This is a genomic window from Wolbachia endosymbiont (group B) of Chorthippus parallelus (assembly GCF_947251815.1).
In the GTDB taxonomy this organism is placed as follows: domain Bacteria; phylum Pseudomonadota; class Alphaproteobacteria; order Rickettsiales; family Anaplasmataceae; genus Wolbachia.
The window spans coordinates 807,402-922,744 of record NZ_OX366390.1 but is presented as its reverse complement, the minus strand read 5'-3'; the positions used below and the strand labels follow the sequence as shown (position 1 = coordinate 922,744).

The following is a 115,343-nucleotide window of genomic DNA, read 5'->3' as shown; positions in this document are numbered from 1 at the left end:
ATGATGATGATGAAACTGTACATGATCAAATTTCAGCAGATGGCGATGAGAGAACTGTGCATAATTCAATTTTAGCAAATTTAGACATGTTGTTAATTGAAAGTAATGATGATAGAAAGCTGATGGATGAGTTTTATGAGAAAGTAAAAAACGTTAAAGAGAAATATAGTCAAACAGAGAGTGCTTTAAACCGTATTCAATGTATAACAGATAAATACTTAGAAAAAGGGATAAGGCTAAACTTATGTTATAGTAACTGTGGCGAGACTGTGACAAATCTTATATTTGAAGAAATAACAGATATTCTTGATAATATTGTGCGTGTAAGATCCAGTACCACAACATCTAAGGGTGGGTATAGCTATAGCGATGCAGATGGATTATCAATTGGCAGTTTAGATACAATACAAAAAATTGCTGAGAGTTTATTATTAAAAGGTGGAAAGGTAAGACGAGATCTCTTTTATCATGATGAAATGCAGTATGCAACTGAAGCATTTATGAATAATGAAGGTTTCCAATTTGATGATCATATTTATATACAATGCCAAAAAGTTAAAGATGAGCTAAAAATTTTAGCATATGGAAGTGTTGTAAACAAAAGCAATCAGATCAAATCTGTATTAAGAATATGCAGAGATAATAAATATTTTTTTATAGAGTATTCACACGATAGTGTTGTTAACTCTGCAAAAATTACAAGTAATCCAGAATTAAAATTTTATGTGTTACAGATTGGAAAAAGTATAGTAACAGTCAAGAGTGTAGAGGGAAAAAGGAACTATACAGACATCTTAGAAAGCAGTATCAAGATGACTTTTACCACTGAAGTAGGAGAAGTCAATATTCAATTAAGTCCTAGTGAGAAAAATAGCAACAATATAAGAGTGGAGATAAGTGACAAGGACAGAAAGAACTTTGATCAATTAAAGAATAAGAAAGAAATAGGAGAAGATTGTTTACTTGGTGGATACTCAGTTTATGACGCTATTAAGCAGGGGTATTTTGAAAAGCATAAGAAGCTATGTCAATTTTCTGAAAATGCTGAAAAAATTGTGAAGGAAGATTCTCAAAATAGCGGTAATTATTGGGTGAATAAAATACAGCTCTCAAGAGAAAATAGCATGAAGAAACAAATATTTGAGAAAAGTATATAATACTTAAAACACCTATATAATACAACTTTAGACTGCGTTGTTATTTTTAGTTTAGAAAGCTAGGAGAAAATACAGTTCTGTTGCATCTATAAACCATAGAAAAGAAGATCATTAAAGCTGGGATTATTGTGTGTGATTCATAGAGGTTATTGCAACTAATTTGTCAGATCAAGTCTGAACTTGAAATACCTGTTAAGAGGTTTTATATTTTTGAAGTGACTTTAACTCTTGGTTATGTTTGTAATTTTGCATGACAAATGTTTCTTTTGATGAGATATAATTTTTTTGTATTTCACTTAGACAAGGAATTGTTTTTTCCAGTTCTTTATATTTTTCCCAAGGAGTCTTTCCCTGAAGAGAGCTATGAGGACGTTGTTTATTATAATATTCTTCCCAATCCCTAAGCTTGACTTGCAATTCATAATCCTTAATGTTAACGCTACTATAAAATTCATCTAAATCTGTACGCTGCGCTCTTTCTACTTTACCATTTAAATGTGGGGAAAACGGCTTAATTGGACGGAATTTTATTTTCCATTCTTTTAGACACTCTTGCACTTCGTAAGCAAAAAATTCTTGTCCTCTATCGGTCTGAATCCTTTGACAATGAAATGGAGCCCTTTCCCTTAATTGTTTTAGGAAATCCAGAGTATTTTTTGAAGTACGCCTTGAGTATAATGCGATAACTTTATAACGCGTACAATCATCTATAGCAGTATATTGATAAAGCCCCGAAGATATTTTGCAAACATCCATTTTGTACACGCTCTCCTGGCACTTTGCAGTTATAACGCTTAATCTGCTTGCGATAGTGGCGCTTAATACGTAAAAGACTTACATCGTGTTTCTTCAAAACTTTGTGTATAGTAGCCAATGCAAAAGAGATATCATGTAAACGCTTTAATTCAGCTTGAATACGTCTTGCTCCTAGTTTTCTAGCTTTTCTCAGATGAAGAATGAGCTGTTCATTTGACTTGTTGATTTTTTGTAAGGGTAAAGTTTTAGGCCTGCTACTAAGGTTTGACAATCCCTGTTCACCTAGCTTTTCATAGCGTTTGTACCATTTTCGTAAGGTAAAGCGTGAAATGTTATAGTGTTGACATACTTTGCCTGCATGACCTAATTTTTTGTATAATTCTATCCAATTCAGACGCAACTTAACTTTGGTATCCATTTACTGATTGCCTCTTGTTGATGAATTTATTCATATTATTGTAATAAGGTATTTAAACTATCACAAGTCAAAGTTTTTATTTTATCTTACATTTTTGCTGTAATAACCTCTATGAATCACACAACTAAATTATAAGACTGAAAATAATCCAGAGTCAAAATTATTGCTAGGAGTACAAGGATTAATCTCAGAATACGAATGTGCAAAGATAATGGAAAGAAGTCGAAGGGGAAAACTCCATGCAGCAAGGAAAGGGTGTATAAGTGTAATGGGCTTATGGATACCGCTATATAAAGCATGTAGTCAGAGAAGAAGCAAAGTTTGAAGTTGAAGAAGAGGAAGCAAAAGTAGTGCGTAAACTGTTTGAGTGGATAGGTCAGAGCTTAAAAGAAACTACAAGAAGGCATATTACTGCTCCAAAGGGCAGAAGAAATTGGCATTCAGGTACAGTGTGTAGAATGTTGAGGAATCCAGCATACAAAGGACAAGCAGCATTTGGTAAAACGAATCAATAAAAAAAGAAGTGAGAGCAATATGGAAAGTGAGGAAAAAAAGTTATTCCATTTATCAAACTGAGAAAAAGAATTGGATTCATATAGAAATACCAAATATAGTTGAAATTTGATATAGTACAAGAGCAACTATCTGAAAATAGAAAAAGAGCAAGAATGCAACGAAGTGGGAGAAGGTACCTATTACAAGGGCTAATGGTGTGTCAGTGTTGTAAATACATTTATTATGGAATGAGTAATGTTAAAGGAGGAAGAAGTTACTATCGATGCCCTGGAACGGATGCAAATCGTTTTGGTGGGAATAGAGTGTGTAACAGCAAATCAATACAAGTTGATATACTAGAAGAAGCAGTATGGGAAGAAGTAAAGATGGTACTCAAAGAACCAGAAGCAATGACTAAGGAATATCAGCTCAGACTCGTGAAACATGAAAGTACAGAGGCAAAGGATGAACTTGAAAAGCGTGCAAATAAAATAGAACAAGGTATAGAAAGATTAGCTTATGTATATGCAAGAGGTCATATAACGAAGGAAAAATATGACTTAGAAGTTGAGAGCATGGCAAAGGAGTTAAAAGGAATTAGAGATCAAAGGGAAGAAATGGTCGATGAAAAGAGGCTACAGAGGGAATTAGATTTTATCACAAGTAGTGTAGAAAGTTTTTCCTCTGAGGTTGAGTTGGAACTTAATCAGGCGGATTGGGAAACTAAACTTGATATAATAAGAAAATTAGTTCAACGCATTGAAGTTGATGATGATAACGTGCATGTAGTGTTTCGGCTGAAAGAACTCGCTCTCGAAAGGCAAAAAAAAAGTGTTCAACATTGTATCGGGAGTCCAGTGTCAAGTACTGGAATGACAGATGAGAGTGCTAGAATGACAAAAAGGAGCATTGGGACAACAGACAGCTATGCAAGAGGCTTAATAATTCACAGTATATTGCAATATATGCCCAAAATAGAGAAAGACAGGAGAAAAAATTGGGTTAGGAAATATCTTGATAGCATAAACACTAGTGAAGATAAGGATGAAATTTACAGCAAAATATTAACCTTTAATGAAAAATATGATTACCTGTTCGACTTGGAGGGCAAATCAGAAATTCCACTTAGTGGAACAATTGACGGAAAACCAGTATTAGTGCGGCTAGACAGACTGTGCATAACAGAAGACAAAGCAATCATAATTGACTATAAATCACACCATAACGTTTCTATTTCCTCATCAAATGAAATAAAAAAGCAAATGTTGATCTATAAAACCTTAGTGCAAGAAGTCTACCCAGATAAGCAAGTAGAGTGCGTGGTTATTTGGATGGAAGATTTAACCTTACAATCTTTGATCTAAACTCAAATGTTCGTATAGTAGCTACTTGCATTTGTTATAAACTCACTTTTACTCTATAGTTATCTTTTTACTACCTTATCTATTTTCTGAACTGATTTTCGTATTAGAAAACATCCAATAAGAAAAATTATAAGAGGAATAAACCATAAAATGTAGGTACTAGATTTTACAGGTGGTACAATGATAATTGAATCTCCATAAGAATTTTTTAACTCTGAAATTATTTGCTCGTTAGTATATCCATCACTGATCTTCTTGCGAATTTCCTTGCGCATACCATATGCAACTTGAGACTCAGATTCGGATAATAATTCACCAGAGCATACAGGACACTTTATTACTGTAAATAAGTTACTTGCTCGCTCTTCCATGCTTTCATCTCTTAGTTTATCATCCAAAGTAAAAGCATTTATGCTTAAATGAAATATCAATGTAAAAAGTAAGCTAATTACTATTCTCATTTTTGGTGAATTGAGTGATAAAATCAGTAGTGGATAATTTTCCAATAAAGCCTGAACCTACATTATTGTCGTACTTTATTGAAAATTGAATGTCGTTATTAGTGATTTTTTCTGATAAGGAAGATATTGATTTTTCCAATTTATCTGCAGTCTTTGAATCATTAGTCACAAACGAAATTAATTCTTTATAATTTGATATGGCTACATTAATTTTATCTTCAAATGAAGATGTAACTAAATTGTAATTACTTACTCCACCATTCGCAGCAATAGAAAAGTTATTACTCTCAATCAAAAATTTTTCTATGTTGAAATTAATCTTAGAAGCTGAAATATGGTTTACAAATTCATAATCTAATTTAGCGTCGACACTAAGGTAATTTTCAGGACTTGCAGTATTTTTATAACGGTAAGTATAAAAATCAAATTCTAGTTTAGTATTTTCATTCAGTTCTTTATCAAAGTGAAATTGAATGTAATTACTTTTATCATTCACTTCAGTTATAACACTTTGCTGATTTTCTAAAATATCACATTTTAATCCATAATCTTCGTAACGAAATGTATCTATATAGTCTATTACAGTGCTATTTCTGTTGAATTTTAATGAAGATAGTAAATCATTTAGTTTAACAACAGAGTGGCTACTCACGTGTGTGTGACACTTTATATTCTTTTTCTCATCACTACGGACAGCAATGTTGACTTCATTGCTTGGTATATAGATATATACTGACTTATCAAATAATCTGTTTTTTATCACTAAAGCTTCAGATGAAACAGTTAATTGCTCATTAGAAAATTTTGGATTCGTTACACGAAAAACTAGGTTAAAAGGAAATCCGCTAAAATCATGTGAAATATCAACTTTTTCGTCATTAATGTAATCAGTTAAAAGACTTTTTACCTTAAATGCAGAAAAATACCAAAAACCACCATACGCTAGAGGAATAAACAAAGGTAAGAAGATGAGAATATAGATAAAAATTTTACGCATTATCCTTTATTTATCTAATGATATATTTCTTGTACCTCTGGGCACGGTTACGCACAAACCGTCAATATCTTTTGTGATTTTTATTTGGCATCCAAGCCTCGATGTCTCTGTTAAACCGAAAGCTAGATCCAGCATGTCATTTTCCTCATCAGATATAGGATTATGTGTTTCTACAACATCATAAAATTTTGGATCAACAATCACATGGCATGTAGAACAAGCAAGAGAACCTTCACATGCACCTTCAAGCAGATCTGGATCACTTCTATGGGCTAAATTAAGAAGAGTTTCTCCCTCTGCAGCTTCATAACTTTTCTTACTTCCATCAGGTAAAATAAAAGTAACGGATGGCATACTATTAAAATCTCTACTAATTTCTCTATATTCTACAAATAATAACTAATATTTGCAAACTCTTTGCAATTCTATCGCCTATCTCTTGTCATCTATATTCCTATCAAGAAAGTAAGATAGATACCACCAGCATCTCACAGAGTTGCAAGTATAGAATTTTCTTAGTTTTAGATTTTACTAAATATATTACTGAATTAACATTATTAAACTTGATCTGCCATTTCTTCTGATCTTAAGTTATAATTTTACTAATGCCATTTGATTAATTGCAACTTCAGCATTGCTATCTTTAAGTAAATTTGCGGGACTACTATAATGATATGTGATTGCAGCAACAACAAGACAACAAACTCCAATTCCTATCCCTACCGCTAACATTCCTGAGTAGACTGCAATAGCTACTCCTAAAGCAACTCCTACTACTGCTAACATAGAAGCAACTATGATAGAAGTATTACGACACTTAATACGAAGCTCATTTAGTTTATCTAATGCAGGAGTACCATCTTTATATTTTAACTCTCTTATATTTTCACATTTGTTAAGCAACTTCCAAGCATAACTTAACCTTGACGCTTGACCATAAAACCCTATAATGCACCCATTTGTCTAGACCATTTTTTTCAAAGTGATCCGATTTTTAAAATGAATATGTTGATAAATACGTCGACACACATTTAAAGTATTTATCAATATATTCATTTACTGTTTATGATAATAAAGATCAGCAGGAACTTTATAATGTAGAGTCTGATGTCGCCTTTTATAGTTATACCAACCAACAAAATCGTTTATTATAAGATTCAAATCTCTGATACTATTTGGTCTATAATAATATATAGCTTCTTGCTTTAAAGTTCTCCATAAACGCTCAACAAATATATTGTCGAAGCAACGTCCTTTATGATCCATACTAATTTTAATATTAGCACGCTCTAATTCCATAATAAAGTTGTAGCTAGTAAACTGCACTCCTTGATCACTATTAAAAATCTCAGGTTTACCTTGTTTTAGAGCTTCTTTGAGAGTATAAAGGCAAAATCCAGCATCGAGATATGGTGATAATGAATGAGCAATAATATAGCGACTATACAAGTCCATTATTGCCACAAAATAGACAAACTTACCTTCTACCATAATATATAGTAGCCCATACCTGATTAACTCTACAAATAATCAAATCTTTGAGTAAATAAGGATATATTTTATGCTTTTTTTCTTTAATACTTGTATTACATCTTTTTCTACAATACAGCCCACTAATCTTCATTTTTTTCATAATTCTTAAGATTTTTTTGTGATTGACTACTACTCCACTCGCTATGATTTCAGCAGTAATTTTACGATATCCATAACGGCAATCAGAAGCCAAATATACTTCTTGAATCAAATTTCACTTTCGTTATTAATTATATGCCTATAATATAGGCTAGATCTGCAAATCCCCAGTAAATCAGCCTGTTTCCTAATTGATAGATCAGAATCTTTTTCTATAAACCTTACTCTATCTTTTTTGCTTATTTCAGTAATTTTTTTTTCAAATAACTATTTTCCACTGTCAATTCTCCTATTACTTTATGTAAACTTTCTATTTCTTGCGCTAAGATTCTTTGTTTTCTCGCACTTTCACTTTCTTCAACAAATAGGTCTTTTAACCTTGCCAATACTCTATCACGCCAATCATATAGATTTGTTGATGGTATTTTATATTCACTACATATCTCAGATGTGCTTTTTTGATTTTTTATTGCTTCCAAAGCTATCTTTGCTTTTAACTCTGGTTCATATTTTTTTGTTGCCATACTTTTACCCCTTTACCTTCCTACTCGGATCAACCATTTTTTTTGGTCTAGTTTATGGGGTGCATTATATTTAGTATTGGATGATGGTAAAGACATAGAGGACGAATTTAATGCAGTTTGTGAGGCAAATGGAATAGAATATAACCGTCCGTATTCTCTTGATCAGTTTGAGGCAGCATCCAACACATCTTCCAACCCCAAAATAGACAATACAAAAGAAATGCAAAAAGAGGAAGAGGATAAAGAATTAGGAGATAAACCAAAGCCGTTACCTAGGAATGGAATGTTGGAGAAGGACAATATTAGAAATGTAGCTCCACCTTCACCTAGAACAGCAGAAAATCATGTGTCAAATATTATACAGTCTATTGCACCATCAAAATCATCATTAGAAGTAAAATCATATAACGAGGAAAATATAGAGGAACTAGTTAATGCTGATCCTATTTATTCAGAAATAAACAAAGAACTAGCTAATGGCGAGCCTATTTATTCAAAAATAAACCAAGATACAAAATCTCCAAAAAAGGTTTTAGAAGGGAGTGATAGTGGAATAAGTGGTAATAGCTTTGGAGTACAAAGATCAGATCTACAGAAACTGAAAGATAACTCAATATCTGATAGAAAGGGAGCATCAGAAAGGTCATCTATTGACACACTTAGTGATATATCTTCAAATATTTTGCTACATGAAAGTGATCAAACAAATAGTGGAGGAGTGAATTCAGAAACTCCATTAATTAAAAAAGAAAAGAAAACAAATAGAATTTTGCCAAGAGTAAAATATGCAATGCAGCAGAAGGAATTTGTAATTTTCGGTATAGCTGCTGTTGCACTTAGCGTTTCTGCAGCTTTGGTATATTTACAGGATAAAGCACAATTTATTGCATTTTTTGCAAACAGTACCATCTATGTGACTATACCAATTCTAGCTGTTGCATTATTGGTTGCAATTAGTCTGATATTTTGTGGAATAAAGCAATTTAGAGATACTGAAGAGTGTCAAGTAGGGAGAAAGAATGCGAATGAAACTTTGAATCAGGTGCGAGAGTATCAACCAAAAGATAAAGTAATAAAATCAGTCAGACTGGAATACAGCAATGGTACTCATTCGCATTTTACACTTAACGCTTGGAAGGGTAAGGACAACTTCATTAATATTGACGACAAAGTCATTAGTAGAAGAAATAAAGTAGAATCAGTAATCAAAGATAGGCCATTATTTACAGCATTATTAAGCAGTTTGGTTGCTGCAAATATAGTATGGCCTTTATTACTGTATGTGGAAGGTGGTATTAGTAGTGTACAGAAGTTTTACCAGAACGCTTTAATTAATAACGTAGGGTTATCAGTACTTGTAGGCTCGAGTATACTTGCACTATCAATGATATGCCTTGGAGTGCATTACTACAGAAAAACAAATTGCACAAATCTTGTATATTGTGAGGAAAGAATTGAACCAGAAAAAGTTAATGGAAAGTTCATTGAGGAAATAAAGGAAGCAAGGACAAAAGTGCTTGAAGAAAACCATAGTAAAGATGCCAAATGCAGCAGTTTAACGCTAGAGCAAGTAGTGGTTGAATCTCATAACTACAAAGATGCAATTTATAGTATTAGTTGAAAATAGCCAAATTTCACTATGTAAAAAGAAAGCAGCTATAAACCGGAGTACTTCGCTCTATATTAGTAAAATATCTCTAAGACGCCGGCAAGTATAAACAGGTAGGGAATTGCTGATACTGGCAAAACCTTTTCAGAGATTCAAGAAGAAAATTCGTAGAAACAAGAGAGAGGAGAAAAAAAAGTGAAAATCACACAAACAGAATGGGCAAGAGAGATAGGAGTATCAAAGCAATATGTCTGTTATTTAGTAAAAAAAGGAATAGTTGAGTTGGAGGATGGACTCATTGACCGAGAACAAGCAAACAGGGCTATAGAAACAATCAGAGATCCAAGTCAACCACTGAGAAGAAAAAACTATTCAGAAAGCGGAGAAAAACTTTCCACGATGTTGCTTAAAACGCGAATAAAAAATGAAATGGAACGAGGTAAACTGCTTGAGGCAAAGGCAAAAGCTGAGATTGGTGAACTTGTAGCAGTAGAAGAAGTAAAGCGCGATGCGTTTAATGTAGCAAGAGTTGTCCGTAATAATTTGCTTAATATTCCAAATAGAGTTTCAGCACTGCTTGCATCACTTAGTGACACTGAAAAGATTCATATGGCGCTAACCGAAGAGATTACAAACTCATTACAAGAATTATCTAATACTAAATTTCAAATATAAAAAAGATTTTGAATATAAAATGGCTGATAACTTAAGTTTAGAGTTAATAAAATGCCTAACCTGGATTAGATGTTAATGTCAGAGGATTAAATGGAAAGACACCACTACATTGCGCTATAGAGTTTAAGCATGGTGGATTTGTTACTCACGAAGAAGAATATTAATCCTTTTGTGGAAGATAATGATGGTTCTTGATTACGCCAAAGAAGGGAAAAAAGCAGAAATATTACAAGCGCTAATTAATAACAAGTACGGGTCAGAACAAGATAGCTTACTTCATTTAGCTGCAATGATAGGTGAAGTTAATGCAGTGAGATATTTGATAGGAAAAGGTATTGATGTTAATGTACGAAATGCTCTGCATCATACTCCATTACATCTAGCAGCAGGCATAGGACATGGAAATGTTGTCAAAATTTTAGTAGAAGAAGGAAAAGCTGAAATAGATGTCTTTGATGCACGAAATCAGACACCAATGCACTATGCAGTTAATAACAATATATTGATTGTAGTGGACGACTACACCATTCATTGATTATAGGTAGTAATTTATCTGTAATTCCAGATATCTCTGCTGCAGATATTTTTTGCCTCAAGTTCAGTTGTTTACCTTTTTTTTCACTATCTGTGGTTCGCTCTCTATCTCTTGGTGTCAAAAGTTCAAATATTTGTCCTCAAAGTTTTTTCCGTTTCTTCTCTTCTCTTTCAGTGGGTAAATGGTACCTTCCAGACTCGCTTCCAGTAGCCTTGTTACCATCTCTCCCCATCAATGGTCCCGTATAGATGATAGAATATTTGTTTCTAATTCTTTATAGTCTACCAATCCAGTAGTTCCATTTACTTGACTCATGTCAAATCTCCATTTTTTGTTTCTATTTTATTTTTACTTCTCGCTTTGACGCAGTTTTTTGAAGCATAAGGGTCAAGTTAAGGAAATAAAGGTATGAAGAAGATAGGATAAGAAGATATAAAATTCTCTCGGATATATTTTAGTGAGAGAACTAATGATGAATAAAATAACTTGCTTATCAAATTACCTCAACAAATTTTTCAATGAAATGGCAAATAATTGAAACAGAAAAGGAAGAGAAAATTGAGTAATTGATGATTCATAAAAGCTATAATTTTGGGTAATATAGGGGTTACAAACTGAATCATAGATACAATGTGCCAATTATTAAATGAAGAATCTGTGATAATAACGAAACAGGGTTTAGATTTCAGGTTTACTAAAGAAGCAGTAGAATTTATGAAAAGAATGTACAATGGCTTTATTTAAAATACCCTGCAAATTGATTGTAGAATCTTGCAGCAATTTAAAAGCATTGGATAGTAGCTTTGCCTAACAGCATGGAAAATCTATATAAAGGTTATGGACAAAGGTTATGAGAGTAACACTAAGTGTGGAATAAAGTTAAAATTAGTTTTTGATTACCTAAATCAGACATTGGATCAACTTAACATAACGGAGGGAGTAAGAAGGTTATAGGGAGAAGTTGCTAATATCTGACCTTGGTTCAAGTTCTTTTAAACAGATCAATGGAACGGGAGCTTATTTTATAAGTCGTTGATACCAATGTATATGCTATAGAAACAAATCAAAAAATGGAATTATTGGAATGTTTAGGAGACAAGCTATTTTTAGAAATGAAGGTGTTGTTGGGAAAAGAAGCAAAGATTAGAGTAAGAATGATATGTCATAAATTAACTGAAGAGCAGTCTCTAGCCAGAAGAAGAAAAGCTAATAAATTGGCAAAATCACATGATCTTCCAAAAGGAATCAGAAATTGTTGAACTGGTCAAAACTAATATTCCAGAGGATAAAATTAGTGCTGAGCAAGTATTACAGAGTAAGGTGGCAAATTGAGTTGTTTTTAAACTATACAAGAGCTACATAAGACTTAAAAGGGAAGCCACACAGAGTATTGTGTGAATTATATGCTAAATTATGTGCAATTCTCATATTTCATGAGTTGTACAAAATTAAAAAAGAATACAGAACTCAGTTTAACAAAGGCATTTATTGAGCTAAAAAGGCGGATTAGAGAGTTATTTTTAGCACTAAAGAATAGAGTTAATAGTTTGAAAATTTTTCTTAAAAAGATTACAATAACTTGGTCATGATTTTCATTAAAAGACAAGTACAGAAAAACTAGAGTATCTACTTTAACTTCCCTAAATTGTGTGATTCATAGAGGTTATTACAGCAAAAATGTAAGATAAAATAAAAACTTTGACTTGTGATAGTTTAAATACCTTATTACAATAATATGAATAAATTCATCAACAAGAGGCAATCAGTAAATGGATACCAAAGTTAAGTTGCGTCTGAATTGGATAGAATTATACAAAAAATTAGGTCATGCAGGCAAAGTATGTCAACACTATAACATTTCACGCTTTACCTTACGAAAATGGTACAAACGTTATGAAAAGCTAGGTGAACAGGGATTGTCAAACCTTAGTAGCAGGCCTAAAACTTTACCCTTACAAAAAATCAACAAGTCAAATGAACAGCTCATTCTTCATCTGAGAAAAGCTAGAAAATTAGGAGCAAGACGTATTCAAGCTGAATTAAAGCGTTTACATGATATCTCTTTTGCATTGGCTACTATACACAAAGTTTTGAAGAAACACGATGTAAGTCTTTTACGTATTAAGCGCCACTATCGCAAGCAGATTAAGCGTTATAACTGCAAAGTGCCAGGAGAGCGTGTACAAATGGATGTTTGCAAAATATCTTCGGGGCTTTATCAATATACTGCTATAGATGATTGTACGCGTTATAAAGTTATCGCATTATACTCAAGGCGTACTTCAAAAAATACTCTGGATTTCCTAAAACAATTAAGGGAAAGGGCTCCATTTCATTGTCAAAGGATTCAGACCGATAGAGGACAAGAATTTTTTGCTTACGAAGTGCAAGAGTGTCTAAAAGAATGGAAAATAAAATTCCGTCCAATTAAGCCGTTTTCCCCACATTTAAATGGTAAAGTAGAAAGAGCGCAGCGTACAGATTTAGATGAATTTTATAGTAGCGTTAACATTAAGGATTATGAATTGCAAGTCAAGCTTAGGGATTGGGAAGAATATTATAATAAACAACGTCCTCATAGCTCTCTTCAGGGAAAGACTCCTTGGGAAAAATATAAAGAACTGGAAAAAACAATTCCTTGTCTAAGTGAAATACAAAAAAATTATATCTCATCAAAAGAAACATTTGTCATGCAAAATTACAAACATAACCAAGAGTTAAAGTCACTTCAAAAATATAAAACCTCTTAACAGGTATTTCAAGTTCAGACTTGATCTGACAAATTAGTTGCAATAACCTCTATGAATCACACACCTAAATTTGCTCGCAATCTCTTAACTTGATGCTTATGCTTTTTTGAATATTCCCAAGTGCTGCCAAGCTTTTGGCCCAATATTAATTCGGCTATTGATTTTGTCTTTCAGTGCTCGGGGAAATCTTACTTCGGTTAGCTATAGAATTTTTGATTTTACTGAAAAAACATTCCCGTTCTTTATAAATATGCTTATCATAGAAGCTCTTCACTTTTCGATGGAATCACAACTTCACATCCTTTGCTCTCAAACAAAAGCATATATCCTTTATCAGCCACTATAGTGGAGTTATAGATATTTTTCATTAACTTGTGTAATTTCATTCCTCTGGCCAGGAGTAAGTATAAATTTTAAAGGATTTCCCAATGCATCAACAAATGCATGAATTTTAGTAGTAAAGCCACCTTTATTCCTTCCTAAGAGCTTTGGAATCCTTTTTGTATCAGGCAGGCAAGCATGAGCTCGAACTATCGTTCCATCGATTACCGCAACTTCTAAATCTGGATTTTGTTGCATATATTTTTGCCAAAACTTCCTTTTCACACCACCTTTTAAACCTCCTATGTATACTCCTGTAATTGCCGTAAATTTCTGGCAAAAGACGCCACTTACAGCCACTCCGAACCATATACCAAACCGCTTCCATAAATATTCTCAACCTCTTCTCATTTTTGCTGTGTATTCCTTTGACTCCCTTTAAGAATTCAAAAGTTTGTTCCCATTTTCTTTTTTCTATGTAATATTCCATTGATAGTTTCTCTATATTATTCACGGTCTCTTTTTCCTTATTTCTCCTACTTTTTCTTTACTTTATTTTCTCACAGTATATTTTGTTTACAGAACCTAGGAGTGCAAGCGTTTATGAGTCAGAGGATAAGTCATATAATATTTACTCGGTCTTAATACTTTGAATTTATATTTGAGTAAACGATAAACAGTAATTGGTATGAGTGATCTATTTAAAAGTGACAATTATGATAAAAATCTCAATTCTTTGATAAGAGTCATAAAGCTGAAGGATACAAAAAAAATTAATGAACAATATGATGAAACACTGAAAGATTTATCTCAAGCTCTGAAGAATTTTACAAACAACGCAAAAGATGTAGCTAAGTTTGTTATATATAGTGACTTGAATAATTATGTAGAACCTTTGAGCACAAAGCCACTCGGTTTTATTGGAACATTAAAAGGGATATTAGATAGAGTCTTGGGAAAAGATATTCCAACTAATGATAATGACATAAAAAATTTTGTTGGTGATGAATTATCAGGTTTCACTATAGAAAAAGCAGCCGAATACACAAATATTTTAAGTACAATTAATCTATTCAAGAAAGGACTTAAAGAAATTTTAGATTCGAAACAGAGTGGAAAAGGCAATAAAGAACATAAATCATACGAAGTAAGCACGGAAAATAAAACGACATCAAAGCAGAAGGAAGATACTCCTAAGCTGCAAGAAGGAAAACAGCCGGTAGGAAAATTAGTTATGAAGAGAATAAAACGGCCAACAACAGCACCTCCGCCACCTCCTACTGCCTCAAAAAAGGTACACTTTAAACCAGAAATAGAGAATGTATCTCCTGAAGATTCAGGCTATGAAAGTTCATTAAGTGAAGAGTCTGGACATGAGGAAATATCAAATTATCAAGAGAAAAGCAGTAAATCTTCAACAAAAGATTCGGAAGACTCAAAGTTAGCTAAAAAGGAGCCAACTCACAAAACGAAACCTAAGAAAAATGCAGGAACAAGAAGAGGATATAAAAAGAGACAGGCTCCAGAGCCACCAGCGCTAAACGCTACCAATCAAGAAATTAGGCAAGAAACTAAAGAAGATAAATCTGAAATACTGTCAAATCCTAAAAGGCTAGATATTGTTGATCAACAAGTGAGCACGAAACCAATAATAGTAGAAGTGACTTCGCAAAAATCAGCTGAAAGTAAACCAATCCTGAAAAAATCTGCTGATAAAGCAGCATCAGAAGTAAAAGCGGTTATTATAAAAGAAAAAGTAAATAGCAAGAAGGACGGTAGAGTAAAGTCAATAGTAGGAAAATTTGAGCAAAATCAAGTTGCTAAGAGCAAAGCCACCCCTGCAACACAAGCAGATATCGGTATGAAGAAAGATCCTGCACCATCGCAAGAAACTGCCTCCCAATCTCACTCATTTCCGGTAGGAAATAAAAGATCTAAAATGAACCCCATAACAGCAAAGTCCGATTCTAAACTTCCGGTTAGTAAAAAACCTCTTCTCACTCATGTTAGTGTAAAGAAAATAGCTGCACGATTTGAAAGCCATGGGAAGAAATAGTTGTAACCTATTGAACAAACCCTATAATATCCTTGATCTTTTTTATATTGTTATTTGCAATCTCTGCTGCTTTTTCTGTACCTTCTTTTAATATTTTATGTAAATGGAGCTGATCCCTCAAAAGACCGTTCAACTTCTCACGTATGGGTGATATAACACTGATGATTAAGTCAGCTAACTCTTTTTTAAAGTTCTTTATGTCATGTTTATCCACTTTTTTACACACTTTTTCTACATTTAAATCACTAAGCACTGAATAAATATTTATCAAATTGCTTATTTCTGGACGACATTTTAAAGTAGAAAAATCAAAGCCTAGAATTGAATCTGTTTTTGCTTTTTCTATTTTTTTGACAATTAAGTCATCTGTATCGTCAAGGTTAATGCATGAGTATTCTGAAGAATCAGATTTACTCATTTTGCTTGTACCATCTCTTAAGCTCATTATTCTTGATGTGCAATCCAAAGTTAAGATTTCAGGTATGATGAAATGACTACATTTATAATGATTGTTAAAAGCTGATGCAATATCACGTGCAAGTTCTAAATGCTGTTTTTGATCATCGCCAACAGGAACATATTTAGTTTGATACAGCAATATATCCGCAGCCATAAGTACTGGGTAGCTATATAACCCAAGAGAAGCTTTTTGTTTATCGCTTCCAGCCTTATCTTTAAATTGAGTCATACGATTAAGCCAACCAATTGGTGTATAGCACCCTAGCAGCCAGCCCAATTCTGCATGACCACTAACTGCGGATTGATTGAAAATAATCGACTTTTCCGGATCTATTCCACATGCAATATAAGTTGCTGCTGCTTTAAAAATATTATTTTTTAATTCATTTGCGGGAAGCTTATTTGCTGTGATTGCATGCAAATCAACAACACAAAAAAGAGATTTATATTTATCCTGCAACCCTATCCACTGCTTAATTGCACCAAGATAATTGCCCAAGTGTAATACTCCACTTGGCTGAATACCTGAGAAGACAACTTCTTCCATACCTTGAGTGTTTTATTAGTTACTTTCGCAATCAGCAGATTTTTTAGAAAGAATAACCATTGCAGGACGAAGCAACCTATTTTTAATGGTATAACCAGTTTGTAGTACTTCTACAATAGTGCCAGGCTCTTTTTCATTATCTTCTCTTTCCACAACAGCTTGATGTAAATTGCTGTCAAAAGAGTTACCTATTGGATCTATTTCTTCTATTCCATGTTTTTTTAGATCACTCACAATCTTTTGGTGCGCCACTTTTATTCCCTCATGAATAGGATCATCATCTTTCAAGTTTTCCATTGCTTTTTTTAAATTGTCACAAGAGTCGATCATATCACGTGCAAATTTTGTGACTGCATAATCACTTGCATCGCTAATTTGCTTTTGCATTATACGTTTAACGTTTTCATTATCTGCAACAGCACGGCGTAAATGATCTTCAAGCTGAACTGCACGTTCTTTTAATATATTAAGCTCTTCACTTAAATCACCTGTTTGCTGATCTTCTTGGTCATCCCCTTTTCGTTTACTGACCATATCTGCAAATTTCTTTTTTTTCTCTTTATTACTATCTGACATATCATTCACCCTTACAAACTTAATAAATATATAACAATCAATCTAAAAATATCAAGCGTTAGCTATCCTTGTCTTTCTATGCTTGCATTTAAAAAGTCAATCAAAGCAGTTTTATAAAGAGAATCAGAAAAAGTATCAATATTACTTTGCGCCATATTAATATAGTGTTTAGCTTCTTCCATAGAAACATGAATGGCATTATGATGATTAATATATTGTAATGCTTGGTCAAAATTGTGTCTAGCTGAAGAAAAAGATTTCTCCCAGAATTTTTGTTCTGATGAGCTGCCTTTTTCATATGCTATAATAGAAGGTAGAGTGACTTTACCTTCAAAGAAATCTTTTCCAAGTTGCTTTCCTAAAGTGCATTGATTAGCAGTATAATCTAGCACGTCATCAATTATTTGGAATGCCATGCCAAAATTAAACCCGAAATTCCTTAGCCTCTCTGTTTCATCACTTGTGGCTCCAGATACTACTGATGCAGCCTCGCAGCATGCAGAAAATAAAGATGCTGTCTTTTCTCCAATGATATTAAAATAATTTTTCCTAATTGTGTTAGGGTCAAAACGCGTTGTCATCTGCTTTATCTCACCCTTGACAAGCAAATTAGATGCCTTAGATAAAATAGAGAGAACACTTAAATTCCCACATTCTATAAGCCATCTAAATGCTAAGGTCAATAATAGATCACCAACTAAAATGCTTGATTTATTCCCCCAAATTTTATTTGCTGTTGCAACTCCATGGCGTGCCTTACTTTCATCAAGCACATCATCATGAAGTAAAGTAGCGTTGTGTATAAATTCTACCGATGCAGCAATGTTGACCCTACTCTCTCCAGAGTAATTCAGCATTTTACATATAATAAAAATGAGCTTAGGCCTTATCTTTTTTCCTCCTGAATTAATAAGATGAGATGTAATATCGGTAGCAAGCTTAGTACCTTCATCATTGACATTTTTGAAGATAAAGTCATTCATAGCCAATAAATCAGAAGATACAATATCATCTAATTTACTACTTTTTGTTAAATCAGTGTTTAGCATTTAAGAGGACTTATGCTTCTTGCCCTTGTACTTTCTCAACTTTTTTCTTTTCTATTTTTTTCGATTCTGTTTCTAAATCTACTATGCCTTTTTTAATGAACCACATTACCCTTTCAGTTGCTTGCGCTCCTACACTTAGCCAATGTTTTAATCTATCAGCTTTTACCACAACACGATTTTTATTGTCTTTTGGCAACATTGGATCATATTGTCCTATTCTCTCAATAAAGCGTCCATCTCTTGGTGCTCGTGAGTCGGCTACAACTATCCTATAAAAAGGACGTTTCTTTGCCCCAAACCTTGCTAACCTTATTTTAACTGCCATGTCAACCTTTGTTCATATATTAATTACAATTTAAATACAATAAACAGCTCAAGTCAAACTAATTGTACCTCTTTTACCTAAAAATACAATATAGCCCCTCCAATCACTCATAAAAGGAAGATAATAAACTTTTTTATATATCATCAATCATAGCATGATTAACTTCTACTCTATACTTTGATTTTAGATAGCTAATTAACTGTTCCTTTAGCGATATCATCACACGTTTTCCGGTGTCAAGCATGTTTAATTTACCATTTGATGAATGCATTTCTTTTAGAACGCCTATTATAATTTCATTATTGTATTGAATAGGATCTGTTACCGAATTAGTTGTTTTCATATTGAAAATTTCTTCTATGAAAGAAAAAGGGTAGTTTTGTTCATTGCGTTGTATTTGCTGGCCTTTAACCAATTTTATACCTTGCATTTCTTCCAAATCTGTCTTTTCTCTTAGTTGAACTGCTACTTCTTGTCCCATTTTAAACATTTTTTCTTTTATAAATTCACTACGCCAAAGCTTTATGGCTGATTCCCTACTTTCTTCAAAACTTTGTAATTTAGGAGGAACGATATCACTGATTTTTACACCAACAACAGTATCTCCAACACCCTTAAAATAACTCTTCTGATCTTTCTCGCGTGAAAAAATGAAAGAAATGAAATCACTGGAATTTCCTACTTCATTACCACTTTGGTCTTTTCCACTAGCATCTACTGGACCAATGGTTTGTATAGGTAAATTGTAATTATTGGAGATTTCTTCAATCGTTGCACCATTGTATATCTTATAATTCACTTGATTTATGAAATCATTGACTTTTTCAAAAGACTTTTGATTGGTTAAAACTGACCTTATGTCTTTTTTTAAATCAACCAAGTCTTCATCAGAGATTTGATGTATGCTTTCTACCTTTATTACGTGCCATCCAAAATTGCTTGTTAAAACTTCACTTACTTCACCTGTTTTGAGAGCAAATACCTTTTCTCTCATATTTTCAGGTAAGAAATCCTTAGTTATATTATTTACTCTGGTTTCTTCAAGTTTTACTTTACTGAACTCTTCTATTATGTCTTCAAAGCTTGCTTTACTTTCTTCAAGCGCTCTTCTTGCTATTTCAGCTTTTTCTTTGGTAGGAAATATCACATTGAATATGTCTCTTTGATTTTTAAGTTCCTGATGTTCTATTATACTATCAACCTCTTCATCTGAAATTCTGATTTGATCTTCAAAATATTTTTGATCCAGAGAAATGTATTGCGCAGTTCGATACTCAGGGTAATAAAAATTGGACTTATTTCTTTCATACAAATCAAGTAAGGCTTGATCATCTGGTTCAGGAACGTCTGTAATTGCATCCTCAGTTATTTTAACAATATCAACTACTCTAGTTTGGTAGCGATTTTTGTATATCTGCTCATCAACACTCTCACCAAAAGTTATCGGATAATTATCTTTAAATAACGAAGTCATGAACATCATTGCAGGCAGGATTTTCTCTAGTTTTTCTATATATTCCTTTTCTGTTATATGCAGGCTATTTAGAGTTTGATGGAATTTATTATGGTCAAATTCTCCTTTATCGTCCTGAAAGTACTTGGTATTTTTTATATGGCTTTTGATAGATTCTTCTCCAACTTTTAATCCAAGTTCGCTAATTAGGTTAAACAATAGTTTTTGCTCTATAAGTGCGTTAAGTAAATCATATTTCAGCTTTTTTACTTGTTCTTTACTTATATCAGATCCAGAAATTTGCTTTTCATAATTTTGATATAGTAATTTATATTCATCTGATGTTATCACTTCCTTTCCTACTTTAGCTAATTCTTTCCTTTCATCATCATTTGATAAAAGATTGCCAATCCCCATAAAGATTAATAAGCAAACTAAAAGGAGAACGATTGCCTTGGTAAAAAAATTTCTAATACTCATTGTAAACTCAGTTAACTAACACTTAAATTTAGAATAGCAATAATTTAATCTTTGTAAATCTATTAACAAATTAGCTAATATGTGTAATATTGCAGTATATTAAATTAAATGGGAGCTTATATTAACCTAAGGGATGAGAAATATAAACTAAAAAGCCATTGGATGACAAAGTTAATGCTTTTTTAGTTTTAATGGTTTATATTTTATTTCTATAACAGTAAAGGAATATTAAAATGGGAGATGTTTTTTCGATGTCAATGGAATCTTCTAAAGACAATAAGGATAGAAATGAACAATTTCTCATGCAAGTAGCTGCTTGGTTGGTTGATAACACTAGCTTAACTTTTGATCAAATAGCAAAATGTTGCAAGTTATCCCTTGAAAAAGTACAAGACATAGCTGATGAGGAAATAGAAGTTGAAAAGTATGACCCTATTATTTCTGAAATAATTACTGAAAAAGAAATCGATGATTGCAAAAAAAATCCAAATCGTGTACCAAATTTGATTATAAAAAATATAAAAAAAAGGGCAAAGACGGTTAGCATTCTTGGCTTTCCTTCTACAGCAAGGCGTAGAAATAAACCTAATGCAATTTGTTATTTGGTAAGAAAATTTCCTATCTTGAACAATAATGTTATAGCTAAGCTAGTTAGTACAACAAATTACACAGTTAAGCAGGTAAGAGATAAATCTCATCATAACATGCTCAATATCAAACCTCAAGATCCTGTACTACTTGGTTTATGTAGCCAGGAAAATTTAGAAGTGGAAGTAGAAAGAGCGGAAATAGAAGAAGAGAAGAAACAAAGATTAAAAAATATAAATAATAGCTATTGATGATTCTCAAATTCTTGTACTTTGTTAACATTAAATTGACTTGACTTGTTAGTTTTTATCAGTATAATGTAAGTAAAGTATCTAGTTTAATAATTAAACCTAAATACGCACTAAAAACTAGCTCAGCCTGATTTATTGTTTTATAGTCACATTTTAGGTTAGTAAGCATCAATTAAAATTTTTGGAGGATTATGACAACAATCAATGAAGATGTCTTAGCAAAAGAAAAGGTTGTAGATCAACCTGAAAAAAGTGAACAAATTCATAATGCTAACGCAGTAAAACAAATAACCAGTGAAGGTGCTGAAAAACACAAGAAAACATTGGACCTGAGCGAATTGAAAGAAAAAACAGCAGAAGAATTGTTAGAGCTAGCTGAAGAAAGAAAAATTTCAACTAGTGGTAAAGGCAATGGCAGGATGCTAAAACAGGAAATGATATTCAGTTTAATGAAGAAAATGAGTGAAGAAGGAGGCATAACCACAGGAAGTGGAGTAGTGGAAATATTGCCTGATGGTTTTGGCTTCTTACGTTCATCAAGTGCAAATTATGCTCCAAGTACCGATGATGTTTATATTTCCAATGGCCAAATAAAGAAGTTTAATTTACGTACAGGAGATATGGCATGTGGAGAAATAAGGCCACCTGGTGATAAGGAAAGATATTTTACTTTAACTAAGGTTCACAGTATAAACTCTACTGAAATCAGTGAATTAAGAAAGTACGTACATTTTGATAATTTGCTTCCACTTTATCCTGAAAAAAGCCTCATCCTTGAAAACAACAGTAGCGGAGATAATAAAAAAGATATAAACATGCGTGCTGTAGATATAGTTACACCTCTTGGAAAAGGACAAAGAGCATTGATAGTTGCTCCACCTCGTACAGGAAAAACGATATTGCTTCAGCAAATGGCTCACTCTATAGCTACAAATCATCCTGAAATAGAACTAATAGTATTACTTATAGATGAAAGACCCGAAGAGGTGACAGATATGATACGCTCTGTAAAGGGTGAAGTGGTAAGCTCTACATTTGATGAACCTGCCTACCGTCATGTCCAACTTGCTGAAATAGTAATAGAAAAAGCTAAAAGAATGGTTGAACACAAAAAAGATGTAGTGATTTTGCTTGATTCTATAACTCGTCTTGCACGTGCTTATAATGCAGTCATTCCTTCGTCTGGAAAGGTTCTAACCGGCGGTGTAGATTCAAATGCGCTGCAAAGACCAAAACGCTTTTTTGGAGCAGCTCGTAATATTGAAAATGGTGGTTCTTTGACAATCATCGCTACAGCCCTTATAGAAACTGGTTCAAAAATGGATGATGTTATTTTTGAAGAGTTTAAAGGCACAGGTAATGCTGAAATTATACTAGATAGAAAACTTGCTGATAAACGTATATTCCCTGCTATTGATATTACAAAATCCGGAACAAGGAAGGAAGAGCTATTAGTTGATAAGGCCATACTAAATAAAATATGGGTATTGCGTAGGATACTTAATCCTATGGGGTCTGTTGAAGCAATGGAGTTTTTACGTGACAAACTACTTTTAACAAAGAGCAATGCTGACTTTTTTAACTCCATGAATCACTAAAAGTAAGCCAATTCTGATGGAGCAAAAAAGCTATGTTTATACAATTGTGTACCAGTGTTGAAATGACACCCTCAGAAGGGGATTGTATCTACTCTGAATCAGATGATAAATTAGATGCTTGGTAAGCGTAATTTGGAGCTTCCTGTGTAATGATTATATCATGAGCATGACTTTCTCTTAATCCTGATGAAGTAATAGTGATAAATTTGCAGTTTTTTTTCATCTCTTCTATATTACGGTTGCCAGTGTAGCCCATTGCAGCTTGCAACCCACCAATTAACTGACAGATCACTCCTGAAGCTGGACCTTTAAAAGGAACTCTTGCTTCTACTCCTTGTGGGACTAAATCAAGTTTTGAATCTTGAAAATAACGGCTAGCTGACCCTCGTTTCATTGCACTAATAGATCCCATTCCTCGATATTCCTTATATGCTCTACCCTTATACATGATAATCTCACCTGGGCTTTCCTCAGTACCAGCAAAGATTGAACCTATCATCACAGTATCAGCACCAGCTGCAATAGCTTTTGCAACATCTCCCGAATATTTTATTCCACCATCAGCAATTAGTCTGACTTCTTTTTCTTTACAAACCTCTGCAATATTCTTGATCGCAGAGAATTGTGGCATACCAACACCTGTAACTATTCTGGTAGTACAAATTGACCCTGGCCCTATTCCAACCTTCACTGCATCAACACCAGCATCAATCAACGCTTCAGCAGCCTCTTTTGTTGTGATATTTCCACCGATTAATTGAGTATTCGGATACATCTTTTTTATTTCCTTAATAGTGCTGATAACGTTCTGGGAATGACCGTGAGCGGTATCTACAATAACCACATCAACTTCTTCTTCGATCAAAGCTTCACATCTTTCTATACCGTCTTTTTTACCAGTACCAATTGCAGCGGCAACTCTGAGTCGACCTTTACTGTCTTTACATGAATTTGGATATCTATTGTATTTTTCGATGTCTTTAACTGTGATTAGACCTATGCAACAAGAATTTTCATCAACAACCAAAAGCTTCTCTATTCTATTTGCATGCAACAATTTCATTGCTGAGGCGCTGTTTACTGCCTGCTCTCGAACTGTTACTAACTTATCTTTTGTCATTACCTCGGAAACTTTTATATTCATGTTCTGGTCTTCAATAAACCTCACATCTCGATTAGTTAAAATTCCCACTAACTTGCGTTGATCAACTACAGGAATTCCGGAATAATTATACTCTCTCATTAATGAAACTGCTTCTGCAACCGTTTTATCTGGGGAAATTGTAATTGGGTTATACACGATCCAGCTTTCATATTTTTTCACCCTTCTTACTTCTAACACTTGTTCATCTATTGATAAATTCTTATGTATGCAACCTATTCCACCATGTTGGGCAATAGCTATTGCAAAACCTGATTCAGTGACAGTGTCCATTGCAGAGGATATGAGAGGGATATTTAGTTCTATATTATTTGTTAGATAAGTTCTTGTGTCTGCATCACGAGGCAATACATCAGAATAGGCCGGTAAGAGAAGTACATCGTCAAACGAATAACAAGCTTCCATTTTTTTCATATGCTTTATTTAAAGCTTATACGCCAATTAATGAAATTGCAATAGAGCTTTTGCAAAATTAGCCTGGCTACAGCTATTTTTAGATCAAAATAGGATAGAAGAGGTATGTAGCTCCTAATATATTTATCGCAAAATTACATTATTTGCTAGCAAACAGAACTGCTCAATAGTTAAGCTTTCTGGACGTTCGTCTCCACTCAGTTTAGCATTCTCAAGAGTAGTTGAGACATCACTAGTTATACTTTGCAAGCTATTTCTCAGCATCTTTCTTCTTTGAGCGAACACAGCACGTGTTAGCTTTGTTAAGGTTTCTAAATTTACTGCAAATCTTGGAGTGGGTAAAGGTTTTACTGTAATTACTGAAGAATATACTTTTGGTCTTGGAAAAAATTCCTTAGGTTCAATATCAAATTCCTTTTTTATTTCGCATAGTAACTGGCTTAGCACTGATAGGGAACCATAATCTTTAGAATTAGGTTCTGCTGTAATACGCTCTGCTACCTCCTTTTGGAACATTAACGTCAAATTCGTAAAAAATTTTATATTATTTAACCACTTTAAAAATAACGCTACTGAGATATTGTAAGGCAAGTTAGCAATGACTTTGACTGGACATTCTACCAGCTCTTTTTCTACAACATTAAGTGCATCTGCTTCTATAATTCTATATTTTCCCTGATGCTCATTTAGCAATTGTTCGTGATGTTTCACTAAACTACTATCTTTTTCTATAGAAAGTAGAAACTTTGGATTATATGCCAATATTTCTCTTGTTAACGCACCATACCCAGGACCAATTTCAATAACATTAAAATCTTTCAGGCTACCAGCTAAGGCAACTATTCTTTTTATTATCTCATTCGATAAAATAAAATTTTGCCCTAGACTCTTTTTTGGCTTCAGTAAAAATTTTTTCATATGATCTTAGTATGCAGTATTTTAAAAATTAGTTGACGAAAATTCATCAATAATTGTATATTGTCAGTGTATTTAATGCCGGCTTAGCTCAATTGGTAGAGCAACTGACTTGTAATCAGTAGGTTGTCAGTTCAAGTCCGACAGCCGGCACTCTTATCCATACAAGTAAAGTTGATGTCCTTTTTAATAGTAGCAAACTGGAAAATGAATGGAACACGTTCTTCATTTGTTGACTTTATAGGCAAACTTAACAACAAGAGCAACGAAATTACCTCTAAATTAGTAATTTGCCCTCCTTTTACATCATTTCCAAGCAGTATAGAGTTGAACAATAATATTAAAATAGGAGGACAGAATTGCCATCATAAAGAGTTCGGTTCTTACACAGGTGAAATTAGTGCAGGAATGTTGAAGGAACTAGGATGTAGTTACGTAATACTTGGACATTCTGAAAGGGCTCATGAAAAAGATAGTGAAATAAAACTCAAATCGAAAACAGCAATAGAATCAGGATTACACCCAATCATCTGTGTAGGTGAAAATTTAGAAGATTATAAAAATAAAAAAACAAAAGAAGTAATAGAATATCAATGCAAAAACCGTTTGCCAACACAAGGTGAATATACCATAGCATACGAACCGATATGGGCAATAGGAACAGGAAATGTGCCAAATAATGACGCAATTGCTGAGGTGATAGAGATAATAAAATTTTGTACTGGTAAAAAACACATTATATATGGTGGCTCAGTCAGCTCAGAAAATATAGAAAACTTGCTCAGTATTCCAAATTTATTAGGAGTTTTAATTGGTAGTGCAAGCTTAGATTTTGATCACTTTTATAAAGTTATACAACAAGTTGAGAAAAAATTTTCTCTTATCAATTCTAAAAGTAGATAAAAGGGAATTACTTACTATAATGCACCCATTTGTCTAGACCATTTTTTTCAAAGTGATCCGATTTTTAAAATGAATATGTTGATAAATACGTCGACACACATTTAAAGTATTTATCAATATATTCATTTACTGTTTATGATAATAAAGATCAGCAGGAACTTTATAATGTAGAGTCTGATGTCGCCTTTTATAGTTATACCAACCAACAAAATCGTTTATTATAAGATTCAAATCTCTGATACTATTTGGTCTATAATAATATATAGCTTCTTGCTTTAAAGTTCTCCATAAACGCTCAACAAATATATTGTCGAAGCAACGTCCTTTATGATCCATACTAATTTTAATATTAGCACGCTCTAATTCCATAATAAAGTTGTAGCTAGTAAACTGCACTCCTTGATCACTATTAAAAATCTCAGGTTTACCTTGTTTTAGAGCTTCTTTGAGAGTATAAAGGCAAAATCCAGCATCGAGATATGGTGATAATGAATGAGCAATAATATAGCGACTATACAAGTCCATTATTGCCACAAAATAGACAAACTTACCTTCTACCATAATATATAGTAGCCCATACCTGATTAACTCTACAAATAATCAAATCTTTGAGTAAATAAGGATATATTTTATGCTTTTTTTCTTTAATACTTGTATTACATCTTTTTCTACAATACAGCCCACTAATCTTCATTTTTTTCATAATTCTTAAGATTTTTTTGTGATTGACTACTACTCCACTCGCTATGATTTCAGCAGTAATTTTATGATATCCATAACGGCAATCAGAAGCCAAATATACTTCTTGAATCAAATTTGCTACTTCACTTTCGTTATTAATTATATGCCTATAATATAGGCTAGATCTGCAAATCCCAGTAAATCAGCCTGTTTCCTAATTGATAGATCAGAATCTTTTTCTATAAACCTTACTCTATCTTTTTTGCTTATTTCAGTAATTTTTTTTTCAAATAACTATTTTCCACTGTCAATTCTCCTATTACTTTATGTAAACTTTCTATTTCTTGCGCTAAGATTCTTTGTTTTCTCGTACTTTCACTTTCTTCAACAAATAGGTCTTTTAACCTTGCCAATACTCTATCACGCCAATCATATAGATTTGTTGATGGTATTTTATATTCACTACATATCTCAGATGTGCTTTTTTGATTTTTTATTGCTTCCAAAGCTATCTTTGCTTTTAACTCTGGTTCATATTTTTTTGTTGCCATACTTTTACCCCTTTACCTTCCTACTCGGATCAACCATTTTTTTTTGGTCTAGTTTATGGGGTGCATTATACCTCGTCATAACGTCACGGTATCCGCTAACACGTAGCGAGATGTCGGTTGTCAGAGTGACACTGGGATCCAGAAGACTTAATTTCAACCAAATAATAAAGGCTGGATTCCAGCGTCGCGCGCTGGAATGACATCTTTCTTGGTGAACTCAAATCACAATGTTCGTACGGTTGTGGACTTATAGCTTAGAAAATTAACGATATTTTATTTCCCGGTGAACGCTCTATTTTGTTTTCCAACTCTAGTTCCAAAAGAGCCATTAGAGCTATGTTGGTAGAAAGTCCACTTGCTAATATAAGTTCATCTATATCAACAGGTACAGAGTTAATATGATCAACTATAACAGATTTTGCCTGTTGTAATTTTTCTTGTTTTTGGTCAGCAACGGTATCAAATAGACTTTTTTGCTGAAGAGGCAAACTAAATCTCACGCTCTCTATTATATCATCAGCGGATTCAACAAGTTTAGCGCCGTTTTTAATTAGATAATTGCTACCACTACAGCGTGAATCTAGAGGGAAACCAGAAACTGCAAATACCTCTCTTCCTTGATTTAAAGCAAAATCTGCTGTTATTAGAGAGCCAGAACGTCTCGATGCTTCAATCACTACAACACCCAGCGATAGACCAGATATAATTCGATTCCTTTGAGGAAAATACTGAGGCTTTGGTTTAGTAGCAAATGGAAGCTCAGTAATTACTAATCCGCCATTTTCAGTGATTTTTTTGTATAGATCAAAATTCTCTTTTGGATACACCACATCAATTCCGCTTGCTGTAACAGCAATAGTGGGGTAATTTTTGTATATTACACTGCTTGCTGCAGTGTCGATTCCTCTTGCAAGTCCAGAAATTACGATGAAACCAGCTTCACTTAAGTCAAACGCCAACTTACTGGCAAAATTTCTTCCATTCATTGAAGAATTACGTCCACCGATTATTGCAATTATCTCACGACTTAATAATGATACATCACCAAGTACAGTTATTACAGCTGGACAACTCGGTATATTTCTTAAAATGTCAGGGTAATCTGGATCACATGCTGGTGTTATTTTGGCTCCAATTTTTTCTGCATTCTTAATTTCTTCTCGTGCATTTTGAATTCCATAATCCTTGTTAGTCAACTTATTAAGATATTTAAGCACTTCATATAGCGACCCACATGCTCTAAGTATACTAAAGAACTTTACTGGTCCCACAGTTCTAGCCAAGCTTAGCCATATTTCTAGTTCTTCGTTATTTAATTTATTTATCTTCATAAAAGGCTTGAATTTCTTATTAATTTAGTGTACCCAAGATAATGCAAATATACAGTGTTTTATGACGCATTTTATTACGGATAAATGCATAAAATGTAAATATACGGACTGTGTAGAAGTATGTCCCGTTGACTGCTTCTATGAAGGTAAAAACATGCTCGTGATTAACCCAGATGAATGTATTGATTGTGGAGTGTGTATACCTGAGTGTCCAGTGGATGCGATTGTAACTGATGATTCCATAAAAGATATTATAGAACTAGACGAAGGCTTGCTGAACAATGAACAAAAAATCTTTAAATCATTTTACAACATAAACGTAGAATATTCGCAAAAGTGGCCAAACATTACAGCTAAAAAGCAACCCCTAGATACAGCAGAAGAGTATAAAGAAAAAAAGGATAAGACAGCTTATTTTGATGAAAATTTAGGGTCATAGAGTACAAAAATAGACTTACATTTTTTTGATTAAATAGACATTGAATTGTAAGCGTCTATTTCATCTGCCACAGACGATAATTGTGCACTCTCAAAACGGAGATTGTTTGCAATATCTATTAATTTCTCACTAATTTGTGAACGAGGTTCAGGCACTGGAAAGAAAACGTCACATCTAGCCTTGCATAGAGGTTTGTCTGTTTCATTGAACGCCTCTTCACAGTTTTTGTGGCAAATATGAGATAGGTTACGTGCCTGAAACGTTAATGAATTCGAGTTTTGTGTAGGTATAACCATAATATACTCCTAAATTAAAAAACTAACGCCACGGTAGCATTTATGTGTTAATAAAATTATAATATTTATATCAGCATAATTACTTTCCAGATAAGTTTACTTTATTAAAAACTTCAGGAAAATATTGTACAATTACTCATGAACTTTGGTAAAACTTACGGCAAACGCTAATGTATCTTTCAGTAAAAAAACTTTACAGCATTTTGCTAAGCTAGTTGAGTTTACTAAGCAGCCCACTCAAGAATTAGCAGAAAGACTATTTAATAGATCATGAAATGGAACTATCTGTAGTTGCTGATCAATATGACATTGAAGGTGTAGAAACAGTTGATTACAAAGATGTAAAGTGGAAATCAAGTGGATTACAAAATTAAATTTTTAAAGAATATTACTGAAAAAGATCTTCCAGTTTTACTTGCAATCTGGTGTCTGATCATAAAGGAACCAGTTTGCATGACACCATCTGCAAGTTTCAATATCTGTACGGCTGTGGAATTTTTCAAAGCGTTTTTTCTATTGAAGATAAAAGTATCTTTTATATATGATATATAGCAAAATATTAGGGTGCTTATGGTTCCAAATATAGCAATTTTAAGTGGTGGATTTTCTTGCGAAAGAGAAATATCGCTTATGAGCGGAAAAGCAGTAAAGAAGGTGCTTGATAGCCTTTCATATAATGCAATAGAAATAGATGTTGATAGCAACATTGCTGAAAAGCTTAGAAAAATTAATCCGGGCCTTGCTTTTATTGCTCTACATGGACCTTATGGTGAAGATGGCTGTATTCAAGGTTTATTGGAAATCTTAGGTATAAAATATACACACTCCGGAGTTATGGCTTCGGCTGTTGCTATGAATAAAGTGATGTCAAAGCATATATTCCATTCTCTTAATATCGACACTCCAAGAGGTTATGTAATTAGTCGAGAAGATGTGCTAAAAAATAATATTAAAGTTGATTATCCGTACGTCTTAAAACCGATTAACGAAGGCTCAAGCATTGGAGTACACATGATTTTCTCACATGAGGATTACTTAGAGCTGAAAAATAACAGTTCTACTATAATGGAAAAGATGATCATAGAAGAATACATACCGGGTATAGAGTTACATACTGCTGTGTTGCTGAATGAAGCAATTGGCACTATGGAAATACGACCAAAAAATAAATTCTATGATTATGAAGCAAAGTATACAGATGGATTTGCAGAACATATATTTCCTGCTAAAATTCCTGACAACATATATAGAATGACCTTGGAACACGCACTAAAAGTTCATCAATTTTTAGGATGCAAAACTGTTTCCCGCTCAGATTTCCGTTATAATCCCAAAAATAACACTTTAAAAATGCTTGAGATTAATACACATCCTGGCTTTACTGAATTATCGTTAGTACCAGAAATTGCAAAATTGACAAAAGGAATTGATTTTAATGAATTAGTCAAAATTATTGTCGAAGACAGTTTACATTACAGGAGTATTAGAGATCAAGCCAATGTTGAACAATGTTACTAGAAACCAAAGGAGTTTTTTGCGCAAGTGTGCTTTCATGATTATAACTGCACTTTTCCTTACACTAGTACTTTATAGTTCACTTGATAAAATAACAAATCGATTCAATTACTACTTTACTTGGTGTAACGATCGCTTATCGAGCTTATTAATTAGCAATGGATTTTCAATCGACAAAGTAACCGTTACTGGAAACAAATTTACAAATGAACAGGACATTCTAAGTTTAGTAGATAGAACACAACCTATCATGTATGTATCACTCTCAAAACTAACAGATAATATACAATCTGTAAGCAAATGGATAAAATATGTAAGAATTTACAGGATTTTGCCCAGTACCTTACAAATTGATATAGATGAACATACACCCTTCGCTCTCTGGAAAGATGATAACAGAACTTCAGTAATTGACTCTGAAGGTAAAGTAATCGTAGATGATTACCAGATAGATAACCTAGTTATAATCAAAGGACAAAATTCGTTATCAAATCTAAAATTCATTAAAGATATACTAGAGAGGAAAACTCAATTAAGTGATCATATTTCTTCTTGTGTTTATGTAGGCAATAGAAGATGGAATATCATACTCGATAACAGTGCCACAGTAAAATTGCCTGAAGATAATCCTTATAGCGCATGGGATTATTTAAGCCACTTGCAAAATACAACCGACTTTACTTTTAGCAATTGGAGCATAATTGATATGCGTGTTGCCGATAAAATTTTTGTAAAAAGGTAGAGCTTCTTTCCTTGTCATTCAAGTAGAACTTTCTCTGTCATCCGAGTAGCTTGAAAGTGGAATGGCTTTGTTGCATAGGTCAAATAAAAAGAGCTGGCAGTTACTGACAAAATTCACTATAAGACAAGCATTTAACCTACTAAAGAAAAATATGCCGCAAAAAATGAGAGTCAGTAACTGCCATGAATATAACAAATTTCTCCAAGAGAGGGGAAATATTTTTTATTACGTCAATGATGCCATAGAAAATTGGTACGAAAAAGGTCCAAAAATGGCTGTTGGCAACTATATTTATAGCGATAAGTTCGTGATTCTGGTTCACATAATAACTTATTTATTTAGAATAGGTCTGAGACAAACAGCGGGATTTATAGCAGGGTACCTTGAGCAAAACTTGCAAGTTATTACAGGCCTCAAGAAGGCTTAAAAAACTTAACATCAAAATTGAAGACATGATAAAAATAATACAGAAGATATTGAGATTGCCATAGATAGTACAATAATATTCCAGGTCATAGCAAGGCAAATGGTACAGATAGAAAGTATCGCCGCTATGAGCAAACAAGATGTAATGCTAGAGATAGGTAGCAAAAAAGTTATAGCAGCAAAATACAGTGGCGGAGTTTATTCTGACCACTATGGAGCATGTGATCTTATTGCAAGGATTGATGTTAAATATAATATAAGCACACTATATGCAGACAGATCGAAAGAAGTTATACAAACTGTGCGATGAGCTTGACATAAAGACAAGGATTCCTCCGCAAAATAATGCAGTAGAGCATCCAAAGTTGGATTATATGGATGAGAGAAATTCTACAATCAAGCTCATAAAGTCATATGATGAAGATGGTATGAAGAGGTGGAAAAAAGAGATAAATTATGGGAAGAGATCTTATATAGAAAGTTTTTTCTCGCGACTGAAGCAAACATTTTGGTTTAGTTTTAGAAACAAATCTGAGGTTAATCGTGAGAGAGCTCAAGTGTTATTTGCTTAACAAAATTACTGATATAGGCATGGCTAAATTTGAGATAGCTTCATTCCACGTTACCTATTATCCGAAGAGTGATGCAATAAAGCCCACTGGGATCTAGATTGCAAGTAATTAATTAGGCAATGCACCGTTTTCATCAAGTTGTAGAGGCTGGTACCTTTTCACTGATTGAATGTATTACAAATTCTAATCGCCAGTTTCCATCAAACGTTTTAAGTTTAATTGAGGAAATAACAGAATTTTGGAAAGTTATATCCATAGATGATCGTAAAAACATTATATCTACTTTAATGAAACAAAATGACAATGTCTCTGATCAAGGAAATCAAAGTACGTGTATACGTTTACTAAAAGAAATCGCGGAAATTGAGAAGAAAATTAAAAGTGAAAAGGATCAGTCTAACGTAGATAAAATTAATACAGCTACAAGTCATAGTTGAAAGTAAGCCAGTTGGTAAAGCAATTGTTGCTGGTGCTATTTGTGGTGTTATAGCTGGATTAACAGTTAGTGGTGGAACTTTTTGCTGCTAGTGTTGTATTACCAATGCTGGCTTTAATTGGCATAGCTGTGGCTGCTGCTGTACTCACTGGACTTATTGCTGGTGGTATTACATATGAAATGTCAAAGCCTAGTAATGAGCTAAATGAAGCTGATACACACCAACAAGTTTCTCAAACGTCACGAGTAGAACGTAATTAAGTAGAAGGAAGAAATCTATCCACTTTCACAAAGTATTTTTCCGCCGCTTTCTGCTCTCTACTTGCATAGATTCTCTTTGCTTTGTGCGAATTGAAAGGTTCCGAAAGATAGGTTCTATGTTCTTCTGGAACAGAAGTGCCATTTTTAAACCATCTTACTTCCTTATTTTTTAAAACTTGTAGTAGTTCACTCCCAGTAAGGTGCGTGTCGAAAGTTTTGGTCGGAAGTTTGCGCTCAATTGACTTCTCTCGCGCTTTTATTTGCTTCCTAGAGCTCATTTGCGCCTGCACATGCTTGCTGTTTAAGTTAATTATATGAAGGCTTCCTCGTATGCTGAAGTTGTGATGAACACGATAATGTGAAGTCAAGCTTTTTTTTTCTTGACTCTTTTTTTCGTTTTTGTACACTTTGTTTTGATATCTGACGGTGTTTTTATGCCTCATGGTATTTAGTACTGAAAAGTTGGCGCTTGCAGTTTACTAAAAAATCAAATGAGTGTAAAGGGCAGAAATGCCCTTTACATAAATTCCTCTTAAATTTTAAGCTTGATTTCTGCTAGAAGTGGTATAATATGATGTTTTTTATGCTATGTAAAGCATATACCTTTTTTTTGTTTGATTTACAAATCCTTTATTGAAAATTTCAGGAAAATATTGTATAATTACTGATAAACTTTGGTAAAACTTATGGCAGATTCAAGGATTAATGTAACTTTCAGTCACGAAACCTCAGGTTGTCTTGCTGATTTAGCTAAAGCCACTAAGAAACCTGTTCAAGAATTAGCAGAAAAGTTAATCAGAAGGGCGATCGACGAAGTAGAAGATATTGCACTATCTCAAATTGTTGATGAGTGTGATACCCCAGATATGGAGATGATTAGAAGTAAGGACATAGACTGGAATACAGTTCTAAAAGATGGAGCATAAGCTTAAATACGATATTATCTATTCAAAAAATATTCTTAAGAAAGATCTTCCACGCATCTCAAAAGAAATAAGATCAAGTATCATAAAAGCCATAGAAGAGCGACTTGCAATTGAACCAATGAAATTCGGTAAGCCGTTATATGGTAACTTTAAAGGACACAGAAGAGTAAGAGTTGATGATTACCGCATTGTCTATCGTGTGAACGTTATAGAATACAAAGTAATTATTGTTTCAATAAAGCACAGAAGTGTTGTTTATAAGCAAACAAAACTTTCAGATCTATTGTAATATCCTCCCAGTGTTAACTTGGTAAGGCACGGTGACTTTGCCGGTTGAGCCACTTCTATTCTTTGCAACGTTTATCTCCAGTTCGTTATTAGAGCCTATTTTATAGTAGCTGTCTCTGTAGAGTAGTAAAACTATGTCAGCGTCCTGTTCGATGCTCCCTGACTCTCGCAGGTCTGCTAATTGCGGTCTTTTGTTTTGTCTTTCTTCTACTCTGCGACTAATTTGTGATAATGCTACAACGGGAACTTCAAAGTCTTTGGCAATATTCTTTAACGTTCTGCTGATCTCTGTTACCTCAAGAGTTCTGTTTTCCGTTTTTCCTGATCCTCTGAGTAGCTGCAAATAATCGATATATATGCATTTTATGCTGTGTTTTTTGCAGATTGATGCGATCTTTTTTCTGAGAACATTTAAATCCATACTTCCTGAACTATCGACAAGGAGATTTAAGAAAGCGAGCTCACTTAATCCTTGGTACAGAAGCTCCATATTCTTGTTTTTAATGATAGTGTTGACTGTCTCATTGACTTTGATGCTGATTATTCTGTTGATGAGTTGATTGGCTGACATTTCAAGCGAGAAGAGGCAGACATACTCGTGGTCATTTAAGAGCTTTGCGGCCTCTAGAGCCATGTATAATGCTATTGAGGTCTTACCAATTGAAGTGCGTGCTGCAAGCACAGAGAGCTCTCCTTCCTTGAAGCCACCAGTTATTTTGTCAAGCTCCTTTATTCCTGTTGTTATTCCCTCTATTTCGTCGGGATTTGCTAGCCGTTTATCGATGTATTGTCTGTAGTCTTTGAGATAATCAAATATTGGCCTTACGTCCTCATCGACCCTGAGCCCTTCTTCCTGATCCATTCTTCACCTAAAACCGGAGGCTCCTCAAACTCAATATCTTGTTTTCGTCGCCTCTCCCAATGAGTTATATTATATTATATATAATATAATATAATATAACTTATAGTGGGGGGTACCCAAAAAAATGGTTATTTTTGAGCTGAGCAAAGCCGCCTAAGGTGAAGAATGGATCAGGAAGAAGGGCTGTATAATATATATTTAATGTTTATATTTATTTTTTATAAATATCACATCTATGTCCTATCTCTGTGATAGTTACTATTTGTTCTAATTGATTTACTCTATAAATTATACGATATTCACCAACTCTTAGTCTTCTATGTCCTTTTAGGTTATGATGTAATGGTTCACCGAGGTTTATTGGGTCAACTGTAAGACGTTCTTTTATAGCCTTTTGGATTCTTAGCCTTATTGTTTTTTGAAGGTTTGGTAAATCTCTTTCAACAACACTTTTGAGAGACTTAACTTTATAATGCTCTAATCCCACTTAATATCTTCAAAATCGACTGTTTCTGCACCTTCAACATCACGCTCATCAGAAATTTTAGACACTAAAAAGTCTTCAATTTCAAGCTTGATTGCTTCTTTAAGTAGTTTTTCTGCTAATGCTTGAGCAGGTTGCTTAGTAAGTTCAGATAATTCAGCAAGATGCTGTAAAGTTTCTTTACTGAAAGCTAAATTAGCGTTTGCCATAAGTTTTACCAAGTTCTACTACTGCACAATTATACAACATTTCCATGAAATTTTCAATAAAGAAAGCGAAATAGTTATACTATTATTAACATAATATTAATGCTAATATGTTAATATTATGTTAGTTTTTTAATTAAGGAGTATGTTATGCCAGATATTATGAGAGGAGTGCGTTGGGAGCATAGGGAAGTTGATAATTCATGCAAAGGTCTTTGTACAAAAACTTTTCTTGAAAGTAGGATAGGTCATTCAAAATTTGATCCATCTCTTGGAAAGTATCCAGAAGTAAGTCTATCGGAGCTAGAGGCACGATGCAAAGCAAGATGTGATAACCCCAATATTCAGTTTGATTCATCAAGCCCACTTCTCGAATCCGATATACTCGGATTTTAAGCTAATTGTGAGGCTTCTTTTGTCTTCCAAAATTTTCAATAAAGAATTATATCGACAGATTATGTCAGGATAAGTATATAGGAGCATTGGCTTTTGCTGGTGCTCGGGAGAAATGACACAGAAGTTAATACTAAGTATAGTATTGCAAGACATTATTAGGAATAGAGAGGGTATGCCAGCCGCACTGCCATTAAGTTAAGGGAAAGAGAAGTTAAGATTGGACAAAAAATTTGAAGTGATTGATAATTATGGTAAATACTAGGGTGAATTTTTAAGAAAAGGGAGTCTGAAAAGTGCAAGTTATTTAAAAAAGTAATAATTGCAGGTTATTTTGCAAAAAATGTACTAATGCAATGATACTGAAAAGATATCTTGAATTTAAAACACATGTTTTCTAGCTCTTTTCTGGTAGTTGAGTGAACGAATATCAGATATCTTATGACGATCAACTCTTCTCCCTTTTCTCACCACTAAAGTGTTCATCAAAAATAACTGTGATAGTCGATCCATAATGCAGTCTATGTCTGACTCTGTAGAAAAAATATCAAAGGCTAAGTTTTTAATCGCATTAAATGAGACAGATTTATTGATGCTTTTTTTTAGTTTACTATTCTGTGCGCTCAATGTCTCTTCATCATCTTCTATCATGATACTTTCTAGATTACTGATGAAGATAGTTGACCAAAAATCCTGCTTGATAGTTTCAATACTTTTTCCTGTGAAATTCTCTAAATTTAATCTTCCCTTCAGCCTAGAAAAAAATGTTTCTACTCCCCAGCGCAAGTAATATAATCTCTCAAACTCTTCAACTGTAAAACGTTTCTCATCTAACAGAGATGTTACTAACACTTCAACTTCGCCAGAAGAAAGTATTATTTTGACTAACCTGAATTTCATCTCATCAGGTAATCCTAGCTTTCGTAGCTGTCTTGCTACTTTAATAGGTGCGGTAGACACTACCACCGTACTAGATGGGCTTTCCGGCTTAAACATAGCGTTTATTTCATTGAAAGACGAACTTGAACAGCGAATTATATAATTGATTTTCCTTCCTGTAAGCTCAGCAAGAAATCGATAAGATACGTATCCTCTATCACAGATTAACAAATCGTCTGATTTTATGGATTCAAGCATACCGATTGCTAAATCAACCTCATAGCTGTCACCTCTACTTAGCACAGATTTTATTGCAATATTATTTAGCACATCGTAGCAAACTTCAAAGGTTGCACTTGTATAGTCTTCAAATCTCTGGATTCCATTCCATACTGCTCTTGAGCCAAACTCACCTATTATTTTGTCGCTCTTTGGCAGAATCAGTATTGAAGCATCAAATGCAAGTACTCTGAAGCCATGGTGGGTTTTAAATTCCTGATCTTGGTAGTATAGGGAAACTATATCATCATTTAACTCTGAAAACGCAGTATGCTTTAGCTTCTTTCTTGCTTGAGTAAATGCACTTGCCGTAATTGTATAATCTTTTCTTGTATGCAGAACAAACTCATTAAGCATCACTTGTAATGACTTTACACTCTTTCTAAAAATCAGGAGAAATACATTAACGAAGGGCAGCTTTCTTTTTCGTGAGAAGTCTTTTGAGGATGCTCTGTGTGCGTTTATAAAGTTTAAACTCATCAATTTATTTTTTATAAACATGATTATTCTTTTTTTTACTCATGTCATTACTTCTTTTAATTTGTGGATCTTACCTGATTTTATAATACAGTTCATCACTTTTCCTTAACTTAATGGCAGTGATGCCAGCCGCTGGCTACTGGATGTATTTCTATGACAAGAAGAGTCCTACAACTCTTCGTCATGCCTATTACAAAAACCAAGATAGATTTCACCTCATCTTGATCATTAGAAGATAAAATCTTTCCATTTACAACTTCTTCAAGAAGACCCTGCTTTTGCGCTTCACTCAAAACTGCTTTAAATTTATCTACACCAACTACTTCGAAAGTGTTAAGCAGTATATAACCTTTATCATCAATTGTTGTAAGAACAGGCAGGAAATCATTTTCGCTAAATTTTGCAATAACAGTACTAATATCAACATCTTCGCTTACTGGATCTTTCAACTCATCATATAATCCTTTTTGTGTTTCATTTAACTCTTCATACTTTGGCATATCAAACTCTCCTATAAATAATATACTTTAATTACGATATATTTAAATAATAAAGTCAAGAACTTAACTAAAGATCACAAACACTCAAGCAAGAAAAAGGGGCTTTTGCTCGAGTATTTACAGCGCCCTTCTTTAAAACTGCATAATTATACATATCGTCAGGATAAGGTATTCCAAGACGATTTCTTTCAGGAAACCACATGATAAATTCACTGAGCACATCAGCTATATCACCGGTAAATTCAGTTTCAGTATGAATCTTTTCAAACTCATCAAATATCAAAGTGTCGACACCAATTTTGATCATTCTCTCTTTAAATCTGTTGAAAAGGAGTTTGAACCGCCGCTGTAGCTCTTTCATATAATTAACTTAAACAGCAATCATATAAAGGCACAAATGAGCTCTAGGAAGCAAATAAAAGCGCGAGAGAAGTCAGTTGAGCGCAAGCTTCCGTTGAAATGATAAAAAAGGTTGAAGTTACTGCTCTTCACTTTTTGTATCGTTTTTAGCAAAAGCTTCCTCCCAAGTGCCTTGAGTTGCTGCGCGGCTATACTCTGTTACTCTATTTTCAAAGAAATTTGTATGTTCCACGCCATTTAGTATTTCATCAAGCCACGGAATAGGGTTATCTTTAACATTATATATAGATTTAAGACCTAATTGCGTTAACCTTCTGTTTGCTATGTAACGTATATAATTGCGCACTTCCTCTGCAGATAGCCCTTCAACATCTCCTAAATCAAAAGCAAGACTTATAAATTCATCTTCAAGTTCAACAATAGTGCGACATGCAGAATATAATTCTTCTTTGAACTCGTCATTCCAAATTTCATTATTCTCTTTAATAAACGTATTGAACAAATTGATAATTGAATTGGTGTGCAAGGTTTCGTCACGTGCTGACCAAGCAATTATTTGCCCCATACCTTTCATTTTTCCAAACCGTTGAAAATTGAGCAAAATTGCAAATGATGCAAATAACTGCAATCCTTCAGTGAAGGCACCAAATACTGCTAAAGTTTTAGCAACATGTTTTTTATCGTGCTTTTTACTTTCCTCAAATTCTAACATGTATTCATACTTCTTTCTCATAGCATCATATTTTAAGAATGCTTGATATTCACTTTCTGGCATACCAATCGTATCTAGAAGGTATGAATAGGCTGCAATGTGTATAGTCTCCATATTGGAAAAGCTTGCAAGCATCATACATATTTCTGTTGGCTTAAATATATTTGAATAATGCCTCATATAGCAATTATTTACTTCAATATCTGCTTGAGTAAAAAACCTAAAAATCTGGGTCAATAAATTTTTCTCTACATTAGAAAGTTTAGTTTTCCAATCTTTCACATCATCAGCAAGCGGAACTTCTTCAGGTATCCAGTGTATCCTTTGTTGCTGCAACCATGCATCATATGCCCAAGGATAATTAAAAGGCTTGTATATTGGATCTGCTTCTAGCAATGACATAAGGTACCTAATTATTTTGAAGTAAATATTATATTAAATGATATTGAGAATCAGTCAATTTAACTTTTTTGAAATTTGACGACAGATAGTTTATCAGTGTATTATGATTTCAAATAACTAATTGACAAAATGCGAGTATTAATATTTTCTGTTTTGCTGTTTTCAGTAGGCTGCATGCACACTATCTATAATCACGGAGTTCCTGGCATTAATGTTGAACTGTGGAGCAAAATAAAAGTAGGTGATGATAGAGAAAAAGTGGTTCATACTTTAGGATTGCCAACATTAGTATCAAAGTTCGACGAAAATGTTTGGTACTATGTCTCATATAAAATTAAACAAGCTAACTTCTTGGGAAAAAGGAAGTACAGTAGTAAGTCTCTGCAAATTTCGTTTAATCAGAATGACGAAGTTACAGATATAAGAGAAATCAACGTTGCAGAAAGGTCTTTAGCTGTTGTTGATTGAAAATTTGCTGATCTATTTTTCATCACAAGTAACTAATTTAGGTAACGTAAATTCACCTATTTAGAATAAAATCTAACGTGACTTCGCGCCAAATGTGATGATGCTCAGCAGGTAAGCCAATTAACGGGCTACATTTATACACTGCACGCATTGCATTATCTGCTGCTGATCTAAAAAGAGGATTATTTTGATAAGAACTACTATCTGCTACGTTGGCTACAACGATCTCGCCTTTACTGGATAATAATAAGTTAATTTTTATACTAAAATTTTCTTTATAAACTATGCCCTCAGGAATGCTCCAACACTCTGTCAGTTTATCCCTTATAGAATTAATAATTTCTGTTACAGCCAATTCATCATCTTTGTTCTCAATATTTTTCTTATCTCTTATTTCATTTTTCACCTCTTTGATGTCTTCTCTTAGTTTTCTTTCTACACCCTTTTTTCTTTTGGGAATTGGAATACCCTCATCAATTTCCTGTATTTCAATAATTTGCCTCGGTTGTACTACTTCAACTAATTCTTTTTTTCTTTGTGGTATAGGAATAACTGACGAATCATCCGGTTGGGCTTTCATTGAAAAAAGCAAAAAACAACATAGAGATAAAAGAAGAATATAATTAAAATAGAGAGGGCGCATATGTTGAGCAGCTTGTTTTACTGGTTTAAAGCTAATATTGCACATAAAGTCAATATATTTCAGTTGACTTAAACCCAAATTTGCTACACTAATTTTATTATCTCTATAATATCATACGGTTAATATACTCTAAATGAGATGGAAAGATGAAGGTGTTATTATAGCTGCTAAAAAATACGGTGATAAAAATTTAATTCTTTCTCTATTTACAAAAAATCATGGAAAGTGCAGAGGATTAACTAGGTTAACAAATAATAGTAATTATAAGTTTCAAATAAGCAATCTATTACATGCAGAATGGAGTGCTAAATTACCTGAAAATCTAGGTTTTTTAAAGTGCGAATTGATTGAATCTCCACTTCATCATTTCTTTCAAGATAGGTTAAAAAGCATTGCTATTGTTTCTTTCTCGTCTATATTAGAAAAAGTGCTTCCAGAAAGTGAATCCTGTACCAAGTTGTATGATAATTTTAAACACTTCATCGATGTAATAAAACACAATAGCCAATTTTGGCAAAGTTATTACCTTAACTTAGAGCTTCTGCTTCTTACGCAACTTGGATTTAAGTTAGACCTATCAAAATGTGCTGTAACAGGTGTGAAAGAAAATCTACAGTTTATTTCTCCAAAAACTGGTAGAGCAGTGTCAAAAAAAGTAGGTGACTGTTATGCAGATAAATTACTACCTTTTCCACAGATGTTGCATGATGTATACAATAACAACCTACAAAATAGCTACTCATATCAAGAATTCAGACTAGGGCTAAAAATTACAGGGTATTTTTTAAATAAATATCTATTTCTACAGTTAAATGCGAAATTTCCGGAGTTGAGAAATTTTATGCTATCATTTGAATCTTAGTTACTACCTATTTGAAAGAACTTCAACCAGTAATCACTCTATTTCTACCACTGTTTTTTGCTTTATATAAATATTTGTCAGCACGTACTATAAATTTTTTAACATCATCAAGGTCAGATCTTTGCATTGCTGAAACTCCAATGCTCACAGTTACATTATGGGTTGTATTTTTACCCACAAGTATAGGTTCTTTGGCAATAATTTTTCGTATTCTCTCTGCAATAGTATACGCATCTGATACACTGGTATCTGGCATTACAACAACAAATTCCTCACCACCAAACCTAGCCAGCAAATCTGTCACTCTGATATTTTCAGAAATTCTTTTCTGTATTTCCTTTAAAAATTCATCTCCAGCATTATGCCCAAAGTTATCATTCACCATCTTAAAATAATCTATATCAAGTATCATAAGGGATAAACTTCTATCTTTTTCCACAGAATCCTTAACAATATTTCTTAAGTGTGCATCAAAATATCTTCTATTATAACAGTTAGTTAATGGATCCTTTATAGACATCTCCACATTATTAAATAAATTCATTCTCAAGGCATCTTGATATCTTTTGCGTTTCACTTGCGAATTAACCCTAGCTATTAATTCACTCTCATCTAAAGGTACTGTTAAATAATCATTAGCACCTACATCAAGTGCCTTTACTAAATTGCTTTTATCATAATCTTCAGAAAGGATCAGAATTGGTGTATAACGTGTTTCTACTTTACTACGAAACTTAGAACACAAACGTAGGCCATCAGTTTTTGAAAATTGCATGTCAGAAATAATCAAGTCGTAATTATCCTTAATACCAACCTTCAATGCTTCTTTTGGATCGTGCAGTATTTTAATTGATCTGAAGCGTTGCTTTAGAACATTATTTATCTGCTTTGCTTGAAAAGTGTCCTCATCTACAACAAGTATGTTAGCATCAAAAATCTGATTAGAATAATCCATAATACTGCTTTCTGCTACCCCACCAATCTCAGCATTAGTTTCTCCTCTCAAGCACAACTCGTCTATTATCATCTTTAAGCGCACAAGAGACTTAATTCTTGCAGATAAAGCAGTTTCATCTATCGGCTTAGTTAGAAAGTCATCCGCACCAGCATTAATTCCTTGCACTCTATCATGAGTGTCATGCAGCGCAGTTACCATAATTATTGGAATATAAGTCGTTAAGGGATCATTCTTTAGCTGCTTACAAACCTCAAAACCACTCATTTTTGGCATCATGACATCAAGTAAGATAATATCTGGCTGCTGTTTCTTTACTAAATCTATCGCCTCCTCGCCATCATGAGCTACTATAACTGTATAGTACTCTGCTTTTAGCTGAGCTTCTAAAAGTTTAACATTAGAAGGTATATCATCTACTACTAGGATCTTTGCTGTCATCTTTTGTATTATCTACATTATAAGCAGGATAAAGCTTGCCATCTTCACCAATTATGTAATTGACTTTTTCAACGTTATGCTCTTCATATAATTCTTTAATTCCGGTATCCTTCAACAATTTCCTAACTCTTGATTTTACAACCCAGAAATACCTATATATATTTTTAATAAGATTAAGAAATACAGGTACTTTACTTTTATCAAGAACAATTATACTCACTAAAGCTACAACTAAAACTTCTGACAGACCTATATTAAACATTTTTCCTATGAAGCAAGTATTTTAACTCTTCTGATTATGAGTATTAATTTACTTAAATCAAGTTTATAAGCGACCATCTCATCTAAAAAGCTATTGTAGCGCTCTATATAATCCTTATCATTAATAGCCCAAGTTTGAACCTTGTCTACATGATTATCAGTAGCTTTTATAACTTTAACAGCTAGCTTATGTTGATAATTGCTTAAATCATCTAATAAATCATTAATTAAGCTGCGATCCCAATAGGAAGAATGGCTTTTCATCTTGCCAGCAACTGTTCTAATCATATCAAATCTTAGCAGCGACTTTAATTCAAAGTATATTCTACCAGCCTCAAGGATGGACAAAGATGTCTGCTCAGCAACAGATATAACGTCCAGCGCATAAATAAGAATACGTAGATCAGCAACCCTTTTTGCTAGATCTTTATTTATGTTAAGCTCTAACAAAGAAGCTAATCCATGATTATAGACCTCTAATAGGTGCTCATCTAAAATATCATGGCCTAAAGTTTCAATTGCACCCCTAAATTTTGTAACACCATCTAGTTCTACAAGATTAAGCTTACCAAGATTTTTTACTAACCAAAATGATACCCTACCAATAAATTTTTGCACACTTCTCACTACTTGCAAATATGAATCAACATCAATTTTTCCATCCAATTCATCAATTTTCTGCCAAAGGCTACTTAAATTATATAGGTGATTAACAACGATATATATGTTAACTGCTTCATGTACTTTAATTCCAGTACTCTCAACCAAATTATTAATAAATATACAGCCCATCCTATTTACTACATCGTTTGTAATGCAAGTAGAAATAATTTCCCTACAAAGTTGGTGTTTCAATATGGAATCCTTGAACTCTGTTACCATCCTTTGTGGAAAGTAATTTAGTAAGTAATCACGGCACAAAAAATCTTTTTCAGGTAGCTCAGAGTGTATAACTTCATTTTTTATTGCTGTTCTTGCATAAGACATCAGAACAGAAAGCTGAGGAGAACAGAAACCTTCTCCATCAGTTAACATTCTTGCTACCTCTTCTTCAGCTGGAAGAAATTCTACATCTCGGTTTAGCAGCCCAAATTTCTCTAAACTGAGTAATAATTTATGGTGCTGCTCCAACTTTTCTTTAGCTTGCAAGCACTCAAGAAGCAATGCTTTTGTTTCAATCCTGTTATGGTTTTCAAGTACCTTAGATGCAACTTCATCTATCATGCTAGCCAGTATTTCATTCCTTTTTTCCAAGGAAATTCCCCCTTCTTTCATAATTGCAACAAAAGCAATCTTGATGTTAACTTCAAGATCAGAACATATTACTCCTGCTGAATTATCAATAAAATCTGCATTGATATACCCACCTATTTTAGCGTATTCTACCCTTCCAAGCTGCGTGCAACCAAGGTTGCCACCCTCTATAAACATAGAAGCTCTAATATCATGACCGTTTACTCTTAATTCATCATTTGCTTTATCGCCAACCATGCCATGGCTTTCACTTTTTGCCTTAACAAAGGTGCCAATTCCTCCATTCCATATGAAATCCACTTTTGCCTTGAGCAAATATCGAATCAAATCATTTGGAGATAATGTATCTTCCGTTATATCAAAGCACTTTTTCATTTCTTGAGAAATTTCTACTTGTTTGCTACTACGTTCAAATACCCCGCCACCATGAGAAATCAAATCTCTATTGTAATCCATCCAAGTGGAAAACGGTAATTCAAAGAGCCGTTTACGCTCCACGAAACTCTTTTCCGCATCAGGATTTGGATCAACAAAAATATGCATATGATTAAATGCTCCAATTAAACTCATATTTCTTGAAAGCAGCATGCCGTTCCCAAATAGATCGCCAGCCATATCTCCAATTCCAATAACAGTTGTATCCTGGTAAATATCCTTATTCATTCTCCAAAAATGGCGTTGTGCTGCAATCCATGCACCTCTTGCTGTAATACCCATCTTTTTGTGGTCATAACCTGCTGATCCACCAGATGCAAATGCATCTTCGAGCCAAAAGTTACATTCAGAGGATATTTCGTTTGCATAATCAGAAAATGAAGCAGTGCCTTTATCTGCTGCAACTACCAAATATGGATCATCTTCGTCATACCTAATCACATTTTCTGGTGGAGTTATTTTGCCATCAACTACATTATCAGTAATATCAAGCATTCCTCTGATGAAATTCTTATAGCATTCAACACCTTTCTCCCTTAAAATGTTTTTGTCTTTATAAACTTGCTTTATTACAAACCCACCCTTTGCGCCAACAGGTACAATGACCGCATTTTTTGTCATCTGGGCTTTCATGAGTCCCAAAACTTCAGTGCGAAAATCTTCCGTTCTATCCGACCATCTCAAACCACCACGAGCCAACTTCCCTCCTCTTAGATGTATTCCCTCAAAAAGGTTCGAATAGACATATAATTCACGATACGGGCGAGGATCAGGTAACCCATTTATTTTACTTGAATCAAATTTTATAGATAAGTATGGCTTGTCATCTTGATAATAACTGGTCCTTAAAATTGCCATTATCAAGTTAAATATCGAACGTAAAACGTAATCATGTGAAACATTACTGATCTCTTTTAGTAGTTCTTCAATTTTTTCTCTAAAAATATCAGTAGTTTCCGCTCTATCAACACCTATACTTGGATTAAATCTTGAATGAAACAGCTGTATTAGATGTTTCATTATTTTTGGATACTCTGATACTACTTTCTGGATATATTCTGGGTTATAGCTAAATGATGTCTGCTTTAGGTAGGCGCTTAGCGCTCTAATCAGAAGCACTTCCTTCCACTCGAGCCCAGCAATAATGATCAAGCTGTTAAAATAGTCATTTTTTATTTCCTTGCTGAACACTTTTACAAGTGTTACCTCAAACTGCTCTTTTAAAGTAATGTTGTCTATTAATTCATCAACTCTTGACAACACAAAATGATGTATCCATATTCCATCGTTGATTTCTATATAATAACCATTATGAGATAGAATCTTAGCCCCTAAATTCTTAGTAACCTTTAATATCTTTGACAATTCAAGACCACCGCTATTTGGAGTGTAAACCTTCAATTGATAGTTGAGATTGTCACGAGTAAGCCTCAAATCAACTTCACTGACTTTTTTCTTTCTCACTATCTCCAATTTTTTCATATCATAATACGCATCATGAGGTTCAAAATTCTCTTGATAACTTATCGGAAATGCCTTGCAATAGCGGATAAATATATCCTCAACAGTGCTAAAAGTATTATATAAATTGTCTATAAAACGATCTTCCCACTTTTCTGTAATGTTTCTTAACTTGTTTTCGATACGCAAAACTTCATCATCAAAAACGCTAGCGCTTTTGGTTCTTAGCACCACGTGTAATTTCATCAAATCATATTCATTGATAATGTGATTGTTATAAATATCTGAACTTTCTGCATTCGTTTCATCTTTCAATATATCGCGTATCTTAAACATTAGTCTTGCACTAGCATAACGCATCGGTATCAATACTATGCAACTAATAAAGTTCCCTACCTTTCTCAAAAATAATTTGACTCTTGGTCTAATCGCAAGAGACATAATCGAGGTGCAAATTTCAAATAACTCGTCTTCATTTGATTGGAATAATTCGTCACAAGAAAATGCCTGTAAAATGGAAATTAAAGCTTTATTGTTATGGCCACCAGGAACAAATCCTGCCTTTTTTTCTATTGTTGTAACCTTATCCTTTATTACCGGAATAGTTCGAATATCTTGCACTTCTGCTATAGAAGTAAATAGCCCAAAAAAATGCTGTTCCCTTATTACATCACCCTGATCATTAAATTCTTTCACTCCTATACAATTCATATAGGTACGCCGATGAACTATTGAGATTAGGTCTGATCTTAGTATGTATAAAGAATTCAAGCTTTCAGAAAAAATTGATGAATTTTGGTACTCTTCACTTGCTCTCATTAACCCGAGGCTCTCCTTACCACTTAGAGCAAGCTTTCCTTCTTTATTAGTAATGTATTCTTGATAACCTAAAAATACAAAATTGTTATTTTTCAACCAAGCTAAAAAATCTCTGCCTCCAGCATCCAATGCCGGATGCTCAAGAAGCTTTTTGAGCATCAATTGCCAGTCTTGTACAACGCAGTTAACTGCTTTTAGCGTCTTTCGTAGAGATTCTTCTAATGTATTAACAAAATTATCACTTATACCTTTAATAATTACATATATTACTGACTCTTTGATTCCATTACTTTCTTCCAAAAGATGAATTTTATCTATTAGGCTATTTTTTCTTTGAATATTAATTATGCTGTTACTATAATAGCATATAGTTAAACCGTGTGACTTAATAGTGGAAATGACAGAATCCACTAAAAAGGGCATGTCATCATTTGTGATTTTAATTATAGTGAAATTACCTTCTATTCCTGAAATATCATTTACATTACTTACTGCCAATTTACTTTCTTCTTTTTCTTTTTTAAGAATGAAGTTGTATGCACCTTCTGCAATGTATAAAAGAAATTTATCGTTGACTTTTAGGTCGCTATTATAAACAAAATTATAAAAGTATTTTATAAACTCTTTAATTTTTTCTTTCTCTTTTTTATTCCCTTGATCAACTAGCTTAAATAAAGACTCAACATTAACATTATGATTTATACACATTTTTCAAAACAAAAATACACAGCGAATCTAGATCTTTTTAACTAAGATTTCGTTACCAGAAGTATACACTATTAGCTCATCTCCTTCTACTACTTCCCCCGATAAAACTAACTTAGCTAGATTATTTTGAATGCATTCTTGTATTACCCTTTTCAGAGGCCTCGCTCCATATTCAGGGTCATAGCCAGTTTGTGCTATTAGCTCCTTAGCTTCTTGCGATAAACTAATACTCAGTTTACGCTTAGCAAGCATCTTTTGTAAATAAGAGAATTGAACATCTATAATTTTATAAATGTCATCTTTGGTTAAACCGTGGAATATAATAATTTCATCCAGTCTATTTAAAAATTCTGGACGAAACGCTAACTTAACTATTTTCATCACCTCATCTTTTACAGATTCAGCAGTTCCTCTGAGCATCATCTCAGCGCCAAGGTTAGAAGTTAAAATCAGTATGGTATTGCGAAAATCAATTAATTTGCCATGGCTATCGGTGAGTCTACCTTCATCCAAAATCTGCAGTAATATATTAAATATATCTGGATTTGCCTTTTCTATCTCATCAAACAGAATTACCTGATATGGTCTTCTCCTCACTGCCTCAGTTAATCTTCCACCTTGTTCATAGCCAACATACCCTGGAGGTGCACCAATCAGTTTTGAAACGGAGTGTTTTTCCATATACTCTGACATATCAAAGCGCAGAAGTGCTCCTTGGTCATCAAATAAAAATTCGGCAAGGGATTTTGCCAACTCCGTTTTCCCAACTCCAGTTGGACCTAAAAATAAGAATGAACCAAAAGGTCGATTAGTATCCTGAACACCAGAACGGGAGCGCCTTACTGCATTACTTATCGCTTCAATTGCATCTTTCTGTCCTATTACTCTTTTCCCTATTTCATTCTCCATGTTAAGAAGTTTTTCTTTTTCACTGTGCATCATGCTATCAACAGGAATGCCTGTCCATTTCGAAACAATATTTGCAATATCACTCTCAGTAACTTCTTTCTTTAGGAAACTATCAGTAACTTTTTCCTGATTTTTTAACTCATTTTCAAGTTGAGGAATCACACCATACATCAACTCCCCTGCCCTTCCTAAATTTCCATTGCGCTGAGCCAATTCTAGCTCTTTCCTCGCGTTATCCAATTTTTCAGCAGTTTCTTGTATTTTAGCTATTTTATTCTTTTCCATCTGCCATTTACTGCTTAAGTCAGCAAATTTACTATTTAGACTCTCAATTTCCTCATTTATCTTTTTTAAACGTTGCCTAGAGTTTTCATCACTTTCTTTTTTCAAAGCCTCTGACTCAATTTTCAGCTGTATAATCTTTCTTTCAAGCTCATCAACAACCTCAGGCTTGCTGTCCATTTCAATTCTAACCCTACTTGCTGCTTCATCAATTAAATCGATCGCTTTATCAGGTAAAAATCTATCTGTTATATATCTATTAGAAAGCGTTGCAGCAGCGATTATTGCACTATCTGTAATCCTAATACCATGATGTACCTCATACCTTTCCTTCAAGCCCCTCAGTATTGAAATAGTATCAGTTTCAGTGGGTTGAGAAATAAACACAGGCTGGAAACGCCTCGCAAGCGCAGGGTCTTTCTCTATATGCTGACGATACTCATCTAAAGTTGTAGCTCCTATACAGCGAATTTCTCCGCGTGCAAGAGCAGGTTTCAGTAGATTTGAAGCATCCATTGCACCACTTGTTGCCCCTGCTCCAACTAAAGTATGAAGCTCATCTATAAATAAGATAACTTTCCCCTCTGCTTTTGAAATATCATTGATCACTGCTTTTAGCCTTTCTTCAAATTCTCCTCTGAATTTTGTTCCAGCAATTAACGCACCAAGATCCAAAGCTAAAACTTTTGCATCACGCAAACCAAGTGGTACATCATTTGCAACAATTCTGTTTGCTAAACCTTCAACTATTGCAGTTTTTCCAACACCAGGTTCACCTATCAGCACGGGATTATTTTTTGTTCGCCTAAGCGATACCTGCATAGCTCTTCTGATTTCTTCATCACGACCAATTACAGGATCAAGCTTACCTTGCATCGCAAGCTCTGTAATATCTTTTGTATATTTCTTCGCCGCATTTAATTTTTCTTCACTATTTGGCGAATCTGCACTGCTACCTTTTCTCATTTCTGCAATAACTGAATTTAATTTTTGCGGTGTTACACCACCTTCTGCTAAAATTTTACCATCTTTTTGTGCAGCAAGGCCCTGCAGTAACCGCTCAACTGTAACAAATGTATCTTTATTCCTCCTCGCAATACCGATTGAATCCTCAAAAACTTTTGCTACCTCTCTTGAAAGCTGAAGGCCGCCACTTCCTGGCCCTTCAATCACTGGAAATTTTTTAATTGCACTATCAACAGCATTAGAAATATTCTGCACATTTCCACCACAGGCACCTATCAAGTCCTGAACTAAACTCGATTCATCTTCAAGCATTACTTTAAGTAAATGTTCAGGCATAAAAATCTGATGCCCGGCTCCCAATGCTTTCATTTGAGCACTCTGAATTAAGCTTTTTGCTTTTTCTGTAAATTTATTCAAGTCCATAATATAAATTCAACTCATACTTGCTGATATATATAGCAACCACTTCCTCAATTTTAAACCTAAAGTCATTTATCAATAAAAATTTTCTAAGTTCATATAAAACAAGAAAAAGCAGATTCTCTACAAAAAATAAAATTTATATTAAAATATTAATTTACTTTAAAACTAAATTAATGTTAAGGTATAAAGCATATAGCTTAATTTTTTTATAAAAGAGCAATGAATATCAATGACTTTAACATAAAGAACTTAACAACAATTTCTATAGTACAAGAAATAAAGAATAGCGTTAGGCTTGTTCCAGACATAATCAAACCTGGAATACAGGGTATATTTTACACTGCAGGAGGAGCATTATTTACATACGCTTATGGGTTTTTTGCACAACAAAAAAGTTATGAAGATGGTTATATGGAGAGCTACAAAAAAGGCTACAGTGAAGGATTTAACCAAGGTTATAACAAAGACTTTAATCAAATTGCCTTAATTGCTGGAGCTGCTTGTGTTGGAGCTGCTATTGGAGCTGCATCTATTATGTATTGTACTAAATGTAAACAACAAGATACTCATATTGCTAACGCTCAAATAAACCAGGTAATTTCTAATAACTTAGCTTTAGTTGAGTAAAACCAAGCTAAAAAGCAATCTCATAATCATTATGCTGAGAAAAAATTCAGTGTGTAACCAGAAAAAATAGAGATAATGTTTTCTGATATGTTGTAGTGGATTAGGTTTAGGTCCCAGTAGGAGCGAGTTTAAATACTACATAGATTTGTAGCTTTTTTTTTGCTACCTTTACTGTAAAAAAGGGGTAGTACTTTAGCTATAGCAATTTTGTTAGCATCAGGAGTGTTTGCTGCAGCTCCTTATGTTAGTTTCTTAGCTCCAGTTGCAGCGTTAAGTGTTGGCCTTCCATTTATTATTGGTGGTGCTGTATTTTCTGCTCTAGTTTTTGCGCTTTCAGCTGCAGTGCAAAGAGCTAACAATTACTTCTTCTTGTCTAGATGCTCAAAATGCCAAAGAAAAAGCTAAAATGCAAAAACAACTAGATAAAAAGGTAGAATACATTATTAATTCTGATGAAGATGCTAAGAAAATGCATCAAGAGCGTAAAAAAAGAAATCAAGAAGAAGTTTTAGATTCTGAAGCTCTTAGCAATTTATTTAAAGAAGAAGGTAATCAACCAAAATTGCATGCAGTAGCAAAGGAAGTTAAAGGTAAAGCAATTCAAGATGTAAAGCGGTTTAGAGATATAGCAATATGCACATCAACTATAGCATTAACTCTAGCACCAGTTATAGCATCGGCATTTATAGCTCCCGTAAGTATTTCAGTTCCTACTGCTGAGTTGTCTGATCAGCAAACACCTCTTAGCCAAGCTAATGGTAATTCTACTGTAAATTTATCATCCGCTCACTATGTACCTACACCACAGGTTGTGTTGGGAAATAAAGCTAATGAACACGAATAAACATTAAACAATGCTTTGAAGAGTGCTGAAAAGAATTTCGGTATACCTCAAGATCAGTCTGAACCTCAATGGGTTAAGGATTTGCATAAATCAGAAGATCTAGAGGAAATTATAGATGGTGGTACTCTTGACAATTTATTTTACCCTAAAGTAGATAATTGCATAAACACATCAAGACAAGCAGGTACCCGTGTTGATGATGTTGAATTAAAAAGGCTAACTACAGAACGGCCAACTCAGTCTAGTCTTGTAACGGCTTACTAAGGATTCTTTAAATATCGATCCTCAAAAAAATCGGCGTAGGTTTAGGCAGTGTAATGCCTAAGCTTACACATGCGTTGCACAGAGATTTTAAATCACGTTGTTCTTTTGGAATTTGCAACTGATCGAGTATCATTTTTGCTGACTTTGGAGCAATTGGCTGCAGCAAAATGCCAATCATTCTAATGTATTCAAGTAATTTGTAGATTACTAAATCCATGCGCTCTCTATCGGTTTTACTGAGTGTCCAGGGTGCACTTTTATCTATGTAAGCATTGGCCTTGGAAGAGATATTGATAATCAGGAGTATAATCTGGTTAAATTCATACTTTGATAGATGATCCATTACTTGATCAATTATGGCTTTGCAATTTGGTAAACTCTCATCATCTTTAAGCAAATTGCGATCGACCACTGGTACAACTCCAAAGCATTGCTTGTGCAGAAATGAAATTGTTCTTTGCACTAAATTGCCTATATTGTTTGCCAGCTCTGAGTTTATGCGGCTGATCATGTTTTTCTTACTGAAATTACCATCTTGACCAAAATTTGCTTCCCGAAGGAGAAAGTAGCGTAGTTGATCAACACCAAACTCTTCTGCCAGACCAATTGGATCTATAACATTACCAAGGGATTTGGATATTTTTTCTCCCTCGTTTAGCCACCAACCATGAACTGCTATTTGCTTTGGCAGTGGTAAATCTGCTGCAAGAAGAATAGCTGGCCAGTATACAGCATGAAAACGCAATATATCTTTACCGATTACATGAACGTTAAAGGAGTTTGTCCAAAATTTCCTATATTCCTCATCTTCTATATTAGGAAATCCTATTGACGTGAGATAGTTAGTGAGTGCATCTATCCAAACATAAATTACGTGCTTGTCATTTCCTGGTACTTTTATTCCCCAATTAAAACTAGTACGAGAAATCGAAAGGTCAGTTAGTCCTGATTTTACAAACGATACCACTTCATTTTTTCTGCTCTCAGGGAAGATAAAATTTGGCTGATTTTCATATAACTCTAGCAATTTATTTTGCCAATTTGACAAACGAAAAAAGTAGCTCTCTTCTTTTATCCACTGAACTTCAGCACCTGTTGGTGCCCTGCCATCTATCAACTCTGATTCCTGATAAAACGCTTCGTCACGAACTGAATACCAACCTGAGTAAGAATCCAGATATATTTGTCCTCTCTCTTCAAGCCTATTCCATAGAGCTATAACTGCTTTTTCATGACGTTCTTCTGTAGTGCGAATAAAATCATCATAATCAAAGTTCATTAGCTCAGCTAATTTTTTGAATGTAACACTTATTTCATCTGTAAATTCTTTTGGCTCTATTCCCTTCGCTTTAGCTGCCTTTTCAATTTTTTGCCCATGTTCGTCTGTACCAGTAGTAAATTTGACGTTCTTTTCAGCTAATTTCATAAATCTAGCTGCAACATCACAGATAAGGGAAGTATATGCGTGGCCGATGTGTGGCTTGTCGTTTACGTAATATATTGGCGTAGTTATGTAAAAGCTCTCAAATTGCTCCATTTTGTACTGTTTAAAGCTTTATCGTATCTGCACTAGTAATAAAAATCAATACATATCCTATCGTACAAACGATCTGAAAACCATTATACCGCTGCGTTTTGCAGCGGTATCCTTGTAAGTAATTTACATTTTAGAATAAGCAGTTTGCTGTCCATAACCTCCAACATATTGCTCCGAGTAAGGATTATTAAATACACCTTGAGGAGGAGCACTTGGAACAGTATTAGGATCTTGAGGAGAGTAAGGAGGAGGTGTTTCACGATGAGAAGAATCTCCAAAGCTATACCCAGGTTTTTGTTTATGATAATCATCTACCGCTTCTTCAGCTTTCTTAATAATTTCTGACTCTTTCTCATGATTCATATGAAAAGCCACACCACCAGCAAGACACACAAGAGAATTAATGCCAAGGATGACTAAACCCCAAACTGGTAAGACTGGGTTAATAGCACAACCTATCAAAGCTGCTAAAGAAATTGCACCAACTGCAAATTCTATATTTCTGAACATTTTAAGTTTATTATCCAGGTAATCTACCTTTTCTGATTTTCTAGCCGTTTTTTCGCTGCTGTTGTACCAAACACACATTAAAGCATGGAAAGCAACACACGCAACTACAGCTACTATCCCTAAAGCTAATAATTTCCTGTTGTCTTCTGCGTCTTTTTTCTTATCTTCTCTGCTTGGCTGGTTACTGCTACCGGAACCAAGGTTATTTATCACTGTAGTATGACCAGTATTGCCACTAAACAGGCTACGAAGTAGAAAATAATCCCAAAAATCTAAGCCTCTATTATTGTGTACATGTACGTGCGTGACTTGAGGGCCTGTAGATTGCTGCCTACTACTCCTATCATTACTTCCTGTACTGTGCCTACGAGTTGGAATGCTATGTGTAAACTCTCCATACATTCTGTCGAACTCTTGCTCATTCCAAGTAAAACTCCGTGTATCATTACAATGCTGTAAAAACTCTCTAACATTATCGTTACTGCCAGACTTTTTGATATAGGCAAGTGCATACCTTTTTAAAACACTATCACGCATAGATATTCTCCTCAAATTAAGATTAAATTAATAAACAGTTATTACTATAAATTATATAGAATAATGTCTTCTTGTCAAGTTAGTCATAAACCTGTCAATATTCTTTCCACCAGCTCCTTTACTGTTGGAACATAGCTATTCTCATAAAACGGGTCTTGCTTAAATTTGTACACATTGTGTCCAGAAAACATGAGTTCATTTTCAACATTGCCGTCATGTACAATGTTTTGCAGTGTCTTTTGTATACAGAAACTCCGTGGATCTGGCTTTCGCCCTGTTGAATGGTCACCATGATCTTTCCAATTGCTAAACAGACAATGGCTCAAACATCCCATGCAATTAATTTGATCTTGTCTTATTTCCGCAAATTTGCCTGGCGTCACAAAAATAACAGTTGTATCTGGAGTTTTCATTACCTCTGTATACCCTGCTTTAATCCATGCATTTGCTAGCTCTTTGTCTTTTGCAGTGAGGTAAATCTTTCTACCTCTGCTACCTATTGCAAATTCATTATTAAACTCTCCACTCGCACTTTCTGAAAATTTTATTTGACGTGAATTTCGTTCCTGTAGCTCATGTATGAAGCTATTTCTTACTGCAGATGAGTAAAATCCTGTCGGACTAAATTTGTTTAAAAATATGTCACCTTCTTCTAAAGTAAGTAATTTCTTTTTCCACTCCGTAGAAATCGGACTTTCTTTTGTTAAAAGTGGACGAGTGCCAAACTGAAAAGCTATCGGTCCGATTTGCGAATTATCAAACCAATGTTCCCAATCCTTCAAATTCCACACTCCCCCCGCCATAACAATTGGCGTTTCAGAAAGACCGACCTCATTCATGAAAGATCTAAGCTCTGCAACTCTTTCAAATGGAGCCTGCGGTAATTCTGGGTCTTCACTATTACTGAGTCCATTGTGACCACCAGCAAGCCACGGATCCTCATATACTACTCCACCAAGTAAAAAAGAAGATATTTTTTGGTAAGCACGTTTCCACAACGCTTTAAAAGCGCGCGCCGATGAGATAATAGGGTAGTAATAAACTTGATATTTAGCTGCAATTTCTCCAAGCCTGTAAGGCATACCAGCACCGCAAGTGATGCCATGAACTAAGCCTTTTGCTTTTTCTAATATGCCATGAAGGACTTGTTCTGCTGCTCCCATTTCCCAAAGCACATTCATATGTATTCTTCCACGGACCTTTGATATTTCATTCGCTATTTTTGCTTGACTAACTCCAGCCTCAATACTATACTTAATTAATTCCTCATGCTTTTCATTTCTTGTTTTACCTCTATAAATCAGCGGCACCAACTCACCATTGTCATCAATAAGTTTAGCATTTGCACCAGAAAACGTACCAACAGCATCTGCTGCAGCAAATGCCCCACTTGATCTTCCATCACTGATTGCAATGCCTTTACCGCCCTCGACGATTGGCCAGACTTTTTTCCCTGAAATCACTATCTTTTTTATCTTATCTTTCAAAATTTCCTCTTAATCTTTCACTCTATTTTACTGAATTACTAAAAAAATAATAGCTTTTCTTTTTTATACCTATGCATTCAGTTTTAAATAGGCATAGGAGATGCTATAAATATAGTTTTATAAGAAATTTGCTATATGATCATAGGTTTAACAGGTGGGATTGCAGTTGGAAAGAGCTTTGTAGCCAATTGCTTTAAAGAATTTGGTGCCGCTTTGTTTGATGCCGACTCTGTCGTGCACCAGCTTTATAAAGTAAACAAAAACATAATAAGTTACGCAGAAGAAAAATTTCCTGGGGTGATAGTAAATGGTGAAATAGACAGAGCAGTATTGTCTAAATATTTTTTGGCCTACGATGAAAATTGGAAGCAATTTCAATCTTTAGTGCATTCTGCTGTGCAGAGTGAATTAGCAATTTTTATTGCTCAGGAGAAAGAAAACGACAGAAAACTCCTAGTCCTAGACATTCCACTCCTACTGGAAACGAGATTCCGTTTATATTGCGATTTTATTGTTTTTATCCATGCAGATAGCACTGTACAAGCTCAAAGGCTTAGTGAGCGTAATATGGATAAAAAAAAGCTGGATCTAATGTCTAGTATTCAGCTACCTATTGAAGAAAAAAGGCAAATGAGTAACTTCATAATCGATAGCAGCGCAAATGTTTTTTCTCAAGTGAAAGACATAATAAACTCGTTAGACCTCAGCACGTGATACGGTTATTTTTCACGAGATTACTCCGAATTTTAGCTGTACTATCAGCAGATTTTACCATTAAAATCTCAAACCTTGAGCCTGCGTTCAAAAATGATTCAACTGACTTACCGAAAAAATCATATCTCCACCCCTTGAATAGTTTATCTATCTGCCCAGATATTGAACCAGCTAACTCATCTTTTGATGAAACTAACTTTCTTGATATGTTATTTTCCTTACATTTGCTCTCTAAAATAATCGAGAGTATATCAAATACAGATTTATCATAATTATCTGACAGAGTATAATTTTGCTGCACAAACTCCTTCTCATTCTCATTGAAAATATTCATAAATTCTAATAAATCTTCCTCTTTTATATTTTTTGTGTTCCTCTCAAGATCATCTAAAACCTCGTCAATACGCTCCACATTTTTTTCAATAAGACCAATTATTACAGCATTATTAATTACTTTATTACGATTGATGTTATAGCGTTGTGCTAAAGTCTCTTGCCACTCACTCACTGCTTTAACAACTAACATTAGCCTCGGATTTGCTTCATAGTTAAATTTAATCCTCCTCCATGCATCTTTTGGACTATGCAAATACTTATTTATATCAACCAATAATTCCATCTCTTCTTGAAACCAACTCATCCTATTACTTTCTTCAAGTTTATTGCACAATATTTGGTATAGATCATATAGATATACCACGTCGTTTATTGCATAGTCTAGTTGATCCTCAGACAATGGACGTCTTAACCAGTCTGAATTTTTAGCTTTAATTTTATCCAGTGCTATTCCTTGATATTGCTCTACTACTTTTGAATAACCAATAAAGTCATGATAATAATGGCAAAACATAGCAGCAACTTGGGTATCAAAAATAGGAGTGGGAACACATTTAAACACAGTGAGTAAGGATTCTATATCCTGCCGGCAACTATGAAACACTTTGATTATTCCCTGATTTAGCATCATTTTCTTAATGAATGATAAATCAATTTCTGGCACTAATGAATCTACAATAAAACTCTTCTCTCCGTAAGAAATTTGAATTAACGATAATTTTGGGTAGTAGGTTAAATTATTTCTAATGAACTCCGTGTCAATTGCTATAAATTTTGGATCTTTTTCCATCAATTCTTTACATGCATTTTCCAGTTCCGATGTCGTACTAATTAGCATATATTTTTTATTCAGTGGCTATATTTTACCACTTATATTAAATCTTTACAATTGATTGAAATTGAGAGCACAATTGTATAATAACTAACTCTTCTGTAAATATACAGTTTTGCCAGACACAACGGTACGTACTACGTGCCCTTTCACTTTGCGTCCACCGAAAGGCGAATTCTTTGATTTACTAGCAAAGTTGTCAACTTTAATTTCCCATTCATGATCCAAATCAACTAAAATTAAGTCCGCTACAAGGTTTTTCTGTATGCGGCCACGTGGCATATGTATGATATCTGCAGGCTTATATGTCAATTTTGCAAGCACATCAAGTAGACCCATTTGTCCACTATGATATAGTTCAAGTGAAAGGGGCAGCATTGTTTCAAGGCCAACAATACCAAATGCAGCATTTTCAAGTGGCAGATCTTTAGAATTAAGATCATGCGGAGCATGATCGGTTGCAATGCAATCAATCACACCTGTCTTTAAACCTTCAATCATAGCTAAACGATCCTCTTCAGTGCGAAGCGGCGGGTTCATTTTTGCGATTGCTCCGTGTTGTTTTACTATATCTTCAGTTAAAGTAAAGTGATGAGGAGTTACTTCACATGTAACATTTAATCCCAAATCTTTTGCACGTTTAATAGCATCAAGTGAATCTTTTGAAGAGACATGTAAAATATGATAGTGTACATTTTCTATGTCCTTCATTAGCAGTATATCACGAGTTACCATGACCGACTCTGACGCACTCAAGATTCCCTTTACTCCCAATTCTTCAGAAATCTTACCCTCGTTAATTGCGCCACCAGCAGATAGATTCAAATCCTCTGCGTGTTGAGCAATAGGAACACCAAGCATACTTGAATAAAGCAGTGCCTGTCTCATAATCATTGGATTCATAACTGGCATACCATCATCGGTGAACCCAACTGCACCTTCTTCCTTTAAGAGTGCCATTTCAGTTAATTTTTCTTCCGAAGTGGTGATTTTAGCGTAAAATTGAACATTCACATGCGAAGTTTCAAATGCTCTATATTTCAAATACTTAGCCAAGACAACACTATCAATCGCTGGAACAGTGTTTGGCTGGCAAACTACAGTTGTAACGCCCCCTGCAGCTGCAGATTTGCTGCCTGTATGTATAGTTTCTTTATGCTCTTGACCTGGTTCACGAAAATGCACGTGAATGTCAATAAGACCTGGCATTAGAACAAGCCCTTCACAATCTATTGTTTCATCAACTCCACTTGTTGAAAATAATGATTTGCCAAAATCAACAATTTTATCCCCTTCAGTCAATAATGAACCTTTTATATCAAGTTTAGTTTCCGGGTCAATAATACGAGCATTGGTATACGCAATTTTATAGCCTTCCTTTTGCCCTGTCTGCAATAAATTCAAAATCATATTTGAGTATCAATTATAAAATAAATCTAAAGTTTTTTTAGTAAAACACAACCAAATTAAAGTGATGATATAAAACTAGCAATAAAGAATATTTAAATTAATACTCAAGCAGCTATTCTATAACTACCATTTTCGATTTCAACGTTATTAAGTGCGGTATTTGCGTTATAAGAACAGTAACATCCTACTGCAAGAAAAGTTAATGCAGCTACAGCAAGCGAAACACACATTGCTAAATGAACCATTGTTAGACTTGTACCAACAGCAAATGCTCCAGATAATACAAAAGAAACAGAAGCATAATTACCTTGCCTTTTACTATAAATTTTTGCTTTCAAGAATTTTTCATTTAGCTCTTCATTCTTGCTTTCAAATTGCTTCTGTAGACTCTTCTCTAGTACTTCACTTTTGTTTTCAATTTCTTGCAGCTTTGTCTTTAAGTCGTTATTTTCATTTTCGCGTTGCATTATTTGATCAGCGAACGATTGTCTTGCATCATTCAGCTGCCCTTCCAACTGATCATTTTGTGTAGTCAATTGAGCTACCCGACCATTTAGCGTATCAGCAACCTGTGTTAATCGGGTTACTTCATCAGTTTTATCAATTAGACCTTGCTTTGCATCATCCAGCCGCCCTTCCAATTGATTGTTTTGTATAGTCATTTGATCTACTTGATCTTTTAGCCTTCCAATCTCTTTTTTCTTCTTTTCAAGCTGAGCTCTTGCTTCATTAGATTCTTTGCTAAGTTGCATGACTTTACTAGTTTCTTCAGCTAATTTTTGCTTTGATGCTACAAGTTGAACTTCTGTTTGCTCACATTTCCTTTCAAGCTCCCTTGCTTGACTAGACAAATTACTATTTTCCTGTTCAAGTTGAGCTTTTACTTCCCTTAGCCCTCCCTCACTCTCTCTGAATTGAGCTCTAGCATCCTTTAGCTCTTTTTCTGCACATTCTACCTTTTCTTCTAGCTTAGTTTTTGCTTTCTCAAGCTTCTTCAGTTGATTAGTCAGATTACTATTCTTTCTTTCTAATCCAGTATTTGTTTCTTCAAGTTTTTCTACAGTACCGTTAAGCCTAGTTACTTTGCTAATTTGCTCATCCAACTCTGCTTTGTTTTCTGCAAGCTGATCTTTTGTCCCTTTAAATTCTGCAGTAAGTTTATCTACTTGATCATTGAGTTGATTAGTCTTCTGTTGTTTTTGTGTTAATTTTCCTTTTTCATCATCTAACTCTTTAGTTTTTCCAACCAAACTTTGTTGTATACTATTTAACCTTCCCTCTAGTTGAATTTTTTCATTAGTAAGCTGAGCTACTTTTTGTTTTCCTTGTCTAAATTCCTCTTCTAAATTTGGAGCACGTTGAATTGGTATCTCAGAAAGCTTAATGCCTTCATTTTCTTCTCTGACTTCTTCAAAGAATTCCTTATCATCCACATCAACATATGACAAAACTGCATGGTAAAATAGGCCACAAATATAAGCAATATGACGATACTTAGATGCTTCGCTATCCGATTTAAATTTTTCCTGCTCTATTTTCTCAATAAGGTTATAATAGGTATCGATTTTATGATAGTGTAGTTCTAAATACTCCAGAGTTTTACCTGTTTCTAATTTTAATGGTTTACCTACATGTTTATAGTGCATACCAGCATTACCATGTGGCAAACATGGTACCGGATCTGATTGACAAGCTACTCTAATAGTATTATGTCCAAGACACTCATTGTAAACTTCAGCAGCACCATTGTAGAACACTCTTGGAGAGCCAAAAGTTGCAACATGAACATCTTCAGCACCTTCTGTTTTATTAAGACATAAAGCAGTTATACTAGCAAGAGCACCTCCCATGCTATGGCCTGTAACATTGATTTTTAAATCTTTGATTGCTAATCCTTTATCATTAGCATGCCCTTGTAATATTTTATGTACGCTGGGCCAAGAACGTTTGAATAGAGAGTAAAAACCAGAGTGAACATAATTATCTCCAGACAAAAATGGCAACTTAGTTAAAGAAGCACGCAGATCTTCCTTCACATCATTTAAATCACGAGTGCCATGGTAAGCTATATCTACTTCGTTATCTTTAATAAAAATATAACCAGCATCTCGATTATATGAATTTTTACCAGTTAAAGCATAGCCAACATCGTGTTGCTCTAATTTATAATCAACATCTGAGCAATATTTATCTTCAATAAGTTCATTATCGTAAAATCTTATAATCTGATAACCTTCTTCTTCAAACTTCCTTTTAGTTTTGTATTTACCTTTCTCTAATTTTCTATCCACATCACCATAGGAAATTTTGCTAAAGGTACATATTTTCCATAATTTTTCTTCATCAAATTCTGCAATTTGCCCTTTTATCAGATCAGCAAGGTCAGAAGCATCCTTTAACTCAGCACCTTTAAAATCTTCTATCTTCTTCCATGCTTTAACTAGGTCAGAAGTTCCTAGCCCATTAAGGTCAAAACTTTGAGCTTCTAATTCGTTCTTAAATGGTTCTAGTGCCTCAATTACGCATTCTTTTATTTCATTATGTACAATACTATCGCTATCATCAATAATAGAATCCATACTTTGATCATGAGTAATACTTGGCATATTTTTTACCTACTATTTTAGTATATCATTAATTAAGCATTTGATCAAATTTATCAATAAAACTATTAAAATTTTCTTATTTTAAACGAATTTAGTTCATTTTATCACACTTAAGACTTTTGTTTGTGACAACTGCTGTATTTGCAATCTTATCGTGCCAAGTTTGGCAGCGTTTATCGAAACTTGCCCATATGAAACCCAAGAATAATGGTGCAGTTGACAATATGAAGGAAAAAAACCTCTTTGTTGCTTGTTTCAGAGTCAATTTTTCAAAAGTTTGTGCATTCACAACTCTAAGTCCAAGTAAGAATTTTCCAGGTGTAGCGCCAAATCTTATCCACATATATGCTACATAACTAAAAAGCATAATAAATTGAACTATCTGATTTAGAACTAGTAACTTTATTAGTTTACTCTGCATTGCTGTTTCCTCTGCAGATAGTGGCACCTGCATTTGATATTTTGCAGCAATTTGGCCTAATATTTTACTGCTCTCCGAGCTCATAAAGAGTTGATTTAAGGCCTGACCGCAAAACTGTAAAAATAAAACGATGATGATTAAATCAAGCAGCACTGACAAATAGCGTCTAAGTCCCGTTACGTAACATATTCCATTTTCATCTTTCTTTATCCTTTGAATAGCATTTATAGAAGAAAGAATGGCAAATGAACGATTAAAAAACTTGTGTAACATAAAGCACTTTCCAATGTTTGAGTGCCCCTGGCCGGACTTGAACCAGCATGCTCTTGCAAGCAACAGATTTTGAGTCTGCCGTGTCTACCATTCCACCACAGGGGCCTATTTTAATGCTATAAGCAACACAGGATTAGTCAAATTTTTTCTCTTTTAAGTCGAGATTGAATATTCTACAATAATCAATCATTACTCTAAAAACTTAAAATGAATGAATTAGTTAACCTTATTAATTCAAGAGAAGAAATATGTAAATTGCCACATAATTTAGAAGCAGAGCAAATGCTCATTGGTGCAATGATTCGTGATAATAGAATTTGTGATGCAGTTGAAGATATAATTGCAGCAGACAATTTCTACGATCCACTACATCAAAGCATTTTTACCCAGATATCTAAAACCAGAAAACACGGCATAGTTGCCAATGAACTAAGCCTTAAGATGTTTTTTGAAAATGATAAAGCATTTGCCGAATGTGGTGGAGTTGAGTACCTAGCAAAGCTTGCAGCGAAGGCAAGTATTGCTCTTGATATCTATAGCTTGACCAGAATAATCCGTGATACTTATTTAAGAAGATGCTTAATCAAGCTCGGACAAGAGACAATTGACGATAGTTATAACTATGACATCGAAAATCCTGCACAGGTACAAATTGAGCAAGCAATGACAAAATTGTTCAATTTAGCAGTAAAAAAGCAAGGTGAGAAAACATACATAAAGCTTGCAAGTTCAATTAAAGATGTGGTTGAGAAGATTAGCAAGCTAAAAAATAATCCAGAGGCTCTAGGTATTACAACCGGACTTCAAGATCTAAACCAGCTTCTTGGTGGTTTGCAGAAATCTGATCTGTTAATTATAGCTGCAAGGCCCTCAATGGGGAAGACAGCATTGGCACTGAACATCGCACTTAATGCTTGTAAGATTTTGCAAAAAAGAACAGACAAACAACACTACGTAGCGTTTTTCTCACTTGAAATGTCAGCAGAGCAATTGACTGCAAGATTGATTACCATAGATTCAGGTATTGGTTATTATAAGGCAATGACTGGGAGAATTAGTGATTTTGAATTACATGAATTCATTAATGCTAGTACAGGACTATCTGAATTACCTTTCATTATAGATGACACTCCTGCTCTATCAATTAGTGCCCTTCGTACCAGAATACGACTGCTATATCAGCTATACAATGTAGAGGTGGTATTTATCGATTATCTGCAATTAATTCGAGGAACAACAAAAAGGAGTAGTGAAAATAGAGTGCAAGAAATTTCAGAAGTGACGCAGGGTTTGAAAGCAATTGCAAAGGAACTAAATATTCCCATTGTTGCACTATCGCAGCTCTCTCGTTCTGTTGAGCAGAGGGATGATAAAAAACCACAACTTTCTGATTTACGTGATTCAGGAAGCATAGAACAGGATGCGGATATAGTAATGTTCCTCTATAGAGAAGAATATTATGAATTAAGAAAGCAACCAAATGAAGGAAGTAATAAACATCGAGAGTGGCAAGAGAAAATGGAGAAAATTAGAAATATTGCAGAGCTGATCATTGCAAAACAAAGAAACGGGCCAATTGGCAGTGTGAAACTACATTTTGACTCCAATAGAGGTGCATTTAAAGACTATACAGAAAGATATAGTCTTTAGCGGTGAGTAATTCTGGAAGTGTTTAAGTTATCTAAGTGGAGAAAGTCACCTCTCCCCACTCGACTGCAGAACCGTACGTGACAGGTTACCGTCATACGGCTCCTCTGCAATTTGGTGCTTGTCATGCACACTTCCTGTGTAAAATATCGTGACAATGTCCATGTAATAATAATAAATTTTTGATCATATTATTTTTCCTATTTTGGTCTTTATGGTGTATTTCTAGAATATCATCACTCTTGAACCAAAGTTGACATTGATCACATTTGCCTTGTTGTAACTTCAACAGCTTTATCACTCTCGGTGATTTATCTAGTATTCTATTAAGACGATTCCCCCAGTAAACCCAATCACCATCGTATGGAGATTTGGTTCCTTTCACTTTGATATGTCGCTTAATAACATGATCTCCGTGTCTTATAAGATTCACTTCGTTACTTGTCATAAATCGCCAATTATCATTACCATACTTCTTGAAGTACTTTCTTTTGATCCAGCATTTTCCTTTGTTTGGGTGTTTATATAACGCCCACTTCCAAAGTTTTCTGAACATTACACTGTCGATAAGATTAAATGTTTCACTTGAAACTACACAAGAGTAATATTGACTCCATCCTCTAATAATTGGATTAAGTACTTTAATTACTATTTCTTGTGTTGCTCCCCTCAATTTTCTAATCTTATGTTTGATAATGAACTTATGTTGTTTCATAGATTCACGACTTGGTTTGATTAATAACTTGTAACCTTTCTTGTTATTTCTTGCTAGGTAGTGTCTTATTGAAAATCCTAGAAAATCAAAGCCTGGTTTATCCCCATCTAAGGTATGGGAAATCCTTGTTTTTGAAGGTTTTAGTTCTAATCCAATGATTTTTAACCATTCTTTGATTAGTACCTTTGTCTTAATAAGGATCTCCTCACTCTCATGTATAACAACAAAATCATCAGCATAAAAAATTATACTAAGAGCTTGTTGTGCCCGTTGCTGCGATGCTGTACCATACTTTCTTCTTCTATATAGAAAAAGTTCACTTTTTAATGCTTCTTTAATATATTGTTCCATACCGTGTAATGCTATACAAGCCAATAATGGAGAGATAGTTCCTCCTTGAATTGTACCACTCTTAGTTGGCTGGAAAATTCTATTTTCTATTACTCCTGCTCTCAACCATCCTTTTATTGTTTTTCTTAATGTTGGTGTGGTGTTGAGTTTTTCAAGCAATGCATAGTGTTTAATATTATCGAACGATCAATCACCTTAATACCCTCTTCAATAATCAAGTAACTAAGGAAATTACAGTTACAGATTCAACACATCCACTATTTGGCAGAACATTTCCAATATCTTCTGTCAGCTCAAAAGTCCACAATGTATTTGTTACTTATCGCAATTACATCATTCTACGTATTCCGTTTTCTGCTACCAACTTAGCTAGTAAGCAAAACTTTCTCACCAGCAAGTTAACGTGGTCTTCATTATACGAATTTGTTTCTCTAGCAAAGGAGTATAAATTATGCCATGTAAACCATGTCAAGTGTGGCAGAAAATGTCGCAACGTTTCAAGTCAGAAGTTTTAGAAAATATATTATTAGTGTCCAAAGAGGTTATCTATGAGTACATCAGAGCTAATTACAGCACAGCATTTAGCACGCGAAGCAATAATTTATATCAGACAATCAACACCTCATCAAGCATTGAGCAACCAAGAAAGTTTGGAGTTACAGTATGCACTAAAACAAAGAGCAATTGACCTTGGATGGAAAGCTGATAATGTTGTAATCATTGATAGTGATCTTGGTTTAACTGGTGCTAGTGCTGAAAAGCGTGAAGGGTTTAAAGAGATTGTCACTAAAGTCACTTTATCAAAGGTAGGAATTATTCTCTCCTACGATGTGACTCGCTTATCACGTAATTGTTCTGACTGGTATCCTTTACTGGATATATGTGGCTATAAACAGTGTTTAATAGCTGACCGGGATGGTGTTTATGATCCTGGTACTATTAATGGTCGGCTGTTACTTGGTCTGAAAGGGCAACTTGCTGAAATGGAGTTATCTACTATAAGAGCTAGACTAAATGCTGGACTATTAAATAAAGCAACCAGAGGTGATTTAGCCTTATCTCTCCCAGTTGGTCTTGTTCGTAACATTGATGGTTCTGTGAACAAGGATCCTAACCTTGAAGTTCAGTCTCGTATCAATCTTATTTTTGAAACTTTTCTAGAAAAACGAACAGCATCAAAGGTTTTAAGACATTTTAATGATCATCAACTAACTCTTCCTAGATATAATAATTTCAAAGAACTACAGTGGAAAAAGCCAACTGTTGCAGCAATTACCTCAATACTAAAAAACCCAGCCTATGCTGGAGCATTTGTTTATGGGCGTTCCCGTACTACATACCATAAGCCATCTTCTGCTGACAAAACAACAAAAAAATTACCAATGGAGGAATGGAAAGTTCTGATCAAAGGTAAATACTCAGCTTACATAGATTGGGAAACTTTTACAAAGATTGAGATGATGCTAAAAGATAATTATGCAGAATACGATCGCAATAAAACACGTGGTATAGCAAGACCAGGTGCAGCATTATTACATGGAATAATTTATTGTGGAGAATGTGGACATAAAATGTTGGTACAGTATAAAGGAGGAAATCGTTATTTATGCAACTATCTACGTCAGCAGTATCGTGTACCTGTATGTCAGCTTTTACCAGCTGATATTATTGATAATGAAGTAGTTCCCAAATTTTTTGCTGCACTTGGTCAAATTGAGCTTGATGCTTATACTCAGGCGATTAACTCACAATTGCAATCTGAGCAAGCAATTAATAAAGCACATTTACAACAATTAGAGCGCCTAAAGTACCAAGTTAGATTGGCAGAAAGACAATTTAATCAAGTAGACCCTGACAATCGTCTTGTAGCTGCAGAACTTGAAAGACGCTGGGAGAAAGCATTGAAAGAACTCCAACAAGCAGAAATTATGTTCGAACGTCAGCGTCCAAGTGATCCAACACCTCAATTACCTGAAGAACTGAAAACAGTATTTTTAGATGTAGGCAAAAGATTACCTGAAATTTGGTATAAATCAATTCTATCACGTCAACAACAAAAGTCCTTTCTTCGTTGTCTCATTGATAAAGTGGTAGCACACAGAATCAGACGCGATTGTCTTCAGGTACGCATTATATGGCATGGTGGCGAAACTACTACTTCTCATGTTCCCATTCCAGTAAACTCTTTTCGCGAGTTGACTAAAGCAAAAGAAATGGAACAGTCTATAATAAAGTTAAGTAAAGAAGGTAAAACAGATGCAGAAATTGCTAAGTACTTAGAAAAACAGGGACATCGCTCCCCCACAAAAAACATCGTTTTAGAAAATACAGTAAAAACTATTCGGTTAAAAAATAACATTATGCGAGCAAGGAATCAGTCACATCCGCTTAAAGTATCTGGATATCTTACCGTTCCACAAATTGCAAAAATCCTCAATGTTACTACACATTGGATTTATGATAGAATTAATAATGGTCAAATCAAAGTACGAAAAGATGACAGTAAAACCAGAGGAAAATATTTATTTGAGAATACGCCAGAGACTGTTAGAATCCTTATGGATTTTAAACATGGTAAACTCAACAATCCAAATTTTTTATAGGAGTATCAATATGCATAATCAAAACATCCTGAAATATCAGCATCTAAACAATATGCTGTTTTCTGACTTAGTGCATTGAATATGGCCTTCATAGCATCGTGGCAAGATCTACCAGGTCTAAAACCATACGTGTTCGGCTCAAATTTTGCTTCCCATTCAGGTTCCAATGCCATTTTTACAAGTGTTTGTTTTGCTCGACACGATATAGTGGGAATACCAAGGGGACGACGCTCCAATGGCTTGCCAGGTTTTGGTATCCAGACTCGTCTTGATGGTTTTGCTCTTCCTCTTAAATCCATAGAATTTGCTAATTGCATTCTTTCTTTTTGGTCGAGATTGGCTTTCCCATCAATACCTGCAGTCTTTTTCCCTCTATTGTCCTGTGTTACTCTTCTAACTGCGAGCATCCTTGCACTTGTTGATTTGAGTAATAATCTCTGAAGATTATGCATCTTTTTGATATCATTACATTTAGAAGCTTGGTAAATTCGTTTTTGTAGCTTAAATGAAGATTTCTCCAGCTTACGCCAAATTCCATTCATACCTAACATTTTGTTGGCTCATAACATGTTCACTACTACTCATAACTTTACCTTCCAAATTACAGTGTTTACGTCTGCATATCCCAAATATTACTTTGGGCGTTAGCTTCTTAAACAATCCTCCCACATAGAAGCTTACGGTTGGCTACCTACTTATATCTAAATAAATATAAGAGCATCTATGCGGTTACTCCGTTCCATGATTTTGTTTCATGTTGGACTTAGGTTCTTACTTTTTGCCGGAAGCTGAGAACATCCATAATCAAGTGGTAGGATCTTGATTCCTCTTTGCGCTTCTACCATTTTGGTCTATGCGTATCAGCCTTATTTCGCATATTCATGTTGACGACAATTCAAACATAAGTTCCTTTCGTAACCTTATCCAACTCTGTTCGCAGGGATTTACCATAAGGTTTAGTATTACCTGCTTTTGTCTCATGCTTGCACCCCAGAAGTTGCCACTTTCTAAAATGTGAGACATACTTTATCCCTGATGTTTAGGGAAGATGGAATTTAACCACCACAAAATCACGACTTTCGGGTCGCACCAAACCATACGTGCCAAATTAATTAGCTATCGTAAAATATAGCAATATTTAAGATTGGCATTTTACTTGTTACATTTATTTTTTTAGAAAAATCTATAAATTACTAACTTAAAGGGAACGTTTAAAAAACCATACGCGTCAAGTTAAAGCAAATTTAGAGAAGTTAAGGTGGATACCCTAGTTTTTCTGTACTTGTCTTTTAATGAAAATTGCGACCAAGTTATGGTAAGCTTTTTGAGAAAAATATTTAAGCCTTTAATTTTATTATTTAGTGCTAAAAATAACTCTCTAACCCGTCTTTTTAGCTCAATAAATGCCTTTGTTAAGCTAAGCTCCGTATTTTTTTTCAGTTCTGTGCAACCCACTATTCCATGAAATATAAGAATTGCACACAATTTGGCATATAGCTCACATAATACTCTGTATGGCTTTCCTCTCAGCTTATCAAGCCTTATATTACTCTTATATAATTTGAACAATAATTCAATTTGCCATCTTATTCGGTAAACTACTAGTATTTGCTCAGCATTAATCTTACTTTTTGGAACATTAGTTATAAATATCGACCAATTTAGTAACTTTTGGTTCCTTTGAGAAGATGTGTATCCATGTGATCTTGCTAACCTATTAGCCTTTCTTCTTCTAGCCATAGCTTGTTCTTCAGTTAGTTTTTTAAATATAATTCTTACTTTAACCCTTGTCTCTTTTCCTAACAATACCTCCTGTTCTAGAAAAGATCGATCTCCCAAATGTTCTAGTAAATCTATTTTTTGACCTGTCTCTATATCATATATGTTAGTATCGGATTTATAACGACTTATGAAATAAGCTCCTATTTCATTGATTTGTTTAAAAGAACTTGGCACAAAATAACCCAAATCAGATATTAGTAAATCGTTGTTCGATATATTGCTTAAATGGCTTCTATAACCCTGATCTGACCTTATTCCTTCAGTTATATTAAGCTGGTCTAATGTCTGATTTAGGTAGTCAAAAACTAATTGTAACTTTATTCCAGACTTAGTATTGCTTTCATAACCACTGTAGCTGGTACCATAACCTTTATACATGTCTTCCATACTGTTAGGTAAGCTAATATAGCTGCTGTCTAATAATTTAACACCTCCAAAGTGCTTCAAGATTCTGCAATCAACTTGTAAGGTATTTTTAAGTAACGTTAAAGATTCATTATACATTCTTTTCATGAATTCCACTGCTTCCTTGGTAAATCTAAAGTCCAGACCTTGTTTTGTTATATTTATCGAGTCTTCATTCAATAATTGACACACTGTCTCTATACTACAATTATCAACCCCTATATTACCCAAAACGATGGCTTTTATGAACGACGAGCCTTTTAGCTTCCTCTTTCTTTTTATGAACCCTGTTGTAGCTGAGATTTTATCTGCTTTTTCATTAAAAAATTCTTTGAGCTTTTTTGAGATGCAAACTATTCTTTTCATTGTATAAGTTCTCCGTTTTCTTTGTTAAATTTAAGAGAACTTATATCTTCTTTTTCTCTTCCTTACACTAAGTTTATTACCACAGTTCCTTAACTTGACGCGTATGGTTTAAAAAACTGCGTCAAAGCGAGAAGTAAAAATAAAATAGAAACAAAAAATGGAGGTTTGACATGAGTCAAGTAAATGGTATAATGCACCCATTTGTCTAGACCATTTTTTTCAAAGTGATCCGATTTTTAAAATGAATATGTTGATAAATACGTCGACACACATTTAAAGTATTTATCAATATATTCATTTACTGTTTATGATAATAAAGATCAGCAGGAACTTTATAATGTAGAGTCTGATGTCGCCTTTTATAGTTATACCAACCAACAAAATCGTTTATTATAAGATTCAAATCTCTGATACTATTTGGTCTATAATAATATATAGCTTCTTGCTTTAAAGTTCTCCATAAACGCTCAACAAATATATTGTCGAAGCAACGTCCTTTATGATCCATACTAATTTTAATATTAGCACGCTCTAATTCCATAATAAAGTTGTAGCTAGTAAACTGCACTCCTTGATCACTATTAAAAATCTCAGGTTTACCTTGTTTTAGAGCTTCTTTGAGAGTATAAAGGCAAAATCCAGCATCGAGATATGGTGATAATGAATGAGCAATAATATAGCGACTATACAAGTCCATTATTGCCACAAAATAGACAAACTTACCTTCTACCATAATATATAGTAGCCCATACCTGATTAACTCTACAAATAATCAAATCTTTGAGTAAATAAGGATATATTTTATGCTTTTTTTCTTTAATACTTGTATTACATCTTTTTCTACAATACAGCCCACTAATCTTCATTTTTTTCATAATTCTTAAGATTTTTTTGTGATTGACTACTACTCCACTCGCTATGATTTCAGCAGTAATTTTACGATATCCATAACGGCAATCAGAAGCCAAATATACTTCTTGAATCAAATTTCACTTTCGTTATTAATTATATGCCTATAATATAGGCTAGATCTGCAAATCCCCAGTAAATCAGCCTGTTTCCTAATTGATAGATCAGAATCTTTTTCTATAAACCTTACTCTATCTTTTTTGCTTATTTCAGTAATTTTTTTTTCAAATAACTATTTTCCACTGTCAATTCTCCTATTACTTTATGTAAACTTTCTATTTCTTGCGCTAAGATTCTTTGTTTTCTCGCACTTTCACTTTCTTCAACAAATAGGTCTTTTAACCTTGCCAATACTCTATCACGCCAATCATATAGATTTGTTGATGGTATTTTATATTCACTACATATCTCAGATGTGCTTTTTTGATTTTTTATTGCTTCCAAAGCTATCTTTGCTTTTAACTCTGGTTCATATTTTTTTGTTGCCATACTTTTACCCCTTTACCTTCCTACTCGGATCAACCATTTTTTTTTGGTCTAGTTTATGGGGTGCATTATATGGAACTACTGGATTGGTAGACTATAAAGAATTAGAAACAAATATTCTATCATCTATACGGGACCATTGATGGGGAGAGATGGTAACAAGGCTACTGGAAGCGAGTCTGGAAGGTACCATTTACCCACTGAAAGAGAAGAGAAGAAACGGAAAAAACTTTGAGGACAAATATTTGAACTTTTGACACCAAGAGATAGAGAGCGAACCACAGATAGTGAAAAAAAAGGTAAACAACTGAACTTGAGGCAAAAAATATCTGCAGCAGAGATATCTGGAATTACAGATAAATTACTACCTATAATCAATGAATGGTGTAGTCGTCCACTACAATCAATATATCCGATAGTATTCATGATTTTTTAAGGTGAAAGAAGACGGTTGTTGTGTAAGTAAGTGCATGTATAACATATTGGGTATAGATCAAGAAGGCAAAAAGGATGTATTGGGTTTTTATTTGGCTGAAAGAGAAGTTCTGGTTGGGGGTATTAAATGAGCTAAAAGAAAGAGGAGTAGAGGATATTCTAATAGCTTGTATTAAAAAGTTTTCCTGCTGCTATAAATAGCTAAAGCAGAAATGTATAGTACATCAGATAAGAAATTTACTGAAGCAGCAAAAACTTTCATAAGTGATCTGAAGAAAGTATATCAGGCTTCAAGCAGAGAAATTGCTGAAAATTATTTACTCGAGCTGATGGAGCGAAAAATATCCTTTGGTCATAAAATCGTGGCAAAACAATTGGGAAAATTTATTTTAAGTATTTCGGGCCAGTTAGGCGGCTCCACTAATCCTATCGAGGAGACATTTACTAAAACCAAAGGTTCATTTACCAGCTTGTACAAGTTGGTATATTGTGCTATAAGGAAGGTGGAGGAAAAGTGCTGTACATATTAACTATATCTCAGCTCAACATTTTCTTTCTCCACAGATTGAAAATTGAGTTGAACTAAAAATTCGCTTTGACACACTTTTTTGAACATTACCTAGCTATTTGAATCTGTCTTAAATCAAAACACTATACAAGATACCATACAACGAAATCATCCCAGTGTTAAACGCTGGGATGACAGAGAGCAGCTCAATTGCTCCACTCAATCAGTAAAAATCAGATATATGTAGACATTGGCTAAAACCATTCCAACAACATTTTAGTGAAACTTAACAAGCTTATCTATAGTTTTAGTGATGATTCTTGGAGTATTTGGAGAGACTTCTGAGCCCAGTCTATTTAACCGCTCTATAGCAAACCCGCTGTTCTCATTTATTATGAAATCACATAAAATATTTTCTATATCTTTAATAACACTTTCATGCTTTCTCAGAGGATGGTTATTCGGATATCTATGAATGGTTTTGATGCTAGAATACTCAACGAAAGCTTGATCTTTAAAAGCAAGTTGTCTCAATTTCTCTTTGAATTTTTCTTCTTCATCTCTTGCTAAAAGGCAAGACTTTATCAGTGATTTTATAATCGAGTTTATAGCCTGATGTATTTCAGAATGCACTATAACTTTGATGATATTTTCTTCCACTATGCAATCATAAGTGCTTTTTTCGCTCTTTAATGACTCTATAAGCATTTTGCTATTTTGCGAATTCAATTCCAGATTCTCTTCACTTATAGGAGTCATTATAAAGGTATTCTTATTTACCCTGATGTAAAATTGTGGCAACCCTTTAGAACAGGCAAATGCTACATCCTTAGACTCAAGTGCGTGATTGTATGAAGAAGAAAGGGTGCTTGCTATAACGCTACTTGGTACTTTCATTCCATGATTACTTAGGTGATTTAACACATTCTCAACATCATGATATGTAAAACCTGTATCTTTTATCAATTCAACAACTTCTATGCAATTGTGTTGTTTATACTCTATTGTCACTTCTTCTGTAAAAAGAGTTTTAGCTGCTATATGCTTATCAAGCACTGTGAAAATCTTGATGAAACTCTCTAAATCCTGTTTGTTAATTAATTCAATACTAATTAAGTTTTTGCTAACAATTATAATATTTTTTATCATTTTTCCCACTAAAAAAACTCACTAGATGAATTGTATTTTTAATTCATTAAAAATTGTTTAAAGTGGGTATGCCAGCAACAGTAAGACAAAAAAATCACATAAAATCTTCATTATGTATTATATTACATCCCTCGTGTTCATCACTGCCGCTTGTGTAAGCTGTTGCATTAATGCTATCTTCATTGTTATTTAACATATTATCCAACTTTCCTTCTTTTTCAAGATCCATCAATTTGTCACATCCAGCAATATGATGTACATAATCACCATTTTCATCAGTAATAAAAATTTGTGGAACTGTCCTGACGTTATATTTTGATTTTATACCGTCAAACAAATCCGAGTTTCTAAGTACATCAATTTCTTCGTATTTCACACCTTTTTCATCCAATAACTCTTTTGCTTTCTTGCAGAATGGGCAGTACTTCTTCACATATATTACAACTTTTCCTTTAGTGTTTTTCACGATTTATCTCCATAGTTCATAAAATACAACTATTATATATAAAAAATATATATAAAATATCAAATTGTATGAAAATTATTTACAACTGTGAGCAAGGGATAAAAGATAATGTGGCACTAACTTTCGGAAATTTTGATGGCGTTCATTTAGGACATAAGTTTGCAATTTCCAATCTAAAGGAGGTAGCACAAGAAAGAGGATTACCCTCTGCAGTTTTAACTTTTGAGCCTCACCCATCAACTGTTTTATTTAGTAGGAACAATTTTAGGTTAATAGACCAAGAACAAAAAAAGGAACTAATCAGCAGCTATGGTATAGATTACTTGTATATTATTAATTTTAGTAGAGGTTTTTCTGAGGTTAGCTGCGATGACTTTATTGGTAAGATTTTGGTAAAGAAGTATGGTGCTAAACATATCACTGTTGGAGAAAGTTGTACTTTTGGTCACAAACGATTGGGTAACATATTAACTCTAGAAAAATATTCTCAGATGTATGAATATTCTTTAACTAAATTAGAGCCATTGATAATCGATAGAAAAATTTGCTCTTCTTCCTCAATCAGGGGGTGTTTACAAAAAGGCGAAATAGAAATTGCTAATAAATTGCTTGGTAGGTCTTATCAAGTTTCTGGTATTGTAACAAAAGGTGCATGTAGAGGTAGAGAAATAGGGTTTCCAACCATAAACATTCCGATAGAAGATTACATGATAAAACCTAAGCTTGGTACATATTACGCCAAAGTTGCATTTTCTGAAAATAGTTCAAGTTGGCTATATGGAGTAGTCAACATTGGTATGAGACCTACATTTAAGGACTTAAAAAAACCTATAGTAGAAATGCATATATTTGACTTCAACGAAAATGTATACAATTTTAAGGTTGACATACAACTTTTAAAATTTATTAGGGCAGAAAAAAAATTCCATAGTATTAACGAGTTAACAAAACAGATAGACCGTGATATAATGAAGGCTTACCAGTTAAAGATAAACTTATGAAAAGGATATGTTTAGTTATTATATTGATTATAGTATCATTCGATCAAACAAGTAAATTGTATATAAACTCATTGATTGATGAGGGGGAGTCAATCGAGATTACTAGTTTTATGAAATTAGTTGAAGTTTGGAATTCAGGAATTAGCTTTGGAATGTGTAGTACTCTGCCGCATGGCAGCTTCTTTTTTTCGGCATGTTCAATATTAATAATTGGTATACTTGCATACTTGATATATAAATCTAATGATAAGTCAATTTACCTTAGTTTTTCTCTGATGATTGGTGGAGCGATCGGAAATGTAATTGATAGAATCTATTGGGGCGCTGTATATGATTTCATATATTTTCATATCAATGATTGGTATTGGCCAGCCTTTAATTTAGCTGATCTATCTATAGTTTGTGGAATGTGTACATTGTTATATAAGTGGTATATATATGATAGGTCTATCTCTAAGCAAAATGAGGAATGAAATAATGCTTCGCAAATTCTTTAGTTTTTTTATACTATCTGTGTTTTTTTTCATTTGTCCGATTTCTTTGGAAGCTGAAATCATAAAGCATGCTAAGCTCAGTAACGGATTGGATGTTTATGTAGTACCTAATCACCGAATTCCAGCTGTTTTTCATGCAATAATATATAAAGTTGGGGGAATGGATGACCCAATTGGCAAAGCAGGATTGGCTCACTACTTTGAACACTTAATGTTTGAAACTACAGGAAAATTTAAAGACATAGAATCCACTTTGGGCAGCATTGGGGCCCAATTTAATGCTTTTACCACTAAAGAATACACCTGCTACTACGAATTAGTTCTCAAAAAAGATTTACCACTAGCAATGGAAATTGAAGCAGACAGAATGGGCAATTTTGATGTTACTCAAGACAAAATAGATAGAGAAAAAAATATCGTATTAGAAGAAAGAAAGATGAGATTTGATAATAATCCTGAAGCTTTACTATGGGAGGAAATGAACAGTGCATTTTATCGTAATGGTTATGGTAGGTCTGTTATTGGTTGGGAGAGCGATATTAAAACTTACAATCAAGATGACATAACAAGGTTTCATGATAACTATTATCATCCAGGTAATGCTATACTGCTCGTTGTTGGTGATGTAGAATTTGAAGAAGTAGCGGAATTAGCAAAGGAAAAATATGGTGTAATTAAAGCTGAGCCTGTAGTTAAGCATTATCCGAACCAAGATTCAATACATAATGCAGATATATCGGTAATTTTAGAAAGCACTGAAGTGAAAGAGCCAGTTTTATACTTTCGCTATAGTGTTCCTTTATTTGAGCAAATAAGTGAAACTTTTCCTGTTGATTTGGCAGTTGATGTTTTGGGAAATGGCAAGTCTAGTAAGCTATATAAAGATTTAGTTCTAGATAAGAATGTAGCAGTAGAAGTGTTTGCTTATTATAATAGCTTAGCTTTTAGTAATGGTTACATTGAGATTCGGGTAACTCCAAAAAGCGGGGTGAATTTGGATGATGTTGCAAGAGAGTTAGATAATTCTATTAATCACTTTACCTCTGAAGGAATAACAAGTGAAGAGTTGCAAAGTACAAAGTCTAAATACAAAGCAGCACAGTTTGATAATCTATCTGATTTAACTAATATAGCAATGTTTTATATACCACGTCTAGCACTAGGTATTCCACTTGATGAAATAGACATTTCATATAGCAAAATTAATGATATCAATCTAGAGGACGTAAATAACAAAATTTATACTATCTTTTCTACTAATAAATTAGTCGGTCGTTTGCTACCAAAAGGAGGTAATAATGAAGATAAGTAAATATGTATTTCTATTTTTTTTCTGTCTAGGCTTTAATTTGCAAGCAAGCGGTCACCTAAATGTAGAGGAGGTTACTACTAATAAAGGACTTAAGTTTTTATTTGTTGAAAACCATGATCTACCAAAAGTTTCACTTAATATATCATTCAAAGATGCAGGTTGTGTGTATGAAAATATAAAAAAGCAGGGGCTTGCTTGGTTTACTTCTCTTGTAATTCAAGAAGGAGCAGGAAAAAATGATGCCAAAGATTTTGTAAAAAAGCTTGAGGATAAAGGAATTAGTTTAAATTTTATTGCTGGTTTAGAAGCATTTAGGATTTCATTAAATACTTTATCTGAGAATCTAGAGGATGCAATTTCACTACTGAGTGATGCTATAATGCGTCCTAAAGTTGATCCTGAAGGATTGAATAGAGTTTTTGAAAAAGCCAAAGTAAACTTTAATAATTTTGAAAAAGATCCTTATTTTATTGCTGCAAAAGAGTTGGATACGTTGTTGTTCAAAAAACATCCTTACTCAAGAAATCCATATGGAACTCTAGACACTATAATGAGCATTACTAGAGACGATGTTTTAACATACATAAAGCGTAGTTTTACTAAGGATAATATCGTTATTAGTGTTGTTGGTTGTGCAACAAAAGAAGAAGTTAGTACGCTGCTTGATAAATATTTATCTAAGTTACCATCAAAAAGATCGAAAGTTAGGAAGATATCTGTAAAAAATGAATTTGGGCCTGCAGAAAGTAAGAGCGTTTTTATTGATATACCACAGAGTGTAATACTTTTTGCTCAAAAAGGCATAGCATATGAAGACCCTAATTACTATAATGCTAGTGTTTTGATTAATGCGCTTGGTGGTATGGGGCTGAATTCAATATTAATGAAGGAATTGAGACAAAATCTAGGTATTACTTATGGTATTAGTGCAAGTAATATTACAAATAAACATGGGAATGTTATATCTGGATTTATAAGTACTGACAGTTCCACTGCTGATAAAGCTATATTAGCATTAAAAGATACCTTTAGCAGAATAAAAAATGAAGGAATGGACGAGCAATTGTTCAAGGATACAAAAATCAGTTTAGTAAATAACTTTACCTTCTCTTTTCTATCCAATAATGTAAGTATAGCAATGCTATTGGATAATATGCAGATAAATGATCGTGATGTTAACAATATAAATAATTATACGAATATCATTAATGATGTTCAATTGGAGGAAGTAAATAAGCTGGCAAATTCTTTGCTTGATCCCGAAAATTTATTTTTTGTTAAGGTTGGAAGAAAGTAAATCATTACTACAGCATAGTTGAAATTTTAACCATATTTCTTTATAATTTAGATATATGATTGACTTTTATGTTCAGGTAAAAAACGATACTGCAAGAGAAAGCAAAAAAACTCCAATTGCTTTGTTAAATCCTTTAATAACGATATTTTCTGTTATCAACACAGGTGTGTTGATAATCATCAAGTTGATACATATTACAAGTCAACAGATAGGTATGGCGGGCATAATGCTTGGTAATATTGTCACAGGTGTTTTTTTTAGCTCAGTATCCCTAATTTCAAGCATGTACTCTTTTTTTGACTATTTTAGAGAAAAAAGCTTATATAAAAAATGTAATTACAAGAGAACATTAGAACAAAAAAGAAGGGATAAATATAGAATTCAAGGTATTTGTTGGGATATTCTGTGCGATATATTATTTTTAACAGGCGCTGCAGTTTCTATTGCTTTATTTAGTAGTCCTATAGTTCTTTTTGTTACTGCACCTCTTGTTACATTGGGCTGTATAGTAATGACTGGTAACATAACTAACTCTATTTATCATCAAGTTAAAAACTTTAAAATTCATCTTTCACAATTTTCAAAAGAGGAGCAGAAAGAGCTGTATATAGAGATGAAAAAAAGAAATAAATTTATCACGCCTTCATAGAATTATAGCAAAAGTACTACCTGATGTATTAGTATTAGCAAAATTGCACGCTAATCATGAGAATAAAGAAAGGCGAAAAGAGGTTCAGCATTTAAAAGAAATGCTGAAAGAAGGCAATCGAAAACCAATCGACGATGATACATCTGATAAGGTTATTGAAATGAAAAAAGAAAAACATATCGAGCAAAAAAGCTCCAACCCTAAAGTTCCAACACACCTTTCTCTGGATCAAGATGTAACAAAAAGAAAAAGCAGTACCACACGATCTCTCTAATTTAATATCACTTAGCGTTACTTTCTGCTATTGATCTTACTGCTTTTACATAACACTTATGCTCTTCAGCTAGAATGCGCTCTGAGAGACTGTGAACATCATCATTTGGTAACACTGGAACAGTAGCTTGAGCGATTATGGCTCCAGCATCAATTTCATGAGTAACATAATGCACAGTACATCCTGTAATTTTTACACCCGCTTTCAGAGCTTGCTCCTGAGCATTTAGGCCCTTAAATGACGGAAGTAAAGAGGGATGAATATTTATAACTTTGTTATGCCATTTATTCAGGAAATTGGCCTTTAGAATTCTCATAAACCCTGCAAGGCAAATTAAATCAACCTTATGTTGAACAAGTATTTCATGAATTTTATCAGTATTAAGTGGCTTATCTTCAACAACAAACGCTGAAACTCCTGCTTGCTTTGCTATTTTAAGGCCTCCAGCTTCACTATTATTTGTGATAACACACACAGTTTTAGCAGGGAAATTCTGATCTTGACATGCTTCTATTAAAGCTTGCATGTTTGATCCTCTACCTGAAATTAGTATTCCGAGTTTTATCTTTTTCATTTTAGTACAGCTGTAAGAATGGACATTAATAAAATAGCTCAAAAAGAAAGTTTATTTTAGAATAAATACTATTGTGCAGCAATATTTTACACTGCTGGATAACATGGAATTAAAGAAATCATTCAGTTTGAAGTAATTTTAACATTTAATTTTAGGAATATTATACAATTTATGGTAAATAAATGCATATTTTTATGGCTGCGTTATTATTTATTTAACAAAGTATTAGTATAATTTACTACTGAATTAAATGGAGAAAATTCAATGAATAAATTACCAAGCAATGCAAAAACAAGCAAGTCTCAGGTTACTCAGTGGGAGGTAATAAAAAATTGTGAATATTCTGATAATTGTTTATCAAAAGTAGTAACTTTATACGTTATTAAAATGGCGGAATTATCAGATATTTATACGAGTAATGAACCTGAAATTAACACTATACTTACAAGAATAAGCATAACAAGTGAAAATGCATTTTTAAATAAGGTTGTTGATATTGAAATTATGGAGGGCATTTTTCCGTACAAATTCAACAGCAAGAAGAAAAATAACATATCAAGGCTAGAAGATTTGTACAATTATTTATGTTCTACTGTTATTGATAGCCTTCCAAAAGAAATGTTTGAAAGCCTAATAAGAGAATACAGAGACGCTGTTAACTTATTTAAAGCAATTACTTAACTAGGTGTAGCATTTTTAAGACTTTACCTTCTATTTCAGAAATGCCACTTTCAAGATCTTTATCTATCAAACATATGATAGATAAATATGTTTTCTGCTTCTTTTCAACATTGATAGTTAAAGTTCCAGGGGTAATCGTAACCGAGTTAGCAAATAATGCAATGGTCTTATCATTATGTCCTATGCATTCCCTTACAATAACAATTGGCTCAACTGTAGATTTGAATCGTAGCACCTTTTTTGTTACATAAATACTTGAAAAAATAATTTGGTAAATTAGCCAAGGTATATAACTTATAAGCTGATAAAGTGACAGCCTACCACTATCATTTAGAATTTGACTAAGGGCACTTTCAGCATCAATTAACCTTTTAAAGATAATCAATGTGAACACAGAAGAAAATACTCCACAGAGAATAAAAAAAGGCTCGAAATAACCAGACAATGTAATCCATAGAGAAGACAAAATCACAAATGATAGAGAAAAAAACTTAATATTTTGCCTGACTTTCATGATTTGGAGTATAACTTAAATGATTTTTTAGGAAAATAAAAAGTTCTTGATTTTTGTGTCAAAGAACATAATAATCAAGTTATTTTAATAAGTAGTGGAGATTATGACGCTTGATGATTTTCTAAAAATGCTTGAAGAAATAAATGATACTTCAGGTTTAAGCAAGAACAACATAGTTGAACGAATAAAAATAAAATTAGAAAGAATTGATTTACGGAGGTGGGAAGATAGTGGATTTAATATCAATCATATATTCACTACACATAGTGATCTAGATCCTGTAGAAACTACATTGTTGCATTTTGCTGCTAAGAGTGGCTATGAGAACATAGTAATAGCTCTAATTGAATATGGAGCATATGTTGATGCATGGGACAGCGATGGATGCACTCCTTTACATTTTGCTGCTGAATGGAACCACAAAGGCATATTAGATATTTTAATTGAAAGTGGAGCAAATGTTAATGCGTGGGACAATGATGTATGTACACCTTTACATCTTGCTGCCGAAGGTGGGAATGAAAGTGTAGTAAGAGCTCTAATTGCATGTGGAGCAGATGTTAACGCGCAGAACAATGATGGACACACTCCTCTACATTTTGCTACTAAGAGTGGTTATGAGAACATAGTAATAGCTCTAATTGAACACGGAGCATATGTCGATGCGTGGGATAATTATAGAAGCACTCCCTTGCATTTTGCTGCTGAAAGTGATAATGAAAACATAGTAAGAACTCTGATTGAACATGGAGCATGTGTTAATGTGTGGGATAGTTGTGGACGCACTCCTTTGCATTTTGCTAGCGATCATGAAAGTATAAGAGATATTTTAATTGAAAGTGGGGCATATGTTAGTAAACAGAACAATAATAGATATGCTCCTTTACACTTTGCTATTGAATGGGGCTGCAAAGATGTAATAAGTTCTTTGTCAGGTAATGCTATTCCTAGGTCTGAAATGGTAGTAGGAAGAGTGGAACAAATTACACTTGCAGGAAGATTAGAGCTTTTTTAACCAAACTTGCATTTACTGAGATAATTGTTTTGTTATGAATTAAACCAAAAGTTCTGTAATATATTGAAGCTTAAAGATATCTTTAGATATGGAAGTTATTGCAGAAAATAGAAAAGCAAGGTTTGAATACTTTATCTTAGAAGAATTTGAAGCAGGTATGATCCTCTTAAGTAGTGAAGTAAAATCACTAAGGGAAAGAAAAGCAAACATTTCTGATGCTTACGTTACTGAAAAAAAAGGCGAAATATGGCTAAACAATATGCATATCGCAGAGTATAAAGCTGCAAACCAAAAGAATCACAAGCCAAAAAGAGAACGAAAATTGCTTTTGCATAAAAAAGAGATAAATAAGCTAATTGGTCAAATCAAAACCTCTGGAATAACTGTTGTGCCACTTTCTATCTATTTTAATGATAAAGGGTTGGCAAAAACTAAAATTGCTATTGTTAAAGGAAAAAAACTCTACGATAAGAGAGCAACCATAAAGCAGAGAGAGTGGGACCGTGAGAAAAGTAGATTGTCTAAGAATAATTTGTAGTAAAATATGTCTTTAAGTCCAGTTATTTTTAGCATCGGTCCTGTTTCTATATATTGGTACTCTTTAGCATATGTTTTGGGTATAGTTTTTGCATATTGGTATTTACATAAGCTAGACAATCAAAAAATATTTACTAAGAATTTTTACGATTCGTTATTAACAGCCGTTATTATAGGCATTATCCTTGGAGGTAGGATTGGGTACGTATTGATATATGATCCAGTTCTCTATATAAGCAATCCTATCGAAATACTAAAGACCTGGGAAGGAGGTATGTCATTTCATGGCGGTGCTATAGGAGTTTTGCTTGCAGTAATAATCTCCTGTAGAAGACATAACATTCCTATATTTTACACACTGGATCTAATTTCTTGTGGAGTTCCGATAGGTTTACTTCTAGGCCGCATAGGTAATTTTATAAATGGAGAGTTATTTGGCAGGGTTACAACTATGCCGTGGGGTATGGTATTTCCAGAAAGTGGTGATAATTTATTGCGCCATCCAAGCCAACTTTATGAAGCATTTTTAGAAGGAGCGCTACTTTTCGTAGTTGTAAATTCACTATTTTTCTTGAACAAAATGAGATTGTATTACGGTGCAACAACTGGTATTGCAGTTATGTGGTATGGAATAGCACGTTTTGTGGTTGAATTTTTCCGCGAGCCAGACTATCAAATTGGCTATTTATGGTTCAATTTAACTATGGGACAATTTCTTTCTATACCTATGATTTTGCTGGGAATGCTTATATATTTAGGTGCGTTGAACTTAAGATTTAATACGAAATCTGTTCAATAGAGAAAAGGTAAGTTTAATCGAAAAATATAGTGGAAGTTTATTTATTCCATACTATGTACAATTATGTGAATTTTTTGTCTTGCAGAGAATAAATGTAAGACCAGCAAACCTTCGTTGTATAGCTATAAGAAAAACTTAGTAGCTACTGACCAAATTCATTACTAAGTAGATATTCATTTTCCACCAGAATATTCCTGATTGAGAAGCTACTTTATTAAAACATATTTTTAAATTTTTGCCAAAACCCTGGTTGATTATCATTAACCTTTGTGAAGGCTATGTTTAAACTGTATCTCGGATCATTTGGCATATCATATCTAATATTCAGTATTGAAAATTTGTTTTTATTATGAACAGAAACATCGTCATATGATAACTTTGTCGTGTAGCACTTTATATGTTTTTGCTTATCATATACTATATCACCTGATTCCCCTTCTAGTTCTACAAATTTAGTTTTTTTCTGACATTCTTTTATTTTTATTAGATCCTCGTTTAGTGATATTGAAACCGGTAGTGTATTCCCAGCATACTCTTTAGCTAAAAGCTCACTTTGAGGATACATTTTTATTTCCCTTCCAAAATGTGAGTCTATAAAATTATTGCTCCAAAATTTGTCTCCAGAATGTACATATTCGTCAGTAGCATACGGTACACCACCATAATTGCATTGAACTTTGTAATCTCCAACACCATTATTTTGAAAAAAATCATGAATGGCAGCGTAACTATCAGCAGCATCATTTATGTAATCCATTACCTACCCCTTAAAACCTTTTAATTTATTATATCACAAGAAATTAAATCTATCAATAAAAAGACTTTTTTTGATATCAAGTATCTAGGGAGCATATTGATAGGATTGTGACATTCTTATTTCCCAGTTCTTCACATACTGCTGGACTAATTCAGGATAATTTTCAATAATTAATAAATTTTCAGCGTTTCCCTTTTCAGCTGTCTTACTGAGGTTAAACGATCCTGTGATGACTTTTTGATTATCAACAATTATTACCTTATTATGAGCAATTTTTGGCTTATTATCGATCCAAATCGGTATTCCATTTGAAAACAATTCGCTTATGACACTATATTTTGAATGGAGTTGTGATTTATCTAAGACGACTTTAACATCAACACCACGCTCTTTGGCGTTAATCAAAGATTTTGCAACTGTTCCAAGAGTAAATGTATATTCTTGAACTAAGATAGATTCTTTAGATTGGTCTATCTCGCTGATTATCGGTACAGCACAGTCTTCTTCAGGTGAGAAGCAAACTGTTGCTTTTGGGCAAGGCGAGAATGTAGGACCCACATAGTAATACAGAGAAAAACATGCCGACAAAAATAAAAGATATAAAAGCCTCACAAACCACACCTAAATACACGGCGGTAGTCTACATCATAGTTTAATCATCTGTCAACCCATATTCCTTCCACTTCTCTGTAACTTTCTTTATTATTTCCTCGCTCATTTCAATTTTTCTTCCCCATTCTCGTTTGGTTTCAGGTGGAAGTTTGTTTGTTGCATCAAACCCTATTTTACCTCCGAGACCACTTTCAGGAGAAGCGAAGTCTAAATAATCAATTGGAGCATTCTCTATCATGATTGTATCACGCACAGGGTCCATTCTTGTTGAAATTGCCCACATCACCTCTTTCCAATCACGTATATTTATATCATAATCAACAACTATAATAAATTTCGTGTATAAGAACTGTTTGAGAAAAGATAGTGTGCCCATAACAATTCTTTTTGCATGCCCTGGATAAGCCTTTTTTATCGACACTACCGCTATTCTATATGAACAACCTTCTGGGGGCAGATAAAAATCTACTATTTCCGGAAACTGATTGATGAGAATCGGCACAAAGATTTCGTTGAGTGCTTCACCAAGAATTGATGGTTCATCAGGTGGTTTGCCAGTAAAAGTGCTGAGATAAATTGGATCTTTGCGCATTGTAATTGCAGTGATGTTAAACTCAGGAAACTGTTCAACAGCATTATAGTAACCGGTATGATCTCCATACGGCCCTTCATCTTGGTAATTATCCAAACTTACATATCCTTCCAAAACAATTTCTGCATGAGCTGGAACCTGAAGAGGAATAGTTTTACAATTTACAAGCTCAAGTGGTTTTTTTCGCAGCAGCCCGGCAAATTGGTATTCTGATAAAGTCTCCGGCACCGGAGTTACCGCAGCAATAATCGTTGCAGGATCACTACCAATCACAGCAGCCGCAGGAAACTTCATATTTTGCCCCCTCTCCTTCCACCGTTTATGGTGACCTGCACCACCACGATGTGCAAGCCAGCGCATGAGAGTCGTTTTTTTATTCACAACCTGCATACGATATATTCCAAGATTGAAATTATCTTGCTTGTCTGCTGTTGGTCCTTTTGTTACCACAAGTGGCCAAGTGATAAGCGGTGCAGGCTCGTTTGGCCAGCATGTCTGAATAGGTAGCAAACTAAGATCCACCTTATCCCCAGTTAGCACCAACTCTTGACATGGGGCTTTGCTCACAACTTTGCTCCGCATCGACAATACAACTTTTAGTAGAGGAAACATTTTCACAGCATCTTTGAAGGTTTTTGGCGGCTCAGGTGATCGCAAAAATGCTAGAAGTTTACCCAGATCCCTTAATTCATCAGAATTTATACCAAGTCCCAATGCAATTCTCTCAATAGTACCAAATAAGTTCACTAAAACTGGAATCGCACTTTTGCCATTCTCTGTGACAACATTCTCAAAGATTATTGCTGGCCCTTTGTTTGACAAAACTCTGCGATGAATTTCCGTCATTTCAAGAACAGTTGAAACTTCCTTTTTAACTCTAATTAGATCTTTTTTTTCTTCTAATGCTCTGATGAAGTCACGTAAGTTATTGTACATATTTTAAAAATTTTCAGCCTTTTAAGAAGTGCTTTTCCCAGCACAACTCATTCACTAATTACTATAGAGGCCCTAGAAAAATTATTCTCCAGCTCGCTTTTTAAGTTTTTATACTCAGCAGTCTTTAATTCTTCATTGGTAATAAAACTTTTTCTTATAGCTATCATATTACTAAATTCGGTTCCGTTATTTTGATATTTACACGATCTGTTTACATATAACCAAGGAGTATCTATTTCAAAATTCAAATTTTTACAATTTTTAATTTTAATATCTTTTATTACCATATGGCTTTCCTTAGTTTTAGGAACACCAATAAAAAGGTCTGATACTTGGTCAGAAGCTGTATTTACAATATCATTAAGCCAATTATCTCCTAAACTCAAAGCAGGTCCTAGATTTGTTTTAAAAACCTTATTTTTTTGCTGAAACTCATATTTAATTGTAAGATCCTCTACATTACGCGAAGTAAGGTCAGGCAATTCTAAGAACTTCTTTTCTTCTTCATCAAGATATACTCCACTAATCATACGAAAAACAGAATCTTCTAGTTGTTCCTTTGAATAATATAACCCAGCACCTGTAAAGCCTAGAGCCGACTCCCCTTGCACGGTAAGTTGGCCATATTCATTTACAACATTACCTTGTATAGTCAGTTCACTATGGGATATCACTTTTGAATTTTCAGCTTGTACAGCAGGAATTGTTATATAATCTGCTTCCTCAGAATCGAGTACTAGAGCGTTCCTATCAGCAATGTCTGGAAAAATACCCTGTGCCATACTGACGGTATTAGTTGGATCGATCCAATATATTTTTCCACCTCTATTTGTTACTTTGAGCATCACATGATTAAAATTACCCATATTAGGTAATGCTTCAGGATTGGAAATACTAGTAGTTCCTCTCATAACTAAAATAGGTTGAACTTTGTAACCAAGTTTTTGCAGAATAGCAGCTGTGCTAGCAGAAAAGTCTTTGCAATCCCCGACTTGAGAATCAGCAATTTTCTCCAAATCTCTCGGAAAAAATTTTCCTGACACTGTACGCCAGTCTCCCATGTACTGAACTTTTTCATTCAATAAAGAAGTAACTGCATTAATTTTCTCCTCATCGGTACTCTCATTGTCAGCAAATTCTGCTATAGCTTCAAAAGTTGCAGGAAGCGGCTGATTGATAACGCTATGATATCCAGGAGCTAATTTTTTAGCTAAATCCTCCCATTCAGATAAGCTTGAAAGTGATACCCAAGTGTTGTGTTTTATGTTCAATATTCCATTATGTGGTTCATTTGTTGTGTTTTCATAAACTGCTTTCTTTAAAGCAATGCTTATAGAGTGTATATCATCATTTTTTTCCTCAGCGATTTCTAATACTTCTCTTGGATCATTAACTTTAATCTCCAGGGGTAATTCAGAATTGATTTTAGTATTTTCTGCTTGTAAATAATCCCCATGATAAGAAAAGCTCAAGCCATAAAAATTATCAACAGGAACCTTTTTGTTAACTCGTTTATACCTTAAGTATACTTCTGTACCAATTTCTATTTTAGGAAACGATATAGTTACTTGCCTTAGCTGATCGAAGCCTTTACTAGGACTAGCTAGCGGTTTATCCTCTATCATGTCTTCAGTGACTATATATTCCTCTCCGTTATAAGCTGTTTTAGCTTCTAAAACAGTCAAATCTGCACTATCATCATTGTAGATTAAACTATACAGAGAAAATCTATCACGCCCAGACTCCTTGAGTATTTTTGCTTGAAGCTCTACTTCCGTTTCGTAGGTACCATCTCTATTAACATTAATATTAACATTAGAAAACTTAACCTCAACAGAAGCATCTTCGTACTTGCTCCACCTTGCTTCAGCTATAGTAGACATGAAAAATACTAGTAATGCTAAGTTAAAGAGAGTTTTTAAAAATTTCATTATGTACCTACACTTATTGAACCATTAAATCCATGCAATTTTGTTCACAGTGTAAACAGGAATAAACTCAGCAGATTGTGAAAGAAGCTTATTTTCTAGAATGGCTATTTCTTTCTCTCTACCAATTATTGGTTCGCTCATATAATTCACCGCCGTGTTTGTCAGCATTATATGCGGCGGTTATAAAATAATCAACTTTTTTACCGCCGCGGTTACAATTGTTATACGCGGCGGTAAGGATTGCTTAAATTTCTCAAATGCCTTATTCTACACAAGTTTTCGTTACTTAATATCACCAGATTCTCTGATATAACATATATAAAGTTTGCATTTCTTGATAAAAATGTTTTAACATTGAGCATTTCTTTAATATTTGTATTCTTTAAGTAAGTATATGTCTAAGATACCATTTTTATTGATTTTTATACTTGCAGTAGCAAGTTTACCAGTAATAAACAATTGGCTTTCACACCGCAGTCAGAACTTAAATGATGATTATATAGGTGAGAGATTGGATAATTACATCAGTAAAAATTTTGATAGAGTTCTAAAAGCTCTCCAGGAAGAGTCAGCTAAAAATAGTTATGCTAATGCAACCAAAAATAAAATTTCTCAGCATAAAAATGAAATATTCGACTCTACTTATCCTTACTCAGGAAATGAAAATAGCAATATCATAGCTGTAGGTTTTTTTGACTATTCTTGTGGATATTGCAAAGCTATAAAGAACGATGTAAAACAATTGATCAATGATGGCAAAGTTAAGTATATCTTTAGGGATGCTCCAATACTTGGTAACAATTCTTTAAAGGCAGCAAAAGGTGCTTTAGCAACTTATTTTATCGATAAAGAAAAGTACTTAGATTTTCACTATGCTGCACTAGATCACAGAGGAGAATTTTCAGACGAAACTATATTAGATATAGTAAAAAATATAGGGATCAACGAGAACGATTTTAATAACTCTATGAAAAATAATGCAGACAAAATTGAGCAAATGATAAACAACAGCAAACTTTTAGTAAGGGATTTGGGAGTAGGCGGTACACCTTTTTTGATAATAGGAGATAGTCTTTTTGTAGGAAAAACTGATTTGAATATATTACGCAAAAAAGTGAATGAGTTAAAAGATTAATAAAATTCCTGCTTGACAGCACAAGAAAGTTTAAGTATAGTTAAGATAGTAACAATATGTATAGGCTACATATTAGTTCAAGAAAAGTAGGTGATGTTTGCTTGCAACACAGCACGACCTTAAGTAATTAGCCTTCCTAGGCTAGTTAATCTATTAAAATACAATTATTATTTTGGAGTTATAACATGAAAAATTTCAACAGAAAACCAATTGCTCTTTTTCGGCAAGCCGAAAAAAGCACAAAATTAAGTCAATTTTTATTTAAGAATCTAGACTCTTTTTATTCTCAAAGGCTAGAAAAACTATTTAAAAAATTTAATGCACAAAAAACAAAAAAAAGTAATTCATTGAATGAGCTAAAGAGAGCTTATCCTGAAAAGCTAAAAATAGGAGCTTCTATATCAGAAGGAGATTGCTTTTTTGACTCTGTGGCTCAAGGATTGAATGAGCTAAATATAAAACCTGGTCATCGTTTTACCGCAAAATCATTAAGAGAAGATTGTGAAAATTATGCTAGAGCAAATGCAAATTCAAATTCGTGGGTTTATAAAAAAATAACAGGAGATGCTGAAGAAGGAGGATATTTTGTAGGTGAAGGAAATTTGGATAGCAAAGTAATAGCGAAGGAAAGAAATAGCGAAGATGAAAAAGGCATATCTGCACAAACAGACTGGTGTAAAGGTGAAGAAATAATAACCAAATATACAGAAGAGGAGTTTTTCAGCTGGTTACTAGAGGAATATCGTGAAGATAGAGAAGGGAAGATTTTAGAGATTTTGAAAAGTAGATATGGCACAGATAATGATTTGTTACTAGAAGAATATAACGAATATGAAACAAGTAAAGATAAAGAAGAAGAAATAAGCGAAGATGGAAAAGAAAAAGGAGAAAAAGTTACTATTAAGCCAGATAATTCCAACTCTTTTTCTAAATATCTAAACAACATTAAAAATATGTCTACAGAAACTAATTCTCTAGCTATATGGGGTCGTCCAGAGATTGAAGGGAGAATGATATGTGAAAAGTACAAAGTGAAAATTGAAGTGATAGCACTAGAAGAAGAACCTATAGGTGGTAGATATATTACTACAGGTGAAGAAGGTGAAGGCGATAAGGTTGTTCGTATAGTGAATTACATGAGGCATTTTGTGCCACTTCTTAGCAAAATCCCTTCTGATATAACAGAAAATCAATCAGTTTCTAATGAAGAAATCTTTGGTGAGGTGACAGAAGTTCCTGCTTCTGATCAATCAGAGCAAGAAGAACAATATAATATCAGAACTAGCAAAGCAGCAATTGCGCAAGATCATAAAGAACAAAAAACACAAAAAGAGAGAATTAATACCAGCGCTAGTGAGCCAATTCATACAGATACAGTAATTACTATTTCTCATCAACAAGGGCAAGAAACACAACAAGAGGCAATAGAAAAGAAATTAATCAATAGTTGTTACAGAAGAGAAGCTATTTATAGCATAGCTGCTGTAATAACAGCTATAGCATTCACAGCATCTGCTATAGCTGCTGTTTTTACTCAACCAATTCCTTTAGCATGTCTTGCTGGAGTTGCTTTAGCCATTGCATGTGTTTGTGTATATCAGTTAACGCAGAGTCATCAAGACATTAACGAACTGAAAGGTAAGGTAGGAGAAAACAACACCTTTACTTTTTTAGAAGAAACGGGATTTAAAATTTATAGCCTGATTGATAAAGCAGCTTCAAAAATTTAAGATCTTTCCTACTTCATCTATATCAACTCAACTTTATTTTTACAGGAGGGCATATGTCATTTACAGAAATTAGATTTCCAGAAAATATATCTTATGGCTCTACTGGAGGACCGGAATTTTCGACTGACGTTGTAACAACTCATAATGGTTGTGAGCAGCGCAATATTAATTGGTCTCGTGCACGTGCCAGGTATAACATAGCTTATGGAGTTAGGTCAAACGAGCAGCTAACAGAACTCATAACATTTTTTCAGGCACGAAAAGGTAAAGCAATAGGGTTTCGTTTTAAGGATTGGTCAGACTTTACAGTTATCAATCAAGAAATTGGCATAGGAGACGATAAAAAAACGATCTTTCAACTGATGAAAACTTACATAAGTGGAAAAGACAAGCATACACGAACTATTAAAAAGCCAGTGCATGATACAATAAAAATTTACCTAGATGGTGAAAAGACAGAAAAATATTCAGTGAATTATTCAACTGGAGAAATAGCATTTATGAAACCACCAGCAAAAGGTACAATAATCACCGCAAGCTTCGAATTTGATGTACCAGTACGATTTGATACAGATTACCTAAACGCTTCTATTGATAACTATGGCAGCAATAGCTGGAACAATATTCCCTTGGTGGAAGTGAAATAATATAATGCACCCCATAAACTAGACCAAAAAAAAATGGTTGATCCGAGTAGGAAGGTAAAGGGGTAAAAGTATGGCAACAAAAAAATATGAACCAGAGTTAAAAGCAAAGATAGCTTTGGAAGCAATAAAAAATCAAAAAAGCACATCTGAGATATGTAGTGAATATAAAATACCATCAACAAATCTATATGATTGGCGTGATAGAGTATTGGCAAGGTTAAAAGACCTATTTGTTGAAGAAAGTGAAAGTGCGAGAAAACAAAGAATCTTAGCGCAAGAAATAGAAAGTTTACATAAAGTAATAGGAGAATTGACAGTGGAAAATAGTTATTTGAAAAAAAAATTACTGAAATAAGCAAAAAAGATAGAGTAAGGTTTATAGAAAAAGATTCTGATCTATCAATTAGGAAACAGGCTGATTTACTGGGGATTTGCAGATCTAGCCTATATTATAGGCATATAATTAATAACGAAAGTGAAATTTGATTCAAGAAGTATATTTGGCTTCTGATTGCCGTTATGGATATCGTAAAATTACTGCTGAAATCATAGCGAGTGGAGTAGTAGTCAATCACAAAAAAATCTTAAGAATTATGAAAAAAATGAAGATTAGTGGGCTGTATTGTAGAAAAAGATGTAATACAAGTATTAAAGAAAAAAAGCATAAAATATATCCTTATTTACTCAAAGATTTGATTATTTGTAGAGTTAATCAGGTATGGGCTACTATATATTATGGTAGAAGGTAAGTTTGTCTATTTTGTGGCAATAATGGACTTGTATAGTCGCTATATTATTGCTCATTCATTATCACCATATCTCGATGCTGGATTTTGCCTTTATACTCTCAAAGAAGCTCTAAAACAAGGTAAACCTGAGATTTTTAATAGTGATCAAGGAGTGCAGTTTACTAGCTACAACTTTATTATGGAATTAGAGCGTGCTAATATTAAAATTAGTATGGATCATAAAGGACGTTGCTTCGACAATATATTTGTTGAGCGTTTATGGAGAACTTTAAAGCAAGAAGCTATATATTATTATAGACCAAATAGTATCAGAGATTTGAATCTTATAATAAACGATTTTGTTGGTTGGTATAACTATAAAAGGCGACATCAGACTCTACATTATAAAGTTCCTGCTGATCTTTATTATCATAAACAGTAAATGAATATATTGATAAATACTTTAAATGTGTGTCGACGTATTTATCAACATATTCATTTTAAAAATCGGATCACTTTGAAAAAAATGGTCTAGACAAATGGGTGCATTATACTTTTAGAACTAACTTTACAAGTGTTGTACCATTTTCCTTAAAGAGGTAGTCCATCCTATTGGTTTTCTGTATGTGATTGACAAAATTTCTAGCTTCCTCATTAAAAGCCTCGATTGTGTTGATACAAGATAATACTAAATCCGAGCTATTTATTGCTAAAATTCCATTTACGAAAATATCTAATTTTGTTTTATCTTCAGTCAAATCTTCAGCTAACCTATTTCTAATATCATCATTCTCAAACAAAATGTACTCTAGATACGAGGCAGACTCAATAAGTATAAAGTCTTCTAAAGGTAATGGTTCTAAATCGTTGTCAACATAAGTAAGTATTCCAAACTCAGTAATACACCTTCTTTTCTCACAACATAGCACTTGGGAAGATTACGATACATTGATAGTAAAGAAAAAAGACGTATTATACTTGTACCTCTATCTTTCATTTCCTCGAGAAGCTTTTTATCATTTATTAGTTTATGCAAAATGTAATCCGTAGCAGGACCTGGTTTGCGAAAATGAAACATATTATTTTCTGCAAAAATAGCCTCAGCTAATTCTATAGACTTTTTATCCTCATCTATAAAAGCCTTCTCGCTTCTATTTAATTGTATGATTTCAGCCTTGCTATTGCTGCGTAGCTTAGTTTGCCCTATTAGCCTCTCAAATATTTCTGTCTTCATATATATCTGATATTAATTAATATTAATATTTACTATATTAACTACTTTGAGAAAAATAAATGAAAATCTTAATAAATATTATACTTTTATAAAAAAATAAAAGTCTTTTTATATTTATATGAGTATATAAGAGGTTTGATTGTTGTAAGTTATCTAAGTGCTAGAGTCTAATTAATGAGCCTGCTTGAAGCCGTTCAGTGTTTGTACAGTTGTGCCTGCGCAACTTGCTTCAAAATTTCTGCTTGTTGCTGAGCATGGATATTAGCATAACCACATGCAGGAGATGCAGCAGCAGGTCTTGCAATGCACTTAGGTCTTTTTGCTTGAGCATTGAGGCCAGACAATACCTCTTCTATCAATGGGTTGACAAAGAACCATCCTCCCATATTTTTTGGTTCCTCTTGACACCATGTAATTTCAGCGTTCTTATATTTTTCAAGTTCACTGCCTAGTTTATCGGCCGGGAATGGATAAAATTGTTCTAAACGCACTACTGCTATATCGTTTATTTTTTGTGCTTCAAGCATTTCAATTATGTCGTAATAAACTTTACCACTACATATTACAACTTTACGTATTTTATCACTTGCAACTAAACCTTTTCTACACTCTGGAATTACCGTAAGAAATTTTCCTTCAAAGTCAGAAAGGTTAGAAACTGCGCTTTTATGACGCAATAGTGATTTAGGTGTAAACACCACTAAAGGCTTACGAAAATCTCGATTAATTTGTCGGCGCAAAACATGAAAGTAATTTGCTGGAGTAGAGCAATTAACTACTTGCATATTATCCTCTGCGCAGAGTTGCAAAAATCTCTCTATACGAGCAGAACTATGCTCAGGCCCCTGCCCTTCATAACCATGAGGCAAAAGTAAAACTAGACCACTTGATCGCAACCACTTTGTTTCTGCTGATGCAATAAACTGGTCGATCATGATTTGCGCACCATTTGCAAAATCACCAAATTGCCCTTCCCAGAGCACAAGTGAATAAGGAGAATCAAGGCTATATCCATATTCAAAACCCATCACAGCATACTCAGAGAGTGCGCTATCTATAACTTCAAAGCGAGCTTGCTTCTCACTTATGTTGTTTAGTGGAATAAACTCTTCCTCCGTTGCTTGATCAACAAGCCTTGAATGACGGTGCGAGAAGGTGCCGCGACCAGAATCTTGTCCTGACAAGCGCACTCCTATTCCTTCTCTAAGCAATGATGCGAATGCAAGACTTTCAGCAGTTGCCCAGTTTATGTTGCTACCGGAATTTATACTGTCTATTCTACCATCAAGTATTCTTCTGACTTTATTATTGAAATTAAAATTACTTGGAATATTGCTATTTATGTGTACACCTAATTTTTTTAGCTCATCTGGTGAAACACCAGAGTCCGTATAATATTCACTCAAATCGTTCAACTTTGCTCTCCTGAGTTTTAACCACACTCCATCAAACCAGTCAGCTTTCTTCGGAGTATAAGTCGTTGACTCAGTAAGGCTTTTATCCAATCTTGTTCTAAATTCGCTGCGTAATTTACTTACTTCATCGCTACCTAGCACTTTCTCTGCAGTCAGCTTCTCTTCGTACAGCGTGCCTGGAGTTTTATGCTTTGATATTGCTTTATACATAAGTGGCTGAGTAAAATTTGGTTCATCGCCTTCATTATGGCCATATTTGCGGTAGCATATTATGTCAATCACCACATCCTTTTTAAATTTCTGCACATACTCCATTGCCAAACTCGCGGCAAAACTCACGGCTTCTGGATTATCTCCATTAACATGAAATATTGGAGCTTCTATTGATTTTGCTACATCAGTACAATAAAAAGAAGAGCGTGCACAACGAGGATTCGCAGTAAAACCAACTTGGTTATTAATGACAATATGGACGATACCACCAACTTTATAACCTTCAATGTTGCTCAAAGTCAGGGTTTCAGCAACCACTCCTTGCCCGATAAAAGCCGCATCACCATGAATTGATATTCCAAGCACAGATCTCGTATTTTGCTTTGCTCTTACTCTTCCAGCTAGAACCGGATTTACCGCCTCAAGGTGAGATGGGTTAGGACATAAACTTAAGTGTATTTTTTTACCACCAGCAAGTGCTCGATCAGAAGAGTAACCAAGGTGATATTTGACATCACCGGACACCTCAAGACCACTTGGATATGCAAGGTTACCTTGAAATTCAGACAGCATTGCCGCATATTCTTTCCCCATAACTTTGGTTAGAACATTAAGCCGTCCTCGGTGGGCCATACCAAGAACTATTTCTTCAATACCAAAAGCTGCAGAATCACTAATAACTCTTTCAATTGCAACAATGGCTGACTCCCCACCTTCGATAGAAAAACGCTTATATCCAGGAAATTTCATATGGAGAAATTGCTCGAACATCTCAGATTCGATCAAGTGCCTCAGTATTTCTTTTTTATCCTGAGGGCTTAGCGTATAGACCTGATTTTCAATTTTCTCCTGCAGCCACGCTCTTTCCTCATAAGAGGAAATATGCATAAATTCAAAACCGATGTTCTTGCAGTAAATATCTCTATATATTTCAGCATCATGCGCTGGAGAGATATTCAAATATTTCTGATAATCTATTTCTTTATTTACATGCGGTGATAATGGATTTAAGTCCGCAAAAAAATGACCGTAAGATCTGAAGAAATTTGCTAAGCTAGAAATTGAATCATCCGACTTGACTGCGTGCTGTGCATTGCAGGCTTCCGTTTTATTCATTTCTAAATTGCTTGAAAAAATCCTATTCCAATCCTCCCCGATTGATTTATCGCCCTGCAGATAACGGCTATACATTTCTTCTACAAATTCTGCATTATCACCATAAAGGCAGCTTAGACTTAGCATAATCACTACAAAAGGTATCAAATACTTATAAGTATAACTTAAGTTTTTTAAAAAAGAACTTTTTTGATCTCTGTAGATTAAGCTAATGCATTACCGCTTTCTCGAGAATTGCCTTCAGCATTTAGCTCAACATTAGTTACTACTTTTTCAGTACTAACTTCATCAAAATCAGGAGAGGGCCATTTTGTTTGTGCATAAAACACATCATGTATAGCGTTTGCAACAAGAAAAACTCCAGCAAGAGCAAATGCTGCCACTCCCGCATAACATAAGAAAGAGGCATCACATGAAGAGTAAATCGCAAAAGCCATGGAACCTGCTAGAACTGCAAGTGCGAACTGACCAAGTACACTGGATTTATCATATCTCCCATACTCAATTAACAGCTTTTTAATCTTATCGTTCCGCAAGAATAATTCGCTAATTTCTGTATTAGGATCCACACCTTTTTTTAAGAGAAACTCTGTAAGTTCAATATCTCTATGTGATACAGCAAAAAATAATAGACCAGATCTATTTATATAGTCACCAAACTGCCCATTCTTGCTGCTTTTAAATTTAGAAACTGCCTGCTTGATATAAGCTACATCTTTGTTTAAGGTAGCGAATTTTAAAGATAACACTAGATCATTAGCAGAGTTAATTTCATTTAAATCTTTCATCAATCTTTTGTTTGTTGTATATATCCAACTATCAAACTTTTCATTTGACATTTCATCAAATTCTTCATCTGTCATGTTGGTTGTTCTTTCAAATTCCTCATCTGTCATCATTCTTATATCTTCATATTTCATCTTTGATATCTTTTCTAAGTTGAGTGAAGTAAGATACTCAGATGCATTTTTTATTTGCTTAAATCTTTCTGCGTATTCATTTCTTACTATTTCTTCTTTGTCTTGATTTTTATCTGGATGAAACTTAAGTGCTAGTTCCTTATATCTTATTACTACTTGTCTTTTACTAGGATTATCACTTGGATTAAAGTCCAATATTTTTAAAGCTTCATTTTTATTCATATAACCACTCTTTGATGAAACACCTTAAGTTTAGTGTAATAAAAATTTCAAAAAAGTAAAGTTTTTTATTCTAGAATGGACCTATTGCGCAACTGTACGAACATTCATTTTTGAAGGTAAACTGCACAGCAAATGTTCAGTGCATGACACCATTTATTTTTATGGTTTTGTCTATTTTATTTTGCCACTCTGCTAAACGAATACATTTAATTTCATTTTTATCGAGCAGATAATTGTCATATATTAGCTTAGTTCTCCTGTTGTACTTAAATGTAGATCAGCATAGCCCTAATTTTTTTATATATTTTACTTCTTTCTCTATATTTAATAACAGGCTTAAAAATAAATGGTAAACCTATAATTGTTAAGCTTAGAGCTAAGATTGAAAGTACACAAAAGGCTTTGTGTTTACTATGCAGCTCTTTCAAGTAAAGCATCAAAAATCTACAGAATTTTTTGTAATTTTCTTCAATATTTTTTTTGCTATGAGCCTTGTCAATAAACATATCTATTGCGGTATAATCTTTACTACACTTAATTGCCCCTTTTTCTATTAATAGCTGAGCTATATCAAAATAATCCTTTTGAATAGTAAGATGCAGAGGTGTAAAACCTTGTTGATCACAAATATTCATATTGGCTTTTACTGCTAACAACATTCTTACAATTTCTACATGGCCTTTTTTAGCTGCAAGTAGCAGAGGAGTTCTGTTGCATCTAGTGACGGCATTAACGTTTACCTTAAGCTCCAATAAGAACTTAACTGCTTTAGTATCACCATTATAGCTAGCTTTATGTAACCTGGTGTTACCGTTACAATCTTGGTCATCTGCTTCTATTCCCTTTGAAACAAGAAATGTTACCATCTTCCTATTATTATTCTCAATAGCGCAATCCAGTGCATCAAAACCATGTTTGTTTTTTGTGCAAATAAACTCTTTTAACCTAGCTTTTGCTTGCTTTACAATAAGCTTTACCAGTTGCATTTTGTTGTTATATGCTGCTAGAAAAAGCGTAGTATTATTTTCTGCATCTTTTGCTTCTATGTTTGCACCTTTCTTTATCAGATATTCTATAATCTCTGCTCTACTTTCATAATGTGTAGTACATTGATAAATGGTCAAAAATAAAGGAGTACGAAAGTTGTTATCTTCACATTCAAGATTTGCTCCGCTATCAATTAAAATCTGGACGCTCTTTTTAGAACCGTATAATGAAGCTATGTGAAGAGGAGTATAGCCTTCCTCAGCATCTTTTTCATTAATTTTTGCGCCTTTTGCTATTAAAAAATCCATTAATTCTGTGTCATCTTGTAGTGTAGCAAGGTGAAGTGGAGTAAATCCATTTTTATCTCTAGAATTAATTGTCAGTTGATTAACAAGAAGTTTAGCAATTTTTTTGTGTCCATGCATAATAGCATAATGCAGTGGATTTCTATTTTCGTTGTCCACAACATTAAAGTCAGCTTCGTGCTCTAATAATGATTTTACTCCAACTAAATCGCCTTCTTTTGTAAACTTATGCAAGAGAGTGACTCCGCTTACATCTTTTGAGTTAATATCAAATCCACTTTCTACCAATTGATGTATGTCTTCCTCACACGCCATACCATTTTAATTAAACCCTTTTCGCATTAACAATACTCCCACTTAATTAAGTTTGAATGAATCTGCAAGAGATGTATCATAATTTATTTAAGTTACTAAATTCCGATATATTAAAGTCTACAATTTCGTTAATATATGGATTAAAGTGCCATTCCTTTCTTGTCATCCAAGTAGTTAACACTGTCTTAACTTACGATAGTGCCATCCCAGTGCTCCGACACTGGGATCCAGTTAAATTTACGAGTATAAAAGTAATCAACGTTTCTGATGATGGAAAAATGGATCCCAGTGTCGGAGCACTGGGATGACACCTCTCTTAAATTACTTTAGCTACAAATATCAAGAAATTTACCAAGTAGAAAAAAGACAAAAGAAACCCCCTATTAGCTAGCTCTAATCCTGAAAATTGGCCTGTCTTAAACAGCCCGTTTCAGCTTATATGGTTAAAAAACTGGAAGTTTTGTAAAGAAATAAGATGCACATAGTGCAAAAAATTAAAAATAAGACGACAACTGCGTTATGCTTTTGTCGTTTAATCTCCACAGACGAAGATAAATAGTATAGCGTTATCCTTATGGTAAGGAAGTTGGGGAAATTTGTAAAGTAGGCTCTTTCATTAGGTTTTTTGCTAACATTAAAACAATTCACTTAAAAAACTGAGAAGACCATTAAAATATTTTTTTACTTTTTATTCTATATATTTCAACATATTACCTTTAAGTACTAATAATTATGGCATTATTGATAGTTGAGTCGCCGGCAAAGGCAAAGACGATAGGTAAATATTTGAGTAAAGAATTTAAAGTGGCTGCATCCTTTGGCCACGTCAGAGATCTGCCAGCGAAGAATGGTTCTGTTGATCCTGATAATGACTTTGCCATGAAGTATGAGATTATTGAAAAAGCAGAAAAGTATGTAAAAGAGTTAGTCAAGGAAGCTAGTAAAACATCAGATATATACCTTGCAACAGATCCAGACAGAGAAGGGGAAGCAATAGCTTGGAATGTGATAGAGGCACTAAAGGAAAGAAAAGCAATCAATGATGAAAGCAACATTCATAGAGTAGTCTTTAACGAAATAACAAAAAGAGCAGTGCAAGAAGCTATAAAAAATCCACGTGAAATTAATATGGACTTAGTGCGTGCACAGCAAGCACGCAGAGCTTTGGATTATCTAGTTGGATTTAGCTTGTCACCGCTGCTGTGGACAAAATTGTCGGGAAGCAAATCTGCAGGGCGAGTGCAGTCTGTTGCATTAAAGCTTATATGCGAACGAGAGGATGAAATCAGTAAGTTTATAACACAGGAGTATTGGAGCATAAAGGCAGAAATGCAAAATAGCAAAGATGAGGCTTTTTTTGCTATGCTGAGTCACTATGACAATAAGAAGCTAGAAAAATTTGATATTAAAAATGAAGAAGAGGCAAAGAACTTAGTCAGGGAGATCGAGTCAAGGCAGTATGCTGTAAGCACAGTAGAACGCAAGCAAGTTAAGAGAAACCCGCTTCCTCCATTTATCACCTCAAGTCTTCAGCAAGATGCAGTGAATAAACTGTATTTTAATGTGAAAAATGTTATGCGAGTAGCGCAAAATTTATATGAAGGTATCAATATTGGTGGTGAAATCGTAGGGTTGATAACTTACATGCGTACAGATGGGTTTCATATTGCAGATGAGGCTATAAACTCAATTAGAGGGTCAATTAAGTCGTTATATGGTGATAAATATTTACCGCAGTCTCCTCGTAAATATGTAAAAAAGGTCAAAAATGCTCAAGAAGCACATGAAGCAATCCGGCCAACTGATATTAATAGAACGCCGGGTAGTATTAAGGATTACTTAACGCCAGAGCAATTTAAATTGTACGATTTAATCTGGAAAAGAACCATTGCAAGTCAAATGGAATCGGCGATTCTTGATCAAGTGGTAGTTGAAATTAGTTCTATTGACCAGAAAGTGATTCTGCGGGCAAGTGGATCAAGTATATTCTTTGATGGTTTTTATAAAGTCTATCAAGATAACATGGAAGCCGAAAATGAAGGCCTGCTACCTGCCATGAAGGAAGGGGAAGCATGTAAGCTGATTTCAGTTGAGCCAAAACAGCATTTCACTCAACCGCCACCTCGTTATAGTGAAGCAAGTATCGTTAAAAAAATGGAAGAAATCGGTATAGGTCGCCCGTCAACTTATGCAACAATTATTTCAGTATTACAAGATCGTGAGTATGTTTCATTGGATAACAAAAGATTTATTCCAAGCAGCCGCGGTAAAATCGTTACTATATTTTTAGAAACTTTTTTTCAGCGTTGTGTAGAGTATGACTTTACAGCACAAATGGAAGAAAGGCTTGATTCAATCTCAAATGGACATGCAGATTGGAAAAAAGAACTAGGCTATTTTTGGGTGCCATTTTTTAATCATGTAAATTCTGTTAAGCAAATGACACATGATGAGATTTTTAGTGGTATTCATGATTTGGTAGTCAATTGGTTTTGCTCAGAGGAAGGAAAGGAAGAAATAGGTAAAAAATGTCCTAATTGCTCTGGTGGTATATTGAAATTAAATTTTGGAAAAGCCGGTGTGTTTCTTGGATGTTCTAACTATCCTGAATGCAACCATACAAAAGAAATTACGGGCAGTAATGACAATTCAGAATATCCAAAAAGTTTGGGTATAGATGATGTGACAGGCCAAGAGGTAATGATCAAAAAAGGTCCTTTTGGACTTTATCTGGAGTTTAATAGTGAGTCAGAAAAGAAAAAAAAGATTTCTGTACCAAAAGATATAAATGTTAATGATATTGATCTAAATACCGCCACTCGATTACTTTCCCTACCGAAAATAATCGGAGAGCACCCTGAAACTGGAAAAGAAGTAAAAATAGGTCTTGGACGATTTGGGTACTATATTCTCTATGATGGTCGATACTTTTCTCTTAAAAAAAGCTCTAAGGAGGTATTAGACACACAATTAAACGAAGCTATACAAATTATTGAGAGCAGCCCACGCAAAGAGCTAAAATCTCTTGGTTTTAATGAAAAGGGAAAAGAAGTTTTTATCTGCAACGGTAGGTACGGATTCTATATAAAATGCGGTAAAACAAACGTTGCGTTGGGCAAGAATGCAGATATTGAAAGTATAGATCTGAAGAAGGCTTTAGAGTTAATTAAGAATAAAAAGTAGACTTCTTGCATAACCATATGCTTTTTATTGTTGTTCCAGCGCTACACGCTGGAACTGAGAAAAAAAGAGCCTGAATTACAAGAAAGAAAATATTCAGATAACGAGAAAGTTGTCATCTGGTTAGCAGCTACAGTCGTGTGACGCAGACGTGCTACCAGGAAAATAGTCTCTATCAGAGTTAAGCTTTGCTTGCAAAATGAAAAGTGAGTCCAGCTTCTATACCATGTGTGTGAAAAAAGCTGTTCTGTATGATAGTAGTCATTTTATCATTACCTGTTTGTTGAGCCATTTTTTTTGCTTTATCATCAAACTTTAAAGTTTCTGGTTTGTATTCACTGCTACCAATAACACCAAAACCTCTATATCCGATATGCATATTTACATCTTCATTTATATGATAATCAAAGCCAGCCTTTAATTGACCTGCAGGTCTTATTGATGATTTTTCAAACATCGTCATTTTTGTTGCACCAATTCCAATACCGACGTAGGGAGAAAAAGAGAAACTATCACTTTTCCAATAATGATAAACATTTGCCATTACAGATATGTTCTCAATTTTGTCATGGTTAATAATTGATCCATATCGATTGCCACCTTCTGTGTACGATATTGTCATCCGGCTGCTTGTTAAACCAACATTATCCACTTTCACAGAAGAATACATTCCTTCTAATTCAGCTCTATAGCTATTATTGCCTAGTTCTCCTGTGTAACCAAGTGCTACATTTGCAGCAAAAGGTGGGTTATAATCTCCTTTATACTTACTTATTAACTGGCCTTCTGTTCTCTGAGCGTCTATGTCATTTATAGATACACGGTTATCATCTTTAGCATCTTTGCCTCCAATTTTTGCTTTCAACTTACCCAAGTTCAAATATTGACCGTAATATCCACCACCAAAGTAAAATCCTTCTGTTTCACTTGCAAAAGATTGTTGTGACAACAATAAAGCAAGTGCTGTAACTGCTAATGTTTTTTTACTCATCATGACTATTCCTCTAGTTAAAATAGCTAATCTAGTACTAATTAATTAAAAATGATTTAATATGAAAAAACTAATTATTTTCTAAGCTAAAAAATAGGTAAAATTAACCTCTATCCTCGATTTTATTGCCGTCTAGTTTGTCCTCATCTTCAAATTCATCATCATCGTCAAATTCATCCTTACTGTCTTCATCATCAAACCCATCATCGTCTTCCTCATCATCAAACCCATCACCACCTTCAAACTTATCATCAATATCCTCGTCTTCAAATCCATCTTCAATCTCTGGCTCATCGTATATTGCATCTTCAGTTTTAGCTTCAACAGGATAATCAGCAGCTTCAATAGCATTACTCTCTTCTTCATTACTAATCTTATCTTTGTTAGCAGCAGAAAAGACCTTGTTTGGATCATATGGCTCTTGTGTAGGCACACGTGTTGGTTTAATCAGCCTTCTTGTGAATGTGCTATCACTATAGTACAAAATTTTCTTTGACTTAATTGGATAAGTCGATTCTATCAAAATTATCTGATCATCACGTGGCAGCATAATAATTTCTTGAGGTAAGAGCAATGCTCTCTGTGTTTCAGAGATATGCAATGATCTTGATGCAGGATTCAAGTCTAAAAATTTAGGTTTGTTTAATGATTCTTGTTGTACAGTTTTGTTTCCTATAAGCTGAGATATCAAATTAGCCGTTTCAATATTATTGGCTGCAAAAGTTATTCTATAGGTTGAGTTTGATAAAAAGGAGTTCATTCCTGCTTCTTCATATATTCCTTTAAGCTGTTCAGTATCTTGAACAATTAAAAATAACCTTACTCGATAGCCACGAAAGTATGCGATGCCCGTTTGAAATTGCTCCATTTTTCCAAGTGTTGGAAACTCATCCATTAAAAATAATACGCCGTAAGGCTCGTCATCCGATGGCAATTTTCTACATAAAAACTCAGTTGCCTGTTGGTAAAAAACCTGCATTAAAGGCCTGAGCCTAGTTAAGTTATCAGGAGTTAAACCAACATAAACTGTAGTTTTCTTCTTTTTAAAATCCAAAATATTAAAATCACTTGATGCAGTTGCAGTATCGATCAATGGGTTTGCCCACAATTCAAGCGACGAGTTCATAGTTGACACAACACCTGATCTTTCTTTGTCAGCCTTTTGCAAAAAAGCTGCAATGTTCATATACGCTACCGGATGTATTATTTTACCCATTGTGTCCAAAACTACAGCAAGATTGTAAACTACGTCATCGCTACGCATCGTACGCACAACCTCACCAAAAGATTTAACTTTCTCTGGTGCAGCAAGTAAATATAGTACCACCCCAACAAATAAGCTTCTTGCTTCGTTTTGCCAAAAATCTTGTTCAGGCATGATTAGGTTAGCTATTTTTTGCACATCGTCAACCATCTGTCCAGGTTTTTCACTAATCCATTCCAGTGGATTATAACAATGGCTTACCCCATCTGGCTGCGCTGGGTTCCATACATATACTTTTTGTCCTTGTCGCTCTCGCCAACCACTTGTTATTTCATAGTTTTCTAATTTTATATCATGCACAATTACCGAATCATTCCAAAATAACAAATTAGGAATTACAAAACCAACACCTTTACCAGAGCCTGTAGGTGCAAAGAGCAATGCATGCTGAAACCCATCAGCAATAAAATATCCTCTCTTATCTTTACCAAGCAATAGACCTTTTTTGCTTCTTAATCCCGCTTTTCGTATGTCTTTCTCTGATGCCCACTGTGAATCTCCATGAAGTGATTCTTTCTTTTTAAATGGCCGCCACTCAATTAGTCTTTCTCTCACATTCCACAAAATAATCATCAAAACAATTTGAGGCAGTACAGAAGATACAACTAATTTAATTTTGAGCTCAAAGCTATATAGCTCTGGATGATGCCAACAATATTGTATATGATCAAAAATTGTCGGCCAGAGAGCTTGAGGAAAAGGTGTCAAGCTAGGATTAATTGCTCTAAAATCTACACCATCTGGACCGTCAACAAACAGGTAGAATAATATACCAGACAAATAGAAGCAAAATTCAAATATGCTAAAAGATACTACACCTCCTATGAGAATATTGCGTAGGTGATTTCCATTACTCATAAACTACTTTTTCTTAACTTACGTATAAATTTAAGTATTTTCATTTGAAGATCTAGTAAATAATATTTCAGAAATGCTTCTTTTTCCACCACTGGTCCTTTTGAGTTGAATAACAATGTCAATTACATTTCTAATGTATGGTATGATCTGATCTGGGGGAATTCCAAGATTTGCTTGCATAACCATAAGTTTTATTTGCTCAAGAGCCATTGCCGGACTATCCGCATGAAGAGTTGATATTGACCCTGGGTGGCCAGTGTTTATTGCTCTAAGAAAACTAAAAGCTTCTGCTCCACGCAGCTCACCAACTATTATTCTATCTGGTCTTAAACGTAAACATGCCTCTATCAAATCTTGAGTGGTCACTTTTGCCCTACCCTGACCTCCTTTAGAAGCAATAAGATGTACTCTATTCGGATGATCATTCAAAACTATCTCTCTTGCATCTTCAACAGTAATAATTCTTTCTTCAGATGGAATAGCACGCAAAGTAGCATTAGTAAAAGTGGTTTTACCAGTGGAAGTTCCACCACTAATTATGATATTTTTCTTACTTATTACAGCATATTCTAAAAACTCTTTTATTTTTTTTTGTTTCAGTAGCAAATCTAGGTGACGATCTACTGGATTATCGGTCACTCCTATAACAGTTTCAGAAAAAGCCCCCATTTTTTCATAATCATCCAATGCCAATTGCATAGAAGAAGGTTTACGAATTGAAATGACTACTTTATCAGGCTCACATGCTGGAGGAAATACTATCTGTATACGATAACCATTTGGTAATGTAGCTGAAAGCAGCGGTGTCTCTTCGCTCAGTTTTTGTTCTGTAGCTTGAGCAATCAACCTGCTAAGAGATTTTAAATGATTAAGATCAAATATTTCTAACTTTTCGCATCTTATTTCACCGCGATTTTCAATCCATACTTCCTTCGGTTTATTTATTGATATTTCATTTACACCTTCCTCTTGAAATATCCCTTGTAATGGCTCCAAGTATGTATCAAGTGCAGCATAGTTCATTTCAGTTATTTAATATTGACTGTGGAGGAAATACTATATCTTGGTTAACAAATACTTTCAATGCAGTTCCTTGATTAACATAAATAGTTGGTTTTTTATCTACACTCCTATCAACTATATCTCGCATGTCTTTGGAAAAATCATTGATTGACTTCCCAATTGCTTCATCATAAACAGATTTGCTTCTTTTCTGAGTTTGCCTCAACAGTTGACGTACATCGTCTAAAGTTATACCGATATTGTCACTAGTAATTGTATCAACTCCACTAGCTCCAGAACTTTTTATCACACTTACTATTTCTTCCTTTATTATTCTCAGCAAATCCTGATCACTTTTAGCATTTCGAATTTTTTCAATAGCCCTAATACCCAATTTCCATTTTTCGTCTCCTACCTTCCCAACTTCAGTTTTTATAGAATTCTCCAATCTCTCAACAATAGCCCCTTTGAGAGAAGAAATATCTATTTCAGTTGCAGTAATAGACTTCACTGCATCCATGGCAGTTAGCGCATCGATAAGATTAGAGGCTTTTTGTCCTACAACAGCTGAACCAATCGAAACACCAGCAAGTGCCACTGAAGAGAATAATGCACTTGCTATTTTATTATCAACTATTCCAGCTATCCCTGTCCTTCCAAGCTCATCGGTACCAGATGATGCAATAGCAACATCTATACCATGAGGAAGAATGATCCTATTCCAATTTATGTTCACGCGGGCTTTTGCAACGTTTGAGTCAAATGAATAACCACCTATTAACCTTGAACCTTTTGGTATTAAAATTGTATCACCAGTTTCTGCATAAACGTCTCTACTAACAACAGCACGGAGCATTCCTTGTAAGTCAGAACTTATTGCAGTTTCAAGAATAGCGTCAATAACTTTACCTTGAATAATCATTAAACCAAGCTTTCCAGCTTTGGTAGCTTTGCTCGATTGTGCTGAGGTATTGGATAAAACAGCATCTGTAGCTTTACCTTCCCCACTACTACCTGAAATTGCTAACATTTGTGCACTACGTCTGTCTCTAGGATAACCGCCACCCCCTATTGTAGGAAATGAAGTAGGCAAATTGCTAATAACATTACCAGAAGGAAAATTTTGCTTTGGTAAAACAGGTATATTTGACAAGGGAATTTCTTTTAGTTGCTCTTCTTTTTTTGTCACTTCCTCTTTTTTGATTTGTTTTACTTCTGGTATGACTTGTGGAATAGGAAGAGGAGGTAAGGGTGGCAAGAGATCAGTTGCTATCCTCTCGGAAACTACTACATTATCTGGAACTTGTTCTAACTTTCCTTTCAATTCTTGAATGTTTTGCTTTGTTTCCTCTTTTTTAACAATCTCTGGACCCTCTTTATTAGAAGGACTAAAATAAAGATAGTACACTCCACCAACTAAGAGCGCTACCATAACTATCATCAATGCCTTATAACCTTGATTAGAGCCAACTGTTACTACCTTGCTTTCTATCTCTGATTCATCTTCTACACTATTATGCCTTTCTTTACTCATATTATATGTACCACAACTAAAGTGACCTATTTATAACTTCAACTTCACTACCTTCATAACGCATTAATAGCTTTTTATGTACTCCTTTTATTACAACATAATCATCAAATAACAGCCTTTTACAGGATTCGCCTTCTATAAAAATCTGAGGAATTTTATTACTATTTCTAAACTTTAAATAGGTTAAATAACCATCATCGAATAACTCAATTGGAACTATATCTACGTTACCACCTTCATCAATATATGTATAGTTGTACCTCGTATTATTTTCTTGTATTATTTTTTCTGGCTTTTCTGTAATGTATTGCATTTGAGTAGGTAAAGAAACCTCATCTAAATCAACATCAAATTCATCTTCTTCTTGAGGATAATAAAAACGTATTACGTAAGATATATCCTTTTCAACGGAATAATCATGATCCACTTTTTTAGCATCAGTATCTGGGTATTTATCGTAATTTGGTCTTGAAATTAGATCAAAAATGTAATTTCTCTTTTTAGTTGTCGTAATAATCATGTTAGTGCGACTACTGACTTCAAATGGCATGACAAGCAGTTTATTATCATAAGGATTAATTTTCCAACTTGATGCATCACCAACAGCAATATTTTTGACTTTTTCCCCTTCTGCAAACTCAATATAAGAATAGTAACCTTGACTAAAAATTACTGTAAACACCTCATTAGGGCTATATACAAAAGTCTTTATTCTACTATCTACAGAAATAGGTTTATTATTAATAGATGCATTTAAGTTGCCACTTATTAGTAAAGCTAAAACTAACAATATCCTACACATATTCATCATCTACTCTATATGAAATAACTTGAAACCCTAACGGGTTAATATATCTTTGCTGATCATTCATTTCAAGCGATGCATATTTATACGACATCACAACTATCTTATTTTTCCTTGAGGAATTTCCATCTTTTCGTGTAAATTCTATAGAAAATCTCACTTGAAGAGCATCATTACCTAATTTTTGAATTGAACGAATTTTCAACTCACCTTTAGCATCTGAATATAAATTAAAAAGGTCATTCATATTCTGCGATTTTATATAATTGCTAAATTCACTATATACACTAGGCGAAGAAAACAACCTTACTTTTGTATAATAATTATAATTATAATTATATGGGTCAAAAACCTCCCTTGCTTTTATATACTCTGAAATAAAATAATCGTTCAGCGTTTCATTTGCAGAATATTGTTTTACTGTAACAGGATCAACCAATTGCACTATGCCTGACTTTTTATCAATTTCTATAACGAATGGCTCAATAGTGCTACTTGTGCTAATTTTAAATATAGCTAATATGCTTATAGAAATTGCAACTAGTAATATTAATGTAAATAAAAGTAAAGTATTTCTCTGAGCAACAACTGTGCTATAGCGACTTGAATTCCAATTTATATCCTTATCCAATGACTCATTACTTTTTTCTTGTTTTAAAAATTTCAGCATCTCAATATTCTTAAAAATCTTAACTTATATTAATTAACATAGCAAGCTAACAAAGTAGTTATAACAAAAAAGCTAATAAACCCTTAATCCATGGCCTAACTTGCCAAATTTTGTTTCCATATATGAATCATTATATTCATTGCGTTCCATAATAAGTGGTACACACTTTGTAACTTCTATACCGTTATTTTTCAACTCTGATAACTTTCTACCATTGTTTGTAAGTAATTGTATTTTGTTAATGTTCAATTTCTTAAGTATTTTAGCTGCAACAGCAAAGCTCCTTTCATCATCTTCAAAACCCAATACTCTATTTGCATCAACAGTATCAAGATTATATTTTCTTTGCATACTGTATGCTCTTAACTTATTAGTTAAACCAATGCCTCTCCCATCTTGCATCAAGTATAATATAATGCCATTCCCAAAGTCGGTCATTATTTGAATCGCTTGATGTAACTGGCTTCTGCAATCACATGATAAGCTGTCTAATAAGTCTCCTGTATAGCATGCAGAATGAATTCTCACTAATGGCTCATTATCTTTATCTGGATTGCCAATGATAATTGCATAATGTTCTCTTCCGCCACTTTTGGTTCTATAAGATATGATATCTACTTCTTGAGTCTGTTTTAAAAATAATGATGTTTTGCACACTTCATACACACTATGATTTTGTTGAAAATCATTCACAAGTAACGTATTTAGTGCAATAATGCCATTTTCTTCACACCAATTTCGCATTTCATGTTTATTCTCAAAAGTCATATCAGCCACTAACGCGTATGGCAATAATTCTGAGAACTTAAGCAAGGCAACAGCATACGCATCTATTGTCTTTGAGCATTGCAACTCTTTTATCCAATCTTCCTTTGAACAGTTTATTAAATGGAGCAGTTCATCAAAATTGCTTATCAACAGACGTTTGCTACTATGTTCTTTACTCTGACATATGTATTTTACCTTACTTGCAGTCAAAGTAACATACACATTACCTGATATAAGCTTATATTGACTAAATAAATTTTTTTCTAAAGTTTCAGCAGCAGCAAGCAATAGATAGTTATTTTCATCATCATATATTAAAATTGGAAGACCACGCCTGACTTCACTGATGGCCCTTTCTACTTTATTTCTACTTTGATTTCCTATAAACATTTCACCTACACCAAACAACTTGGTGCGGTCGAGAAGACTTGAACTTCCAAGGCTTTGTGAGCCACAGCGACCTCAACGCTGCGTGTCTACCAATTCCACCACGACCGCACTTTATTCTAGTTTCTATATAATTACTTTAAATTACTTAATCATTTTAGGATTTTTCATCTAAAGTGTCAATGTGATACTAGGATAATTTAGGAAATGCCTGTATAATTTAACTATGAATTTTATGGTTACAAACTTTAATCATTTAAGATAATCTTACTACTAATTCTTAATTTAGGTCTTTATACAAATGAAAATAGCTAATATCTTCATTTTTTTAATTCTATCTCTTACAATTAGCTTTTACCCCACTCATGCACAAATATTGTACACATGGTCTCAAATCATTCCAGAAAATAAATTAAGCATACGTGCGATTATAGACAATCACATGTGTCCAATTGCTTACGTCGATAATAAGGCAGTAGAAATGCTAAGTCGCAGCTCAATTAACAATACCGAAACAGTTTGTGAACTGATAGTAGAAACAAATGCTCAAAACATTAGTATTGACAATATAAAAGTTCCCGTATTAGCGGAAAAGATCAGCAAAATTGCCTTCATTGGCGATACAGGATGTAGAATAAATATGTTATTTCAGCAAGAATGTAATTCTGTAGATAACTGGCCTTTGAAAAAAAATTTAGATTCAATCGCTTTTCATAAACCAGATTTAATTATCCATGTTGGTGATTATCATTATAGACAAACAAAATGTAGAAACACAAAAAAGTGCGGCGATATTTATGGATATAGCAAAGAAGCTTGGTACGCTGATTGGTTTGAACCTGCAAAAGATATTTTAACACAATCTCCTTTTCTTTTTGTTCGTGGAAATCATGAGAGTTGTAATAGAGCTTATGAAGGATGGTTCAGATATTTAGATTCATACCCCTTTTTCCCTCAAAAATGTGAAGATCTTATTTCCAGTTGGTTCTTAGATACTGGGCCGATGAAGTTTTTTATCTTCGACTCTTCATCCGGTGAGGAAATTTTTACAACCCAAAGCACAGTTGATGCTTTTGAGAGACAATTTGATAAATTGATACAAGATAAGCCCACGTGGTTTTTGACTCATAAACCGCTTTGGAGATCTCCAAAAAAAGAATTTTTGACATTAAAAAGCCATGGTAATCTTACACAAATTGAAGCTTTTGGAGATAAATTTCCAAACAATGTTACTACCATAGTTTCTGGCCACATTCATATAGCCCAGATTTTATTAATGGATGATGTTCCAGATCAGATTATAGTTGGAAACGGCGGTGCATTATTACACGCTCAAGATCAAGAACCTGTTTATCAAAATGTAGAATTTAACTATCCAAATAGTAGAAATTACTTAGCACACGAAGTTAGAAACTTTTTCGGCTTTGGCTTTGCAATATTAAGTTTAGATGATCACAAATTTACTTTCTATAACCAAGATAATAAGGAAATGTATTCTGCAAACCTAACGAAAGACTTTAAACTCAAAACAAATTTAAATTAGGACTATTTGTTGTTATCGATTACTGACCTTACCGAAAAAAAGTAGAGAAGAAGTTTTTACCATGAGAATAAATTGTGCAGAGTTAATAGCAGGCCCTGTAAACAAAATGTTAGCAGGTCAAATTAATCAAGAGCAGGAAGTATAAAAATGGAAAAAAGCGGTAACTTAGCCTAATGACAATAAATATAGAGAAGTTACCGTTTTAAAGAGCACAAAAGGAATACACAGTAAAAGCGAGGAGAAGTTGAGAATATGTATGGAAGCAGTGTGGAGAAGTGGCTGCCAATGATCAAAAATTTACCGCAATTACAGATTATTTCACCAGCGGCAAAGTGATACCATGTTGATTCATATATTTTCCTTTCATATCATCATATGACTTCTCACACTCACTTTCGCCGCTTAAAAATACAAACTGGCATGCTCCTTCATTAGCGTAAATTTTTGCAGGAAGTGGAGTAGTGTTAGAGAATTCAAGTGTGACGTGACCTTCCCATCCAGGCTCTAAAGGTGTGACGTTTACTATAATACCACATCTTGCATAAGTTGATTTACCAACACAAATTACCAGTACATTCCTTGGTATACGAAAATATTCCACCGTGCTGGCAAGTACAAAACTATTTGGTGGGATTATACATACATCTGTTTCCTTATCTATGAAACTATTCTCAGAAAAATTCTTGGGGTCTACAATAGCTGAATTAACATTAGTAAAAATCTTAAACTTATTACTAACTCTTGCATCATAGCCATAAGATGATAATCCGAAAGATACAACACCCTTACTGCTTTTATGATTCACAAAAGGCTCTATCATTCTAGAGTTTTCAGCCTTTTCCCTTATCCATTTATCTGGCATAACTGCCATAATTGTCCTTTAAAGTTTTGTAATACTTATAATAATATGTAATAGAATTTAAATGTAAACCTGAATTAGCGTTACACTCTGGAATGGCAAAGTTTCCAGTATAAACTACCTATATAAAAATAAATTGGCAATATTTCAAGCCTGCCAAGCAGCATCAAAAACGATAGAAATAGCTTTACTCCACCACTAAAGGAGGAATAATTACCTGAAGGACCTATTAGGTTACTAAATCCTGGGCCAGAATTTGTAAGCATTGCAGAAACAGAGCTGATGCTAGTTATAAAGTCCGCATTGCTCAAGTAAGACATCACTATTGATGATATAGTGAACGTTAACATGTAAATCGCAAAAAACGTAAAGACGGATTGAACTTCATCATTTTCCAGTATTTTACCATTGAGTTTTACTCTATCGCTTTCACTTGGATTTAATAAAGAGCTAAAGTAATTCCTTATAGATTTTAGAAAAATGACTAAACGGAAGATTTTGATTCCACCACTAGCAGAACCACCACATCCACCAATAAAGGCTAAAAAGAAAGCTAAGACTGAAATAAAGCTCCAATTCAAGTAGTTGCACATTATATAGCCAGTTGATGTGATAAAGGAGGTAATGGTGAATGTGCTGTACCTAAATGATAAAAATACTCCTAAGTCAAAATTTTTATATAACCAAAAACAAGCAAGCAAAGATGAGATAACAACTATCTTAATAAAGTAAGAGACCTGTTCATCATAACAAACGTCTAATCGTCTTATAATTTTTAAATAGCTCAGAAAAGGTAAAGAGCCTAAAATCATAAAGATAATTGTTATGACCTCCAATATAGGGTTATTGTAGTAGCCTATAGAATCGTTATAGTTAGCAAATCCACCAGTTGATACAGCGGACATTCCGTGACATACTGCGTCAAATAATGGCATGCCAGCT

At 33.9% G+C, this 115,343-nt stretch carries 101 protein-coding genes, 3 tRNA genes and 12 pseudogenes (2 of these 116 cut by a window edge); 49 read left to right on the top strand and 67 right to left on the bottom strand.

Annotation, left to right across the window (positions count from 1 at the left end):
• A protein-coding gene (locus OPS21_RS04215; protein ID WP_264337201.1) for a hypothetical protein crosses the window boundary here: on the top strand, nt 1-1,157 show its 3' portion. 376 nt of this gene lie to the left of the window's left edge; only the last 1,157 of its 1,533 coding nucleotides appear in the window; the start codon falls outside the window, past its left edge; the stop codon is at nt 1,155-1,157.
• A 192-nt stretch (nt 1,158-1,349) separates the two neighbouring features.
• Here the strand turns inward: OPS21_RS04215 and OPS21_RS04210 are convergent.
• Nucleotides 1,350-2,331 (bottom strand): annotated as a pseudogene (locus OPS21_RS04210) (IS481 family transposase).
• A 163-nt stretch (nt 2,332-2,494) separates the two neighbouring features.
• Between OPS21_RS04210 and OPS21_RS08060 the strand changes: the two are divergent.
• From OPS21_RS08060 to OPS21_RS07980, 4 genes and pseudogenes are all read left to right on the top strand, one after another.
• Nucleotides 2,495-2,656 carry a recombinase family protein gene (locus OPS21_RS08060; protein ID WP_406719255.1) on the top strand — a complete coding sequence of 54 codons (162 nt, stop codon included), beginning with the start codon at nt 2,495-2,497 and terminating at the stop codon, nt 2,654-2,656.
• A gap of 25 nt (nt 2,657-2,681) precedes the next feature.
• Entirely contained in the window at nt 2,682-2,846 is a 165-nt protein-coding gene (locus tag OPS21_RS04205; RefSeq protein ID WP_158619483.1) for a recombinase family protein, read from the top strand.
• A 153-nt stretch (nt 2,847-2,999) separates the two neighbouring features.
• A pseudogene (locus tag OPS21_RS07985) lies at nt 3,000-3,152 on the top strand (recombinase zinc ribbon domain-containing protein); the annotation flags it as partial.
• Nucleotides 3,153-3,677: 525 nt separating this feature from the next.
• A pseudogene (locus tag OPS21_RS07980) lies at nt 3,678-4,190 on the top strand (PD-(D/E)XK nuclease family protein); the annotation flags it as partial.
• A gap of 59 nt (nt 4,191-4,249) precedes the next feature.
• Here the strand turns inward: OPS21_RS07980 and OPS21_RS04195 are convergent.
• From OPS21_RS04195 to OPS21_RS04175, 5 genes and pseudogenes are all read right to left on the bottom strand, one after another.
• Nucleotides 4,250-4,651 carry a cytochrome c-type biogenesis protein gene (locus OPS21_RS04195; RefSeq protein ID WP_264337199.1) on the bottom strand — a complete coding sequence of 134 codons (402 nt, stop codon included), beginning with the start codon at nt 4,649-4,651 and terminating at the stop codon, nt 4,250-4,252.
• The gene (locus OPS21_RS04190; protein ID WP_264337198.1) at nt 4,635-5,648 is read right to left on the bottom strand and encodes a hypothetical protein; all 1,014 of its coding nucleotides are present in this window, start codon (nt 5,646-5,648) and stop codon (nt 4,635-4,637) included. The genes OPS21_RS04195 and OPS21_RS04190 overlap by 17 nt, the downstream gene beginning before the upstream one ends.
• Nucleotides 5,649-5,654: 6 nt before the next feature.
• Nucleotides 5,655-6,002 carry a ferredoxin family 2Fe-2S iron-sulfur cluster binding protein gene (locus OPS21_RS04185; protein ID WP_006013713.1) on the bottom strand — a complete coding sequence of 116 codons (348 nt, stop codon included), beginning with the start codon at nt 6,000-6,002 and terminating at the stop codon, nt 5,655-5,657.
• A gap of 237 nt (nt 6,003-6,239) precedes the next feature.
• On the bottom strand, nt 6,240-6,551 hold the full coding sequence (locus OPS21_RS04180; RefSeq protein WP_264337197.1) for a TomO hydrophobic C-terminal domain-containing protein: 312 nt from the start codon (nt 6,549-6,551) through the stop codon (nt 6,240-6,242).
• A 153-nt stretch (nt 6,552-6,704) separates the two neighbouring features.
• Nucleotides 6,705-7,804: pseudogene (locus OPS21_RS04175) on the bottom strand (IS3 family transposase).
• A gap of 76 nt (nt 7,805-7,880) precedes the next feature.
• On the opposite strand from OPS21_RS04175, the gene OPS21_RS04170 reads away from it, so the two are divergent.
• From OPS21_RS04170 to OPS21_RS04160, 3 genes and pseudogenes are all read left to right on the top strand, one after another.
• The gene (locus OPS21_RS04170; protein WP_264337195.1) at nt 7,881-9,425 is read left to right on the top strand and encodes a hypothetical protein; all 1,545 of its coding nucleotides are present in this window, start codon (nt 7,881-7,883) and stop codon (nt 9,423-9,425) included.
• A 183-nt stretch (nt 9,426-9,608) separates the two neighbouring features.
• Nucleotides 9,609-10,088 (top strand): hypothetical protein, encoded by a 480-nt coding sequence (locus OPS21_RS04165; RefSeq protein WP_264337193.1) that lies wholly within the window; start codon nt 9,609-9,611, stop codon nt 10,086-10,088.
• A 19-nt stretch (nt 10,089-10,107) separates the two neighbouring features.
• A pseudogene (locus OPS21_RS04160) lies at nt 10,108-10,602 on the top strand (ankyrin repeat domain-containing protein); the annotation flags it as partial.
• Here OPS21_RS04160 and OPS21_RS04155 read toward each other — a convergent pair.
• Nucleotides 10,586-10,938: pseudogene (locus OPS21_RS04155) on the bottom strand (IS256 family transposase); the annotation flags it as partial. The pseudogenes OPS21_RS04160 and OPS21_RS04155 sit on opposite strands and share 17 nt — an antisense overlap.
• 157 nt (nt 10,939-11,095) lie before the next feature.
• Between OPS21_RS04155 and OPS21_RS04150 the strand changes: the two are divergent.
• Nucleotides 11,096-12,209, top strand: a pseudogene (locus OPS21_RS04150) (IS4 family transposase); the annotation flags it as partial.
• Between the two features lie 183 nt (nt 12,210-12,392).
• Nucleotides 12,393-13,373: an IS481 family transposase gene (locus OPS21_RS04145; protein ID WP_264336561.1), complete on the top strand. Its 981-nt coding sequence runs from the start codon at nt 12,393-12,395 to the stop codon at nt 13,371-13,373.
• 351 nt (nt 13,374-13,724) lie between these two features.
• Here the strand turns inward: OPS21_RS04145 and OPS21_RS04140 are convergent, their stop codons facing one another.
• Both OPS21_RS04140 and OPS21_RS08055 read right to left on the bottom strand, forming a co-directional pair.
• Complete coding sequence (locus OPS21_RS04140; RefSeq protein ID WP_405197041.1) at nt 13,725-13,952, bottom strand: transposase; 228 nt, start codon at nt 13,950-13,952, stop codon at nt 13,725-13,727.
• Entirely contained in the window at nt 13,879-14,184 is a 306-nt protein-coding gene (locus OPS21_RS08055; protein ID WP_405197045.1) for a transposase, read from the bottom strand. The genes OPS21_RS04140 and OPS21_RS08055 overlap by 74 nt, the downstream gene beginning before the upstream one ends.
• Nucleotides 14,185-14,382: 198 nt before the next feature.
• Between OPS21_RS08055 and OPS21_RS04135 the strand changes: the two genes are divergently transcribed.
• Nucleotides 14,383-15,750 (top strand): hypothetical protein, encoded by a 1,368-nt coding sequence (locus OPS21_RS04135; protein WP_264337189.1) that lies wholly within the window; start codon nt 14,383-14,385, stop codon nt 15,748-15,750.
• 7 nt (nt 15,751-15,757) lie between these two features.
• On the opposite strand, the gene trpS is transcribed toward OPS21_RS04135, so the two are convergent.
• The 5 genes from trpS to OPS21_RS04110 form a co-directional block, all read right to left on the bottom strand.
• On the bottom strand, nt 15,758-16,756 hold the full coding sequence (gene trpS / locus OPS21_RS04130) for a tryptophan--tRNA ligase (RefSeq protein ID WP_264337188.1): 999 nt from the start codon (nt 16,754-16,756) through the stop codon (nt 15,758-15,760).
• Between the two features lie 15 nt (nt 16,757-16,771).
• A complete protein-coding gene (locus tag OPS21_RS04125; protein ID WP_010402249.1) occupies nt 16,772-17,332 on the bottom strand; it encodes a nucleotide exchange factor GrpE in 561 nt (186 codons plus the stop codon).
• A 62-nt stretch (nt 17,333-17,394) separates the two neighbouring features.
• A complete protein-coding gene (locus tag OPS21_RS04120; protein ID WP_264337186.1) occupies nt 17,395-18,381 on the bottom strand; it encodes a polyprenyl synthetase family protein in 987 nt (328 codons plus the stop codon).
• Nucleotides 18,382-18,391: 10 nt separating this feature from the next.
• Nucleotides 18,392-18,706 carry a 30S ribosomal protein S16 gene (gene rpsP, locus OPS21_RS04115; RefSeq protein ID WP_006015540.1) on the bottom strand — a complete coding sequence of 105 codons (315 nt, stop codon included), beginning with the start codon at nt 18,704-18,706 and terminating at the stop codon, nt 18,392-18,394.
• Nucleotides 18,707-18,839: 133 nt separating this feature from the next.
• On the bottom strand, nt 18,840-20,639 hold the full coding sequence (locus OPS21_RS04110) for a peptidylprolyl isomerase (protein ID WP_264337184.1): 1,800 nt from the start codon (nt 20,637-20,639) through the stop codon (nt 18,840-18,842).
• 233 nt (nt 20,640-20,872) lie between these two features.
• Between OPS21_RS04110 and OPS21_RS04105 the strand changes: the two genes are divergently transcribed.
• Entirely contained in the window at nt 20,873-21,478 is a 606-nt protein-coding gene (locus OPS21_RS04105; protein WP_264337183.1) for a cell cycle transcriptional regulator TrcR, read from the top strand.
• Nucleotides 21,479-21,669: 191 nt separating this feature from the next.
• The gene (gene rho, locus OPS21_RS04100; protein ID WP_264719480.1) at nt 21,670-23,076 is read left to right on the top strand and encodes a transcription termination factor Rho; all 1,407 of its coding nucleotides are present in this window, start codon (nt 21,670-21,672) and stop codon (nt 23,074-23,076) included.
• 88 nt (nt 23,077-23,164) lie between these two features.
• Here rho and guaB read toward each other — a convergent pair whose 3' ends face one another.
• Complete coding sequence (gene guaB, locus OPS21_RS04095; protein ID WP_264337181.1) at nt 23,165-24,652, bottom strand: IMP dehydrogenase; 1,488 nt, start codon at nt 24,650-24,652, stop codon at nt 23,165-23,167.
• A gap of 123 nt (nt 24,653-24,775) precedes the next feature.
• The gene (rsmA, locus tag OPS21_RS04090) at nt 24,776-25,570 is read right to left on the bottom strand and encodes a 16S rRNA (adenine(1518)-N(6)/adenine(1519)-N(6))-dimethyltransferase RsmA (protein ID WP_265027557.1); all 795 of its coding nucleotides are present in this window, start codon (nt 25,568-25,570) and stop codon (nt 24,776-24,778) included.
• Between the two features lie 77 nt (nt 25,571-25,647).
• On the opposite strand from rsmA, the gene OPS21_RS04085 reads away from it, so the two are divergent.
• Nucleotides 25,648-25,720 (top strand) — tRNA-Thr (locus tag OPS21_RS04085).
• 24 nt (nt 25,721-25,744) lie between these two features.
• Nucleotides 25,745-26,470: a triosephosphate isomerase gene (locus tag OPS21_RS04080; protein ID WP_143689714.1), complete on the top strand. Its 726-nt coding sequence runs from the start codon at nt 25,745-25,747 to the stop codon at nt 26,468-26,470.
• A 126-nt stretch (nt 26,471-26,596) separates the two neighbouring features.
• Here OPS21_RS04080 and OPS21_RS04075 read toward each other — a convergent pair.
• A pseudogene (locus tag OPS21_RS04075) lies at nt 26,597-27,702 on the bottom strand (IS3 family transposase).
• A gap of 254 nt (nt 27,703-27,956) precedes the next feature.
• Nucleotides 27,957-29,033, bottom strand: coding sequence for a DNA-processing protein DprA (dprA, locus tag OPS21_RS04070; protein ID WP_264337179.1), 1,077 nt, complete (start codon nt 29,031-29,033; stop codon nt 27,957-27,959).
• A 61-nt stretch (nt 29,034-29,094) separates the two neighbouring features.
• Here dprA and OPS21_RS04065 point away from each other — a divergent pair, with 61 nt between their 5' ends.
• Nucleotides 29,095-29,472 (top strand): ferredoxin family protein, encoded by a 378-nt coding sequence (locus tag OPS21_RS04065; RefSeq protein ID WP_264337178.1) that lies wholly within the window; start codon nt 29,095-29,097, stop codon nt 29,470-29,472.
• Nucleotides 29,473-29,501: 29 nt separating this feature from the next.
• Here the strand turns inward: OPS21_RS04065 and OPS21_RS04060 are convergent, their stop codons facing one another.
• Nucleotides 29,502-29,768, bottom strand: a complete 267-nt coding sequence (locus OPS21_RS04060; protein ID WP_265027556.1) for a hypothetical protein — start codon at nt 29,766-29,768, stop codon at nt 29,502-29,504.
• A gap of 564 nt (nt 29,769-30,332) precedes the next feature.
• Here OPS21_RS04060 and OPS21_RS04055 point away from each other — a divergent pair.
• The 5 genes and pseudogenes from OPS21_RS04055 to OPS21_RS04025 all read left to right on the top strand — a co-directional run bounded on the left by OPS21_RS04055 (nt 30,333) and on the right by OPS21_RS04025 (nt 33,720).
• A complete protein-coding gene (locus OPS21_RS04055) occupies nt 30,333-31,286 on the top strand; it encodes a D-alanine--D-alanine ligase (RefSeq protein ID WP_264337177.1) in 954 nt (317 codons plus the stop codon).
• Nucleotides 31,267-32,025, top strand: a complete 759-nt coding sequence (locus tag OPS21_RS04050) for a cell division protein FtsQ/DivIB (protein WP_264337176.1) — start codon at nt 31,267-31,269, stop codon at nt 32,023-32,025. The genes OPS21_RS04055 and OPS21_RS04050 overlap by 20 nt, the downstream gene beginning before the upstream one ends.
• Before the next feature lie 151 nt (nt 32,026-32,176).
• A pseudogene (locus tag OPS21_RS08150) lies at nt 32,177-33,120 on the top strand (transposase).
• A 22-nt stretch (nt 33,121-33,142) separates the two neighbouring features.
• Complete coding sequence (locus OPS21_RS04030) at nt 33,143-33,460, top strand: hypothetical protein (protein ID WP_264337173.1); 318 nt, start codon at nt 33,143-33,145, stop codon at nt 33,458-33,460.
• A 71-nt stretch (nt 33,461-33,531) separates the two neighbouring features.
• Nucleotides 33,532-33,720, top strand: coding sequence for a hypothetical protein (locus OPS21_RS04025; RefSeq protein ID WP_264337172.1), 189 nt, complete (start codon nt 33,532-33,534; stop codon nt 33,718-33,720).
• Here OPS21_RS04025 and OPS21_RS04020 read toward each other — a convergent pair.
• Nucleotides 33,717-34,163, bottom strand: coding sequence for a hypothetical protein (locus tag OPS21_RS04020; RefSeq protein ID WP_265027555.1), 447 nt, complete (start codon nt 34,161-34,163; stop codon nt 33,717-33,719). The genes OPS21_RS04025 and OPS21_RS04020 overlap by 4 nt on opposite strands.
• Before the next feature lie 243 nt (nt 34,164-34,406).
• On the opposite strand from OPS21_RS04020, the gene OPS21_RS04015 reads away from it, so the two are divergent.
• The gene (locus OPS21_RS04015) at nt 34,407-34,646 is read left to right on the top strand and encodes a hypothetical protein (RefSeq protein ID WP_264337170.1); all 240 of its coding nucleotides are present in this window, start codon (nt 34,407-34,409) and stop codon (nt 34,644-34,646) included.
• Nucleotides 34,636-34,935, top strand: a complete 300-nt coding sequence (locus OPS21_RS04010; RefSeq protein ID WP_264337169.1) for a type II toxin-antitoxin system RelE family toxin — start codon at nt 34,636-34,638, stop codon at nt 34,933-34,935. The genes OPS21_RS04015 and OPS21_RS04010 overlap by 11 nt, the downstream gene beginning before the upstream one ends.
• On the opposite strand, the gene OPS21_RS04005 is transcribed toward OPS21_RS04010, so the two are convergent.
• The 3 genes from OPS21_RS04005 to OPS21_RS03995 all read right to left on the bottom strand — a co-directional run bounded on the left by OPS21_RS04005 (nt 34,927) and on the right by OPS21_RS03995 (nt 36,489).
• Nucleotides 34,927-35,796, bottom strand: a complete 870-nt coding sequence (locus OPS21_RS04005) for a replicative DNA helicase (protein WP_264337168.1) — start codon at nt 35,794-35,796, stop codon at nt 34,927-34,929. The genes OPS21_RS04010 and OPS21_RS04005 overlap by 9 nt on opposite strands.
• Before the next feature lie 211 nt (nt 35,797-36,007).
• Nucleotides 36,008-36,283: a type II toxin-antitoxin system RelE family toxin gene (locus OPS21_RS04000; protein WP_064085396.1), complete on the bottom strand. Its 276-nt coding sequence runs from the start codon at nt 36,281-36,283 to the stop codon at nt 36,008-36,010.
• Nucleotides 36,274-36,489 carry a hypothetical protein gene (locus OPS21_RS03995; RefSeq protein WP_226079582.1) on the bottom strand — a complete coding sequence of 72 codons (216 nt, stop codon included), beginning with the start codon at nt 36,487-36,489 and terminating at the stop codon, nt 36,274-36,276. Before OPS21_RS03995 ends, OPS21_RS04000 begins: the two co-directional genes overlap by 10 nt.
• 147 nt (nt 36,490-36,636) lie before the next feature.
• Here OPS21_RS03995 and OPS21_RS03990 point away from each other — a divergent pair, with 147 nt between their 5' ends.
• Nucleotides 36,637-36,882: a hypothetical protein gene (locus OPS21_RS03990; protein WP_264337166.1), complete on the top strand. Its 246-nt coding sequence runs from the start codon at nt 36,637-36,639 to the stop codon at nt 36,880-36,882.
• 378 nt (nt 36,883-37,260) lie between these two features.
• Here the strand turns inward: OPS21_RS03990 and OPS21_RS03985 are convergent, their stop codons facing one another.
• The 4 genes from OPS21_RS03985 to OPS21_RS03970 form a co-directional block, all read right to left on the bottom strand.
• Nucleotides 37,261-38,538, bottom strand: a complete 1,278-nt coding sequence (locus OPS21_RS03985) for an IS4-like element ISWpi18 family transposase (RefSeq protein WP_264336305.1) — start codon at nt 38,536-38,538, stop codon at nt 37,261-37,263.
• 89 nt (nt 38,539-38,627) lie between these two features.
• Entirely contained in the window at nt 38,628-39,017 is a 390-nt protein-coding gene (locus OPS21_RS03980) for a hypothetical protein (RefSeq protein WP_264337165.1), read from the bottom strand.
• A 67-nt stretch (nt 39,018-39,084) separates the two neighbouring features.
• Entirely contained in the window at nt 39,085-39,324 is a 240-nt protein-coding gene (locus OPS21_RS03975; protein ID WP_264337164.1) for a hypothetical protein, read from the bottom strand.
• 171 nt (nt 39,325-39,495) lie between these two features.
• Nucleotides 39,496-40,491 (bottom strand): ribonucleotide-diphosphate reductase subunit beta, encoded by a 996-nt coding sequence (locus tag OPS21_RS03970; protein WP_264337163.1) that lies wholly within the window; start codon nt 40,489-40,491, stop codon nt 39,496-39,498.
• A 129-nt stretch (nt 40,492-40,620) separates the two neighbouring features.
• Between OPS21_RS03970 and OPS21_RS03965 the strand changes: the two genes are divergently transcribed.
• Complete coding sequence (locus OPS21_RS03965; RefSeq protein WP_029237605.1) at nt 40,621-40,959, top strand: outer membrane protein assembly factor BamE; 339 nt, start codon at nt 40,621-40,623, stop codon at nt 40,957-40,959.
• A gap of 52 nt (nt 40,960-41,011) precedes the next feature.
• Here OPS21_RS03965 and OPS21_RS03960 read toward each other — a convergent pair whose 3' ends face one another.
• The gene (locus tag OPS21_RS03960) at nt 41,012-41,539 is read right to left on the bottom strand and encodes a hypothetical protein (protein ID WP_265027554.1); all 528 of its coding nucleotides are present in this window, start codon (nt 41,537-41,539) and stop codon (nt 41,012-41,014) included.
• Nucleotides 41,540-41,735: 196 nt separating this feature from the next.
• On the opposite strand from OPS21_RS03960, the gene recO reads away from it, so the two are divergent.
• Nucleotides 41,736-42,464, top strand: coding sequence for a DNA repair protein RecO (gene recO, locus OPS21_RS03955; protein ID WP_264337162.1), 729 nt, complete (start codon nt 41,736-41,738; stop codon nt 42,462-42,464).
• Nucleotides 42,465-42,486: 22 nt separating this feature from the next.
• On the opposite strand, the gene OPS21_RS03950 is transcribed toward recO, so the two are convergent.
• From OPS21_RS03950 to clpB, 4 genes are read right to left on the bottom strand one after another with little or no spacing between them, the layout of a single operon-like run.
• Nucleotides 42,487-43,860, bottom strand: coding sequence for a PleD family two-component system response regulator (locus tag OPS21_RS03950; RefSeq protein WP_264337161.1), 1,374 nt, complete (start codon nt 43,858-43,860; stop codon nt 42,487-42,489).
• The gene (gene tatB / locus OPS21_RS03945) at nt 43,832-44,122 is read right to left on the bottom strand and encodes a Sec-independent protein translocase subunit TatB (RefSeq protein ID WP_264337160.1); all 291 of its coding nucleotides are present in this window, start codon (nt 44,120-44,122) and stop codon (nt 43,832-43,834) included. The genes OPS21_RS03950 and tatB overlap by 29 nt, the downstream gene beginning before the upstream one ends.
• A gap of 5 nt (nt 44,123-44,127) precedes the next feature.
• Nucleotides 44,128-48,798: an NAD-glutamate dehydrogenase gene (locus OPS21_RS03940; RefSeq protein WP_265027742.1), complete on the bottom strand. Its 4,671-nt coding sequence runs from the start codon at nt 48,796-48,798 to the stop codon at nt 44,128-44,130.
• A gap of 27 nt (nt 48,799-48,825) precedes the next feature.
• Nucleotides 48,826-51,378, bottom strand: coding sequence for an ATP-dependent chaperone ClpB (gene clpB, locus OPS21_RS03935; protein WP_264337158.1), 2,553 nt, complete (start codon nt 51,376-51,378; stop codon nt 48,826-48,828).
• Nucleotides 51,379-51,597: 219 nt separating this feature from the next.
• Between clpB and OPS21_RS03930 the strand changes: the two genes are divergently transcribed.
• The 3 genes from OPS21_RS03930 (at nt 51,598) to OPS21_RS03920 (ending at nt 53,113) form a co-directional block, all read left to right on the top strand.
• On the top strand, nt 51,598-52,005 hold the full coding sequence (locus OPS21_RS03930; protein ID WP_264337157.1) for a hypothetical protein: 408 nt from the start codon (nt 51,598-51,600) through the stop codon (nt 52,003-52,005).
• 325 nt (nt 52,006-52,330) lie between these two features.
• Nucleotides 52,331-52,849 carry a hypothetical protein gene (locus OPS21_RS03925; protein WP_265027741.1) on the top strand — a complete coding sequence of 173 codons (519 nt, stop codon included), beginning with the start codon at nt 52,331-52,333 and terminating at the stop codon, nt 52,847-52,849.
• A gap of 15 nt (nt 52,850-52,864) precedes the next feature.
• Nucleotides 52,865-53,113, top strand: a complete 249-nt coding sequence (locus tag OPS21_RS03920; protein ID WP_264337155.1) for a hypothetical protein — start codon at nt 52,865-52,867, stop codon at nt 53,111-53,113.
• 7 nt (nt 53,114-53,120) lie between these two features.
• Here the strand turns inward: OPS21_RS03920 and metG are convergent, their stop codons facing one another.
• The 3 genes from metG to OPS21_RS03905 form a co-directional block, all read right to left on the bottom strand.
• Nucleotides 53,121-54,650, bottom strand: a complete 1,530-nt coding sequence (metG, locus tag OPS21_RS03915) for a methionine--tRNA ligase (RefSeq protein ID WP_264337154.1) — start codon at nt 54,648-54,650, stop codon at nt 53,121-53,123.
• Between the two features lie 123 nt (nt 54,651-54,773).
• Nucleotides 54,774-55,697 (bottom strand): hypothetical protein, encoded by a 924-nt coding sequence (locus OPS21_RS03910; protein WP_264337153.1) that lies wholly within the window; start codon nt 55,695-55,697, stop codon nt 54,774-54,776.
• A gap of 83 nt (nt 55,698-55,780) precedes the next feature.
• Nucleotides 55,781-57,184 carry an NAD(P)H-dependent flavin oxidoreductase gene (locus tag OPS21_RS03905; protein ID WP_264337152.1) on the bottom strand — a complete coding sequence of 468 codons (1,404 nt, stop codon included), beginning with the start codon at nt 57,182-57,184 and terminating at the stop codon, nt 55,781-55,783.
• Between the two features lie 135 nt (nt 57,185-57,319).
• Between OPS21_RS03905 and coaE the strand changes: the two genes are divergently transcribed.
• Complete coding sequence (gene coaE, locus OPS21_RS03900; protein ID WP_264337150.1) at nt 57,320-57,898, top strand: dephospho-CoA kinase; 579 nt, start codon at nt 57,320-57,322, stop codon at nt 57,896-57,898.
• Here coaE and OPS21_RS03895 read toward each other — a convergent pair.
• The 5 genes from OPS21_RS03895 to OPS21_RS03875 form a co-directional block, all read right to left on the bottom strand.
• On the bottom strand, nt 57,888-59,072 hold the full coding sequence (locus tag OPS21_RS03895) for a ribonuclease D (RefSeq protein ID WP_264337149.1): 1,185 nt from the start codon (nt 59,070-59,072) through the stop codon (nt 57,888-57,890). The two genes, coaE and OPS21_RS03895, sit on opposite strands and share 11 nt — an antisense overlap.
• A gap of 84 nt (nt 59,073-59,156) precedes the next feature.
• Nucleotides 59,157-60,476: a dihydroorotase gene (locus tag OPS21_RS03890; protein WP_265027740.1), complete on the bottom strand. Its 1,320-nt coding sequence runs from the start codon at nt 60,474-60,476 to the stop codon at nt 59,157-59,159.
• Nucleotides 60,477-60,580: 104 nt separating this feature from the next.
• Nucleotides 60,581-63,082, bottom strand: coding sequence for a lipase family protein (locus OPS21_RS03885; RefSeq protein ID WP_265027739.1), 2,502 nt, complete (start codon nt 63,080-63,082; stop codon nt 60,581-60,583).
• A 91-nt stretch (nt 63,083-63,173) separates the two neighbouring features.
• Nucleotides 63,174-63,776 (bottom strand): RDD family protein, encoded by a 603-nt coding sequence (locus OPS21_RS03880; protein WP_007302723.1) that lies wholly within the window; start codon nt 63,774-63,776, stop codon nt 63,174-63,176.
• A 22-nt stretch (nt 63,777-63,798) separates the two neighbouring features.
• A tRNA-Leu gene (locus OPS21_RS03875) sits at nt 63,799-63,881 on the bottom strand.
• A gap of 102 nt (nt 63,882-63,983) precedes the next feature.
• Here OPS21_RS03875 and OPS21_RS03870 point away from each other — a divergent pair.
• Nucleotides 63,984-65,426, top strand: coding sequence for a replicative DNA helicase (locus tag OPS21_RS03870; protein ID WP_017531675.1), 1,443 nt, complete (start codon nt 63,984-63,986; stop codon nt 65,424-65,426).
• A gap of 121 nt (nt 65,427-65,547) precedes the next feature.
• Here the strand turns inward: OPS21_RS03870 and OPS21_RS03865 are convergent, their stop codons facing one another.
• Nucleotides 65,548-66,648, bottom strand: a complete 1,101-nt coding sequence (locus tag OPS21_RS03865) for a group II intron maturase-specific domain-containing protein (protein ID WP_265027738.1) — start codon at nt 66,646-66,648, stop codon at nt 65,548-65,550.
• Nucleotides 66,649-67,037: 389 nt separating this feature from the next.
• On the opposite strand from OPS21_RS03865, the gene OPS21_RS03860 reads away from it, so the two are divergent.
• Nucleotides 67,038-69,092, top strand: a complete 2,055-nt coding sequence (locus OPS21_RS03860; RefSeq protein WP_264336378.1) for a recombinase family protein — start codon at nt 67,038-67,040, stop codon at nt 69,090-69,092.
• Between the two features lie 5 nt (nt 69,093-69,097).
• Here the strand turns inward: OPS21_RS03860 and OPS21_RS03855 are convergent, their stop codons facing one another.
• The 3 genes and pseudogenes from OPS21_RS03855 to OPS21_RS03845 all read right to left on the bottom strand — a co-directional run bounded on the left by OPS21_RS03855 (nt 69,098) and on the right by OPS21_RS03845 (nt 73,043).
• Nucleotides 69,098-69,643, bottom strand: a complete 546-nt coding sequence (locus OPS21_RS03855) for a reverse transcriptase N-terminal domain-containing protein (protein ID WP_264337146.1) — start codon at nt 69,641-69,643, stop codon at nt 69,098-69,100.
• 682 nt (nt 69,644-70,325) lie between these two features.
• Complete coding sequence (locus tag OPS21_RS03850; RefSeq protein WP_264336202.1) at nt 70,326-71,645, bottom strand: IS4-like element ISWosp7 family transposase; 1,320 nt, start codon at nt 71,643-71,645, stop codon at nt 70,326-70,328.
• A 298-nt stretch (nt 71,646-71,943) separates the two neighbouring features.
• Nucleotides 71,944-73,043: pseudogene (locus tag OPS21_RS03845) on the bottom strand (IS3 family transposase).
• Nucleotides 73,044-73,078: 35 nt separating this feature from the next.
• Between OPS21_RS03845 and OPS21_RS03840 the strand changes: the two are divergent.
• Nucleotides 73,079-74,061, top strand: a pseudogene (locus tag OPS21_RS03840) (IS256 family transposase).
• Nucleotides 74,062-74,259: 198 nt separating this feature from the next.
• Here the strand turns inward: OPS21_RS03840 and OPS21_RS03835 are convergent.
• Both OPS21_RS03835 and OPS21_RS03830 read right to left on the bottom strand, forming a co-directional pair.
• Nucleotides 74,260-75,132, bottom strand: coding sequence for a hypothetical protein (locus OPS21_RS03835; RefSeq protein ID WP_007301937.1), 873 nt, complete (start codon nt 75,130-75,132; stop codon nt 74,260-74,262).
• 94 nt (nt 75,133-75,226) lie between these two features.
• A complete protein-coding gene (locus tag OPS21_RS03830; RefSeq protein WP_006015443.1) occupies nt 75,227-75,598 on the bottom strand; it encodes a glutaredoxin in 372 nt (123 codons plus the stop codon).
• 68 nt (nt 75,599-75,666) lie between these two features.
• Between OPS21_RS03830 and ribF the strand changes: the two genes are divergently transcribed.
• From ribF to OPS21_RS03800, 6 genes are all read left to right on the top strand, one after another.
• Nucleotides 75,667-76,599, top strand: coding sequence for a riboflavin biosynthesis protein RibF (gene ribF / locus OPS21_RS03825; protein ID WP_265027737.1), 933 nt, complete (start codon nt 75,667-75,669; stop codon nt 76,597-76,599).
• Nucleotides 76,596-77,072: a signal peptidase II gene (gene lspA / locus OPS21_RS03820; RefSeq protein ID WP_007301940.1), complete on the top strand. Its 477-nt coding sequence runs from the start codon at nt 76,596-76,598 to the stop codon at nt 77,070-77,072. The genes ribF and lspA overlap by 4 nt, the downstream gene beginning before the upstream one ends.
• A gap of 4 nt (nt 77,073-77,076) precedes the next feature.
• The gene (locus OPS21_RS03815; RefSeq protein ID WP_265027746.1) at nt 77,077-78,405 is read left to right on the top strand and encodes a M16 family metallopeptidase; all 1,329 of its coding nucleotides are present in this window, start codon (nt 77,077-77,079) and stop codon (nt 78,403-78,405) included.
• On the top strand, nt 78,392-79,702 hold the full coding sequence (locus OPS21_RS03810; protein WP_264337144.1) for a M16 family metallopeptidase: 1,311 nt from the start codon (nt 78,392-78,394) through the stop codon (nt 79,700-79,702). The genes OPS21_RS03815 and OPS21_RS03810 overlap by 14 nt, the downstream gene beginning before the upstream one ends.
• Before the next feature lie 226 nt (nt 79,703-79,928).
• Nucleotides 79,929-80,351: a DUF2207 domain-containing protein gene (locus OPS21_RS03805; RefSeq protein WP_265027736.1), complete on the top strand. Its 423-nt coding sequence runs from the start codon at nt 79,929-79,931 to the stop codon at nt 80,349-80,351.
• A 43-nt stretch (nt 80,352-80,394) separates the two neighbouring features.
• Nucleotides 80,395-80,625: a hypothetical protein gene (locus OPS21_RS03800; RefSeq protein ID WP_264337141.1), complete on the top strand. Its 231-nt coding sequence runs from the start codon at nt 80,395-80,397 to the stop codon at nt 80,623-80,625.
• Between the two features lie 7 nt (nt 80,626-80,632).
• Here OPS21_RS03800 and purN read toward each other — a convergent pair whose 3' ends face one another.
• Nucleotides 80,633-81,199: a phosphoribosylglycinamide formyltransferase gene (gene purN, locus OPS21_RS03795; RefSeq protein ID WP_143689443.1), complete on the bottom strand. Its 567-nt coding sequence runs from the start codon at nt 81,197-81,199 to the stop codon at nt 80,633-80,635.
• 264 nt (nt 81,200-81,463) lie between these two features.
• Between purN and OPS21_RS03790 the strand changes: the two genes are divergently transcribed.
• Nucleotides 81,464-81,880 carry a hypothetical protein gene (locus tag OPS21_RS03790; protein WP_264337139.1) on the top strand — a complete coding sequence of 139 codons (417 nt, stop codon included), beginning with the start codon at nt 81,464-81,466 and terminating at the stop codon, nt 81,878-81,880.
• Here the strand turns inward: OPS21_RS03790 and OPS21_RS03785 are convergent.
• The gene (locus OPS21_RS03785; protein WP_127463654.1) at nt 81,873-82,394 is read right to left on the bottom strand and encodes a Na+/H+ antiporter subunit E; all 522 of its coding nucleotides are present in this window, start codon (nt 82,392-82,394) and stop codon (nt 81,873-81,875) included. The two genes, OPS21_RS03790 and OPS21_RS03785, sit on opposite strands and share 8 nt — an antisense overlap.
• 103 nt (nt 82,395-82,497) lie before the next feature.
• Here OPS21_RS03785 and OPS21_RS03780 point away from each other — a divergent pair, with 103 nt between their 5' ends.
• The 3 genes from OPS21_RS03780 (at nt 82,498) to lgt (ending at nt 84,745) form a co-directional block, all read left to right on the top strand.
• The gene (locus OPS21_RS03780) at nt 82,498-83,409 is read left to right on the top strand and encodes an ankyrin repeat domain-containing protein (protein WP_264337138.1); all 912 of its coding nucleotides are present in this window, start codon (nt 82,498-82,500) and stop codon (nt 83,407-83,409) included.
• Nucleotides 83,410-83,497: 88 nt separating this feature from the next.
• Entirely contained in the window at nt 83,498-83,947 is a 450-nt protein-coding gene (gene smpB, locus OPS21_RS03775) for an SsrA-binding protein SmpB (protein WP_015587785.1), read from the top strand.
• Between the two features lie 6 nt (nt 83,948-83,953).
• Nucleotides 83,954-84,745 (top strand): prolipoprotein diacylglyceryl transferase, encoded by a 792-nt coding sequence (gene lgt / locus OPS21_RS03770; RefSeq protein WP_264337137.1) that lies wholly within the window; start codon nt 83,954-83,956, stop codon nt 84,743-84,745.
• 214 nt (nt 84,746-84,959) lie between these two features.
• On the opposite strand, the gene OPS21_RS03765 is transcribed toward lgt, so the two are convergent.
• From OPS21_RS03765 to OPS21_RS03750, 4 genes are all read right to left on the bottom strand, one after another.
• Nucleotides 84,960-85,502, bottom strand: a complete 543-nt coding sequence (locus OPS21_RS03765; protein WP_264337136.1) for a hypothetical protein — start codon at nt 85,500-85,502, stop codon at nt 84,960-84,962.
• A gap of 84 nt (nt 85,503-85,586) precedes the next feature.
• Complete coding sequence (locus tag OPS21_RS03760; RefSeq protein WP_007301949.1) at nt 85,587-86,114, bottom strand: phospholipase D family nuclease; 528 nt, start codon at nt 86,112-86,114, stop codon at nt 85,587-85,589.
• A gap of 40 nt (nt 86,115-86,154) precedes the next feature.
• Nucleotides 86,155-87,642, bottom strand: coding sequence for a UbiD family decarboxylase (locus tag OPS21_RS03755; protein WP_264337135.1), 1,488 nt, complete (start codon nt 87,640-87,642; stop codon nt 86,155-86,157).
• A 47-nt stretch (nt 87,643-87,689) separates the two neighbouring features.
• Nucleotides 87,690-89,573 (bottom strand): DUF3857 domain-containing protein, encoded by a 1,884-nt coding sequence (locus OPS21_RS03750; protein WP_264337134.1) that lies wholly within the window; start codon nt 89,571-89,573, stop codon nt 87,690-87,692.
• Between the two features lie 394 nt (nt 89,574-89,967).
• Between OPS21_RS03750 and OPS21_RS03745 the strand changes: the two genes are divergently transcribed.
• From OPS21_RS03745 to OPS21_RS03730, 4 genes and pseudogenes are all read left to right on the top strand, one after another.
• A complete protein-coding gene (locus tag OPS21_RS03745; protein WP_264337133.1) occupies nt 89,968-90,708 on the top strand; it encodes a DsbA family protein in 741 nt (246 codons plus the stop codon).
• Between the two features lie 185 nt (nt 90,709-90,893).
• The gene (locus OPS21_RS03740) at nt 90,894-92,438 is read left to right on the top strand and encodes an OTU domain-containing protein (RefSeq protein WP_265027735.1); all 1,545 of its coding nucleotides are present in this window, start codon (nt 90,894-90,896) and stop codon (nt 92,436-92,438) included.
• A 53-nt stretch (nt 92,439-92,491) separates the two neighbouring features.
• Nucleotides 92,492-93,085: a TIGR02217 family protein gene (locus OPS21_RS03735; protein WP_010405410.1), complete on the top strand. Its 594-nt coding sequence runs from the start codon at nt 92,492-92,494 to the stop codon at nt 93,083-93,085.
• A gap of 70 nt (nt 93,086-93,155) precedes the next feature.
• Nucleotides 93,156-94,255: pseudogene (locus OPS21_RS03730) on the top strand (IS3 family transposase).
• Nucleotides 94,256-94,361: 106 nt separating this feature from the next.
• Here the strand turns inward: OPS21_RS03730 and OPS21_RS03725 are convergent.
• The 5 genes from OPS21_RS03725 to OPS21_RS03705 form a co-directional block, all read right to left on the bottom strand.
• Nucleotides 94,362-94,613 (bottom strand): hypothetical protein, encoded by a 252-nt coding sequence (locus OPS21_RS03725; RefSeq protein WP_265027734.1) that lies wholly within the window; start codon nt 94,611-94,613, stop codon nt 94,362-94,364.
• 59 nt (nt 94,614-94,672) lie between these two features.
• Nucleotides 94,673-95,047 (bottom strand): hypothetical protein, encoded by a 375-nt coding sequence (locus OPS21_RS03720; protein WP_265027733.1) that lies wholly within the window; start codon nt 95,045-95,047, stop codon nt 94,673-94,675.
• 194 nt (nt 95,048-95,241) lie between these two features.
• Nucleotides 95,242-97,917 carry a 2-oxoglutarate dehydrogenase E1 component gene (locus OPS21_RS03715; protein ID WP_264337130.1) on the bottom strand — a complete coding sequence of 892 codons (2,676 nt, stop codon included), beginning with the start codon at nt 97,915-97,917 and terminating at the stop codon, nt 95,242-95,244.
• Nucleotides 97,918-97,994: 77 nt separating this feature from the next.
• Entirely contained in the window at nt 97,995-98,933 is a 939-nt protein-coding gene (locus tag OPS21_RS03710; RefSeq protein WP_265027732.1) for a DnaJ domain-containing protein, read from the bottom strand.
• A 266-nt stretch (nt 98,934-99,199) separates the two neighbouring features.
• Complete coding sequence (locus tag OPS21_RS03705) at nt 99,200-100,540, bottom strand: ankyrin repeat domain-containing protein (RefSeq protein WP_264337127.1); 1,341 nt, start codon at nt 100,538-100,540, stop codon at nt 99,200-99,202.
• A gap of 732 nt (nt 100,541-101,272) precedes the next feature.
• Between OPS21_RS03705 and topA the strand changes: the two genes are divergently transcribed.
• Nucleotides 101,273-103,723: a type I DNA topoisomerase gene (topA, locus tag OPS21_RS03700; protein WP_264336774.1), complete on the top strand. Its 2,451-nt coding sequence runs from the start codon at nt 101,273-101,275 to the stop codon at nt 103,721-103,723.
• 178 nt (nt 103,724-103,901) lie between these two features.
• On the opposite strand, the gene OPS21_RS03695 is transcribed toward topA, so the two are convergent.
• From OPS21_RS03695 to OPS21_RS03660, 8 genes are all read right to left on the bottom strand, one after another.
• Complete coding sequence (locus OPS21_RS03695; RefSeq protein ID WP_264336773.1) at nt 103,902-104,714, bottom strand: P44/Msp2 family outer membrane protein; 813 nt, start codon at nt 104,712-104,714, stop codon at nt 103,902-103,904.
• A 100-nt stretch (nt 104,715-104,814) separates the two neighbouring features.
• Nucleotides 104,815-106,833 carry a type IV secretory system conjugative DNA transfer family protein gene (locus tag OPS21_RS03690; protein ID WP_265022799.1) on the bottom strand — a complete coding sequence of 673 codons (2,019 nt, stop codon included), beginning with the start codon at nt 106,831-106,833 and terminating at the stop codon, nt 104,815-104,817.
• Between the two features lie 30 nt (nt 106,834-106,863).
• Nucleotides 106,864-107,856 (bottom strand): P-type DNA transfer ATPase VirB11, encoded by a 993-nt coding sequence (gene virB11, locus OPS21_RS03685; RefSeq protein ID WP_007302612.1) that lies wholly within the window; start codon nt 107,854-107,856, stop codon nt 106,864-106,866.
• A gap of 1 nt (nt 107,857) precedes the next feature.
• Nucleotides 107,858-109,369, bottom strand: coding sequence for a TraB/TrbI/VirB10 family type IV secretion system protein (locus tag OPS21_RS03680; protein WP_265027731.1), 1,512 nt, complete (start codon nt 109,367-109,369; stop codon nt 107,858-107,860).
• A gap of 16 nt (nt 109,370-109,385) precedes the next feature.
• A complete protein-coding gene (gene virB9 / locus OPS21_RS03675) occupies nt 109,386-110,177 on the bottom strand; it encodes a P-type conjugative transfer protein VirB9 (RefSeq protein WP_019236950.1) in 792 nt (263 codons plus the stop codon).
• On the bottom strand, nt 110,164-110,844 hold the full coding sequence (locus tag OPS21_RS03670) for a VirB8 family type IV secretion system protein (protein WP_007302609.1): 681 nt from the start codon (nt 110,842-110,844) through the stop codon (nt 110,164-110,166). Before OPS21_RS03670 ends, virB9 begins: the two co-directional genes overlap by 14 nt.
• Nucleotides 110,845-110,916: 72 nt before the next feature.
• A complete protein-coding gene (locus OPS21_RS03665; RefSeq protein WP_265027730.1) occupies nt 110,917-112,002 on the bottom strand; it encodes a GTP cyclohydrolase II in 1,086 nt (361 codons plus the stop codon).
• A gap of 20 nt (nt 112,003-112,022) precedes the next feature.
• Nucleotides 112,023-112,110, bottom strand: a tRNA-Leu gene (locus OPS21_RS03660).
• Nucleotides 112,111-112,300: 190 nt separating this feature from the next.
• Between OPS21_RS03660 and OPS21_RS03655 the strand changes: the two genes are divergently transcribed.
• The gene (locus tag OPS21_RS03655) at nt 112,301-113,542 is read left to right on the top strand and encodes a metallophosphoesterase family protein (RefSeq protein WP_264336770.1); all 1,242 of its coding nucleotides are present in this window, start codon (nt 112,301-112,303) and stop codon (nt 113,540-113,542) included.
• A 313-nt stretch (nt 113,543-113,855) separates the two neighbouring features.
• On the opposite strand, the gene dcd is transcribed toward OPS21_RS03655, so the two are convergent.
• Together dcd and OPS21_RS03645 are read right to left on the bottom strand one after the other, a co-directional pair.
• Nucleotides 113,856-114,413: a dCTP deaminase gene (dcd, locus tag OPS21_RS03650; RefSeq protein WP_006012513.1), complete on the bottom strand. Its 558-nt coding sequence runs from the start codon at nt 114,411-114,413 to the stop codon at nt 113,856-113,858.
• A 71-nt stretch (nt 114,414-114,484) separates the two neighbouring features.
• Nucleotides 114,485-115,343, bottom strand: partial view of a TrkH family potassium uptake protein gene (locus tag OPS21_RS03645; RefSeq protein WP_265027729.1) — the 3' portion only. 599 nt of this gene lie beyond the right edge of the window; 859 of the gene's 1,458 nt are visible here — the last part of the coding sequence; its start codon lies beyond the right edge, outside the window; it ends in the stop codon at nt 114,485-114,487.

Excerpts from the sequence above, each read along its gene's own strand:
- OPS21_RS04050 (WP_264337176.1), top strand. The coding sequence starts at position 31,267 with ATGTTGAACAATGTTACTAGAAACCAAAGGAGTTTTTTGCGCAAGTGT.
- metG (WP_264337154.1), bottom strand. The coding sequence starts at position 54,650 with ATGGAGCAATTTGAGAGCTTTTACATAACTACGCCAATATATTACGTA.
- ribF (WP_265027737.1), top strand. The coding sequence starts at position 75,667 with ATGAAAATTATTTACAACTGTGAGCAAGGGATAAAAGATAATGTGGCA.
- OPS21_RS03950 (WP_264337161.1), bottom strand. The coding sequence starts at position 43,860 with ATGACAGCAAAGATCCTAGTAGTAGATGATATACCTTCTAATGTTAAA.
- OPS21_RS03910 (WP_264337153.1), bottom strand. The coding sequence starts at position 55,697 with ATGCGTGATAGTGTTTTAAAAAGGTATGCACTTGCCTATATCAAAAAG.
- OPS21_RS03665 (WP_265027730.1), bottom strand. The coding sequence starts at position 112,002 with ATGTTTATAGGAAATCAAAGTAGAAATAAAGTAGAAAGGGCCATCAGT.
- OPS21_RS03705 (WP_264337127.1), bottom strand. The coding sequence starts at position 100,540 with ATGGCGTGTGAGGAAGACATACATCAATTGGTAGAAAGTGGATTTGAT.
- OPS21_RS03990 (WP_264337166.1), top strand. The coding sequence starts at position 36,637 with ATGCCAGATATTATGAGAGGAGTGCGTTGGGAGCATAGGGAAGTTGAT.
- OPS21_RS03715 (WP_264337130.1), bottom strand. The coding sequence starts at position 97,917 with ATGCTAAGTCTAAGCTGCCTTTATGGTGATAATGCAGAATTTGTAGAA.
- smpB (WP_015587785.1), top strand. The coding sequence starts at position 83,498 with ATGGAAGTTATTGCAGAAAATAGAAAAGCAAGGTTTGAATACTTTATC.
- OPS21_RS03930 (WP_264337157.1), top strand. The coding sequence starts at position 51,598 with ATGAATATCAATGACTTTAACATAAAGAACTTAACAACAATTTCTATA.
- OPS21_RS03995 (WP_226079582.1), bottom strand. The coding sequence starts at position 36,489 with ATGGCAAACGCTAATTTAGCTTTCAGTAAAGAAACTTTACAGCATCTT.
- OPS21_RS04120 (WP_264337186.1), bottom strand. The coding sequence starts at position 18,381 with ATGCTAAACACTGATTTAACAAAAAGTAGTAAATTAGATGATATTGTA.
- dcd (WP_006012513.1), bottom strand. The coding sequence starts at position 114,413 with ATGGCAGTTATGCCAGATAAATGGATAAGGGAAAAGGCTGAAAACTCT.
- OPS21_RS03965 (WP_029237605.1), top strand. The coding sequence starts at position 40,621 with ATGCGAGTATTAATATTTTCTGTTTTGCTGTTTTCAGTAGGCTGCATG.
- OPS21_RS03655 (WP_264336770.1), top strand. The coding sequence starts at position 112,301 with ATGAAAATAGCTAATATCTTCATTTTTTTAATTCTATCTCTTACAATT.
- OPS21_RS03895 (WP_264337149.1), bottom strand. The coding sequence starts at position 59,072 with ATGCTAATTAGTACGACATCGGAACTGGAAAATGCATGTAAAGAATTG.
- OPS21_RS03970 (WP_264337163.1), bottom strand. The coding sequence starts at position 40,491 with ATGTCATTGCTAGAAGCAGATCCAATATACAAGCCTTTTAATTATCCT.
- rpsP (WP_006015540.1), bottom strand. The coding sequence starts at position 18,706 with ATGGCAGTTAAAATAAGGTTAGCAAGGTTTGGGGCAAAGAAACGTCCT.
- OPS21_RS03680 (WP_265027731.1), bottom strand. The coding sequence starts at position 109,369 with ATGAGTAAAGAAAGGCATAATAGTGTAGAAGATGAATCAGAGATAGAA.
- OPS21_RS03780 (WP_264337138.1), top strand. The coding sequence starts at position 82,498 with ATGACGCTTGATGATTTTCTAAAAATGCTTGAAGAAATAAATGATACT.
- clpB (WP_264337158.1), bottom strand. The coding sequence starts at position 51,378 with ATGGACTTGAATAAATTTACAGAAAAAGCAAAAAGCTTAATTCAGAGT.
- OPS21_RS03755 (WP_264337135.1), bottom strand. The coding sequence starts at position 87,642 with ATGTACAATAACTTACGTGACTTCATCAGAGCATTAGAAGAAAAAAAA.
- OPS21_RS03985 (WP_264336305.1), bottom strand. The coding sequence starts at position 38,538 with ATGTTTATAAAAAATAAATTGATGAGTTTAAACTTTATAAACGCACAC.
- OPS21_RS04185 (WP_006013713.1), bottom strand. The coding sequence starts at position 6,002 with ATGCCATCCGTTACTTTTATTTTACCTGATGGAAGTAAGAAAAGTTAT.
- lgt (WP_264337137.1), top strand. The coding sequence starts at position 83,954 with ATGTCTTTAAGTCCAGTTATTTTTAGCATCGGTCCTGTTTCTATATAT.
- OPS21_RS03690 (WP_265022799.1), bottom strand. The coding sequence starts at position 106,833 with ATGAGTAATGGAAATCACCTACGCAATATTCTCATAGGAGGTGTAGTA.
- OPS21_RS03750 (WP_264337134.1), bottom strand. The coding sequence starts at position 89,573 with ATGAAATTTTTAAAAACTCTCTTTAACTTAGCATTACTAGTATTTTTC.
- OPS21_RS03745 (WP_264337133.1), top strand. The coding sequence starts at position 89,968 with ATGTCTAAGATACCATTTTTATTGATTTTTATACTTGCAGTAGCAAGT.
- trpS (WP_264337188.1), bottom strand. The coding sequence starts at position 16,756 with ATGGAAGAAGTTGTCTTCTCAGGTATTCAGCCAAGTGGAGTATTACAC.
- OPS21_RS04005 (WP_264337168.1), bottom strand. The coding sequence starts at position 35,796 with ATGGATCAGGAAGAAGGGCTCAGGGTCGATGAGGACGTAAGGCCAATA.
- OPS21_RS04030 (WP_264337173.1), top strand. The coding sequence starts at position 33,143 with ATGCACCGTTTTCATCAAGTTGTAGAGGCTGGTACCTTTTCACTGATT.
- OPS21_RS04080 (WP_143689714.1), top strand. The coding sequence starts at position 25,745 with ATGTCCTTTTTAATAGTAGCAAACTGGAAAATGAATGGAACACGTTCT.
- coaE (WP_264337150.1), top strand. The coding sequence starts at position 57,320 with ATGATCATAGGTTTAACAGGTGGGATTGCAGTTGGAAAGAGCTTTGTA.
- OPS21_RS03870 (WP_017531675.1), top strand. The coding sequence starts at position 63,984 with ATGAATGAATTAGTTAACCTTATTAATTCAAGAGAAGAAATATGTAAA.
- OPS21_RS04060 (WP_265027556.1), bottom strand. The coding sequence starts at position 29,768 with ATGGTTATACCTACACAAAACTCGAATTCATTAACGTTTCAGGCACGT.
- OPS21_RS03860 (WP_264336378.1), top strand. The coding sequence starts at position 67,038 with ATGAGTACATCAGAGCTAATTACAGCACAGCATTTAGCACGCGAAGCA.
- OPS21_RS04190 (WP_264337198.1), bottom strand. The coding sequence starts at position 5,648 with ATGCGTAAAATTTTTATCTATATTCTCATCTTCTTACCTTTGTTTATT.
- OPS21_RS04020 (WP_265027555.1), bottom strand. The coding sequence starts at position 34,163 with ATGAGGCATAAAAACACCGTCAGATATCAAAACAAAGTGTACAAAAAC.
- OPS21_RS03885 (WP_265027739.1), bottom strand. The coding sequence starts at position 63,082 with ATGCCAAGTATTACTCATGATCAAAGTATGGATTCTATTATTGATGAT.
- rsmA (WP_265027557.1), bottom strand. The coding sequence starts at position 25,570 with ATGAAAAAATTTTTACTGAAGCCAAAAAAGAGTCTAGGGCAAAATTTT.
- OPS21_RS04135 (WP_264337189.1), top strand. The coding sequence starts at position 14,383 with ATGAGTGATCTATTTAAAAGTGACAATTATGATAAAAATCTCAATTCT.
- OPS21_RS03765 (WP_264337136.1), bottom strand. The coding sequence starts at position 85,502 with ATGGATTACATAAATGATGCTGCTGATAGTTACGCTGCCATTCATGAT.
- OPS21_RS03805 (WP_265027736.1), top strand. The coding sequence starts at position 79,929 with ATGCTTGGTAATATTGTCACAGGTGTTTTTTTTAGCTCAGTATCCCTA.
- rho (WP_264719480.1), top strand. The coding sequence starts at position 21,670 with ATGACAACAATCAATGAAGATGTCTTAGCAAAAGAAAAGGTTGTAGAT.
- OPS21_RS03980 (WP_264337165.1), bottom strand. The coding sequence starts at position 39,017 with ATGCCAAAGTATGAAGAGTTAAATGAAACACAAAAAGGATTATATGAT.
- OPS21_RS03735 (WP_010405410.1), top strand. The coding sequence starts at position 92,492 with ATGTCATTTACAGAAATTAGATTTCCAGAAAATATATCTTATGGCTCT.
- OPS21_RS03810 (WP_264337144.1), top strand. The coding sequence starts at position 78,392 with ATGAAGATAAGTAAATATGTATTTCTATTTTTTTTCTGTCTAGGCTTT.
- OPS21_RS04110 (WP_264337184.1), bottom strand. The coding sequence starts at position 20,639 with ATGAGTATTAGAAATTTTTTTACCAAGGCAATCGTTCTCCTTTTAGTT.
- OPS21_RS03960 (WP_265027554.1), bottom strand. The coding sequence starts at position 41,539 with ATGAAAGCCCAACCGGATGATTCGTCAGTTATTCCTATACCACAAAGA.
- recO (WP_264337162.1), top strand. The coding sequence starts at position 41,736 with ATGAGATGGAAAGATGAAGGTGTTATTATAGCTGCTAAAAAATACGGT.
- tatB (WP_264337160.1), bottom strand. The coding sequence starts at position 44,122 with ATGTTTAATATAGGTCTGTCAGAAGTTTTAGTTGTAGCTTTAGTGAGT.
- OPS21_RS03850 (WP_264336202.1), bottom strand. The coding sequence starts at position 71,645 with ATGAAAAGAATAGTTTGCATCTCAAAAAAGCTCAAAGAATTTTTTAAT.
- OPS21_RS04145 (WP_264336561.1), top strand. The coding sequence starts at position 12,393 with ATGGATACCAAAGTTAAGTTGCGTCTGAATTGGATAGAATTATACAAA.
- OPS21_RS04195 (WP_264337199.1), bottom strand. The coding sequence starts at position 4,651 with ATGAGAATAGTAATTAGCTTACTTTTTACATTGATATTTCATTTAAGC.
- OPS21_RS03835 (WP_007301937.1), bottom strand. The coding sequence starts at position 75,132 with ATGATAAAAAATATTATAATTGTTAGCAAAAACTTAATTAGTATTGAA.
- OPS21_RS03855 (WP_264337146.1), bottom strand. The coding sequence starts at position 69,643 with ATGTTAGGTATGAATGGAATTTGGCGTAAGCTGGAGAAATCTTCATTT.
- OPS21_RS03975 (WP_264337164.1), bottom strand. The coding sequence starts at position 39,324 with ATGATCAAAATTGGTGTCGACACTTTGATATTTGATGAGTTTGAAAAG.
- OPS21_RS08055 (WP_405197045.1), bottom strand. The coding sequence starts at position 14,184 with ATGGAATATTACATAGAAAAAAGAAAATGGGAACAAACTTTTGAATTC.
- OPS21_RS03740 (WP_265027735.1), top strand. The coding sequence starts at position 90,894 with ATGAAAAATTTCAACAGAAAACCAATTGCTCTTTTTCGGCAAGCCGAA.
- OPS21_RS03890 (WP_265027740.1), bottom strand. The coding sequence starts at position 60,476 with ATGATTTTGAATTTATTGCAGACAGGGCAAAAGGAAGGCTATAAAATT.
- OPS21_RS04015 (WP_264337170.1), top strand. The coding sequence starts at position 34,407 with ATGGCAGATTCAAGGATTAATGTAACTTTCAGTCACGAAACCTCAGGT.
- OPS21_RS03695 (WP_264336773.1), bottom strand. The coding sequence starts at position 104,714 with ATGATGAGTAAAAAAACATTAGCAGTTACAGCACTTGCTTTATTGTTG.
- OPS21_RS03880 (WP_007302723.1), bottom strand. The coding sequence starts at position 63,776 with ATGTTACACAAGTTTTTTAATCGTTCATTTGCCATTCTTTCTTCTATA.
- OPS21_RS04125 (WP_010402249.1), bottom strand. The coding sequence starts at position 17,332 with ATGTCAGATAGTAATAAAGAGAAAAAAAAGAAATTTGCAGATATGGTC.
- purN (WP_143689443.1), bottom strand. The coding sequence starts at position 81,199 with ATGAAAAAGATAAAACTCGGAATACTAATTTCAGGTAGAGGATCAAAC.
- OPS21_RS03720 (WP_265027733.1), bottom strand. The coding sequence starts at position 95,047 with ATGAAGACAGAAATATTTGAGAGGCTAATAGGGCAAACTAAGCTACGC.
- OPS21_RS04140 (WP_405197041.1), bottom strand. The coding sequence starts at position 13,952 with ATGCAACAAAATCCAGATTTAGAAGTTGCGGTAATCGATGGAACGATA.
- OPS21_RS03670 (WP_007302609.1), bottom strand. The coding sequence starts at position 110,844 with ATGCTGAAATTTTTAAAACAAGAAAAAAGTAATGAGTCATTGGATAAG.
- virB11 (WP_007302612.1), bottom strand. The coding sequence starts at position 107,856 with ATGAACTATGCTGCACTTGATACATACTTGGAGCCATTACAAGGGATA.
- topA (WP_264336774.1), top strand. The coding sequence starts at position 101,273 with ATGGCATTATTGATAGTTGAGTCGCCGGCAAAGGCAAAGACGATAGGT.
- OPS21_RS04105 (WP_264337183.1), top strand. The coding sequence starts at position 20,873 with ATGGGAGATGTTTTTTCGATGTCAATGGAATCTTCTAAAGACAATAAG.
- guaB (WP_264337181.1), bottom strand. The coding sequence starts at position 24,652 with ATGAAAAAAATGGAAGCTTGTTATTCGTTTGACGATGTACTTCTCTTA.
- OPS21_RS03710 (WP_265027732.1), bottom strand. The coding sequence starts at position 98,933 with ATGAATAAAAATGAAGCTTTAAAAATATTGGACTTTAATCCAAGTGAT.
- virB9 (WP_019236950.1), bottom strand. The coding sequence starts at position 110,177 with ATGAATATGTGTAGGATATTGTTAGTTTTAGCTTTACTAATAAGTGGC.
- OPS21_RS04065 (WP_264337178.1), top strand. The coding sequence starts at position 29,095 with ATGACGCATTTTATTACGGATAAATGCATAAAATGTAAATATACGGAC.
- OPS21_RS03785 (WP_127463654.1), bottom strand. The coding sequence starts at position 82,394 with ATGAAAGTCAGGCAAAATATTAAGTTTTTTTCTCTATCATTTGTGATT.
- OPS21_RS04010 (WP_264337169.1), top strand. The coding sequence starts at position 34,636 with ATGGAGCATAAGCTTAAATACGATATTATCTATTCAAAAAATATTCTT.
- OPS21_RS03940 (WP_265027742.1), bottom strand. The coding sequence starts at position 48,798 with ATGTGTATAAATCATAATGTTAATGTTGAGTCTTTATTTAAGCTAGTT.
- OPS21_RS03815 (WP_265027746.1), top strand. The coding sequence starts at position 77,077 with ATGCTTCGCAAATTCTTTAGTTTTTTTATACTATCTGTGTTTTTTTTC.
- OPS21_RS03790 (WP_264337139.1), top strand. The coding sequence starts at position 81,464 with ATGAATAAATTACCAAGCAATGCAAAAACAAGCAAGTCTCAGGTTACT.
- lspA (WP_007301940.1), top strand. The coding sequence starts at position 76,596 with ATGAAAAGGATATGTTTAGTTATTATATTGATTATAGTATCATTCGAT.
- dprA (WP_264337179.1), bottom strand. The coding sequence starts at position 29,033 with ATGAAGATAAATAAATTAAATAACGAAGAACTAGAAATATGGCTAAGC.